At 50.1% G+C, this 110963-nt stretch carries 117 protein-coding genes (2 of these 117 cut by a window edge); 51 read left to right on the forward strand and 66 right to left on the reverse strand.

Annotation, left to right across the window (positions count from 1 at the left end; translation table 11 throughout):
* On the forward strand, positions 1 to 1117 hold the 3' portion of the coding sequence (locus tag B9Z32_RS14310; protein WP_108421763.1) for a rhodanese-related sulfurtransferase. Its footprint begins 524 nt before the window's first position; 1117 of the gene's 1641 nt are visible here — the last part of the coding sequence; its start codon lies off the left edge, out of view; it ends in the stop codon at positions 1115 to 1117.
* Here the strand turns inward: B9Z32_RS14310 and B9Z32_RS12550 are convergent.
* Genes B9Z32_RS12550 through B9Z32_RS12580 form a run of 7 tightly spaced genes read right to left on the reverse strand, consistent with a single transcriptional unit; the run spans position 1099 to position 7718 of the window.
* Positions 1099 to 2028: an alpha/beta fold hydrolase gene (locus tag B9Z32_RS12550; protein ID WP_108421764.1), complete on the reverse strand. Its 930-nt coding sequence runs from the start codon at positions 2026 to 2028 to the stop codon at positions 1099 to 1101. The two genes, B9Z32_RS14310 and B9Z32_RS12550, sit on opposite strands and share 19 nt — an antisense overlap.
* A gap of 27 nt (positions 2029 to 2055) precedes the next feature.
* The gene (locus tag B9Z32_RS12555) at positions 2056 to 3540 is read right to left on the reverse strand and encodes a flavin-containing monooxygenase (protein ID WP_369909957.1); all 1485 of its coding nucleotides are present in this window, start codon (positions 3538 to 3540) and stop codon (positions 2056 to 2058) included.
* Between the two features lie 2 nt (positions 3541 to 3542).
* Positions 3543 to 4250 (reverse strand): VOC family protein, encoded by a 708-nt coding sequence (locus B9Z32_RS12560; protein WP_108421765.1) that lies wholly within the window; start codon positions 4248 to 4250, stop codon positions 3543 to 3545.
* Positions 4250 to 5290, reverse strand: a complete 1041-nt coding sequence (locus B9Z32_RS12565) for an L-idonate 5-dehydrogenase (RefSeq protein ID WP_108421766.1) — start codon at positions 5288 to 5290, stop codon at positions 4250 to 4252. The genes B9Z32_RS12560 and B9Z32_RS12565 overlap by 1 nt, the downstream gene beginning before the upstream one ends.
* A gap of 23 nt (positions 5291 to 5313) precedes the next feature.
* Positions 5314 to 6084 carry an SDR family oxidoreductase gene (locus tag B9Z32_RS12570; RefSeq protein ID WP_108421767.1) on the reverse strand — a complete coding sequence of 257 codons (771 nt, stop codon included), beginning with the start codon at positions 6082 to 6084 and terminating at the stop codon, positions 5314 to 5316.
* A gap of 15 nt (positions 6085 to 6099) precedes the next feature.
* A complete protein-coding gene (locus tag B9Z32_RS12575; protein WP_233248312.1) occupies positions 6100 to 6702 on the reverse strand; it encodes a gluconokinase in 603 nt (200 codons plus the stop codon).
* A gap of 17 nt (positions 6703 to 6719) precedes the next feature.
* Positions 6720 to 7718: a tripartite tricarboxylate transporter substrate binding protein gene (locus B9Z32_RS12580; RefSeq protein WP_108421768.1), complete on the reverse strand. Its 999-nt coding sequence runs from the start codon at positions 7716 to 7718 to the stop codon at positions 6720 to 6722.
* Between the two features lie 178 nt (positions 7719 to 7896).
* Here B9Z32_RS12580 and B9Z32_RS12585 point away from each other — a divergent pair, with 178 nt between their 5' ends.
* Positions 7897 to 9069: an MFS transporter gene (locus B9Z32_RS12585; protein WP_108421769.1), complete on the forward strand. Its 1173-nt coding sequence runs from the start codon at positions 7897 to 7899 to the stop codon at positions 9067 to 9069.
* Positions 9070 to 9091: 22 nt separating this feature from the next.
* On the forward strand, positions 9092 to 10351 hold the full coding sequence (locus B9Z32_RS12590; protein ID WP_108421770.1) for an MFS transporter: 1260 nt from the start codon (positions 9092 to 9094) through the stop codon (positions 10349 to 10351).
* Positions 10352 to 10406: 55 nt separating this feature from the next.
* Here B9Z32_RS12590 and B9Z32_RS12595 read toward each other — a convergent pair whose 3' ends face one another.
* Positions 10407 to 11609 (reverse strand): alanine--glyoxylate aminotransferase family protein, encoded by a 1203-nt coding sequence (locus B9Z32_RS12595; RefSeq protein ID WP_108421771.1) that lies wholly within the window; start codon positions 11607 to 11609, stop codon positions 10407 to 10409.
* A gap of 209 nt (positions 11610 to 11818) precedes the next feature.
* On the opposite strand from B9Z32_RS12595, the gene B9Z32_RS12600 reads away from it, so the two are divergent.
* A complete protein-coding gene (locus tag B9Z32_RS12600) occupies positions 11819 to 12997 on the forward strand; it encodes an MCT family MFS transporter (RefSeq protein WP_108421772.1) in 1179 nt (392 codons plus the stop codon).
* Between the two features lie 114 nt (positions 12998 to 13111).
* Positions 13112 to 13495 (forward strand): hypothetical protein, encoded by a 384-nt coding sequence (locus B9Z32_RS12605; protein ID WP_108421773.1) that lies wholly within the window; start codon positions 13112 to 13114, stop codon positions 13493 to 13495.
* Positions 13496 to 13555: 60 nt separating this feature from the next.
* On the opposite strand, the gene B9Z32_RS12610 is transcribed toward B9Z32_RS12605, so the two are convergent.
* Positions 13556 to 15793, reverse strand: coding sequence for an NADP-dependent isocitrate dehydrogenase (locus B9Z32_RS12610; protein ID WP_108421774.1), 2238 nt, complete (start codon positions 15791 to 15793; stop codon positions 13556 to 13558).
* A gap of 221 nt (positions 15794 to 16014) precedes the next feature.
* Here B9Z32_RS12610 and B9Z32_RS12615 point away from each other — a divergent pair, with 221 nt between their 5' ends.
* Positions 16015 to 16335, forward strand: coding sequence for a non-heme iron oxygenase ferredoxin subunit (locus B9Z32_RS12615; protein ID WP_108421775.1), 321 nt, complete (start codon positions 16015 to 16017; stop codon positions 16333 to 16335).
* A 23-nt stretch (positions 16336 to 16358) separates the two neighbouring features.
* Here the strand turns inward: B9Z32_RS12615 and B9Z32_RS12620 are convergent, their stop codons facing one another.
* From B9Z32_RS12620 to B9Z32_RS12635, 4 genes are read right to left on the reverse strand one after another with little or no spacing between them, the layout of a single operon-like run.
* Positions 16359 to 17153 (reverse strand): enoyl-CoA hydratase, encoded by a 795-nt coding sequence (locus B9Z32_RS12620; RefSeq protein ID WP_108421776.1) that lies wholly within the window; start codon positions 17151 to 17153, stop codon positions 16359 to 16361.
* 18 nt (positions 17154 to 17171) lie between these two features.
* Entirely contained in the window at positions 17172 to 18812 is a 1641-nt protein-coding gene (locus B9Z32_RS12625) for an acyl-CoA synthetase (protein ID WP_108421777.1), read from the reverse strand.
* Entirely contained in the window at positions 18809 to 20116 is a 1308-nt protein-coding gene (locus tag B9Z32_RS12630; RefSeq protein WP_108421778.1) for an O-acetylhomoserine aminocarboxypropyltransferase/cysteine synthase family protein, read from the reverse strand. The genes B9Z32_RS12625 and B9Z32_RS12630 overlap by 4 nt, the downstream gene beginning before the upstream one ends.
* Positions 20117 to 20124: 8 nt before the next feature.
* Positions 20125 to 20613 carry a CoA-binding protein gene (locus tag B9Z32_RS12635; RefSeq protein ID WP_108421779.1) on the reverse strand — a complete coding sequence of 163 codons (489 nt, stop codon included), beginning with the start codon at positions 20611 to 20613 and terminating at the stop codon, positions 20125 to 20127.
* A 141-nt stretch (positions 20614 to 20754) separates the two neighbouring features.
* Here B9Z32_RS12635 and B9Z32_RS12640 point away from each other — a divergent pair, with 141 nt between their 5' ends.
* Entirely contained in the window at positions 20755 to 22374 is a 1620-nt protein-coding gene (locus B9Z32_RS12640; RefSeq protein WP_108421780.1) for a B12-binding domain-containing radical SAM protein, read from the forward strand.
* A 4-nt stretch (positions 22375 to 22378) separates the two neighbouring features.
* Here the strand turns inward: B9Z32_RS12640 and soxZ (B9Z32_RS12645) are convergent, their stop codons facing one another.
* The 5 genes from soxZ (B9Z32_RS12645) to B9Z32_RS12665 are packed head-to-tail and all read right to left on the reverse strand — an operon-like array spanning position 22379 to position 25102.
* Complete coding sequence (gene soxZ, locus B9Z32_RS12645) at positions 22379 to 22690, reverse strand: thiosulfate oxidation carrier complex protein SoxZ (RefSeq protein WP_108421898.1); 312 nt, start codon at positions 22688 to 22690, stop codon at positions 22379 to 22381.
* A 4-nt stretch (positions 22691 to 22694) separates the two neighbouring features.
* Positions 22695 to 23171 carry a thiosulfate oxidation carrier protein SoxY gene (gene soxY / locus B9Z32_RS12650; RefSeq protein ID WP_108421781.1) on the reverse strand — a complete coding sequence of 159 codons (477 nt, stop codon included), beginning with the start codon at positions 23169 to 23171 and terminating at the stop codon, positions 22695 to 22697.
* Positions 23168 to 23485: a c-type cytochrome gene (locus B9Z32_RS12655; protein WP_199219998.1), complete on the reverse strand. Its 318-nt coding sequence runs from the start codon at positions 23483 to 23485 to the stop codon at positions 23168 to 23170. Before B9Z32_RS12655 ends, soxY begins: the two co-directional genes overlap by 4 nt.
* Before the next feature lie 12 nt (positions 23486 to 23497).
* Positions 23498 to 24781, reverse strand: a complete 1284-nt coding sequence (locus B9Z32_RS12660) for an NAD(P)/FAD-dependent oxidoreductase (protein ID WP_108421782.1) — start codon at positions 24779 to 24781, stop codon at positions 23498 to 23500.
* Between the two features lie 9 nt (positions 24782 to 24790).
* Positions 24791 to 25102 carry a class I cytochrome c gene (locus tag B9Z32_RS12665; protein WP_108421900.1) on the reverse strand — a complete coding sequence of 104 codons (312 nt, stop codon included), beginning with the start codon at positions 25100 to 25102 and terminating at the stop codon, positions 24791 to 24793.
* 108 nt (positions 25103 to 25210) lie between these two features.
* Between B9Z32_RS12665 and modA the strand changes: the two genes are divergently transcribed.
* Complete coding sequence (gene modA, locus B9Z32_RS12670; RefSeq protein ID WP_108421783.1) at positions 25211 to 25954, forward strand: molybdate ABC transporter substrate-binding protein; 744 nt, start codon at positions 25211 to 25213, stop codon at positions 25952 to 25954.
* On the opposite strand, the gene B9Z32_RS12675 is transcribed toward modA, so the two are convergent.
* On the reverse strand, positions 25951 to 27573 hold the full coding sequence (locus B9Z32_RS12675) for an iron ABC transporter permease (RefSeq protein ID WP_108421901.1): 1623 nt from the start codon (positions 27571 to 27573) through the stop codon (positions 25951 to 25953). The two genes, modA and B9Z32_RS12675, sit on opposite strands and share 4 nt — an antisense overlap.
* A gap of 127 nt (positions 27574 to 27700) precedes the next feature.
* Between B9Z32_RS12675 and B9Z32_RS12680 the strand changes: the two genes are divergently transcribed.
* Positions 27701 to 28786, forward strand: a complete 1086-nt coding sequence (locus tag B9Z32_RS12680; RefSeq protein WP_108421902.1) for an ABC transporter ATP-binding protein — start codon at positions 27701 to 27703, stop codon at positions 28784 to 28786.
* A gap of 130 nt (positions 28787 to 28916) precedes the next feature.
* Entirely contained in the window at positions 28917 to 29942 is a 1026-nt protein-coding gene (locus tag B9Z32_RS12685) for an extracellular solute-binding protein (protein ID WP_369909963.1), read from the forward strand.
* A gap of 51 nt (positions 29943 to 29993) precedes the next feature.
* On the opposite strand, the gene B9Z32_RS12690 is transcribed toward B9Z32_RS12685, so the two are convergent.
* A complete protein-coding gene (locus B9Z32_RS12690) occupies positions 29994 to 30971 on the reverse strand; it encodes a tripartite tricarboxylate transporter substrate binding protein (protein ID WP_108421785.1) in 978 nt (325 codons plus the stop codon).
* Between the two features lie 89 nt (positions 30972 to 31060).
* Complete coding sequence (locus B9Z32_RS12695) at positions 31061 to 31690, reverse strand: SOS response-associated peptidase (protein WP_108421786.1); 630 nt, start codon at positions 31688 to 31690, stop codon at positions 31061 to 31063.
* A 125-nt stretch (positions 31691 to 31815) separates the two neighbouring features.
* Between B9Z32_RS12695 and B9Z32_RS12700 the strand changes: the two genes are divergently transcribed.
* Entirely contained in the window at positions 31816 to 32994 is a 1179-nt protein-coding gene (locus tag B9Z32_RS12700; protein WP_108421787.1) for a patatin-like phospholipase family protein, read from the forward strand.
* 124 nt (positions 32995 to 33118) lie between these two features.
* Here B9Z32_RS12700 and B9Z32_RS12705 read toward each other — a convergent pair whose 3' ends face one another.
* The 7 genes from B9Z32_RS12705 to B9Z32_RS12735 all read right to left on the reverse strand — a co-directional run bounded on the left by B9Z32_RS12705 (position 33119) and on the right by B9Z32_RS12735 (position 38535).
* Positions 33119 to 33403 carry a hypothetical protein gene (locus tag B9Z32_RS12705; protein ID WP_146179490.1) on the reverse strand — a complete coding sequence of 95 codons (285 nt, stop codon included), beginning with the start codon at positions 33401 to 33403 and terminating at the stop codon, positions 33119 to 33121.
* A gap of 104 nt (positions 33404 to 33507) precedes the next feature.
* A complete protein-coding gene (locus B9Z32_RS12710) occupies positions 33508 to 33969 on the reverse strand; it encodes a hypothetical protein (protein WP_108421789.1) in 462 nt (153 codons plus the stop codon).
* A gap of 115 nt (positions 33970 to 34084) precedes the next feature.
* Complete coding sequence (locus B9Z32_RS12715) at positions 34085 to 34825, reverse strand: dienelactone hydrolase family protein (RefSeq protein ID WP_108421790.1); 741 nt, start codon at positions 34823 to 34825, stop codon at positions 34085 to 34087.
* Position 34826: 1 nt separating this feature from the next.
* Positions 34827 to 35807 (reverse strand): tripartite tricarboxylate transporter substrate binding protein, encoded by a 981-nt coding sequence (locus tag B9Z32_RS12720; protein ID WP_108421791.1) that lies wholly within the window; start codon positions 35805 to 35807, stop codon positions 34827 to 34829.
* 36 nt (positions 35808 to 35843) lie between these two features.
* On the reverse strand, positions 35844 to 36767 hold the full coding sequence (locus tag B9Z32_RS12725) for a fumarylacetoacetate hydrolase family protein (RefSeq protein WP_108421792.1): 924 nt from the start codon (positions 36765 to 36767) through the stop codon (positions 35844 to 35846).
* 59 nt (positions 36768 to 36826) lie between these two features.
* Positions 36827 to 37606, reverse strand: a complete 780-nt coding sequence (locus B9Z32_RS12730; protein ID WP_108421793.1) for an enoyl-CoA hydratase/isomerase family protein — start codon at positions 37604 to 37606, stop codon at positions 36827 to 36829.
* A 41-nt stretch (positions 37607 to 37647) separates the two neighbouring features.
* Positions 37648 to 38535 carry a tripartite tricarboxylate transporter substrate binding protein gene (locus B9Z32_RS12735; protein ID WP_233248313.1) on the reverse strand — a complete coding sequence of 296 codons (888 nt, stop codon included), beginning with the start codon at positions 38533 to 38535 and terminating at the stop codon, positions 37648 to 37650.
* Between the two features lie 277 nt (positions 38536 to 38812).
* Here B9Z32_RS12735 and B9Z32_RS12740 point away from each other — a divergent pair, with 277 nt between their 5' ends.
* Complete coding sequence (locus B9Z32_RS12740) at positions 38813 to 39916, forward strand: TauD/TfdA family dioxygenase (protein WP_108421795.1); 1104 nt, start codon at positions 38813 to 38815, stop codon at positions 39914 to 39916.
* A 75-nt stretch (positions 39917 to 39991) separates the two neighbouring features.
* Here B9Z32_RS12740 and B9Z32_RS12745 read toward each other — a convergent pair whose 3' ends face one another.
* On the reverse strand, positions 39992 to 40417 hold the full coding sequence (locus tag B9Z32_RS12745; protein ID WP_108421796.1) for a heme-binding protein: 426 nt from the start codon (positions 40415 to 40417) through the stop codon (positions 39992 to 39994).
* 111 nt (positions 40418 to 40528) lie between these two features.
* On the opposite strand from B9Z32_RS12745, the gene B9Z32_RS12750 reads away from it, so the two are divergent.
* Genes B9Z32_RS12750 through B9Z32_RS12760 form a run of 3 tightly spaced genes read left to right on the forward strand, consistent with a single transcriptional unit; the run spans position 40529 to position 42497 of the window.
* Complete coding sequence (locus B9Z32_RS12750) at positions 40529 to 41125, forward strand: carboxymuconolactone decarboxylase family protein (RefSeq protein WP_108421797.1); 597 nt, start codon at positions 40529 to 40531, stop codon at positions 41123 to 41125.
* 5 nt (positions 41126 to 41130) lie between these two features.
* A complete protein-coding gene (locus tag B9Z32_RS12755) occupies positions 41131 to 41841 on the forward strand; it encodes a 3-oxoacid CoA-transferase subunit A (protein ID WP_108421798.1) in 711 nt (236 codons plus the stop codon).
* On the forward strand, positions 41838 to 42497 hold the full coding sequence (locus tag B9Z32_RS12760) for a 3-oxoacid CoA-transferase subunit B (RefSeq protein WP_108421799.1): 660 nt from the start codon (positions 41838 to 41840) through the stop codon (positions 42495 to 42497). Before B9Z32_RS12755 ends, B9Z32_RS12760 begins: the two co-directional genes overlap by 4 nt.
* Here the strand turns inward: B9Z32_RS12760 and B9Z32_RS12765 are convergent.
* Both B9Z32_RS12765 and B9Z32_RS12770 read right to left on the reverse strand, forming a co-directional pair.
* Positions 42454 to 43692, reverse strand: a complete 1239-nt coding sequence (locus B9Z32_RS12765; protein WP_108421800.1) for an MFS transporter — start codon at positions 43690 to 43692, stop codon at positions 42454 to 42456. The two genes, B9Z32_RS12760 and B9Z32_RS12765, sit on opposite strands and share 44 nt — an antisense overlap.
* Positions 43693 to 43973: 281 nt before the next feature.
* Entirely contained in the window at positions 43974 to 44969 is a 996-nt protein-coding gene (locus B9Z32_RS12770) for a tripartite tricarboxylate transporter substrate binding protein (RefSeq protein ID WP_158268214.1), read from the reverse strand.
* Between the two features lie 179 nt (positions 44970 to 45148).
* Between B9Z32_RS12770 and B9Z32_RS12775 the strand changes: the two genes are divergently transcribed.
* From B9Z32_RS12775 to B9Z32_RS12785, 3 genes are read left to right on the forward strand one after another with little or no spacing between them, the layout of a single operon-like run.
* Positions 45149 to 45658: a flavin reductase family protein gene (locus tag B9Z32_RS12775; RefSeq protein WP_108421802.1), complete on the forward strand. Its 510-nt coding sequence runs from the start codon at positions 45149 to 45151 to the stop codon at positions 45656 to 45658.
* Between the two features lie 27 nt (positions 45659 to 45685).
* Complete coding sequence (locus tag B9Z32_RS12780; protein WP_108421803.1) at positions 45686 to 46774, forward strand: LLM class flavin-dependent oxidoreductase; 1089 nt, start codon at positions 45686 to 45688, stop codon at positions 46772 to 46774.
* A 40-nt stretch (positions 46775 to 46814) separates the two neighbouring features.
* Positions 46815 to 47936 carry an amidohydrolase family protein gene (locus B9Z32_RS12785; protein ID WP_108421804.1) on the forward strand — a complete coding sequence of 374 codons (1122 nt, stop codon included), beginning with the start codon at positions 46815 to 46817 and terminating at the stop codon, positions 47934 to 47936.
* Here the strand turns inward: B9Z32_RS12785 and B9Z32_RS12790 are convergent.
* The 7 genes from B9Z32_RS12790 to B9Z32_RS12820 all read right to left on the reverse strand — a co-directional run bounded on the left by B9Z32_RS12790 (position 47928) and on the right by B9Z32_RS12820 (position 56060).
* Complete coding sequence (locus B9Z32_RS12790) at positions 47928 to 49154, reverse strand: acyl-CoA dehydrogenase family protein (protein WP_108421805.1); 1227 nt, start codon at positions 49152 to 49154, stop codon at positions 47928 to 47930. The genes B9Z32_RS12785 and B9Z32_RS12790 overlap by 9 nt on opposite strands.
* Before the next feature lie 9 nt (positions 49155 to 49163).
* Positions 49164 to 50084 carry an SMP-30/gluconolactonase/LRE family protein gene (locus B9Z32_RS12795; RefSeq protein ID WP_108421806.1) on the reverse strand — a complete coding sequence of 307 codons (921 nt, stop codon included), beginning with the start codon at positions 50082 to 50084 and terminating at the stop codon, positions 49164 to 49166.
* An 18-nt stretch (positions 50085 to 50102) separates the two neighbouring features.
* Positions 50103 to 52493, reverse strand: a complete 2391-nt coding sequence (locus B9Z32_RS12800) for a xanthine dehydrogenase family protein molybdopterin-binding subunit (RefSeq protein ID WP_108421807.1) — start codon at positions 52491 to 52493, stop codon at positions 50103 to 50105.
* A complete protein-coding gene (locus B9Z32_RS12805; protein WP_199219999.1) occupies positions 52490 to 52987 on the reverse strand; it encodes a (2Fe-2S)-binding protein in 498 nt (165 codons plus the stop codon). The genes B9Z32_RS12800 and B9Z32_RS12805 overlap by 4 nt, the downstream gene beginning before the upstream one ends.
* Positions 52980 to 53843, reverse strand: a complete 864-nt coding sequence (locus B9Z32_RS12810; RefSeq protein ID WP_146179491.1) for a xanthine dehydrogenase family protein subunit M — start codon at positions 53841 to 53843, stop codon at positions 52980 to 52982. Before B9Z32_RS12810 ends, B9Z32_RS12805 begins: the two co-directional genes overlap by 8 nt.
* Before the next feature lie 174 nt (positions 53844 to 54017).
* Positions 54018 to 54953 carry a DMT family transporter gene (locus B9Z32_RS12815; RefSeq protein ID WP_108421809.1) on the reverse strand — a complete coding sequence of 312 codons (936 nt, stop codon included), beginning with the start codon at positions 54951 to 54953 and terminating at the stop codon, positions 54018 to 54020.
* A 93-nt stretch (positions 54954 to 55046) separates the two neighbouring features.
* Positions 55047 to 56060 (reverse strand): bifunctional 2-polyprenyl-6-hydroxyphenol methylase/3-demethylubiquinol 3-O-methyltransferase UbiG, encoded by a 1014-nt coding sequence (locus B9Z32_RS12820; protein WP_108421810.1) that lies wholly within the window; start codon positions 56058 to 56060, stop codon positions 55047 to 55049.
* Between the two features lie 254 nt (positions 56061 to 56314).
* On the opposite strand from B9Z32_RS12820, the gene B9Z32_RS12825 reads away from it, so the two are divergent.
* The 9 genes from B9Z32_RS12825 (at position 56315) to B9Z32_RS12860 (ending at position 64102) form a co-directional block, all read left to right on the forward strand.
* Complete coding sequence (locus B9Z32_RS12825) at positions 56315 to 57013, forward strand: glutathione S-transferase N-terminal domain-containing protein (RefSeq protein WP_108421811.1); 699 nt, start codon at positions 56315 to 56317, stop codon at positions 57011 to 57013.
* Positions 57013 to 57771 (forward strand): sulfite exporter TauE/SafE family protein, encoded by a 759-nt coding sequence (locus B9Z32_RS12830; protein ID WP_108421812.1) that lies wholly within the window; start codon positions 57013 to 57015, stop codon positions 57769 to 57771. The genes B9Z32_RS12825 and B9Z32_RS12830 overlap by 1 nt, the downstream gene beginning before the upstream one ends.
* A 19-nt stretch (positions 57772 to 57790) precedes the next feature.
* Complete coding sequence (locus tag B9Z32_RS12835; protein WP_108421813.1) at positions 57791 to 58672, forward strand: polysaccharide deacetylase family protein; 882 nt, start codon at positions 57791 to 57793, stop codon at positions 58670 to 58672.
* An 18-nt stretch (positions 58673 to 58690) separates the two neighbouring features.
* On the forward strand, positions 58691 to 59245 hold the full coding sequence (locus B9Z32_RS14145; RefSeq protein ID WP_158268215.1) for a cupin domain-containing protein: 555 nt from the start codon (positions 58691 to 58693) through the stop codon (positions 59243 to 59245).
* A gap of 8 nt (positions 59246 to 59253) precedes the next feature.
* A complete protein-coding gene (locus B9Z32_RS12840) occupies positions 59254 to 60462 on the forward strand; it encodes an MFS transporter (RefSeq protein ID WP_158268216.1) in 1209 nt (402 codons plus the stop codon).
* 340 nt (positions 60463 to 60802) lie between these two features.
* Positions 60803 to 61870: a C4-dicarboxylate TRAP transporter substrate-binding protein gene (locus B9Z32_RS12845; protein ID WP_108421815.1), complete on the forward strand. Its 1068-nt coding sequence runs from the start codon at positions 60803 to 60805 to the stop codon at positions 61868 to 61870.
* Positions 61871 to 61883: 13 nt separating this feature from the next.
* A complete protein-coding gene (locus tag B9Z32_RS12850; RefSeq protein WP_108421816.1) occupies positions 61884 to 62399 on the forward strand; it encodes a TRAP transporter small permease in 516 nt (171 codons plus the stop codon).
* A gap of 11 nt (positions 62400 to 62410) precedes the next feature.
* Positions 62411 to 63775, forward strand: coding sequence for a TRAP transporter large permease (locus B9Z32_RS12855; RefSeq protein WP_108421817.1), 1365 nt, complete (start codon positions 62411 to 62413; stop codon positions 63773 to 63775).
* Positions 63776 to 63799: 24 nt separating this feature from the next.
* Positions 63800 to 64102, forward strand: coding sequence for a DUF1330 domain-containing protein (locus B9Z32_RS12860; RefSeq protein WP_108421818.1), 303 nt, complete (start codon positions 63800 to 63802; stop codon positions 64100 to 64102).
* A 67-nt stretch (positions 64103 to 64169) separates the two neighbouring features.
* Here B9Z32_RS12860 and B9Z32_RS12865 read toward each other — a convergent pair whose 3' ends face one another.
* From B9Z32_RS12865 to B9Z32_RS12895, 7 genes are all read right to left on the reverse strand, one after another.
* Positions 64170 to 65144, reverse strand: a complete 975-nt coding sequence (locus tag B9Z32_RS12865) for a quinone oxidoreductase (RefSeq protein WP_108421819.1) — start codon at positions 65142 to 65144, stop codon at positions 64170 to 64172.
* Between the two features lie 13 nt (positions 65145 to 65157).
* The gene (locus B9Z32_RS12870) at positions 65158 to 65658 is read right to left on the reverse strand and encodes a VOC family protein (RefSeq protein ID WP_108421820.1); all 501 of its coding nucleotides are present in this window, start codon (positions 65656 to 65658) and stop codon (positions 65158 to 65160) included.
* A 51-nt stretch (positions 65659 to 65709) separates the two neighbouring features.
* A complete protein-coding gene (locus B9Z32_RS12875; RefSeq protein WP_108421821.1) occupies positions 65710 to 66489 on the reverse strand; it encodes an alpha/beta fold hydrolase in 780 nt (259 codons plus the stop codon).
* A gap of 17 nt (positions 66490 to 66506) precedes the next feature.
* On the reverse strand, positions 66507 to 68651 hold the full coding sequence (locus B9Z32_RS12880) for a xanthine dehydrogenase family protein molybdopterin-binding subunit (protein WP_158268217.1): 2145 nt from the start codon (positions 68649 to 68651) through the stop codon (positions 66507 to 66509).
* Positions 68632 to 69108: a (2Fe-2S)-binding protein gene (locus tag B9Z32_RS12885; RefSeq protein WP_108421823.1), complete on the reverse strand. Its 477-nt coding sequence runs from the start codon at positions 69106 to 69108 to the stop codon at positions 68632 to 68634. Before B9Z32_RS12885 ends, B9Z32_RS12880 begins: the two co-directional genes overlap by 20 nt.
* 141 nt (positions 69109 to 69249) lie before the next feature.
* Positions 69250 to 69954: a TetR/AcrR family transcriptional regulator gene (locus tag B9Z32_RS12890; protein WP_108421824.1), complete on the reverse strand. Its 705-nt coding sequence runs from the start codon at positions 69952 to 69954 to the stop codon at positions 69250 to 69252.
* Between the two features lie 19 nt (positions 69955 to 69973).
* Positions 69974 to 71020, reverse strand: coding sequence for a Gfo/Idh/MocA family protein (locus tag B9Z32_RS12895; protein ID WP_108421825.1), 1047 nt, complete (start codon positions 71018 to 71020; stop codon positions 69974 to 69976).
* 67 nt (positions 71021 to 71087) lie between these two features.
* Here B9Z32_RS12895 and B9Z32_RS12900 point away from each other — a divergent pair, with 67 nt between their 5' ends.
* The 3 genes from B9Z32_RS12900 to B9Z32_RS12910 are packed head-to-tail and all read left to right on the forward strand — an operon-like array spanning position 71088 to position 73740.
* Positions 71088 to 72029: an NAD(P)-dependent oxidoreductase gene (locus B9Z32_RS12900; RefSeq protein WP_108421826.1), complete on the forward strand. Its 942-nt coding sequence runs from the start codon at positions 71088 to 71090 to the stop codon at positions 72027 to 72029.
* A gap of 4 nt (positions 72030 to 72033) precedes the next feature.
* Complete coding sequence (locus tag B9Z32_RS12905; RefSeq protein WP_108421904.1) at positions 72034 to 72495, forward strand: VOC family protein; 462 nt, start codon at positions 72034 to 72036, stop codon at positions 72493 to 72495.
* A 3-nt stretch (positions 72496 to 72498) separates the two neighbouring features.
* On the forward strand, positions 72499 to 73740 hold the full coding sequence (locus tag B9Z32_RS12910) for an FAD-dependent monooxygenase (RefSeq protein WP_108421827.1): 1242 nt from the start codon (positions 72499 to 72501) through the stop codon (positions 73738 to 73740).
* Here B9Z32_RS12910 and B9Z32_RS12915 read toward each other — a convergent pair.
* Entirely contained in the window at positions 73732 to 74655 is a 924-nt protein-coding gene (locus B9Z32_RS12915) for a LysR family transcriptional regulator (protein WP_108421828.1), read from the reverse strand. The two genes, B9Z32_RS12910 and B9Z32_RS12915, sit on opposite strands and share 9 nt — an antisense overlap.
* 172 nt (positions 74656 to 74827) lie before the next feature.
* On the opposite strand from B9Z32_RS12915, the gene B9Z32_RS12920 reads away from it, so the two are divergent.
* From B9Z32_RS12920 to B9Z32_RS12980, 13 genes are all read left to right on the forward strand, one after another.
* The gene (locus B9Z32_RS12920; RefSeq protein WP_108421829.1) at positions 74828 to 75901 is read left to right on the forward strand and encodes an Ldh family oxidoreductase; all 1074 of its coding nucleotides are present in this window, start codon (positions 74828 to 74830) and stop codon (positions 75899 to 75901) included.
* Positions 75902 to 75955: 54 nt separating this feature from the next.
* A complete protein-coding gene (locus tag B9Z32_RS12925) occupies positions 75956 to 76375 on the forward strand; it encodes a cupin domain-containing protein (RefSeq protein WP_108421830.1) in 420 nt (139 codons plus the stop codon).
* Positions 76376 to 76398: 23 nt separating this feature from the next.
* Entirely contained in the window at positions 76399 to 77169 is a 771-nt protein-coding gene (locus B9Z32_RS12930) for a transporter substrate-binding domain-containing protein (protein ID WP_146179492.1), read from the forward strand.
* Positions 77170 to 77243: 74 nt separating this feature from the next.
* Positions 77244 to 78029 (forward strand): SDR family NAD(P)-dependent oxidoreductase, encoded by a 786-nt coding sequence (locus tag B9Z32_RS12935; protein ID WP_108421832.1) that lies wholly within the window; start codon positions 77244 to 77246, stop codon positions 78027 to 78029.
* A 125-nt stretch (positions 78030 to 78154) separates the two neighbouring features.
* Positions 78155 to 78613, forward strand: coding sequence for a (2Fe-2S)-binding protein (locus B9Z32_RS12940; RefSeq protein WP_108421833.1), 459 nt, complete (start codon positions 78155 to 78157; stop codon positions 78611 to 78613).
* Complete coding sequence (locus B9Z32_RS12945; protein WP_108421834.1) at positions 78610 to 80796, forward strand: xanthine dehydrogenase family protein molybdopterin-binding subunit; 2187 nt, start codon at positions 78610 to 78612, stop codon at positions 80794 to 80796. The genes B9Z32_RS12940 and B9Z32_RS12945 overlap by 4 nt, the downstream gene beginning before the upstream one ends.
* A 20-nt stretch (positions 80797 to 80816) precedes the next feature.
* Entirely contained in the window at positions 80817 to 81302 is a 486-nt protein-coding gene (locus B9Z32_RS12950; RefSeq protein WP_158268218.1) for a thiosulfate oxidation carrier protein SoxY, read from the forward strand.
* The gene (gene soxZ / locus B9Z32_RS12955; protein ID WP_108421836.1) at positions 81299 to 81619 is read left to right on the forward strand and encodes a thiosulfate oxidation carrier complex protein SoxZ; all 321 of its coding nucleotides are present in this window, start codon (positions 81299 to 81301) and stop codon (positions 81617 to 81619) included. The genes B9Z32_RS12950 and soxZ (B9Z32_RS12955) overlap by 4 nt, the downstream gene beginning before the upstream one ends.
* 3 nt (positions 81620 to 81622) lie before the next feature.
* Positions 81623 to 82498 (forward strand): alpha/beta fold hydrolase, encoded by an 876-nt coding sequence (locus tag B9Z32_RS12960; protein ID WP_233248314.1) that lies wholly within the window; start codon positions 81623 to 81625, stop codon positions 82496 to 82498.
* An 18-nt stretch (positions 82499 to 82516) separates the two neighbouring features.
* A complete protein-coding gene (locus tag B9Z32_RS12965; protein WP_108421837.1) occupies positions 82517 to 83032 on the forward strand; it encodes a DUF2796 domain-containing protein in 516 nt (171 codons plus the stop codon).
* On the forward strand, positions 83029 to 83733 hold the full coding sequence (locus tag B9Z32_RS12970; RefSeq protein ID WP_108421838.1) for an ATP-binding cassette domain-containing protein: 705 nt from the start codon (positions 83029 to 83031) through the stop codon (positions 83731 to 83733). Before B9Z32_RS12965 ends, B9Z32_RS12970 begins: the two co-directional genes overlap by 4 nt.
* Positions 83720 to 85021 carry an ABC transporter permease gene (locus B9Z32_RS12975; RefSeq protein WP_158268219.1) on the forward strand — a complete coding sequence of 434 codons (1302 nt, stop codon included), beginning with the start codon at positions 83720 to 83722 and terminating at the stop codon, positions 85019 to 85021. Before B9Z32_RS12970 ends, B9Z32_RS12975 begins: the two co-directional genes overlap by 14 nt.
* A gap of 31 nt (positions 85022 to 85052) precedes the next feature.
* On the forward strand, positions 85053 to 85634 hold the full coding sequence (locus tag B9Z32_RS12980) for a DUF3299 domain-containing protein (RefSeq protein WP_158268220.1): 582 nt from the start codon (positions 85053 to 85055) through the stop codon (positions 85632 to 85634).
* A 93-nt stretch (positions 85635 to 85727) separates the two neighbouring features.
* Here the strand turns inward: B9Z32_RS12980 and B9Z32_RS12985 are convergent, their stop codons facing one another.
* Positions 85728 to 86645: a phosphotransferase enzyme family protein gene (locus B9Z32_RS12985; protein ID WP_108421841.1), complete on the reverse strand. Its 918-nt coding sequence runs from the start codon at positions 86643 to 86645 to the stop codon at positions 85728 to 85730.
* Entirely contained in the window at positions 86632 to 86865 is a 234-nt protein-coding gene (locus B9Z32_RS12990) for a helix-turn-helix domain-containing protein (protein WP_108421842.1), read from the reverse strand. Before B9Z32_RS12990 ends, B9Z32_RS12985 begins: the two co-directional genes overlap by 14 nt.
* Positions 86866 to 86966: 101 nt before the next feature.
* Between B9Z32_RS12990 and B9Z32_RS12995 the strand changes: the two genes are divergently transcribed.
* From B9Z32_RS12995 to B9Z32_RS13005, 3 genes are all read left to right on the forward strand, one after another.
* Positions 86967 to 87638 carry a hypothetical protein gene (locus B9Z32_RS12995; protein ID WP_146179493.1) on the forward strand — a complete coding sequence of 224 codons (672 nt, stop codon included), beginning with the start codon at positions 86967 to 86969 and terminating at the stop codon, positions 87636 to 87638.
* Positions 87628 to 88695 (forward strand): Ldh family oxidoreductase, encoded by a 1068-nt coding sequence (locus B9Z32_RS13000; RefSeq protein WP_108421844.1) that lies wholly within the window; start codon positions 87628 to 87630, stop codon positions 88693 to 88695. The genes B9Z32_RS12995 and B9Z32_RS13000 overlap by 11 nt, the downstream gene beginning before the upstream one ends.
* Positions 88696 to 88821: 126 nt before the next feature.
* Positions 88822 to 89691 (forward strand): tripartite tricarboxylate transporter substrate binding protein, encoded by an 870-nt coding sequence (locus B9Z32_RS13005; protein WP_233248315.1) that lies wholly within the window; start codon positions 88822 to 88824, stop codon positions 89689 to 89691.
* A gap of 87 nt (positions 89692 to 89778) precedes the next feature.
* Here the strand turns inward: B9Z32_RS13005 and B9Z32_RS13010 are convergent, their stop codons facing one another.
* Positions 89779 to 90135 carry a DUF2237 family protein gene (locus tag B9Z32_RS13010; RefSeq protein WP_108421845.1) on the reverse strand — a complete coding sequence of 119 codons (357 nt, stop codon included), beginning with the start codon at positions 90133 to 90135 and terminating at the stop codon, positions 89779 to 89781.
* Between the two features lie 196 nt (positions 90136 to 90331).
* Between B9Z32_RS13010 and B9Z32_RS13015 the strand changes: the two genes are divergently transcribed.
* Positions 90332 to 91237 (forward strand): tripartite tricarboxylate transporter substrate binding protein, encoded by a 906-nt coding sequence (locus B9Z32_RS13015; protein ID WP_233248316.1) that lies wholly within the window; start codon positions 90332 to 90334, stop codon positions 91235 to 91237.
* Positions 91238 to 91297: 60 nt separating this feature from the next.
* Here the strand turns inward: B9Z32_RS13015 and B9Z32_RS13020 are convergent, their stop codons facing one another.
* The 10 genes from B9Z32_RS13020 to B9Z32_RS13065 all read right to left on the reverse strand — a co-directional run bounded on the left by B9Z32_RS13020 (position 91298) and on the right by B9Z32_RS13065 (position 101360).
* Positions 91298 to 92188 carry a hypothetical protein gene (locus tag B9Z32_RS13020; protein ID WP_146179494.1) on the reverse strand — a complete coding sequence of 297 codons (891 nt, stop codon included), beginning with the start codon at positions 92186 to 92188 and terminating at the stop codon, positions 91298 to 91300.
* A 214-nt stretch (positions 92189 to 92402) separates the two neighbouring features.
* A complete protein-coding gene (locus B9Z32_RS13025; protein WP_108421848.1) occupies positions 92403 to 93098 on the reverse strand; it encodes a TIGR02466 family protein in 696 nt (231 codons plus the stop codon).
* Between the two features lie 16 nt (positions 93099 to 93114).
* Complete coding sequence (locus tag B9Z32_RS13030) at positions 93115 to 93795, reverse strand: NTP transferase domain-containing protein (RefSeq protein ID WP_108421849.1); 681 nt, start codon at positions 93793 to 93795, stop codon at positions 93115 to 93117.
* A gap of 2 nt (positions 93796 to 93797) precedes the next feature.
* Entirely contained in the window at positions 93798 to 94742 is a 945-nt protein-coding gene (locus B9Z32_RS13035) for an XdhC family protein (protein WP_108421850.1), read from the reverse strand.
* Positions 94743 to 94766: 24 nt separating this feature from the next.
* Complete coding sequence (locus B9Z32_RS13040; protein ID WP_108421851.1) at positions 94767 to 95951, reverse strand: VWA domain-containing protein; 1185 nt, start codon at positions 95949 to 95951, stop codon at positions 94767 to 94769.
* Complete coding sequence (locus B9Z32_RS13045) at positions 95948 to 96907, reverse strand: MoxR family ATPase (protein ID WP_108421852.1); 960 nt, start codon at positions 96905 to 96907, stop codon at positions 95948 to 95950. Before B9Z32_RS13045 ends, B9Z32_RS13040 begins: the two co-directional genes overlap by 4 nt.
* A gap of 2 nt (positions 96908 to 96909) precedes the next feature.
* Positions 96910 to 97545, reverse strand: coding sequence for a CoxG family protein (locus B9Z32_RS13050; protein WP_108421853.1), 636 nt, complete (start codon positions 97543 to 97545; stop codon positions 96910 to 96912).
* Positions 97546 to 97556: 11 nt separating this feature from the next.
* Positions 97557 to 99968, reverse strand: a complete 2412-nt coding sequence (locus B9Z32_RS13055; RefSeq protein WP_108421854.1) for an aerobic carbon-monoxide dehydrogenase large subunit — start codon at positions 99966 to 99968, stop codon at positions 97557 to 97559.
* Between the two features lie 28 nt (positions 99969 to 99996).
* Positions 99997 to 100482, reverse strand: a complete 486-nt coding sequence (locus B9Z32_RS13060) for a (2Fe-2S)-binding protein (RefSeq protein ID WP_108421907.1) — start codon at positions 100480 to 100482, stop codon at positions 99997 to 99999.
* Between the two features lie 14 nt (positions 100483 to 100496).
* Positions 100497 to 101360 (reverse strand): xanthine dehydrogenase family protein subunit M, encoded by an 864-nt coding sequence (locus tag B9Z32_RS13065; RefSeq protein WP_108421855.1) that lies wholly within the window; start codon positions 101358 to 101360, stop codon positions 100497 to 100499.
* Positions 101361 to 101631: 271 nt separating this feature from the next.
* On the opposite strand from B9Z32_RS13065, the gene B9Z32_RS13070 reads away from it, so the two are divergent.
* A complete protein-coding gene (locus B9Z32_RS13070; RefSeq protein WP_108421856.1) occupies positions 101632 to 102657 on the forward strand; it encodes an alcohol dehydrogenase catalytic domain-containing protein in 1026 nt (341 codons plus the stop codon).
* A gap of 13 nt (positions 102658 to 102670) precedes the next feature.
* Here the strand turns inward: B9Z32_RS13070 and B9Z32_RS13075 are convergent, their stop codons facing one another.
* From B9Z32_RS13075 to B9Z32_RS13085, 3 genes are all read right to left on the reverse strand, one after another.
* Positions 102671 to 103597, reverse strand: a complete 927-nt coding sequence (locus B9Z32_RS13075; protein ID WP_108421857.1) for a 3-keto-5-aminohexanoate cleavage protein — start codon at positions 103595 to 103597, stop codon at positions 102671 to 102673.
* Between the two features lie 38 nt (positions 103598 to 103635).
* Entirely contained in the window at positions 103636 to 104631 is a 996-nt protein-coding gene (locus tag B9Z32_RS13080; protein ID WP_158268221.1) for a tripartite tricarboxylate transporter substrate binding protein, read from the reverse strand.
* Between the two features lie 149 nt (positions 104632 to 104780).
* Entirely contained in the window at positions 104781 to 105524 is a 744-nt protein-coding gene (locus B9Z32_RS13085) for a 2OG-Fe dioxygenase family protein (protein WP_108421859.1), read from the reverse strand.
* A 114-nt stretch (positions 105525 to 105638) separates the two neighbouring features.
* Between B9Z32_RS13085 and B9Z32_RS13090 the strand changes: the two genes are divergently transcribed.
* The gene (locus B9Z32_RS13090; RefSeq protein WP_233248317.1) at positions 105639 to 106094 is read left to right on the forward strand and encodes a hypothetical protein; all 456 of its coding nucleotides are present in this window, start codon (positions 105639 to 105641) and stop codon (positions 106092 to 106094) included.
* 96 nt (positions 106095 to 106190) lie between these two features.
* Here B9Z32_RS13090 and B9Z32_RS13095 read toward each other — a convergent pair whose 3' ends face one another.
* Positions 106191 to 107168: a S1C family serine protease gene (locus B9Z32_RS13095; protein WP_158268222.1), complete on the reverse strand. Its 978-nt coding sequence runs from the start codon at positions 107166 to 107168 to the stop codon at positions 106191 to 106193.
* A 126-nt stretch (positions 107169 to 107294) separates the two neighbouring features.
* The gene (locus B9Z32_RS13100; protein WP_369909964.1) at positions 107295 to 107411 is read right to left on the reverse strand and encodes a fasciclin domain-containing protein; all 117 of its coding nucleotides are present in this window, start codon (positions 107409 to 107411) and stop codon (positions 107295 to 107297) included.
* Between the two features lie 216 nt (positions 107412 to 107627).
* Here B9Z32_RS13100 and B9Z32_RS13105 point away from each other — a divergent pair, with 216 nt between their 5' ends.
* Entirely contained in the window at positions 107628 to 109238 is a 1611-nt protein-coding gene (locus B9Z32_RS13105; RefSeq protein ID WP_158268223.1) for a S8 family serine peptidase, read from the forward strand.
* 49 nt (positions 109239 to 109287) lie between these two features.
* Here the strand turns inward: B9Z32_RS13105 and B9Z32_RS13110 are convergent, their stop codons facing one another.
* Positions 109288 to 109878 carry a DedA family protein gene (locus B9Z32_RS13110; protein ID WP_108421864.1) on the reverse strand — a complete coding sequence of 197 codons (591 nt, stop codon included), beginning with the start codon at positions 109876 to 109878 and terminating at the stop codon, positions 109288 to 109290.
* A gap of 29 nt (positions 109879 to 109907) precedes the next feature.
* Positions 109908 to 110654 (reverse strand): enoyl-CoA hydratase/isomerase family protein, encoded by a 747-nt coding sequence (locus B9Z32_RS13115; protein ID WP_108421865.1) that lies wholly within the window; start codon positions 110652 to 110654, stop codon positions 109908 to 109910.
* 107 nt (positions 110655 to 110761) lie between these two features.
* Between B9Z32_RS13115 and B9Z32_RS13120 the strand changes: the two genes are divergently transcribed.
* Positions 110762 to 110963, forward strand: the 5' portion of a protein-coding gene (locus B9Z32_RS13120; RefSeq protein WP_108421866.1) for a tripartite tricarboxylate transporter substrate binding protein. Its footprint extends 788 nt past the window's final position; only the first 202 of its 990 coding nucleotides appear in the window; it begins with the start codon at positions 110762 to 110764; the stop codon falls past the right edge of the window.

Here is a 110963-nt window from a genome sequence, read left to right on the forward strand (position 1 = left end):
AGCCAAATCTCTCGAAGCTCAAAATGGTCGCAAGCCACGCGTGGCCATGTTTTGTACGGGTGGTATTCGCTGTGAGAAATCCACCTCCTTGATGTTGGAGCATGGCTTTGAAGACGTCTACCATTTGCAGGGCGGTATTCTCAAATATTTAGAGCTTGTTCCACCAGAGAAAAGCTTGTGGGAGGGTGAGTGTTTTGTTTTTGACGAACGTGTCAGTGTGGGCCATGGCCTGCAACCAGGCCAGCACGAGCTGTGCCGCTGCTGTCGCGAGCCATTACCACCTGGTGCCAAAGAAACGCCTTTCTTTGAGTTGGGCGTGAGTTGTCCAAGGTGCCACGCCCACACCAGCGAAGAGCAAAAGCAAAGTGCTCGCGAAAGACAAAAACAATGGGAAATTGCCAAAGCGCGCCAAATCAATCACATTGGTACGCCTCAACGTCAAGAAAGGATGGCTGCTTTGTTGCCTGCTGATGCACCTGTGTTGTATTCATTCCGTCGCTGCCCCTATGCCATGCGTGCGCGATTGGTGCTCTTGTCGTGTGGCATCCGATGTGAAATTCGCGAAATTGCGCTGTCTCAAAAACCAGAAAGCATGTTGGCTGTATCCCCCAAAGGGACAGTTCCTGTACTGGTTCTCAAAGATCAAGTGCTTGAGCAGAGCCTAGACATTGTTCAGTGGGCATTGCAACAAAATGATCCGGCCGCATGGTCAACCTCAGGCTCTTCGCAACATGAAGAGGCCTTGGCCTTGGTGCAGCAATGCGACGGCGAATTCAAGCAGCATTTAGACCGTTACAAATACCCAAATCGCTACGATTTACCAGATGGCTTGGCTCACCGGCAAGGGGGCTCAGAGTTTCTAGAACTTCTCAATACCAGGTTAAGCCAGACGGCCGGATTGATGGGCGCCCAATGGTGCTGGGTTGATGCGGCAATTGCACCCTTTGTGCGGCAGTTTGCCAGAACAGACCGTGAGTGGTTTGATGCGCAAGCATGGTTGCCTCTGCAAAACTGGCTGACTCAATTTGAAAACTCAGAAGCCTACGCGGTGGTGATGCACAAATACAAAGTGTGGCACCAAGGTGCCAAACCGGTGTCTTATCCAGCCACGTCTTGAATGAATTGCTTGCAAACTTCGATTTGAGTCACAGGCAGCATATGTCCTCCGCTCACCACCGTAACCTTTGTCCCAGGAATGCGAGTCCTTAAGTCTTCACCATTGAGCTTGCAATCGAGGATGCGATCTTCCTTGGCAAACAGCACGTGAACAGGTGTTTTCATGCTGGCATATGAATCTTCAATTTGCGGCATGCTCCACTCTGCATTTTGCAAATCTGTCGATGCGCTGATGAAGGTTTGAGGTTTGAGTGACAAGATGCCTCCACCTCGAATTGCAAAATCAGAGGGAAATCTTTCAGGCCCAAAAATGAATTTCAAACTCTCTGACATCCTGAAAATTGTGCCAGGAATGGCCAGGGTCCAACCGAGAATGCTTCTCATGGTGGGCGATGAAATTTTGAGGGGTTTGAACGCTGGTGAGGGTTCGTCGGGCAAGCGCGTGAGGGGTGCGATGAGTGCCAGTGCCTTAATTTTGTCAGGATGGCGTTGCGCCGCGGCCAACGATATAGCGCCCCCCAAAGAGTGACCTACCAAAACGGCAGACTCAATTTGCAAATGGTCTAGCAAACTCACAATGGTGTCGGCTTGAGCTTCAAGGCTGGCATCGGCATTGGATGCACGTTTGGAATAACCGCAAGCAGGACGGTCTACGCAAATCACACGGTGGGTTTCGGCCAAAGGTTTTGCCAAGCCATAAGTGAAATTTTGCAAATTGCCTGCCAAGCCGTGAATCATCAGAATGGCTGGCCCTTGGCCTTGATCGATGTAATGCAAACGCGTATCGCCCAATTGAACAAACTTACCGGCAGGGGGCAAGAGATCTTCCGCCTTTTTGTTGGAAAAAGCTGCGAATCCGATCAAGCCAATCACACTTGTGGCGAGTAAAAATAAAATCCAGAGAGCCAACATGTCGAAACCTCGAAGTGAACGTGCAAATTAACTGAACTGCATGATGCCATCATTCAGACGGGCATATTTGATCAGGAAAATATCCTTGATGTAGTTTTGATTCACTTGCCAGGGTGCGCGCGAGCCTTGCTTGGGTAAGATGCTGCTGGCACGTTGAACGTAACCAGACGTGAACGACAAATAGTCTTGTTCTGCAACAGAAGCATCGCGAACTGGCACCACTTTTCGATAGCCATGTTGCCTCATGTAGTTCAATAGACGACAAGCATAAACAGCCGTGAGATCGGCCTTCAGGGTCCAAGATGCGTTGGTGTACCCGAAGGTCATGATGGCATTGGGCAAGCCTGACAAGCACATGCCGCGGTAGGCCATAGCCTGCGAGGGTTTGAAAGCCTGCCCATCGACCGTGACTTGAATATCTCCCAGCATGTTCAAAGACAGACCTGTGGCCGACACAATGATGTCGGCTTCAAGAAACTGACCGCTGCTCAATTGCAGGCCTTTTTCGGTCACGGTTTGAATGGTATCTGTTACCACGCTGGCATGGCCGCGTCTGATTTGTTTGAACAAGTCGCCATCGGGAATCAGGCACAACCTTTGATCCCATGGTTTGTAGTCTGGCGAGAAATGCTGAGCTTGTTCGTCAGAGCGCAATTGCTTGGCAGCGATTTTGACCAAGTAACGTTTGACAAATTCGGGTTGGCTGCGGGCCAGTTGATACGACAACATGCCCAAGATCACATTTTTGGCGCGAGTGATTTGATACGCCAACTTGGAGGGCAAGAACTTTTGCAGAGTGAGTGAGAAGCCATCTTCAGCGGGGAGTGAAATGACATAGGTTGGAGAGCGCTGCAGCATGGTGACATGCGCGGCCTTTTTGGCCATTTCTGGCACCAATGTGACCGCCGTTGCGCCACTGCCGATGACCACCACTTTTTTCTGTTCGTAGTTGAGTTTCTCGGGCCAAAATTGAGGGTGAACCCAATCGCCCTTGAAACTGGCTTGTCCTGGAAAATTGGGTTGGTAGCCATTTTTATAGCTGTAATAACCGCAACAAAGATACAGAAATCGGGCTTTCAAGACCACGGGCTGGTCATTGTTTTTTTGGTTTGCGGTAAGCGTCCAGCATGCTTCACTGCTTGACCATGAGGCGTGAGTAACAGAGTGGCCATGGCGAATGTGCGGCGTGATGCCATTTTCGTCGGCCGTCTTTTGAATGTATTGCCGAATGGTGCTGCCATCAGCAATGGCTTTGTGATCGATCCAAGGTTTGAATGAATAGCCTAGGGTGTACATGTCGGAATCTGAGCGAATGCCAGGATATCGAAACAAGTCCCATGTGCCGCCAATGGCATCCCTTGATTCCAAAATGCACCAGCTGCTTTGGGAGCTGTGCATTTGCAAATGTTTGGCAGCACCAATGCCAGACAAGCCAGCACCCACAATCAAGACATCGATGATGGGATGGTCTGAAGCGCCATTGGACATGGCGGTTTGAGGCAAAACGCTCATGGTCAAATGCCTAAACTTTCTAAAGTGACCAGACCTTTGGGTGTTTGCAATGTGGCGACGATGTTGGCTGGACCCTCCGTCACATCGATGTTGCCCAGCATGATGGCCTCATAAGCCGCTTTGATCTTGCTTGCACTGGGGTGTGAAACTGTTAAAGATTTCAAGGACACACCAGAACGGGGCAAATGATTGCGAGGATGCAGTTGCATGGGGTCTGCCGCTTCAGGCTTGCCCCATTGAATAAGGGTTGGCAGAGTGCCATTGAACAACCTGTCGCCGTCTGGCCGCACCGTAATTTGCCATTGCAACAAGCCCTTGGGGGTTTTGCGGCTTGCATGAATAATGGGTCCGCGGTCAATGCCTTGGTTTTTCCAGGCATGTCGCGCGTCTTGAATGTTGTCTGTATTGACCACAAAATGTACCAAACGAGGTGACTTGGCCAACTCAGCTTGGAGTTGTTTGCTGTCCAAATCAAACCAACGCGCAGGTGGTGGTTTTTTCTCGATCACGGCATCCGGGTTGATGGCAATGATTTCGAAATAGGCCACTGGAAACGCTGGCGTAGCGATTTTGAAAAGCCGATTGTGTGTGCCGTATTTTTCATGCTCACCCCCTGCAGCAGGTGTGATCCCCAGTGTGGCTTCACACCATTCAACGCCTTGTTGCAAGCTGTGCGCAGCCACCACCAAATGGTCAATTTGACTTTTCATCAAGCGGCTTCAAATTCGATTTGAACTTTCAGTGATTGCGATTTGTCGCAAGCCAACTCAAAAGCTTCGATGGCTTTGTCCATCGGCAGAATGCCAGTAATCACTGGCTTGCCATTGACCAAACCTTCATTCAAAAACTGTACAGCGGTGGCAAATTCTGCATGAAAGCGGAAGGTGCCTCGCATGTCGACTTCCTTGGCAACCAATTGGGTCATGGGCAAACTCATGTCGCCTCCCATGCCGACGGTAACCAACACGCCGCGCGGCATGATGACATCCAGGCCCGCTCGCAATGCAGGCTCGCTGCCGGAAGCTTCAAACACTGCTTCGAATTGACCTTTGTCTGCTTTGTATTTATCGAGCAACTCAGGCTGGGTTTTGAGGTTGATGGTTTCGTCGGCACCCATCTCTTTGGCGCACTTTAAGGGCAGGTCTGCAATGTCGGCTGCCACAATGCGGGCTGCACCTGCTCGGCGCAAAGCACCAATGAGGAGCGATCCAATGGGGCCGCAGCCTGTGACAAAGACCTGCTTGCCCAACACGCCACCAGCGCGCTGGATGGCATGCAGGCCAACAGAAAGAGGCTCGGCCAATGCCGCTTCTGAGAGGCTCAAGTGCTTGCCAATAGCATGGGCTTGATAGGCCTCAATGATGAGCTGCTCAGCAAAAGCACCTTGAATATGAGGGAAGGGCATGGCACTGCCAAAAAATCGCATGTTGAGGCAATGGTTGTGTTGTCCCAGTTGGCAGTATCGGCAGGTGCCGCAAGGCCGAGATGGCGAAATGGCAATGCGTTGGCCCACTTCAAGGTGTTTGACATTGGCACCCAAGGCGCTCACCACACCAGAAATTTCATGGCCCAGTGCCATGGGTTGCTTGATTCTGACGGTGCCAAAGCCGCCGTGTTGGTAGTAATGCAAATCAGAACCGCAAATGCCGCCAAAGGCCACATTCACCCGAACCTGATTGGGGCCCATCGGAGGGAGCTCGGTGGTTTCAATTCTCAAATCTTTTGCTGAGTGACAAATGAGCGCGCGCATGAATTTGTTTGGAGTTGCAATGCTTAGAGTGTAGCGGTGACGCCGCCATCAACATAGAGAATATGGCCATTGACGAATTTGGAGGCATCGCTGGCCAAAAAGACAGCAGCACCGCCTAAATCCGCAACATCGCCCCAGCGTCTGCTGGGGGTGCGGCCCACCAACCAAGAGGAAAACTGAGGATCATCTACCAATTTTTGATTCAATTCAGTTTTGAAATAACCTGGGCCAATGCCATTGACGTTGATGCCAAAGGGTCCCCAATCGATGGCCATGCCCTTGGTGAACATTTTGAGCGCGCCTTTACTGGCGGTGTAGGGCGCAATGCCGGGGCGACCCAACTCACTTTGCACAGAGCAGATGTTGATGATCTTGCCGCGACCACGCGGAATCATTTTTTGCGCCACAGTTTTACCAACGTAGTAAACACTGTCGAGGTTGGTGCGCATGAGGGTGTGCCAATCTTCGTCCTTGTACTCATGCAAAGGACCGCGAATTTGCATACCGGCGTTGTTGATCAAAATTTCAAGCGCGCCTACATCGGTTTCTATTCTGTTGACAGCCGACACCACATCTTGAGCATGGGTCACGTCAAAAACAGATTGGCTGACCTTCAAGCCCTCGCCCTGAAGCGTGGCTACCGCCGCTGCTACTTTGTCAGCGTTGCGTCCATTGAGAATGACATGGGCACCCGCTTCGCCCAGAGCACGGGCCAGTGCAAAGCCGATACCTGCAGAAGACCCGGTGATCAGGGCCAGTTTGCCCTTCAGTTGGAATGATTGAAGTACTGTCATATTGGATTTTTGAATTTAGCTCGTATGTCTAAGCGTATCTTCTTGGTAAGCCACTAACTTGGCCATGGCATTTTCCAAAAGATCGGATACAGCCTGATTGATACTGAGTGCAATGACATCAGTTTCATAAGCACTGGGTCTTTCCAAGGTTTGCAATTGACTGGCTAACAACCCAGCCTGCATGTAATGGCCCTTGCGATCTTGCATGCGTTGCTTGATCAACTCAGGCTGTCCGTCTAAAAATAGAAAAACAAGGGGGCCAGCTTGCTGCCGAATACGATCTCTGTAAACGCGTTTGAGCGCCGAGCATGACACGATGGCGCCGGCTGTACCTACAGGGCTTTGCGCGTCATGGGCAAGGTAGTGGGCAATGCGATCTAACCAAGGCCAACGGTCGGCATCTTCTAGTGCAATGCCGGCACTCATCTTGGCCACACTTTCGGGCAGGTGAAGTTCATCGCCATCTTTCATGCGCAAGCCAAGTGACTTTGCAAGTCCCTCGGCCAGCGTTGATTTTCCGGATCCAGAAACACCCATCACGATGATGCGAAGTGGAGAAGCTGCTTTGCGCATCAGTTCGTGTTGCAACTCATGCGAGGTGAATCGCTTGAGTTGCAAACAACATCAATCAGACATCAATCAGCTTTAGCGCCAGAGGCTTTAACAATGGGGCCCCAGCGTTGCACTTCGGCTCTGCTCATTTCGGCCATGGTTTCTGGGCTGGTGCCCATGATGATGTAACCCAGCTCTGTCATGCGTTTGACAAACTCGGGTGACTTGGTGCCTTTGATGGCCTCTGCATTGAGTCGCATCACTACATCACGAGGTGTGTTGGCGGGCACTGACAAGCCAAACCACACGCCAGATTCATAACCCGCTACACCCGCCTCAGCAAGGGTGGGCAAGTCGGGCAACAGGGGGTCGCGCTTTGCGCCAGTGGTGGCCAGCGCACGGAGCTTGCCAGACTTGATGTGAGGAATGGCAGACGGGATGTTGTCAAACATCATCATGACTTGGCCGCCCAAAAGGTCGTTTAGCGCTGGTGCGCTGCCTTTGTAAGGAATGTGGGTCATGTTGATGTTGGTGAGCGATCTGAACATTTCGCCCGACATGTGAATGCTGGTGCCGCTGCCGCTAGAAGCGTAATTGACCGGCTGAGCTTTGGCCAGAGCAATCACTTCAGCCACAGAGTTGGCTTTGACTGATGGGTGCAAGACCAACACATTGTTTAGGGAAACCAAGGCCGAAACAGGTGCCAGATCTTTGTTAGGGTCAAAGGGCATCTTGGCATACAGCGCTGGGTTGATGGCTTGGATACCGCTGGTGGTCATGAAGATGGTGTAGCCATCGGGTGCCGCACGGGCTGCATCGGCGCCGCCGATATTGCCACCTGCGCCGGGTTTGTTGTCAACCGTCACAGGTTGGCCCAAATTTTTGGACAACTCTTGGGCAATGGCGCGAGATGCAATGTCAACAGCACCGCCTGGGGGGAAGGGACAAACCAAGCGAATGGCTTTGTTTGGAAAAGCTTGCGCCAAAGCTGCAGGCGCAGTAAGCAAAGCACCCGCCATGCTCACTGAGAGTGCCAAAGAAGAGACCCATGAGAAGGATGGGCGTAACTTGAATGATGCCATGTAGAGCTCCTAAAGATCGAAATTGAACGCCAAGCCTATTTGACTTTTGGTATTTTGAGCACAGGATATTCCCTTGATTCTGTGAACTGTCCTGACAACAAATTTTTTCAAATCCGAGGTTTAATAGGGGCATTCAAAAATACGCCCTTGGACTTTTAAACAGTTTCAACCAGTTTGCATGCCAGCTATTCCATCTCTTCTTTTGAATTTGGGCCACGCGCTTGATCATTTGTTTCTATTGATTTTTGCCACGGCTGTCAGCGCTATTGCTCTCGATTTTGGGGTGGGCCGGTGGGAAGACATGATGCCTTACACCGTAGGCGCTTTCTTGATGTTTGGGCTGGGCTCAATCCCTGCGGGAAGGTTGGGAGATTTATGGGGCCGTCGGCAAATGATGCTGGTGTTCTTTTTTGGCATGGGTTTGTCTGCCATTGCTGTTGCATTCACTCAAACCCCCTTGCAAATGGGCATGGCGCTCACGGTTTTGGGTATTTTTTCAGCCATCTATCACCCCGTGGGCATTCCCATGCTGGTTCAGAGGTCAGAGCGTCCAGGTTTTACCATTGGCGTCAATGGACTCGCAGGCAATTTGGGCATTGCGCTTGCGGCGCTTTCAACGGGCTTCTTGGTGGCTTGGCAGGGTTGGCGAGTGGCTTTTGTGGTGCCTGGCTTGGTTTCTATTGTTTGTGGTGTTGCGTTTGCCATGACGGCCCCGCATGAATCCGGGGCGCCAGCCAAAAAGAAAGCCAGTTCGGTTCAATTGCCCAAGCACTTGGCTTGGCGCACTTTTGTGGTCATGGTGGCCACCGCCACCACCACCAGTTTGTTGTTCAACATCACGACCAATGGCAATGCGCAGTTGTTGGCCGAACGCCTTGATGGCTTGGTCAACGACCCCTCTCGCTTGGGCATGTTGCTTGCCGCCATTTATGCGGTAGCGTCATTGGCACAGTTGGTGGTAGGGCGTTTGCTCGACTTATGGCCTGTGAAGCCTTTGTTTTTTTCAATCTTGTTGATGCAAATTCTGGCCTTTGGCGCAGCCTCGCAAACGACGGGTTGGGTTTGGTACGCAGCCGCCATCTTCTACATGGTGATGGTCTTTGCCTCCATTCCATTCAGCGACACCATGGTGGTTCGCTATATTGACGACGCCATGCGATCTCGGGTGAGTGGCACCCGGATTGCCATCTCGTTTGGCATTAGTTCCATGGCTGTCTATATGCTAGGCCCAGTAGTGAAGGCTGCAGGCTTTACGCAGTTGATGATGGCCTTGTCTGTGGTGGCTGCCTTGGGTGCCTTGATTGTGCTTTTTCTGCCCAATGAAGCCCAAATGAACGCCAATTTAAAGTAAATTTGCAAGCCTTAATTCAGCCATGAAACTACCGAACAGTCTGCGTGCGCTTCAGCACCGGAATTTTCGGTTGTTTATCATGGGGCAGGGCACCTCTCAAATTGGCAACTGGGTACAACTGATTGCCACCAGTTGGTTGGTTTACAGCCTCTCTGGCTCAACCTTCATTCTGGGTTTGTCTGCCTTCAGTTTGCAGATTCCCATGTTGTTGATCACGCCATTTGCTGGTGTCTTGCTCGACCGCTTAGACGTGCGGCGTGTTTTGTTTGCAACCAACACCCTGGCCATGCTGCAATCGGTAGTCATGCTGGCCTTGGTGGTCAGCGGGCGAATCGAGGCTTGGCACATCGTCGTCGGAAATGCGGTGCTGGGTTTTGGCAACGCCTTTGATGCACCCGCCAGGCAGGCTCTTATTTCCAAACTCTTGCCCAACCGGCAAGAACTGACCAATGCCATTGCGCTCAATTCAACTGTGATGAATGGCGCCAGATTCATTGGGCCGATGTTGGGTGGTTTGATCACCGCTGCATTTGGTGAAGTGTGGAGTTTTGCCACCAATTGTGTGATGCGACTAGCCGTCATTTCCGCATTGCGGGCCAGTCAAATTGCCCCTCATGTCAACCGTCAAGCCTCTGCGGGACTGTTCAGGCAACTCATGGCGGGAATTGAATACGCTTACGGCTTTTTTCCAAGCCGATGTGCATTGCTCTTGTTGGCCGTAAGCAGTTTTTGCTTGCAGTCTTACGCCTCACTCATGCCTTGGTTTGCCAGTGAGCGGTTTCATGGCGACTCTAGAACCTTGGGTTTGCTGTACAGCTCGGCGGGGCTTGGCGCAGTTTGCGGCATGCTCTACTTGGCGTCGCGAACCAATATCCGAGGTTTGTTCAAAGTCATTGGATGGAATGCTGGCGCGGCGGGGCTGATGCTGGTCGCCTTTTCTTTCGCTGAGAGCTTTTGGTTGGCGCTTCCTTTGTTGTTTGTATCGGCCCTTGGCATGATGGTCACAGCTGCCTCGACCAACACCGTGCTTCAAAGCATCGTGCCCGATGAATTGCGGGGGCGCGTGGCAGCCTTGTATGTCATGTCTTTCCTTGGCATGTCGCCCGTGGGGTCACTTTGCTCTGGCTGGTTGGCTGACCACATTGGTAGTCCATCCGCCTTGGCGCTGTTTGGCACTATAGGTTTGGTGGCTGCGCTTGTTTATGCCTATTACTTTCAGCGTATTCGCGCAGACATCTTGCCTTTGTATCAGGCATTGGAAATTCCCCCTCACGATGAATGAGTGAGGGCGACTTTCTGGGTGAGCGATTTAGGTTGAGTGATTTAGGTTCAGCGTTTTAGGGCGTGTGTTCTGCCAAATAAGCAATGGCAGCCGCCATGCCATTGGGTCCGTATGGAATTTTTTGAACTGTCATGGCAGCCTCAATGCCGGCCAGTGCGCCCAAGATCATGGGTTCATTCATGTCGCCTAGGTGGCCAATGCGAAAGACACGGCCCGCCAAAGGCCCTAAGCCACCAGCCATAGCAACTTGAAATTTTTCACGGGCCACTACACGCAATGCCTCAGGGTCAATGCCCGCGACAACCTCGATGGCTGTCACTGACGAGGAAAAGCCATTGGGGTCTTGGCAGTGAAGCTTGATGCTGCCAGCCGTGGCCCAGCAATTGACTGCTGCTCTCACGGCGCCGCCCAGGCGCTGGTGCCTTGCAAAAACCGCAGGCAAGCCCTCAGCTTTGAGCAGGCCCAAAGAAACCTCCAAACCGGCAAGATGGGCCAAAGGTGGCGTGCCACAAAACTTGGCAGATTGGATGTCGGTTTTTCGCTCTAACCAGCTCCAATAGAAGCGGGGTTTGGCATGCGCCTTAGACCAAGCAAATGCTTTGGCATTGACCGCTACAAAGCCAAGGCCAGGGGGCATCATCAAACCTTTTTGGGAGCTGCCCAGACACACATCTGCACCCAGAGCATCCATGTCAAAGGGAGCGGCTCCCAAAGAGGCCACCACATCCACCACATACAGCGCTGGATGACCTGTGCTGTTGATGACTTTGCGAATGGCTTGAAGATCGCTGGTGATGCCACTGGCCGTGTCAGTGTGAACCACCATGACGGCCGCAATGTGATGCTGGGTGTCTTCGCGGAGTGCTGCTTCGATGGCCGCAATATCAATTGGCTGACCTTCGGTGTGCGGTGTTCTGATAACGGGTAGTCCTAAGGCGGTGGTCTGAATGGCCCACTGGTCAGAGAAGTGGCCAGATCCAGCAATCAACAAGCTGTGCTGGTCTGATCCCAAATTGGCTGATGCAGCCTCCCACACGCCATGGCCGTTGCTGGCGTAAAAGAACACGTCAGAGGCCGGGGAGTTCAGCAAGTCCTTCATGCCTGTTTCGCAGGCTGCAATGAGTGCGGCAACACGAGGATCGGCCAAATCCGTCATGGGCCTTTGCATGGCATGCATGACTTCATCGGGCACATGCGTGGGGCCTGGGGAGTGCACAAATCGGATGCCAGGAAGCCTTGGGGTAATGGGTGAACTCATGCGATGTGCTTTCTAAATCGGAGACATGATGATTGTAGGCAGTGCATCAATTGACTTGAAGGTCTTCGCGGCAGACTGTAGAGAAAAATTCAGACACTTTTGAAAAAATACTAAACTAGACCGCAAGCTGTTTGAACTCAGAAAGACATTGCATGCCATCCAACTCTCTATCCCGCTCTGTCGCTAACTTTTACCGAGCTTGAAGGCGCATGGAATCCCGCAAAGCTTGGGTGGTTGTCTGGGCAACCTTTGTCTGTTTGGCCGTCATCTTTGGCGTGTCTTATTCATTTGCAGCATTTTTTGAAAATTTTGCCAAGGAATTCTCTGCGCAAAGAGCCGATGTGTCTTGGATCTTCGGGCTTTGCGGTTTGGTCTACTTTGTGTTGGGCGCCCTCGGCGGTATGTTGGCCGATCGGTGGGGGCCACGACTAGTTTGCATGGCCGGCATGGGCTTCATGGCCCTTGGCTTGTTTTTAACCAGCCTGGCCCAAAATTTAACCACCGTGTATTTGAGCTATGGCCTGCTGGTTGGTCTTGGCATTGCCTTTGTGTACACGCCTTCCATTGCTTCGGTTCAGCCTTGGTTCACCAAGCGTCGTGGCTTGGCCTCTGGTATTGCCAGTTCGGGTGTGGGTGCCGGAACGCTGATATTGCCAGTGCTTGTGAGCTACTTGCTCAATGAGGTTGATTGGCGAAGTGCGTTGCAAATGATGTCTGTGGGCGTGCTTTTAATCGGTTTGACGGCGGGCTTTTTATTAGAAAGAGCGCCATCGGTGCCAGGTCAGCAAGGCGGCCAACTCTCGGGCTTGAGTTTGCCCGAGGCTTTGAAAACAGCATCTTTCCGTTGGCTTTATGTCGGCACCTTGTTGGGCGCGCCGGTCATGTTCATCCCATTTGCACACATTTCGGCAGCCGCCAGGGATGCTGGTGTGGCAGATGCACAGGCTGTGGGTTTGGTGGGCTTGATTGGCATCGGCAGTTTGGTGGGCCGATTTGCCATCGGTTGGCTAGCCGATCGATTGGGCCGGGTTAAAACACTCATGCTCATGCAATGCCTCATGGGGATGTCTTATTTAATATGGGCTGGCGCTGAAGAGTGGTCAATTTTTGCCCTTTTTGCGCTGTGGTTTGGGCTCAGTTATGGCAGCATCGTGTCGCTTCTGCCTGCCATCTGCATGGATTTGTTTGGTGGGCGAGCTGTGTCAGCCGTCATTGGCACGCTTTACACCGGCGCCGCCTTGGGCAATTTGCTTGGCCCGGTTTTGGCCGGTCAAGTGTTTGATGTCACTCAAAGCTATGCACTTGTGATCTGGATCACGCTGGGTATTTCAGCATTGGCTACCTACAGCTGCTGGCGCATCCTGAGGTATCCCAAACTGTTTGAATGAGTTCAAAAGCTTGCTGAGGTTTAGAATAGCGCTGGTTAGATAACCTATCGTTAAAAAACAGATGGTTATCAAACTTACTGTTTATTAACCTTAGGTTGCTCAACTATATTAAATATGAACAAGATCATTTTGCGAGCGATTACAGCCTTTTTTAGAACGGATCTCAAAAACAGCGAAGCTCAGTTGGCCATCCAAGGCAGGGAGATTCAATACCTTGGCAAAGACTATGTGGCACTCGAGACTGAGTCTACTCAAGAGTTGTTGGCGCTTTACCGCTGCATGAACCGAGGTGAACTCAAGCGCTTGAAGAGGTGGCCCGCAGATTTAACCAGCAAGATGCCAGATTCCTCAAGGAAAAATGTGGCGGACAATCTTCAAAAGACGCCCGCGCTCTTGGAGTTGTCGCCGGTGAAAAAAGACGGAACAGTGCAGAAGTCCAAAAAGTCATCGGGGCGGTCTTCTAAAGCGCCTGCCAATCAAACAGACCTGTTTGAATAGTGGAAAAGAAAAAGCCGCATCCCGAAGGATGCGGCTTTTTTCGACAGCTAGCTTGCCGATTTATGCCTGTGCAGCATTCAAAATGGCATTGAAGGTGGCGCTTGGACGCATGACCTTTTGCACCAAGTCTTCTGAAGGCTTGTAGTAGCCACCAATGTCAACTGGCTTACCTTGTACCGCTTTCAACTCATCCACAATTTTCTGTTCATTGTCTGTCAATGATTTGGCCAAACCTGCGAACTTAGCCTGCAGTTCTTTGTCTTCGGTTTGTGCTGCCAGTTCCTGGGCCCAGTACATCGCCAAATAGAACTGACTGCCACGGTTGTCCAGTTCGCCAGTTTTGGAAGATGGGTTTTTGTTGTTGGCCAACAAACTGCCAGTGGCGGCATCCAATGTTTTAGCCAGAACTTTGGCCTTGCTGTTGCCAGTTTTGATGCCCAAATCTTCGAGGGAAACGGCCAAGGCCAAGAATTCACCCAGTGAGTCCCAACGCAGGTGATTTTCTTCAACCAATTGTTTGACGTGCTTGGGTGCTGAGCCGCCTGCGCCTGTTTCATACATGCCGCCACCAGCCATAAGTGGCACGATGGACAACATTTTGGCGCTGGTACCCAGCTCCATGATGGGGAACAAGTCGGTTAGGTAGTCACGCAGAATATTGCCGGTGACGGAGATGGTGTCCAAACCGCGAACCACACGCTCAAGCGTATAACGCATCGCACGAACTTGCGACATGATTTGAATGTCCAAGCCCTTGGTGTCGTGCTCTTTCAAATACTTTTCGACTTTTTTGATCATCTCCGCTTCGTGAGGGCGGTAGGGGTCAAGCCAGAAAAGGGTGGTCATGCCAGAGTTGCGTGCACGGGTGACGGCCAACTTGACCCAGTCGCGAATAGGTGCATCTTTAACTTGGCACATGCGCCAGATATCGCCAGTTTCGACGTTTTGCGACAACAAGACTTCGCCAGTGGCATTGTCCACAATGTTGGCGACGCCATCTTCTGAAATTTCAAATGTTTTGTCGTGTGAGCCGTACTCTTCTGCCTGTTGCGCCATCAAACCAACGTTGGGCACAGTACCCATGGTGCGTGGATCGAAGTTGCCATTGGTCTTGCAGAAGTTGATGACTTCTTGGTAGATGCGGGCAAAGGTTGATTCAGGAATAACCGCTTTGGTGTCTTTGGGTTTGCCGTCTGCGCCCCACATTTTGCCGCCAATGCGAATCATGGCTGGCATGGAGGCATCGACAATTACGTCATTGGGTGCATGTAAGTTGGTAATGCCTTTGGCGGAGTCCACCATGGCCAAGTCGGGGCGATGCTCGTGGCAAGCATGCAAATCACGGATGATTTCGTCGTGCAAAGAGTGCGGCAAAGACTCAATCTTTTCATACAGATTGACCATGCCATTGTTGACATTGACACCCAACTCATCAAACAACTTTCCGTGCTTTTTGAATGCCTCTTTGTAGAAAATGCGAACAGCATGACCAAACACAATGGGGTGCGAGACCTTCATCATGGTGGCTTTGACGTGCAAAGAGAACATCACACCAGATTTGCGAGCATCTTCCATCTGCTCTTCGTAAAACTCACAAAGTGCTTTCTTGCTCATGAACATGCTGTCAACGATCTCGCCAGCCTGCAAGGTAACTTTGGGTTTCAAAACCACGGTTTTGCCCGATGTGGTGGTGAGCTCCATGCGGACCTCACAGGCCTTGTCCATCGTCATGGATTTTTCGCCATGATAAAAGTCGCCATGTTTCATGTGCGCCACGTGAGTGCGTGAAGCCATGCTCCATTCGCCCATGCTGTGCGGATTTTTTCTGGCGTAGTTCTTCACAGCCAAGGGTGCACGGCGATCGGAGTTGCCTTCACGCAAAACGGGATTGACAGCGCTACCTAAACATTTGGAGTAGCGAGCGCGGATGGCTTTTTCAGCATCGGTTTTGGGGTCTTCTGGGTAATCGGGAATGTGGTATCCCTTGGACTGCAGTTCTTTGATGGCACTGACCAACTGGTAGACCGGCGCGCTGATGTTGGGCAGCTTGATGATGTTGGTTTCTGGAAGTAGAGTGCGCTTGCCCAAGTCTGAGAGGTTGTCGGGTACTTTTTGCTGGGGGGTGAGGTAGTCTGGGAATTCGCCCAAAATGCGACCAGCCACAGAGATGTCACTGGTTTCAACTTCAATGTCCGCGGGCTGAGTGAAGGTCTGAATGACTGGTAAAAAGGCCGCGGTAGCCAGATATGGCGCTTCGTCGGTCAGGGTATAAATGATTTTGGATTTTTGCTTAGCCATTTGCGTCCTCTTTTTTTATAACTGCATGAGAAATTGGTTCAACCCGTATTAGATCTTAAAAGTTGCCCCTGACACCCTGATGAAAGTCCTGATTTCATAAAAAATGGGATGAAATTTTGTATTGTGAAAATGGCGCAAAGGAAAGACATTTTGGTCCAAGGACGAAAGCTAAAATTTACCGCTTGAGTTTGCAACTTCCCCTTCTTTGAAACCATCTAATCATGAGCAACTGGATTGACGTAGCGGCTGAGGCCGATTTGTTTGAGGGTGCTGGTATTGCAGTAACCCCCCTCAACTTGGATATCGCTGTGTTCAAAGTAGACGATGGCGTGTTCGCCATCAACAATGAATGTAGCCATGGCAATGCCAAGCTGTGTGATGGTTTTGTGGAAGGCAACTTTGTAGAGTGTCCCTTTCACCAGGCCATGTTTGACGTGCGTGATGGCTCCATAGCCTGCGGTCCCGCAACAGAGCCAGCCAAAGCCTGGCCCGTCAAAATTGAGAATGGGCGTGTCTTCCTAGACGTGTCAGCCAATGGCTGATGGTCAGCTTGATCAGACAAAAATCAATTATTTGATGGCCAATTGGGCTTTCGTTTTTCGATGAAAGCTTGCACACCTTCTAGGGCAGCGTTGTCCATCATGTTGCACGCCATGGTTTGGGATGCGTATTCGTAGGCTTTTTCGATGCCAGTTTCGAGTTGCATGTAAAACAACTCTTTGCCCATGGCTAAGGCAACTTGGGGCTTTGAAAGAATCTTGACAAGCAAGGCCTCTACACAAGCATCGAGCTGATCTGGCTCGGCTATTTGGTTGATCAAGCCTTGCTTCAAAGCATCTTGAGCACTTAAGAAGTCGCCGGTGACCAGCATTTCAAATGCGGCTTTGCGCGATAAGTTGCGCGACAAGGCAACACTGGGCGTTGCGCAAAACAATCCCAAATTGACACCGCTGACAGCAAACTTGGCTTCCGAAGAAGCTACCGCCAAATCACATTGAGCAACCAGTTGGCAACCCGCAGCAGTGGCAATGCCTTGCACCTTGGCAATGACGGGCACTTGCAGTTTTTGGATGCTCATCATCATTTGACCGCACTGTGAGAAGAGCTTCTGGTAGTAATCCATAGAGGGCTCGGCGCGCATTTGTCGAAGGTCATGCCCCGCACAAAAGGCTTTGCCTGCCGCAGCAATTACGAGAACTCGGAGCTTCTGGTTTTGCGATAAATGATCGAGTTCTGTTTGCAGGGCAGTGAGCAGTTCTTCACTCAATGCATTGAAAGCGGCTGGCCGATTGAGGGTGAGGGTGCACACGCCTCGATCGTCGTCGTGCCTGAGAATCAAGGGAGCGTCTGGTGTTGTCATTGGGTGGACCTTTTCAATTCAGTTGACAAGTTTGGCGCGTTCACGCAATTGGAATTTTTGTATTTTGCCTGTAGAGGTTTTTGGAATTTCCTCAAAGCGAATTTCTTTGGGCACTTTGTAGCTGGCCAACAAGTTTTTGCAATGCGCAATCAGGTCTGCCTGCGACACGGAAGCGCCCGATTTGAGTTCCACAAATGCCAAGGGTGACTCGCCCCACTTGGGGTCTGGCTTGGCAACCACTGCACACGCCAAGACAGAAGGGTGGCGATAGAGCGCGTCTTCTACTTCGAGGGAGCTGATGTTTTCACCGCCCGAGATGATGATGTCTTTGCTTCTGTCTTTGATTTTCACGTAGCGGTCGGGTTCCATGACGGCCAAGTCGCCGGTGTGAAACCAACCCTCTGCAAATGCTTCTTGTGTGGCGCGTGGGTTTTTCAAATAACCCTTCATCACAATGTTGCCCTTGAACATGATCTCACCCATGGTGGCGCCATCGGCTGGACATTCCTGCATGGTTGCCGGGTCCATGACGGTCATGCCTTCTTGCAGCACATACCGCACGCCCTGTCTGCCGTTCAAGCGGGTTTGTTCAGACAAGCTTTCGCCCGCCCAAGACTCGCGTTTGACTGCCACACTAGCGGGGCCATAGACCTCTGTGAGGCCATAAACATGCGTGATATCAAATCCAATTTTGGCCATGCCTTCAATCATGGCGGCGGGTGGTGCTGCGCCTGCCACCATGCCCCTAACTTGCTGGTCAATGCCAGCCCGCATGCTTTCGGGGGCGTTGTAGATCAGGCTGTGAACAATGGGCGCCGCGCAGTAGTGATTGACGCCGTGATCGCGCATGGCATCTAAGATAGGTTTGGCTTCAACTCGGCGCAAGCACACATGTGTGCCAGCCTGCATGGCCACTGTCCAAGGAAAGCACCAGCCGTTGCAATGAAACATGGGCAGGGTCCACAAATAGATGGGAAAGTGCGGCATGGTCCAAGTGGCCACATTGCTCACAGCGTTTAAGTAAGCGCCGCGGTGGTGCGTGACAACACCTTTGGGGTCGCCCGTGGTGCCGCTGGTGTAACTGACGGCAATGGCATCCCACTCGTTTTGAGGACCTTCTAATTTGGACAATGGTTCGTGCGATGCCAGCCATGCCTCATATTCAAATTGACCCAGCTGTTCACCAGGACCTGTGTATTCAGAGTCGCAAACGTCGACCACCACAATGGAGCGGCCAAATTGGGTTTTTAAAATGTCCAAGGCTTTGGCCATTACAGTGGCAAACTCGCGATCTGTAATGAGCACAGCGCACTCGCAGTGGTTGAGCTGCCATGCAATGAGGGCGGCATCAAGGCGGGTATTGAGAGGGTTGAGCACTGCATTGAGGGCAGGCACTGCATAGTGAATTTCTACCATCTCTGGGATGTTGGGCAACATGGCGCTGACCGTGGTGCCGCGTTTAACGCCCAGTGATTGAAGTGCAGCAGCAAGCCTTGCAGATCTGTCTCGTGTTTGAGCCCATGTGTATTTTCTGGCGCCATGGACAACGGCACAGAGATCACCAAAAATTTCAGCACTTCGCTCCACAAAACTCACTGGCGAAAGTGCAGTGAAATTGGCTGAATTTGGATCTAGGTCTTGATCAAAAATGTTGGTCATTTGGAAACTCCATGAACTGACGTTTGGCTGGCTGTATTCAAGGCTTGATCGATGTCCCACAAAATATCATCAATGTGCTCTAAGCCAACCGAAATTCGAATCATGTCGGGTCCCACGCCAGCGGCCAATTGTTGTTCTGTATTGAGTTGGCGGTGGGTGGTGCTAGCGGGATGGCTAATGAGTGTTCGAGTATCACCAATGTTTACCAGATGGCTCATGAAGCGCGCAGCTTCAATGAACTTCACGCCTTGCTCCAAGCCACCTTTAACCCCAAATGCAAGCAAACCCGATGCGCCGCGCATTTGTTTTTGGACCAAGGCATGTTGTGGGTGGTCTGATAAACCTGGGTAATTGACCCAAGCCACACGTGGATCATTTTGCAAAAATTGCGCCACAGCCAAAGCGTTACTGCAATGCCTTTCCATGCGCAAGGGGAGGGTTTCAACCCCCTGCAAAATTTGCCAAGCATTCATGGGGCTGAGGGATGCACCATAGACCCTGAGGCACTCCATGCGGCAGCGCATGGTGAAACCAAAGTCGCCAAAGGTTTCGTAAAACTTCACACCATGGTAGCCCGGTGAGGGCTCGGTCATGCCTGGAAACTTGCCATTGTCCCAAGGGAACTTGCCGCTTTCTACAACGACGCCGCCCAAGGTGGTGCCATGGCCTGCCAAATACTTGGTAGCCGAGTGCACCACCACATCAGCGCCAAATGCAATCGGATTGCACAAAAACGGACTCGGCACCGTGTTGTCAATGATGAGTGGCAAGCCATGTGCATGGGCCACATCGGCAATGGCTGCAATGTCTAGAACCAACATGCTCGGATTGCCCAAGCTTTCTGCATAAATAGCGCGTGTGTTGGGCTGAATGGCAGCGGCAAAGGCTTCGGGCTTGCTGGCGTCTACAAAGGTGGTTTGAATGCCAAACTTGGCCAAGCTAACAGCCAGTAAAGTAACAGAGCCCCCATACAAAGCACTGGCTGCCACCACATGATCGCCCGATTGCAAAATGGTCATGAGGGCCATCGATTCGGCAGCCATGCCTGATGCAGAAGCTACGCCCGCTCTGCCGCCTTCAAGCGCAGCAACACGCTCTTCCAGCACGGCCACCGTGGGGTTGCTCAGTCTGGAGTAGACATTGCCAAAGGTTTGCAGATTGAACAAAGAGGCGGCATGGTCGGCACTGTCAAAAACAAAGCTGCTGGTTTGGTAAATGGGCAAAGCGCGTGCGCCTGTGGCAGCATCTGGAATTTGTCCAGCGTGAATGGCCATTGTTTCGGGGCGAAATTTGTGGTCGCTCATGCTTAGGCTCAATTGATGGGACGTTTTGCAGAGATGATGCCGGTATTGACCCCAACCCAGTTGAGTCCGCCAAAAATTCGGGCATGTTCAATTTTGACGCAGCGGTTTGTCACTGATCGCCTGCCTTGACTTAGAAACAAATTGCTGGCTTCTTGATTTTCTACGCCAAGCTGTTGCCATAAGCAGGAAGCGCCAATTTGCAGAGCTTCTTGGGCAATTGGCAAAACATCTTCGGTTTTGCGAAAAACATCGACCATGTCGACAGACTCAGGAATGTCGAGCAGGCTGGCATAGCACTTTTGTCCCAAAATATCTTCTGCAGGAAATTGCCCCAGACCTGCATACCGAGGGTTGACCGGGATAATTTTGTAACCATGCTCTTGCATGTACTTGGCTGCAAAATAGCTAGGCCGATTCCACTGAGCGGACAGGCCTACCACAGCGATGGTTTTGGCAGATTTCAAAATGGCTCGAAGCGCTTGGATGTCGTTGTGCATGGTGTGTAAGTAAGTCTTGCCCTGACGCGGATCAGTTCACTGCCTGAAAATCATACTCTTTTATCTGCTATTGCACTTCAAGCCTTGAGGGGCAAGAAACCAAGGTGAAATTGAAGTTTATAGCCATAAGATAATGGCGGCATGCCCCAAATTGTGACGTCTGCACCCGCCATCATTCTGTGTACTTTGAATGCGAAGTACATTCACGCTTCATTGGGATTGCGCTACCTCATGGCCAACATGGCGCGACACGGGAGCCCCCAATTGGCCCAGCGCACCGTCGTCACTGAATTTACATTGGCTCGAAAAACGCCAGACATGGTGCACGAACTGCTCGAGCAACTCGGCCCAAAGCAGCCAGGCCAAGTGCAAATCATTGGCTTTGGTGTGTACATTTGGAATGTGACTCAAACTACTGAATTGGTGCGAGCACTCAAGAGCCAAAGACCTGAGCTGAAAATTGTTTTGGGAGGGCCTGAAGTCAGTCATGAAACCGAGTCGCAAGAAATTGTGCAATTGTCAGACTTCGTCATTTCTGGTTGGGGCGACGTCAGTTTTCCAAAGCTGTGTCTTGCTTTGATCGAAGGCCCCATGCCTTTGATGAAAATGATTCAGGGCGAGCAACCCCCTTTGAGCGACATTGAGCTGCCTTACCGCGAATTTTCAGACGCAGATTTGGCCCACAGAGTGCTGTATGTAGAAGCCTCAAGAGGATGTCCCTTTAAATGCGAGTTTTGTTTGAGCGCCTTGGACAAAACCGCTTGGGCTTTTGACTTGCATCCCTTTTTGAAAGAACTGGATATCTTGTACCAACGCGGTGCTCGAAATTTCAAGTTTGTCGATCGCACCTTCAATTTGAAAATTGAAGCATCTGCACAAATTCTGCAATTTTTTCTGGATCGTCTTCAGCAGGCTTCCTCGCAAGGATTATTGGTTCACTTTGAAGTGGTGCCCGACCATTTACCCGATCGTCTCAAGGCCTTGATCTTGCAATTTCCCCCAGGGGTTTTGCAGTTTGAAGTGGGTATTCAGTCTTTCAACGAAGAAGTTCAGCAGCGTATTTCACGCCGTCAAGACAATGCCAAAACAGAGGCCAATTTACGCTGGCTTCTGACGGAGTCAAACGCTCATTTGCACACGGATTTGATTTTTGGATTGCCTGGCGAAACACTGCAAAGCTTTGCCGAAGGCTTTGATCGCCTGTTGAGTATTGGGCCGCAAGAAATTCAATTGGGTATCTTGAAGCGCCTCAGAGGAACGCCCATTGCAAGACACACACAAGCCTTTGGCATGGTCTATGACAAACTGCCGCCCTATGTCATTCAAGAAAACAATGACATTGACACGGAGACGCTAAAACGATTTACCAGATTGGCCAAGTATTGGGATTTGGTGGCCAATTCAGGTCGATTCAAACTCACACTGCCTTTTTTGTTGCAGCCGTATGCGCCCCATCATTCGCCATTTTGGGCCTTCATGGCATTCGCCGATGATTTGTGGCAACAAACTCAAAAAACCTATGGCCTCACACCCGAAGCTTTGGTCGATGTCGTGTTCACATATCTAACGACCAAGCGATTGTTTGACGTAAGCTTGATTCGTGAATCTTTGTTGAAAGATTACTTGGCCAGCGGCGCAAGAGGACGCCCAAGGTGCCTGGCCCATGAAAATTTGCCACTGGGTGGTGACAGGTCAGTCGACAAGCAGAATTTGCGAGAGCGCCAAGACAGACACATGGTTGCCGATGCAGGCAGCCACTGAATTTCTATGTCACGCTGGCTTCGTCGGTGCGAGTCTGGCCTTTGTTGTCTTTCCAAGAAAGGGACAGCTTATCGCCCGCTTTGCCGCCTTTGATGACAAATTGCAAATAAGGATTTTTGGACACAGAAGGGCCAAAATCGATGTCCAAGATGACTTTGCCATTGAGTGAAATAGTCACTTCTTGAATGAACCAACTGGGAACGGTTTTTCCCGAGCCATCTTTGCGGTGGCCAGATTCCATTTCGTGACTCATCAGAACTCGAACAGTGGTTTTGCCTGCCTGAGCTTGTGCGCGAATGCGTGTAGGTTCTGCCATGTGTTTAGCTTCCACAACTGCCAACGGTTACTTTGACTTCTTTTTTGGAGAACAAAGCACGACCGTCTGCCATGACCGCAACTGCATAGACGTCAGACGTTTGGCTCATTTTGATGCGAGTTGAAAAGTTGGCTTCAATCGATTCGCTGACTTCAAATGAAGCAGCCAAGCTTGCAGGATTTTTTTCTACCAATATCAGTATTTTGCGCACACCCGCTAAAGCCGTGCTGACGCTCAATGCAACCGCGGCGCCATTTTCAGAATAGTCTGGTGCATTGAGCAGAACATCTTTGCTTTCTGAGATGTTGCCGGCGCCTTGAAACTTAATGGCTTCATTGACAGATTTGGAATCAAACGCAGCCTTGTTGTAGGCGGCTTCAGCAAGCGACGAATAGCCAACGCCAGCAAGCAATCCTGCAACGCAGGCGATCTGCTTTAAAGAATCTCTGCGGTGGGTGTTGTGGTTTAAGCTTGTTTTCATTTGGCACCTTCAAGAATCCAAACGGCCAGCTTGTTGGCATCAGCGTCACTCAAAGAAGTTGGTGGGGGCATGGGAACGGGGCCCCATTTGCCAGCCCCACCTGCTTTGATGCTCAATGCTAATTTTTTGGGTGCATCAGGAACACCTGCATATCTTTTTGCAACATCTTTGAAGGCAGGGCCTACCAACTTTCTTTCATTGTTGTGACAAGACATGCAAGCATTCTTTTTGGCAATTTCAGTGCTGGCCCATGCAGAGCCCATGCTGAATTGAATTGCGAGCAGGGCCAAGGCCATCAAAATGGGAAGTTTCATACAACAGACGCTTTAGGCCAGGCTGTCGGCCCAAATGTTGCGAGCCCAAGCCATGGCATAGACGCCTTCGAGCGCACTTGCCTCACTCGATACGCCACCTGATCCTGGCACGGTCAACATGGTTTTCTTTTCAGCGTCGTAGGTATGAACGCTGGCAACGTGAACCACATCCGTGGCACTCACGAAACTGTAGCAAGTGTTGTTGTAGATGGGCAATGAATTGGGCTCTTTGCCAGACAACAAGGCCACCACTGCCGCAGCACATGTTTTGCCATGCTGGTTGGCCATGTGGCCTGATTTGGGCATGGCTGGGGCAATTTGAATGGCATCGCCTAAAACGTGAATGTTTTTGGCAGCTTTGCTTTCAAATGTGAGAAAGTCAACTTCGCACCAGCGTTTGTTGGAGGTGGCCAAGCCAGTTTTGACAGCAATGTCACCCGCGCGCATTGGTGGAATGACGTTCAAAACAGCGGCTTTGACATCGTTTTGAAATTCAAACTTCAGCGTGTTGGTTGCCGCATCGACATCGATGGCATTGTGCTTGCCTTGGTACTCAATGATGCCTTTGTATCGATCAGACCATGCTTTTTTGAACAATGCGCCTTTCGATAAGACGTCGTCGTTGGCATCAAAAATGAGAACCTTGCTTTTGGGTTTGGCCTTGCTGAAATAGCTGGCCACTTGGCAAGCACGCTCGTAGGGGCCAGGGGGGCAGCGGTAGGGGGCCAATGGAATTGAAATGGCATAAACGCCACCATCTGGCATGGCTTCAAGTTGCTTGCGCAATGCCACCGTTTGAGCACCAGCTTTCCAAGCATGCAACACTTTGTCTTGCGCGCCTGTCTTGCTCATGCCTGGCAAGGTTTCCATCATGAAGTCTACGCCAGGCGACAGAATGAGACGGTCGTAGGAAATTTCAGAACCGCCCGCTAATTTCACCAGGCGCTTTTCTGGGTCAATTTGAGTGACAAAGTCTTTGACCAATTTAACGCCATGGCGTTTGACCAAATTGTCATAGCTCATGGTGACGTCGGCCATGGTTTTGCTGCCGCCAATGACAAGATTTGAAATGGGGCAAGAAATGAAGCTAGGGTTGGGCTCAATGAGCGTCACGTCAATGCCATAGTTGGACCACATGCGCACGTATTTGGCGGCTGTTGCACCGCCATAGCCACCACCGACCACCACCACTTTGGCTTTATTGCCATAGCCGATAGAGGCGCAACCAGACATCAAGCCTAGGGCGCCCAGTGCTGAGCCTGTGCCAGCACCTTGAATAAATTGACGACGTTTCATGACTGCTCCTTATTTTTTTTGTGCTGCAAAGTAGCCAGCGATGGCCACAATTTGGGCATCGCTATAGCCTTTTGCGAGTTGGTGCATCACGGTGGCGCTTACTCGGCCCGTTTTATAGTCCAGCATTTTCTTCACAAGATCGTCTTTGTTGGTGCCTGCCAAGGAAATCATGCCGGGCTCAGCGCGGCCATCGGTGCCATGGCAACCAGAGCAGCCAGCGGCCCAACTGCGAACTTGCAAGGGGTCTGGTGATTGAGTTTGTGCATTGGCTGAAGCGACAGCACACAAAAGGCTTAAAGCCAAGGCAATAGCATTTTTCATGGTAATTGGCATGTGAACAAATGAAAGATTTGCTCAGTGAATGAAGTTGAGGGGGGTATTATTTCAGACATGACGAGTTTATTACAACGATCGTTTCTTCATATCCTTATGCTCCACACGTTATGTGCGGGCATTTTCCTATGCGGGCATGTGTCTGTGCTGGCGGCAGAGACCACAGTGGCCGTGGCCTCTAATTTCACATTGCCCATGCGCAAAATTGTGCAAAGCTTTGAAGCGGAGACAGGGCACAAAGTCAAGATTTCATTGGGTTCTACGGGTGGGTTTTATGCCCAAATTAAAAATGGCGGGCCCTTTCACATCCTTTTGTCAGCCGACCGAGAAACGCCATCCAAACTGGAAAAAGAGGCGCTCGGTGTGCCCGGAACTCGCTTTACCTATGCCACTGGCCAATTGGTGCTTTGGAGCAGACAGCCCGATTTGGTCGATCAGCAAGGCGATATTTTGAAACTTGGAAAATTCCAAAAATTGGCCATTGCCAATCCCAAACTGGCACCCTACGGAGCCGCGGCCGTAGAGACCCTGAACAAACTGGGTCTTTTCAATGAGCTGCGACCCAAGTTTGTACAAGGGGAAAACATCAACCAAGTGTTTCAATTTGTCCAAACTGAAAACGCTCAAGTTGGCTTTGTGGCCATGTCGCAGGTTTTTGAACAAGGTCAACTGACTCGCGGCTCGGCTTGGGTGGTGCCTGCCAATTTGTACTCGCCCATTCAACAAGATGCCATTTTGCTTTTACCAGGGCAAGGCAATGCAGCGGCCTTGGCTTTGATGAAATTTTTTAAAAGTCCTAAAGCCAAGTCAATCATGCGGGAATATGGATACACGCATTAGGCGTGAGATGTTTTTTGCCGCATCGCTCGGCTCAACAGAAGCACGGGTATCAAACCCACCGCCACCAAAGCCAGACTGGGCAGGGCTGCTTCGCCCAGTCTTTCGTCTCGGGCCAATTGAAAAGCCACCACAGCCAAGGTATCGGTATCGAAGGGCCGAAGCACCAAAGTGGCTGGCAGCTCTTTCATCACATCCACAAAAACCAGCAGGGCAGCAGCAAAAACAGAGCGCTTTAGAAGGGGTGCATGAACACTGCTCAACAAAGCCATGCCCGTGACCCCTAGGGTGCGCGCTGAGTCATCGAGGCTGGTGGGAATACGGGCATAACCACTTTGAATCGATTGCAAGGCAACCGCGCAAAAACGCACCAAGTAAGCCCAAATGAGACCCAACACAGATGCTGTGATCCAGAAACCCACTGGCGAATCGGGCCACTGCTTTTGAAGCCAAGTGACCGGCAGCAGCAAGCCAACCACGACCACTGCGCCGGGAATGGCGTAGCCCAATCCCACCAGTTGAGAAATGAAACGCGCAAAGAAGTCGGCCTGGCTGCGCAAGCTAAAGGCGATGAGCAAGGAGAAGCCAACCGCCAAGAAAGCAGTGATGGCACCCAAACGAAGGCTGTTGAAAGACCATTCAAAAAACCGCCCCCATGGAATGAGCATGTCAGACACCAGCAAGGGCTTGAGCATGAGCAAGATGGGCAAGGCAAATCCCAAAAAGACCAACATGCCGCACCAAGCGGTGAGTGCCAGTCCCTTGGCTTGGCTGAGATTGGCGGGTTGAGCTTCGCGAGAACTTGCAGCATTGGTGTTGCTGGCTGTAAACCGCATTCGTGCTTGGGCTTGCTTTTCCAGATGAAGCAGCAGCAGCACCATGGCCAGCAGAAGGGTGGCCAGTTGCGCAGCTGCAATGCGGTTGTCCATGATGAGCCAAGCTTTGTAAACACCAGCTGTGAAGGTTTGAATACCAAAATAGCTCGACACGCCAAAATCTGCCAATGTTTCCATGAGCGCAAGCGCTACTCCCGCGGCAACAGCAGGTCTTGCCAATGGCAAAGCCACTTCAGCAATGCGTCTATGGAGTGGGGCGCCCAGCATGCGCGCAGCTTCCATAAGATTGGCCGCGCGTTCACTCAGTGCGGTTCTGGCCAACAAATAAACATACGGATAAAGCGTGAGCGAGAACACAAAAACAGCGCCGCCCAAACTTCTGATTTCGGGAAACACACGGCCTTCTAGAGACCATGTAGATCGAATGAACGTTTGAAGCAATCCACTGAATTGAAAGAAATCGGTGTAGGCATATGCCACCACATAAGCAGGCATGGCCATGGGCAACAACAAAGCCCATTCGAAAAACTTCTGGCCTGGAAACTTGAACAAAGTGACAGCGGCCGCAGCGCTCAAGCCTAAGACGGTTACGCCCACCGCAACGCCAACGCACAACAGCAGGCTGGTGAGCATGTAATCGGGCAAAACGGTTTGAGCAAGCTCGCTCAATACCTGGCCAGACGCGGCATTCCACTCAAGCCATGAACTCAGCAGGGCCAAAATTGGCAAGCTGATTAGGAGGGCTGTGAAAATAAAAACAACCGAACGAATTCGGAAAGCGTGCATTTGTCTGAACAATTGAATAAAGGTTTTAAGGCGGTAAGGGTTTTGCAAACGCCGCAACCCCTGCATTGTAAGGAGCCACAACTGACTTCAAATCAAAGGGTTTTGATCTGTCCTTACAATGCAAATGATGTATCTCACTGTTTCCAATGTTGATGTTTGCTATTCGGGCAGTTCCAAGCCTGCAGTGAATGGCGTGTCGCTGCAGTTGCAAGCGGGGCAAATTGGTGTGCTCATTGGGCCATCGGGTTGCGGCAAAACCAGTTTGCTCAGAGCCATTGCGGGTTTGGAGCCTGTTTCTGCGGGTCGCGTTCAGTTGTCCGATCGGGTTGTGAGCCAGCCAGGTACTACGGCCCCCCCTGAAAAACGTCGAATGGGCATGGTCTTTCAAGACTACGCCTTGTTTCCCCATCTTTCAGTGGCAGGCAACATTGCATTTGGCCTGCACGGACAGGCAGCTTCAGACAAAGCGAAGCGCATTGCCGAAGTACTACACTTGGTGGGCTTGGATGATGTTCAAGACCGATTTCCCCACGAACTCTCGGGTGGTCAGCAGCAGCGCGTTGCTTTGGCCAGAGCCTTGGCACCCAAACCCGAGCTCTTACTGTTAGACGAGCCCTTTTCCAATCTTGATGTCGATTTGCGCGAGCGTTTGGCCATCGAAATTCGTCAAATTTTGAAGGCAGCCAACGCCACCGCACTGTTTGTGACCCACGACCAAATGGAGGCCTTTGCCATTGGCGATGTCATTGGCGTGATCGAGCAGGGGCATCTGCACCAATGGGACGATGCCTATCACCTGTATCACCGTCCTGCTTCACGGTTTGTGGCTGAGTTCATTGGTCACGGCGTATTCATTGAAGGCACTCGCTCTTTAAACCAAGGGCACATTCATGTGCAAACTGTTTTAGGCGACCTGGTTGACGCCGATCTTGTTTCAAGTCAAACGGGCGAGGAGGCTCAAGCTTGTGATGTGTTGCTTAGAGCGGATGACATCGTTCATGACGATGCAGCACCTGTGAAAGCCGAAATTTTGAGAAAAGCCTTTAGAGGGTCAGAGTTTTTGTACACCCTGCGTTTGCGATCGGGTGAAACCGTCATGGCCCACGTCCCCAGCCATCACGACCACACGGTGGGTGAGTGGATTGGCATTCGGGCTGAAGTTGATCACGTGGTGACTTTTGAGCGGCAATCCGTACCAACTGTCCACTCATAAAGAACTTTTAGGCCATCATGACTCTTTTGCAAATGCGAATCATTCTTATTTGATGTAGAATCGGCTCATTCGGAAGTTAAATCTTTTCAAAATGAGTCAAAAAATATTCAAACTTGTCAGGTTTTGCTTGATGGCCATTGGTGCCTTAGGCAGCCAGATTGCACAAGCGCAAACAGCTGCAGCTTCCATCAATGTCTATTCAGCTCGGCATTACCCCACCGATGAGGCCTTGTATGCCGACTTCACCAAAAGCACCGGCATCAAAGTAAACCGGGTTGATTCCGATGATGCGGGTATCTTGTCCCGATTGAGCGCTGAGGGTTCAGCGTCGCCGGCCGATGTCATATTGTTGGTCGATGCGGCACGTTTGTGGCGTGCTGAAGTGCAGGGCTTGTTTTTGCCTGTCAAATCTAAATTGCTGGAAGAGGCCATACCCGAAAACCTGCGAGCCAAGCGATCAGACAATGGCGGCATAGCTTGGTTTGGATTGTCCACACGAGCCCGAGTCATTGTGTATGACAAGCTCAAAGTTCAAAAATCGGATGTAGATGCTTACGAAAAATTGGCTGACCCAAAGTTCAAAGGCAAGCTCTGCATTCGCTCGGGCTCTCACCCTTACAACCTCAGCCTGTTTGGTGCTATGACGGAGCACATTGGCCCTCAACAAACGGAGGTTTGGTTGAAGGGGTTGGTCAACAACATGGCCAGAAATCCAGCTGGTGGCGACACGGATCAAATTAAAGGCGTGGCCTCGGGAGAGTGCGCTGTGGCCGTCACCAACACCTACTATTTGGCGCGTCTGATGCGTTCAACAAATGCTGCCGACAAAGCCTTGATTGAAAAAGTAGGTGTGGTGTTCCCTAACCAATCAAGCTGGGGGACGCATCTGAACATTGCTGGCGGGGCCATTGCCAAAAATTCAAAAAATCAGGGCAATGCTTTGAAGTTTTTGGAATATTTGGCCAGTGCATCGGCACAAAATCATTTTGCCAATGGCAACAATGAATGGCCTGCAGCCAAAGGCATGAGCTTTGACAATCCTGCTTTGAAAGCCATGTCGGGCGGCAACTTCAAAAGTGAAGTGTTGCCAGTGAGTGCTGTGGGCATGAACCAAATCAAGGTCCAACAGATGTTGGACCGTGTTGGGTTCCGCTAATTAGGAACTCAGCAGTTTGCTGACTGGGATGCCAGCTTACTGCTGCTTGCTTTAGTCGGCTGAAATTTTTCTTTCACGCACCAGCTTGCCCCATTTTTCCGATTCTTTCTGCATGAACGTTGTGAGCTCAGCACGGGTGGAGGGAGCGCCGGACAGCCCCAACTTGGTCAGTGCATCTTTGGTGCTTTGATCGTTGAGGACTTTCACAATTTCTGCGTTCCACTTGTCCAAAATGGCTGATGGCACTTTGGCTGAGGCAAGGAAGGCATACCAATTGAGCGCTTCAAAGCCGGGATAGCCAGACTCAGCCACAGTGGGCACATTCGACAGGTAGCTTGGCCTGGTTAGGCCCGTTGTGGCAATGGCCACCAATTTGCCCGACTCTACGTGCGGAATGGAAGTGGGCGGTGCAGAGAAATAACCCGTGAAGCGATTGGCCAGCAGGTCTTGCATGGCAGGAGCGCCGCCCTTGTAAGGCACGTGCAGCATGTCTGTGTTGGTGCGAATGGCAAACAGCTCACCCGTGAGGTGCGAGGCTGAACCAGCACCGGTTGAAGCAAAAGAAACCGCATCGGGCGCTTTTTTGGCCATTGCAACGAAGTCGGCCAGATTTTTGATGCCCGACTCTTTGTTGACGACCAGCATGTTGGGAAAGTTCACGCCGCCTGAGATGGGGGCCAAGTCTTTGAAGGGCTCGTAGCCCACTTTCATCATGTGCGGGGCAATGGTCATGGGGCCAATAGAACCCAGCAAAATAACGGTGCCATCGGCCACACCATTGGCCACTTGCTGGTGCACGATGTTGCCGCCAGCACCTGCCCTGTTTTCCACTATGACGTTTTGACCCATATTTTCAGTGAGTTTTTTGGCGATCAAGCGGGCCGCTGCATCGGCTGCACCGCCTGGAGCAAAGCCAACGAACAGGGTGACGGGCCGCTTGGGAGGGAAATCTTGAGCGCTGGCAACACCATTCATGAGCAAGGTCGTGGCGGCTATGGCAATGGCGCTGAGCAAGTGGCGTTTGTTCATGTTTGAGCTCGGTAATTGGTGACTCAGATGGTCAACAGTATTTGTTAAAGGCGGGATAAACATCGGGATGAATATCGGAAGAGGGTAGTTTAACTTCTTTGACTAATGAGCTCGGGCATAGAGTCTCCACGCATCATGGCCATGGCTTGTTTTTCGTCAGCACCAAGCCACTGATGAAATTGACTCTCACTCAAAATCACGGGTGTTCGCTTTTCGTCACCCGGTCTGTGAAATTGCTTCATGACGGGGTGATGGTCTGCATTGACAGTGAGCATGGTGAAGCTGGTCACAAGTTCGCCACTGCTTGGGTCGGTCCAGGTATCCCACAAACTCGCAATGCCAAAAGGCTCATGGCTTGCCAGCTCTATTTTCCAACGCTCAGCTTTGCCAGATGCATAGCTTGGCTCGTAAAAATTGTCGAGCAGCGCGATGGCATATCTTCGCTGTTTCCAAGATTTTTTGTAGCTTGGCTTGCCGCTCACGGTTTCACTTCTGGCGTTGTAGGTGTATCGGCTGATCTTGTCTTCTTTGGCCCAAGAAGGAATGAGGCCAAATCTTGCCAACCCACAGGCTGTTCGGCCAGATTGGTGGCTCTTCACTACGATGGGCGCCACATAGCCTGGATAGGCCTCCAACGGGTACTCCGTTGATGGCAACTCAATGCCAAAGTTCATCTTGACCCAGGCAGCTTTTCGAGTAGGGGTGAAATTGATACACATGGTTTGGCCATTATCTCTTGAGCAAATGCATCACGGCTAGGTAAGTGCTGAACAACATAAGATGTATCTAGAAACGCGGGTGTTCCCTGATTTGCAAGGGTTCAATCTCACATAGCATCGTGCCCATGCTTCAAACTACGGGACTTATTCTTTCGGGCGGCGGCGCCCGTGCTGCTTATCAAGTTGGCGTATTGGCTGCCATCAGTCGCATGCGACGCGAAGCTGGGGCCCCTGATGTCAACCCTTTCCCCGTTATTTCAGGCACATCTGCAGGCGCTATCAATGCCGCCTTCTTGGCCAGTAACGCAGACCGCTTTGACGCAGCGCTCGATGACTTGGTCCATATTTGGAAAAACTTTAAAGTTGAACAGGTCTATCGGTCTGACGTTTTAGGCATGATTCGTTCGGGAGCAAGATGGCTCTCGTTGCTGTCTTTAGGTTGGCTCATCGCGCAGAAAAAACTTCGGCCCAAATCGCTTCTAAACAACGATCCTTTGAGTGAACTGTTAGCGCAGCACATTCACTTTGAACGCTTGCCTGCTCACTTGGAACAAGGTCATTTGCGTGCGTTGGCCATTACGGCGTCGAGTTACAGCACGGGCGAACACGTGACCTTTTACGACAGTCGCCATCCCGTCACGCCTTGGATTCGCAATCAGCGTTTGGCACAGCACTGCAATTTATCCAATGAACATCTTTTGGCCAGCTCGGCCATCCCCTTTATTTTTCCAGCCATGCGCTTGAATGGTCCACAAGGGACTGCTTATTTTGGAGATGGCGCCATGCGGCAAACCGCCCCAATCTCTCCCGCCATTCATTTGGGTGCCAGCAAAATTTTGGTAATAGGAGCTGGCCGAATGCTTGAGCCGCCAAAGAAAAGTACTGATCAGCCTACTTACCCCTCTTTGGCGCACATTGCAGGCCATGCTTTGTCCAGCATCTTTTTGGACTCACTGGCTGTGGATGTGGAGCGCATGCAGCGCATCAATCAAACGCTAGAACTCATCCCAGAAGAAAAAAGACAAGCAACTCACTTAAGGCCGATTCAATTGCTTCTCATTGCCCCCTCTCAGCGTTTGGATGCCATCGCTGAGAAGCATGCAGATGCGCTGCCCAAAACGGTCAAAAGTTTGTTGCGCACCTTGGGTGCTAATCCTAGCATGGGCCTGGGGCAAGGCAATGCGTTGGTGAGTTATTTGCTGTTTGAATCGGCTTATACCCAAGAGCTGATAGCGCTGGGCGAGGCCGACGCACAGGCGCAAGAGCAAGAGATCTACAAATTCTTTGGTTGGACAGCTAACTAATTGGGGTCAAAAATAATTGGGGTCAGATCAACATTAATTTTTTTGGCTCAAAGTTCTCTGTGAATTACAGAAAATTAATGTTGATCTGACCCCAATTATTTGCCCCCAATTATTTAGCCAAACGCTAGTTGACTGGGATATGAAGGGTCAGGCCAATGTAGTTTTTTTGAACCAGTGGCACCAACACATACTTATCGGTGTACCACGCTCCCAATGCTGATCCCAAAGCGTGTGCAACCATATCAAGTTGTTGGCTGGAACGATTGCCTGATTTTGAAATCTCATAATTTTGCGCAACAACACCGATGGCTGTGCTCAATCCAAAGCCAATCCAAGAGCAGTGCTCAGAATCTGAATATTTGTAGGTGATGTAGGACGCCATGGCAGCGCCGCCGATAGCGTGACTCATTTCGCTATAGAAGCCATCGCTTGCATGGCAAAGTGGGCTGGCAAGTAGAGTCAAAAAAACAAAGAACACACCATAAAGATTTTTAACCCAAGATAAAAAATAGCTCATGGTTGTTTCTTTGATTCGGTCATCTCATCTCTGATTTCTCGAAGTTGTGCATTGAAATCAAAATTTTCATTTTGATCAAACGCAAGTTTGCGCCATTGATGCTGCAGATCTTTTTGTTTTTTCCCTCGATGCTTGATAGGGCAGAAATAGGCTTCAGTGGCCGCAATGACGGCATGGGCAAAGCCAATCACCCCAACGCCGTAAGCGCAATACGTGCAATGAAATTTTGAAATCCAATCGAGATACTTGAGTTCTTGGCGATCAAAGATGATGAACTGGCTTCTTGAAATTTTTGGAATGCCATAAATTGGAAAACAGCTAAATTGGTAAAAAGACACGCAGGCATCTAGCAGCGCAATGGGTAACACCATGCTGTAAATGATGGGGCCAGTGAGCAAATTTAGGGGCCTTGAACGCTTGATCAACGCCAATAAGCCAATTTGATGGTTGGTTTTCACAGGTGCCTTGTGAAGTCAAAATGTCAGGCCAATGAATGGGAAGAGGTCCCATTAAACAGGCTTGTATTCAAATTGACTTGATGTGAATCAACCAATATCTGATTGATTGATCTCGTCAGGCACTAAGCTTCAGTGTTCGTTCAAATAAATTAAAAAGACGTTCCCAATGTCTTTCTGCGGCCTTGGCGTTGTACATGCCAGCCCTTTGGGGGAAAACAAAGCCATGCTCAACTTTTGGGTACCACTCAATGCGGTAGTTGGTATTGGCCTGCTTCAAAGCAAGTTCTAGTTTTTGAATGTCGGCAGGGGGTGCCCATTTGTCAATTTCTGCGCACGCGAAATAACTTTCGCATTTAATTTGGGGTGCCATCAGGTGGGGTGAATCGGGCTCGTTTGTGACCATGTTGGCGCCATGAATAGACGCAATGCTCTTGAATCGATTGGGAAATTGCGCTGCAATCCACATCACAATGGGACCACTCATGCAGTAGCCCACTGCACCAACGCGAGATTGATCCGCCATGGCGTGGTTGTCGACAAATTTCAGCATGGCTTGCGTGTCAATTTGGCTAGTTTGCGCATTGAGCGAGGCCATGTGCGCAAACATCACATCCATGGCTTCTGGGGTTCGCTCTTTGAGATAGAAATCTCGACTGCGGCGGTAATACAAATTGGGCAGCACTACAAAGTAGCCAACGCTGGCCAAGCGACGAGCCATGTCATGAAGCTCTTCTCGCTTGCCAGGAGCATCCATGTAGAAAAAGACCACTGGATGGGGGCCATTCTCTTCAGGAAACACCACAAAGGTGTTCATGGCACCATTTGGCGTTTGAATATCAATGTTTTCTTCGATCATGTTACTCAATGGTGATGTTGGCGTCCTTGATCAACTTGGTCCATTTGGTTTGTTCCTGTTGAATGAATTTGTTGAATTCAACTGGTGTCAAATTGCCTGGCTCTGCACCTTTTTCATTCATAGCCTTGCGAACCTCCGGCATGCTCATGACTTTCTGAATGTCGTCGTGTAATTTTTTGACAATGTCAGGCGGGGTATTGGCATGCGCCAATAAACCAAACCACCCAATAGCGTCATAGCCACTCAATCCCGAGGTGTTGACTGGTGGAACGTTTGGCAAAGCTTCGATAGGTTTGAGGCCTGTCACCCCAATGGCTTTGACTCTTCCATTTTGAATTTGTGACATCGCAGTTTGAGTTGGCGCAAACATCAATTGAATGTGATTGGCCAATAGGTCGTTCAATGCGGGGCCCGTTCCTTTGTAAGGCACGTGAAGCATGTCAATGCCGGCTCGTGCTTTAAAGAGTTCGCCAGACAGATGCGAGGCCGCTCCAATGCCCGACGATCCGAAGGTTAGTTTTTTGGGATTTGCTTTGGCATAGGCAATGAGGTCAGCTGCATTTTTAACTGGCAGACTTGGATGGACCACCAATACATAGGCGTCGGCCGATACCAAAGAAATGCCCACAAATTTCGAAACATTTTTGTCATTGATGACAGCCGTGGTTGCCATCATCAGTGTGTAACCATCTGGATTGGCTTTCGATACATAGTCTGCGCCAATTTGACCGCTTGCACCAGCCCTGTATTCCACAATGACACTTTGGCCCCAAAGTGAGTTAAGTCTTGGTACTAAGATGCGCGCCAAATTGTCAGCACCACCCCCTGGTGTGAATGGCACAACGATGGTGACTGGCTTACTTGGAAATGTTTGCGCGTTGGCCAATTGGCAAAGCGACATAGTGCCGCCGAGAACAAAGATACCGATTGTTTTAAGCAAATTGCGAGTGCTTGATGAGCCAATGTGATTTGACAATTTCATAGGAGGTCTCTTTTGGGTAATGGGTGAATAAATACTTTAGACAATGGTTGTGCTCAAAGTGGCAATGCCTTCGATGGCACATTCAACAACATCGCCAGGCTTTAAAAAGAGCGCAGCTGCATTGGGTTTGCCAACGGCAACACCGCCGGGAGCCCCTGTAGAAAACATATCGCCTGCCTCAATGGGAATGTATTGTGAGAAGTGTTCCACAATGTCGGGCAGTTTCCAAATTTGGTCACTGGTGTTCACTCGCATGCGCTCTTCACCATTCACAGAGCATGTCATCCACAAATTGTAGGGATCGGGTATTTCGTCCATTGTGATAATTTCTGGACCAAGAGGGCCAAAGCCTGGGATATTTTTGGCAGTCCAAAATCTTGAGCCTGAGGCAACTTCGCGCTGCTGAAGATCTCTGCAAGTGAGGTCATTCAAAATGGTGACGCCGGCAATGTAGTTGAATGCATCCGCTTTTTTGACTCCCAAAGCACGTTTGCCCATCACAAACACAAGCTCTGGCTCGTAGTCGAGGCGCACAATGCCATCAGGCTTTTTAACATGCGCCTCATGGCCCACCAAGCAAGAATTCAATTTGATGAATCCTGTGGGTTCTTGGGGAATTTCTTTGATCAAATTGGTTTGTTGCAGCTCTTCTAAGTGCTTCCGATAGTTTTTTCCAACACACAAAAATTTGTCTGCATCAACAATAGGTGGCAAATAGGTAATAGACGCTTTGTCAAGCCATGCAGATTGAAATGTCGTCGCATCGCTCAATGCTTTTGAATTTAAATGTCGAACGCGTGCCATGCCTTCAGTGCCAGCGGCAAGCAAGGACTTCATGTTGGAGGGCATGCCGATTTCGCCAGCAATTTTGGCTGCTTCTTTCAAGTTGAGAATTTTTTCGTTGGTACGGATACCAATCAAGGGCTCTGAATGATTCAGAGTGAATGTGAGAAGACGCATGAAAGAAAGCCTTTGGTTATAAAAAAAGGGAAAGCAAATGAATAAGCAAATGACGTAGCTTATTTGTGACTGCTTGAGTTCGAATTGTGCGTGGCAGCCAATCCTTCAAGCGCAAGACCGTAGCCATGCATGTCAAGAATTTTCTTTTTCAATTCTTGAGTAGCCAAAACGCGTGAATAGCGCCGTAGGAGAGGGCTACGCAGTTTGATATAACGCGCCAGCTCCCATGCCCTGGGCAACAATTGATCCAAAGGCAACACTTCATTGACCAAGCCTACATCTTTGGCTTCTTGCGCATTGATAGTTTGACCCGTCAAAAGAAAATATCGGCCTCGGTTGGTGCCCATCAAGTGGGGAAACACAACATGCACGCCGTCACCGGGTACCAGGCCACCCCAAAAATGGGCTGAGTCTTGAAAGGTGGCTGTGTCTGCCGCCAAAACGATGTCAGACAGCAATGGAATTTCGGCATGGCGAAGCGTGGGGCCATTGATAGCAGCAATGATGGGAACTTCAATGTTCAAAAGATTCAGCAGCAGGTGCTTGCCTTCGAAATAAATTTTGTCCCACTCCATGGCGGTCACTGGATGGCTCACGTGATTGTGGCCATTGGGGCCCAAAGCTGGCCCACTGAATGCCGCGCCTGTGCCGGTCAGGATGATGACTTCATTGTCATAATCTTGTCCGATCTCATGGAAGGCGCGAGTGAGTTCGCCGTGCGGCAATAAACTCCAGTGAAGGGGCCCGCCATTGGTATGCAACTTGACTTCAAGGATACCGTCGGTTCGGCTCATTTGAATAGTCTGATATTTGTTGGCGTAGTTTTCTAATTTCAGCATGGATTCCTTGTTGCAAATTGATATTTATTCTTGCCAAACAATCAGTCCATCTTTGCGCCAGATTTCACGATCACCTGTTCCCATTTGTCAATTTCAGACTTAACAAATGATCTGAACTCTTCAGGGCTGTTGCCAACAGGCTCTGCACCCTGTGCTTCCATTTTTTCTTTGATGTCTGCAGATTGAAGCGCTTTGATTGAGGCGTTGTAAAGCGCTGCCACGATGTGTGGGGGTGTTTTGGCGGGGGCAAATAAGCCGTTCCAGCTTGACACTTCAAAATCGGACAAGCCTGCCTCAGCCATGGTAGGTACATTGGGCATTGTGGCCATGCGTTTTTTGCTGGCGACAGCCAACACGTTCAGTTTGCCGCTTTTCAAATGCGGAATGGCAGACAAAGCCGTTTGAAAACTCATTTGAACTTGCCCCCCCAACAGGTCGGAAATGGCCGGTGCGGCACCCTTGTAGGGCACATGGATCAAATCAATGTTGGCGCGCATTTTTAAAAGCTCGCCCGCCAGATGGGGTGATCCACCATTGCCGCTTGAAGAAAAAGCAAACTTGCCAGGATTCTGTTTGGCGACCGCAATGAATTCTCTGAGATTCTTGGCGGGCACGGAGGGGTGCAATGTGAGCACCGAAGGTGCCGTCATAAATTGTGTGATGTGCACAAAGTCACGCATGGTGTCGTAGCCCAGATTTTTGAAGGCCGTCATGTTGGTGGCGTTGGCGATGGTGCCCAAAAGCAGGGTGTAACCATCGGGTGCGCTTTTCGCTACAAATTCTGATGCAATGTTGCTGCTGGCTCCCGCACGATTTTCAACCACCACCGGTTGGCCCAAAGTCTCTTGCAGCTTGATGGCAATGCTTCGCGCCACGATGTCAGTAGCGCCACCTGGTGCATAACCCACCAACAAGCGGATGGGTTTCACAGGATAGGCCTGATCTTGCGCATAACTTGTGAGGGATATTAGGGAAAGAAAGACAGCCAAAATTCGTTTCATAAGAAGCCTGTGTTTGTCGATACAAAAGAAGCCTGAAGTGTAGGGACAGATGGTGCTCTCAAGCAAGGTCAAATCATTGGTGTTGTCCCTATGTGAGAAATTGGCACGTCTTTATTCAGTAAGATGGCTTTTGAAGCGTCGAAACTCAGCAGGTATTTGGCTTCTGTGGTTTCTGCCTCAGGCTATTGGAGTAAAGCAAAGTGTTATGAGTTCCTTCATTCAAACCAATCTAGAGAAACCGCGTGCATGGTTTCCAAAAGAGCTTCGTCAAGATTTCTCATGGATTCACCATCTTAGCCGTGAGGCCGTGATTGAAATTGAGCAAGCGCTGCAGCACGCCAAGGCCACTCAAAAGTCGTGGCTTCAAATGACAGCTAACGATTTCCCACTTCAACGCCATGCCAAGCAAGCCATTGATCAAGCATTTGCCGTCACACAAACGGCTTATGGCATGTGTCTTTTAAAAGGCTTTCCCGTAGAGCGTTGGTCAGTCGAGGATGCGCGCTTGGCGCACTGGGGCATTGGATTGAATGTAGGCGTAGCCAGAACTCAAAATCGGGCCAGTCAGGTGATGAACGATGTGCGTGACGAAGGCGGAAGCTACAAAGTAAAAAACGGGCGAGGGTACAACACCAATGCTGGTTTGGATTTTCATGTTGACTCCTGCGACGTTGTGGCCTTGCTTTGTTTGCAAACCGCCAAAACAGGTGGTACCAGCAAAGTAACCAGCTCCATCGCAATTGTGGACGAAATCAAACGCCTGCGGCCTGACTTGATTCCTGTGATGCAGCAGCCTTTTTATTACAGCTATCAGGGCACCAACGATGCTACACAGCCCCCTTTTTACAAATGCCCCATTTTGGGCAACGAGCCTGATTTCTTTGCATTGCGTGCAAACCGAAAAAATGTCACGGCGGCCCAAGTCGATTTCCCTGAAGTGCCACGCTTAACTCCAAAGCAAATTGAGTTGTTAGATCTTTTGGACGAACTGCTGCCCGATGACAAATTTTGCTATTCGATGCAACTCGATCGCGGCGATATGCAGTTGCTCAACAACTACGTGGTCATTCATTCAAGGACCAACTTTGAAGACCACGAAGCGCCAGAGCTAAAGCGCCATTTGTTGCGGCTTTGGTTGAGCATTCCACAAGGGCAGCGCTTGCCGTCCTTGTGGAAAGAGTATTTTGGCGAGATTGAAGCTGGCTCAGTGCGAGGCGGCGTGAGGGGTAACCAAATTACCGAAGAGTTTTTGGCTTATGAGCGTCGCCAAGCTGCCAATTTGGGAATGAAGCTTTTGCAGAAGGTTTGAAGCATTGACGCTTCAAACCTTGATTGGCGTGAGATGTGGCTAGAAATAGGCCTAGAAATAGGCCCAGAGGCCTGCTTAGTCGGTTATCAAGCCGCAGGCCTTGACGCCAGCTTTGCAAATGATTTCGTCTTCATCGCCCGTGCCGCCACTGGCACCCACGGCTCCCAGCACATTGCCATTGGCATCTTTGATCAAGACGGCACCAGGTTGAGGTAAAAATTTTCCTTCTGCTGTAGCCGAAAGGGTAATGAAAAAGTTAGGGTTGTCTTTGGCTCGTTCGGCCAACGCACGGCTGGAAATGCCCATGCCAACAGCACCCCATGCTTTGCCGCGAGCAATGTCAAAGCGAAACATGCTTGCACCGTCTTCGCGGCCAAAAGCCACCAACTGGCCGGAAGCATCCAATACGGCTATGCCCATGGGCTTGTAATTGGCTGCGCGAGCCGCAGCACGAGCGCCCTGAATAATGTGATTGGCTTGATCGAGAGTAAGTTGGTTCAAAGTAGTCTCCAGTTGAGTGTGTATTGGGGGATCAGTGTGTCTTAGAATAACTTTTAAGAGCCGGTTTATGCGGTGCTTACTTTAACAGCTTGATTTTATTGAATGACAAAGATGAATGATTTGAAATTAGGAACCCCTGCGCTTGACCGCATGCCTCCCATACCCGATGACCAAATGTCGGGTGAGCAAAAAAGAATTATGGATGAAATTGCAGCAGGACCGCGAGGCCGAATTGGAGGTCCCTTCATTCCGCTGATGCGAAGCCCTGAGTTGATGGACCGATTGCAAAAAGTGGGTGAGTACCTGCGTTTTCAAAATACAGTGGGCTATCGCAATTCTGAATTTGCAGTTCTGATTGTGGCCAGACATTTTTCTCAGCCCGTCGAATGGGCCATCCACCGGCCTATTGCCGAAAAGGAAGGGATCTTGCCTGCCACATGCGATGCCATCGCTGAAGGCCGTCGCCCCGATGGCATGACGGATGACGAAACGCTTATTTACAACGTGCTCGAAGAGCTTCACACAAACCGCAGCTTGAGCGATGTCACCTATCAGCAACTTCTCAAACGTTTTGGTGAGCAAGGGGTAATCGATTTGGTAGCGCATTATGGTTATTACAGTTTGCTGGCCATGACCATGAATGTGGCTCGTACGGCGGTACCTGCAAATGCCATTTCTGTTTCCGAGTTGAAATCTATTCCCGGTTAAGCAGCATGATCAATAAGTTTGTGGACAGCGTGGCAGATGCCTTGGCCGATACACCCGATGGTGCAACGGTTTTGATTGGAGGCTTCGGCACTGCTGGCATTCCCGATGAATTGATTGAAGGGCTTTTGCTTCAAGGCGCCAAAAATTTAACGCTGGTGAACAACAACGCAGGCAATGGTGAGCATGGCTTGGCCGCATTGCTTAAGGCGGGGCGTGTTCGCAAAATCATTTGCAGTTTTCCAAGACAAGTCGACTCGTATGTCTTTGACAGCTTGTACCGTTCCGGTCAGGTTGAATTGGAGCTCGTTCCACAAGGCAACTTGGCCGAGCGCATTCGTGCTGCAGGGGCCGGCATTGGCGGCTTTTTTGCAGCCACAGGCTATGGCACAGATCTGGCCAAAAATCCCGATGGCACATTGAAGGAAACCCGTGAAATCAATGGCCGAATGTATGTTTATGAAACCCCTATTCATGGCGACTTGGCGCTCATTCGGGCCGAACGTGGCGACCGCTGGGGAAATCTCACATTTCGCAAAGCTGCCCGAAATTTTGGTCCCATCATGGCCATGGCCGCACGCAAAACGGTTGCCACTGTTTTTGAAAAAGCGGAGTTGGGCGAAATGGATCCAGAAACTGTCATCACGCCTGGCATCTTCGTGCAAGCTGTCGTTCACGTTGAACGTGTGGCCACTCAAGCTGGAGGCATCAAAGCATGACTTATGCACGCCGAACCAAAGATGAACTGGCTGCCCGTGTTGCACAAGATATTCCGGAAGGAGCCACCGTCAATTTAGGCATTGGTCAACCTACTTTGGTTGCCAACCATATTCCTTCTCACCTTGAAATTTTGTTGCACAGCGAGAATGGTATTTTGGGAATGGGTCCTGCGCCTGCAGCCGGCCAAGAAGACTACGACCTGATCAACGCCGGCAAGCAGCCCGTTTCGCTGCTGCCAGGGGGTTCTTATTTTCATCATGCCGACAGCTTTGCCATGATGCGAGGTGGTCATCTGGACATTTGTGTGCTGGGCGCTTTTCAAGTCAGTGCCACTGGCGATTTGGCCAATTGGCATACGGGAGAAGTCGACGCTATTCCTGCCGTAGGTGGTGCCATGGATTTGGCCATCGGTGCCAAGCAGACATGGGTCATGATGGACCTGCTGACCAAGCAAGGTCAGAGTAAACTGGTTGACAAATGCAGCTACCCCTTGACGGGTATTGGCTGCGTGAAAAGGGTCTATACCGATTTGGCCACGCTGGCTTGTTCGCCTTCGGGCTTAAGGGTGATTGATATGGTGCCAGGCTTGAGTTTGGAAGATTTGTCGCAACTTATTGGTTTGCCACTGGCTTTACAGGCTTCGTCGCCAAAATAAAACACAGCGAGCCTAAGGCCGAAAGCAAAGCAAGTAGGCTGAATCCCAATTGGTAATTGCCAGTGAGGTCGGCCAACACACCTGCCACCATCGGTCCGGCAATTTGCCCCAAAGCAATGATGGCCGCAGACAAGCCCAATATAAGGCCAATGGCGTTGCGACCAAAATAATCTGCCCGAATGGCTTGCATGAACGGGCCGCGCAAGCCCCAAGCAACACCGTGAAAAAGACCAAATGCCATGAGCATGGTCATGTCGTTGGCAAAGGTGAGGCAAACCATGCCAAGGGCATGCGCTAGCATGCACAGGGCGGCAACTTTTCTTTTGTCAAACATATCGCCCAAAGTGGCCCCCATGAGGATGCCCACCAGTTGCGCAAAGGTCATGATCAAGATCACCCAACTGGCGGTGGCCACCGAATAACCCAAGCCTTCTTTCATGTGGGTAATGGCATGGACATTGACAGCCGACACAACAAGAAGTGCAAGACCATGGCCAATGGCAAGCATCCAAAATGCCCTTGTTTTGACGGCTTCTGCCGCAGTGAATTCAACTTGAGGAACTGCTGGCACATCGCCTGATTCAACCGTTTTGAGTGCGGGATCAATGCCATCAACATGCTCGCCATGGTCTTCGGGCCGCCTCAAAATCATGCCCGCCATGGGGAGGCCAAATAGCAAGACCAGCAAGCCCGTGCCACCTGCGGTGTAGCGCCACCCCCAGGTTTGAATAGACCAAGCCATGAGGGGGACAACCAAGCCGCCCAAGGCCAAGCCCAAACTCATGATGGAAAGAGCCCGTGCTCTGAATTTTTCAAACCATTGAACCAAGGCAACCGACAGCGGGAAGTAACCGCTGAGGCTAGCCCCGATGGCCATCAAAATTGCACTGGTATAAAAAGTAGCAACGGCATTCACCTGACTTAGCATGAGCAAGCCAGCACTGAATAGGACCATCCCTAAGCGGATCATTTTTTGAGGACCCACACGGTCCATGATCCAGCCCAAGACGGGGCCAATGATGGCGGCTTCGACGGACTGTAGTGCAGCGGCACCCGACAAAGTGGTTTTACTCCAACCCATTTCATCTGAGAGCACGGCAATGTAAAGGCCAAGTGCTTGTGTCAGAAAGGCAGCTAGCAAAAACTGAATACCACAGGCTGCGCCCACCATGCGCCAACCGTAAAAAATTTTCATGAATCAGAACAGCCAGGTTTGCGTTGAGTGTGAGGATTTGCCGAATGAGTTTAGCATTCAGCAAGAGGCGATTTAAGCCATTGACGGGCCTGTGACTAAATGTCTCAAGGGGTCGAACTTCTGGGTGCTACTTTTCACGCAACTGATGGCGCACAAAGTGAGATGCCCCGAGTAAAGCAAGCCGTAGGGCTTGTTTCACTCGGGGCATCAATTCAATCGCTGCTTGGTTTTAACTAGGCAGCGTTTGCAAACTTAGCAAACTATGTCAACCTACCAAGCTGTTATTCAGCTTTGATGTTGTTGTCTGCCACCAGTTTGGCATATTTGCTTTTCTCGTCGGCCAAGAAGGCTCTGAATTCATCTTGGGTGCTTGCCATGGCTTCAACGCCCAATCCTGCAAAGCGTTCTTTCAGGTCTTGATTGGCCATGATTTTGACCAAGGCGCTTTGATAGGCATCCACAATGGGCTTGGGCGTTCCGGCGGGCAAGAAAACACCCCACCAGTTAACGGCAACCAAACCATTCAAGCCACCCTCAGCAAATGTGGGAATTTCTGGTGACAAAGGTGAGCGCTTTCCGCTGGTAATGGCCAATGCACGCAGACGACCCGATTTGATGTGTTGGTTGACGGGCAAGGCGTCAGAAACCATGAGGTCAATTTGACCGGCCAACAAATCATTGACGGCCAAGCCACCACCTTTGTAGGGCACACCGACCATTTTGATGCCAGCCTGTCGCATGATGAGTTCACCAGCCAAGTGTGACATGCTGCCAGGACCACTGGTGCCGAAGTTAAGCGAATTGGGTTTGCTTTTACCTGCGGCCAAGAGCTCATTTAAATTCTTGTAGGGAGAGGCGCTAGGCACGACCAAGATATTTGGACCTGTTGCCGTAAGAGAGACAGGAATGAAGTCCTTGTCCATGTTGTAAGGCACTTTGGAAATGAGTGGGTTCACAGATGCAGGGCCTAAATTGCCCACCACAAAGGTGTATCCATCGGCCGGTTGACGAGCGGCAAACTCCATGCCGATAGAGCCAGCAGCACCGGGTTTACTTTCGATGATGACGGGTTGGCCCCACACTTCGCTGAGTTTTTGGCCCATGATGCGCGCCATGAGATCTGAGCTTCCACCTGGCGGATAGGTCACTATCAGTTTGACTGGTTTGTTGGGGAAGGCTTGGGCTTGCGCTTGGGTATGAAACAAGCCACAAGCGCTTAGCACAACAAGTGAAGCTTGAAAAAAATTCTTCCACCGAGGGGCCTTGAGAAAATTCACAGTGTGTCTCCTTGTGAGGTTTATAGAAAATCTTGACTTCATTTGATTTCCTTGACGCTATGTTACAGATTCACCCAAATTTTTGATGAGTATTTACCCACGAAAAAGTGTCGATAAATGCCTGTTACTTAGGGAAAATACCAACCTGTTGAGTCCGTTCAGCACTTTAAAGTAATCAAATGAACACCAAGATCAACACAGTATGGGATAAACGCGATTTGCGCAAGGCTTTAGGTAGCTTTGGCACTGGCGTCACAGTGGTTACTTCAGGCAACTCGCAGTCGCGATGGGTGGGGGTCACAGCCAACTCTTTCAGCTCGGTGTCCTTAGAGCCACCCATTGTGCTGTGGAGCTTGGTTTCAACGTCACCCAATTTGGAAGTGTTTGATCAAACCGAACGCTTCGTTATCAATGTGCTTGCGCTAGAGCAAGTCGAACTTTCCAAGCAATTTTCAAAACCCCTCACTGACAAGTTTGCAGGGGTTGAATGCGTCGAGGGACTGGGCGGTGTGCCCGTGATCCAAAACTGTGTGGCCACCTTTGAATGCAAAACCGTCCAGAGAATCTTGGTGGGCGATCATGTTTTGTTTTTGGGCCAAGTTGAAAATTATGTATATGAAGGCAAAACACCATTGCTGTTTTGTCAGGGGCAGTATGTGCAGGTTGCAGAGGCCTTGCAGAGCAATTAACCACCATTCAATTTATTCGGAGTACTTATGAAATACAGCACCTTTATGATGCCTTTGCATCCCCCAGGACGCAATGTGGGAGAAACCATTGCAGAGGACAGAGAAGCGATTATTTTGGCCGATCGTTTGGGGTTTAGCGAAGCCTATGTTGGTGAGCATGTGACAGACGCCGCAGAGACGGTAACGTCTTCCATGATGTTTTTGGCAAGTCTGGTTTCAGAAACGAAAAACATCATGTTGGGCACAGGTACCATCAATGTGCCCAACTCACATCCAGCAGCCATCGCTGCCCAAGCGGCCATGTTGGATCACATGCTTCAAGGCCGATTCATCATGGGTGTTAGCCCAGGTGGCTTGATGTCGGATGCAGAGGTCTTTGGCAACTTCGGTAAAGATCGCAATGCCATGTTTGTTGAAGGCATCAACATGGTGTTGAAGATTTGGGAATCTGAGCCGCCCTACGACTTAGAAGGAGAGTTTTTCAAGGTCTCAGTGGGCAGAACTATGATTCCAGAAATTGGACAAGGCTACATCATGAAGCCTTTCCAAAAGCCTCATCCCCTCATTGTGGGAACCGCAGTCGCTCCTTTTTCCAAGGGCGTGACAGAAATGGCCAAGCGTGGCTGGCAACCCATTTCCGCCAACTTCCTCATGCCCGAGTGGGTGAACTCACATTGGCCAAAATATGTTGAGGGTCGTGCTGAGATTGGAGCCGTGGCGCACCCCAATGAATGGCGAGTTGCCAAGAGTATTTTTGTGGCTGATGATGAAGCCACAGCCAAAAGATATGCATTGGAAGAGGGTGGTCCCTATCACTTCTATTTCAAGCAATTGGTGCGAAAACTGTTGAACGGTGGACGCAGCAATTTGTTCAAAACCGATCCCAATATGGACGATGCATTGATCACGCCTCAATATGTCACCAACAGATTGGTCTTGGCTGGAACGGTCAACTCAGTCGTCGACCAAATATTGGCCTTCCGCGATGAAGTGGGCGATTTTGGCAACTTGCTGTATGCCTGCCACGACTGGATGGACCCAGCGCTGGCCAAGCGCTCTATGGAACTTTTTGCCACTGAAGTGATGCCTAGGGTGAACGCCGCCATTGGCCGATAATCCCGTTGCATGACCCCCCATTTTTTTTGAAGGAACATTCATGATTTTCACTTGTGCCCCAACTTGCAAGCACCCTTATCACAACCATGGCAAAGAAGCCAAGGGTGCGAAAGGCATGTTTACCTCCTTGGCCACCAAAAAATTGGCGAAACGCAAAGACGGGCATCTGAATGTGGATGTGCATTGCCATTATTTCAACCCGACTGTCGGACAAAAAGCGGCAGTCATGAAGCCTATCGAACAGGAAGTTGGGCACATTTATGCCAACCAATTGACGCGCGATACCAACGCCAAACAAATGCGTGACCGGGCTCCCATGTTGTCAGATGTGTCGGTGCGAATTCAAGACATGGATCGCATGGGCATTGACATTCAAGCAGTGTCACCCGCACCCTTTCAGTACTATTATTTTGCGGAGCCAGCGTTTGGCGCAGAACTGGCACGAGATGTCAATGAAGGCATGGCCAAGTTGGTTGCTCAGCATCCCGACCGACTCATTGGCTTGGGCACAGTGCCTTTGCAAAACGCTGATCTGGCTGTTAAAGAACTCAAACACGCCATCAAGAACTTGGGTTTGCGTGGCATTGAAATCAACACGCATGTCAATGGCAAAAATTTAACCGATCCTTCTTTGAAGCTTGAAAAGTTTTTTGCAACCGTCAGTGAACTGGGCGTTCCCTTGTTCATTCACCCCAATGGTTTTACCGAAGCCAGCCGACTTGAAAATCACTACTTCAACAACGTCATTGGCAACCCTCTAGACACCACCATCGCTGTCAGTCATTTGATTTTTGATGGCGTCATGGAGCGCAACCCTAAGTTGAAAGTGTTGCTGGCACACGCTGGAGGCTACTTGGCGCACTACTGGGCTCGCATGGACCATGTGTACGGCGCACGCCCTGATGGCAGAACGGTGATCAAGCGCAAACCTTCCACCTATCTGGAGCGGTTTTACTTTGACACTATCACCTTTGACCCAGGCATGTTGCGCAACATGATTGATCGTTTTGGACCAGACCACGTCATGTTGGGTACAGACTACCCATATGACATGGCCGAGGTTGATCCGCTGGGCTTGGTTTCTGCAGTGAAGCGCTTGCCCAAAAGTGATCGCGATTTGATCACTGGTGGCAACGCCAAGAAACTGTTTAAATTAAAGTAACAGTCCACCTTGTGGCTGCAGACCTAAGGCGCTTTGTCCATAGGCTGCAGCATGAATGTCCCATGTGAGCGCAATGTGAGTGGAAGATGCGTGGATGTCTCTGAATTGCCTCTGTAGGGGGGAGTTAAGTGACAATCCGCCTCCACCAGCAGCAGGCATAAGTGCATCAATGCTGCGAACTGCCAAATTGGTGGCAAATGCCGCATTGCGTTTCCACCGCAATTTGGTTTCCATGCTTGGAAACTCGTTTTTCTCTACGGCGTTTTCAAGATCGGTCCAATCGCGCCGAATAACTGATTCTGCAAATTCAACGCAGGCCGCTGCTTCAGCAATGCGCGCTTGAACAGGTGCCAATTCAGCAATGCGAGCTCCTGTGTAGGTGCCGGCTCGGTTGCGCATGTTGGCAGTAAATTGTTCGACAGCTGCTTTCGCAGTACCCAAAGGCACAATTGACAAAACATAGGCATAGGCTGCAAAGGTGGGCATTTGAAACAGCTTGTTGCTGTAAAGCTTGGCACCTGGCAAGTTTTGGCCAGCAGCAAAGATTTCTGCAGACACACTGAGGTGATCGGGCACAAATGCATCAGAAATCACCACTTCGTGGCTGCCTGTGCCGCTCAAGCCGTAGGTTTCCCAATTGTCTAGGCTTTTGTAATTGGCCTGTGGTACTAAAAAGAATCGTCTTTGAGGCGCACCACCATTTTGCTCTGTCATGGCACCCACCAAGATCCAGGTGCAGGCATCAATGCCGCTGCAGAATGGCCATTTGCCTGTGAGTTTGTAGCCACCTTCAACAGGCACCGCTTTGCCGCATGGGAAGGCCAGGGCGGTAGCCGCCAATGCAAATGGATCGTCTCCCCACACATCTTCTTGGGCGCGCATTTCAAATTGGCCAACGTTCCATGAGTGTGAAGCCAAGTTGGAATAGACCCAGGCCGTTGATGCGCAGCCCTTGCAGATTTCTAAAGTTACGTCCATCAAAACCCCAAGACCTAATTCGGATCCACCAAATTGTTTGGGTTGCATTAACCTCATCAAACCGCTCGCATTGAGTTCCTCAATGGATTCGTCGGGAACGCGTCGAATTTTTTCGGCATGGGCTGCACGTTCGGCAAACAAAGGGGCTAGTTTTCTGGCAATGCCAATGGCTTCTTCGGCAGTAAGCACGGGAGTAGTCTGAATGGCCTGAGCGTGTGAAGAGATAACGCGTAGATTCATGATTGTCCTTTAGCCGTTGACTTTGAGATAAACCGAATAAAGCGATGTGGTTCCGCAAATGAAAAGTCGATTGCGTTGCACGCCGCCAAAGGTGAGGTTAGCCACCATCTCTGGTATTTTTATTTTACCAATCAGTTGTCCATCTTGTCTGTAGCAAATAACCCCTTCCGCAGAACTGGCCCACAGTCGATCTTGTTGATCGATTCGGAAGCCATCAAAGAAACCAGAGGGGCATTCTGCGAAGACGATGGAGGAGCCTAGCGTTTTGCCTGAGGCATCTACATCAAAGCGGCGAATGTGTTTGGGCCGATTGTGACCCTCAGTGCCACCGCTGTCGGCAATGAACAAATGTTTTTCATCGTTGGAAAAGGCCAAGCCATTGGGGTGGTCAAAGTCATTGGCGACTTGCGCCACTTCCAAGGTGTGAGGATCGATGCGGTAGACATGGCAACCATCTTGTTCCATGCGGTCAATTTTGCCTTCGTAATCGGCGATGATGCCGTAGTCGGGGTCGGTGAACCAAATGGAATGGTCTGACTTGATCACCACATCGTTGGGGGAGTTCAAGCGCTTGCCATTGAATTTGTCAGCCAGCACCGTGATGCTGCCGTTGTGCTCAGTCCGGGTAACGCGTCGGTTGTAATGCTCGCATGTGACCAATCGACCTTGCTGGTCTACTGTGTTGCCGTTGGCATAACCTGAAGGGTGGCGGAACACAGAAACAGAACCATCGGTGTCGTCGTATCGCATGATTCGGTTGTTGGGTAAATCAGACCACAACAAATAGCGCCCACCACCAAACCATGCGGGACCTTCTGACCAACGGCCACCCGTCCATAGCCTTTCAACTCGCGCATGGCCTACGAAACAGCTTGCAAATTCTGCTTCGATGACCTGGAACCCACTGCCTTCAATTTCGCCGTAAAACATGGATTTCCTAAGGTGTACTTAAATTTTGCCGAGTGCTGCCAATACACGCTGCGGTGTGAAAGGCTGCACACTCACGTTGGCATTGAGGGGCGCCAGAGCATCATTGATTGCATTCATCACTGCGCCGGGCGCTCCCGCAGTGCCTGCTTCGCCCACACCTTTAGCGCCTAGCTCTGATGTTTTGGTTGGCGTTTGCACATGGGCAATGATCATGTCAGGCATCTCGCCCGCCATTGGCACCAAATAGTCTGCCATGGAGCCATTCAGCAATTGGCCATCGTCGCTGTAAATGCATTCTTCAAACATGGCGCCGCCAATGCCTTGCACAATGCCACCGCGAATTTGCTCATCTACCAGCATGGGGTTGATGACGGTACCGCAGTCTTCCACGCACCAGTGCTTGAGCAGTTTGACAAAACCTGTTTCAGGGTCGACTTCGACGTAGGAAGCTTGGATGCCGTTGGTGAATGTAAAACCATATTCACGCGGCGTGTAGTGCCTTGTCACAGTAAGCTCTGATTGAAAATTCATGGGCAAAGTATCAGGCCTGAAGTAGGCAACTCGGCCCACCTCGCTCAATGGCATCTGCACTTGTCCGCTGAGCTTGTCTAACACCATGCCGTTGACCAAATCCAAGGTGGCAGATTCCACTTTCAAAATGACCGCGGCCACATCCAAAATGTGTTTGCGAAGTTCTTTGCCCGCCTGCAAAACCGCTTCACCGCCAATGCCTGCACCCCTTGATGCCCAAGTACCACCGCCATAAGGTGTGACGGCGGTGTCTCCTGTAATGACACGAACGTTTTCCACCTTCACGCCCACTGCGGAGGCTGCAATTTGAGTGAACACGGCCTCTGTGCCTTGACCTTGCTCAGTGACACTGACCAAAACATAGATCATGCCAGCAGGGTCGAGTCGAAGGGTGGCGCCATCCTGTGCTGAGATTCGCGCTCCCCCCACACCATAAAAAGCGGGCGAGGGATTGGTCACTTCAATCATGGCAGCCAGTCCAATGCCGCGGTAGATGCCTTGAGCACGCAATGACTCTTGTTCTGCGCGCAATCCTTTGTAGTCCATCAAGGTCATTAATTTCTCTAGACATTGGTGGTGTGAAAGCTTTTCAAATTTGACACCAGAAGGCGCCGTGTAAGGATAGGCGTCGTCGGCAATCAAATTTCTCCGCCTAAATTCTGCGGGGTCCATGCCAATTTTTCTGGCCGCTTCATCGACAATGCCTTCCGTAACAGCCATGGCAATGGGGTGACCCACTGCTCGGTACTGACATGTGACATTTTTGTTGGTGAAAACCACGTCCAACTTGGCTTTGTATTGCTTGTGTTTGTAGGGGCCGCCAGTGAGGTTGACCACTTGGTTGCCTTCAATGCCGCTGGTGCGCGGGTAGACAGAGTAGGGGCCAATGCCTGTTAAGTCAGACATGTCAAATGCAATGATCTCGCCTTGCTGTGTGCAGGCCAGCTTGATTTTTACTTTGTGCTCGCGCGCGTGAATGTCAGTTAAAAAAGACTCAATTCGGTCGGCAGAAAATTTGACGGGTCTCTTGAGCATGACCGCAATGGCAGCTGTAGCCATTTCGTCGGCATAGACATGGACCTTGATGCCAAACGAGCCACCCACATCTTTGCAAATGACGCGCACGTTGGATTCAGGGATGTTCAGATGACGCGAGAAAATATCTTGCATCATGTTGGGCGCTTGCGTGCCTTGATAGACGGTGAGCAAATTCTCTGCGGGGTTGTAGTCTGCCAAGATGCCGCGCGGTTCATTGGTGACTCCAGTGTGCCGGCTGAATTCATAGACTTTTTCAACCACCACATCGGCCTTGGAAAAGGCGTCATCAAAGCCCTCGGTCACAAGCTCTCGGTTGAAGCATTTGTTGTCACCCAAATCGGGATGAATGACCACATCGCCAGCAAGCGAGGCTTCCATGTCAGTGACGGCGGGTAGCAGCTCCCAATCAACCAGCACATGGTCGAGAGCATCTTCTGCTTGCCGTCTGGTTTGGGCCACAATGGCCGCAACGGCCTCACCTTGCCAGCACGCTCTTTCAGGCGCAATGGCATATTGAGGGGCAGATCGTATGCCTTTGAGATGGCCCAAAACACCGACCCAAGGCGTGCAATATTCAGCGACCTCGCGGCCATCAAAGACAGCCACAACGCCTTTTTGTTTGCGTGCCTGCGAAAGATCCAAATGCTTGATGCGAGCGTGTGCATGAGGGCTTCTCAAATACACCACATGCACCAATCGGGGCAGTCGCAAATCGTCTAAGTAGGTACCGCGTCCTTCGAGTAATTTTTTGGCACCTGCGCGCGGCACACTTTGTCCAACGTAGTTTTCTTGGGTGTCAACACCCTCAGCTTGAAGAGGCAGTTCGTGAGGGGCATTCATACCTTGACTCCTGATTCAGAAGAAGATTTGACCAAGACAGATTCGATGGCATTGACGATGGCCTGATAGCCTGTGCATCTGCAGTAGTTGCCAGAAATTAATTCGCGAATTTCATCGCGTGTAGCCTGCTTGTGATGCTTGGTAATTTCCAGCGCAGTGAGCAGCATGCCTGATGAGCAGAAACCGCACTGAAATGCATTGTGTTCTAAAAATGCAGCTTGTAACTGTTGCAATTCCCGGCTTTCAGTTAAGCCTTCAATGGTTTGTACATTTTTACCATCTGCTTGAATGGCCAAAGTGAGGCAACCGCGAACAACTTGTCCGTCAACCATGACTTGGCAAGCGCCGCAAACGCCATGCTCACAACCTAAGTGTGAGCCTGTGAGGCCCATTTCCTCACGCAAGTAATCAACCAGGTGCATTCGCACTGGCACGTGGGCATCAACATTTTCTCCGTTGACCGTGAATTGTGCATGCATGCAATTTTCAGACATGTGTTGCTCCCGCTTGTATCAAAGCTCTTGACAATAGAACCCGCGATAAATGTTTTTTGGTGGCCGCGTTGGCCGATAAATCGCCAGCCGGCTGAAGGTCTTCATCTAGCGCAGCTTGGGCTTGTGAAATGGTTTGCGAGTTGATGGATTGCCCAGTCAGGGCCTTCATGGCACGTGGCGCCAAAATGGGTTTGTCGTCCATGGCCATGAAGGCCAAGGCGACATCCTGAATGGTTTGTCCCTCTAAGCTCAAAGCCAAGGCCATGCCAGCCATGGCGTAATCGCCTTTGCGGCGGGCCAGTTCTGAAAACACAAAACGTTGGTTTGGCTTGGCAATGGGAAACTCCACCCCGATCAGTATTTCATCTGCTTGTACGGCTGTTCGGTAAAGGCTGATGAAAAATTCGCTGGCTTTGACACGCCGCTCGCCTTTAGCACTTTGAATGATGAGCGTGGCATTCAAGGCCAGTGCCACTGCGGGGTACTCAGCTGCCGGATCGCCCAAAGCCAAACTTCCACCAATGGTGCCTTTGTTGCGAATGGCCAAATGAGCCACATATGGCACTGCTTGCGCAAGCAGAGGAATGTGCTCTTTTACGATGTGAGAAGAGTCAATTTCATGGTGGGTGGTTAGTGCGCCAATGCGAATCACATTGCCATTTTGTTGTATGCCCTTGAGTGAATCAAGACCACTGATGTCGATCAATATGCTTGGGTTGGCCATGCGCAAGTTGAGCATGGCCAAAAGGCTTTGTCCGCCTGCCAACAATTGCGCGGCGTCACCATGTGTTTTAAGCGCTGAAAAAACATCAGCCATGGTTTGGGCTTTGAGGTACGAAAACTCTGGCGACTTCATTGAAAAATCCTCTTCAACATAATTGATTGAAGCATTGCTATAAAACAATGACTTTTCAATACTATGAGAGAGGCATTGAAATCACATCCGCTAATACCCTAATTGATACAAAGATTCACAAACCAAAAGGGGTGATGGCTGAATAGGAACCTTGCATTCGCAACGACCTGTCAGTTATTGGGTGTCTGACTTGCGTTGAAACAATTGCTTGAGATTGAAATTGGGCGTGAGTACCACCGCCATGGCAATCAAGATCAAAATCAGTGCTGAAATATCCGCTAGGGCAACAGACTCCCCAAGCACCAAAGCCCCCCCTGTGACCCCAAAGACGGGTACCAACATGATGGAGAGTCCGCTTGAGACAGCCGACAGTTTTCTAGCAACATGGAACCAGGCAACATAACTGATGGCAAATGTGATGACGCCGCCATACAAAATGGCCAGCCATTGCAAAAAGTTGGGCCATGCCCACTGATCTCTTTCAAATGCAATGGTGAGGAAAACGAAGAAGACAAAAGCGATGAACAAAGCCCAGAAGGTGAGGGCCACGCCATGAAGCGCCAGTACCGTATTTTTGACCATGGCATTGCCAATACCCCATGTGACCGCGGCAACCAGCATGACCCCAACACCCAGCGGGTGATTGCCCCATTGCTCATGGCTTCCCCAGGCCAGTATCAGAGCCGCCGTCATGGCCAAAACAATGCTCACAATTGACCGACCATTTATTTTTTCTCGATAAAGCAAAGCGCTGGCCAACAAGGCCCAAACTGGCATGGTGTACCCAATGATGGCGGCGCGCCCTGAGTTGAGCATGCTGACACCATAGATCATGGGCAGGTGCCAACCCACCATGTTGAACATGCTTAACTTGAAGACTGGCCATTTTTCTTTGCTGATGACAGACAAAGAAATACCTTTGAAATGCGCGTAAATTCCGATGGAGACAAAACCGACAATGAAGGTAAAAGCCCTGAACGCAGAAGGCGGGTAACTGTTGACCACAAACTTCATGACGGGGTAGTTCATGCCCCACGAAACCGTCACAATGAGAACCATGAGCAAATCTTTGGCGCTGACTTTGGCCGGTTCTGAAGCTTGACTGGTCATCTTTGAGGCAATTGAACTCGTTTGAGAATTCAACTACTTTAATCGGAATTCCACGTATTGGGAAATGATGGCTTTTTAAGCCAACCCGTGAAACTAGTGTTTTTCGTACAAAGCGTCTAGAAGCGCTTGACCGTTTTCATATTGAGCTGCAGTGCGTTTTTCCTCTTGTCGCATCCGCCATTTGCGCATGGGTTGACCATCTTTCAATTGCTGCAACAGGTAGGGCGCCCATTGACGCGCATTTTGCGCCGATACCAGTGGGTGAGTGGCATCGCTGCCGTGATTCATGTTGTGCGAATGAACATACTGAGCCACCACATTCAAATTGTCTGAGCCGTCGTGGTTGTGGGACACAATTTTGAAACCAGATTTTTCCAGCAAGTTGCGCAAGGTTTGGCCGGTGAAGTAAAGGGTGTGGGCTCTGAAAAACATGTAATGGGGTGAACACAAGCGCAAAGCGTTGGGTACCTCGATGTAGAGCAAACCCTCTGGCTTGAGTTTTTCGCCAATGTTGCGCAAGGCTGCAATGGGCTCGGGCAAATGCTCAAGCACATGGAACATGGAAACCAAGTCCAAAGAACGCGGCAATTCGCTGGCCAAACAATGTTGCAGTGTTCCGTTGTTGACATCGATGCCCAGCCTGTTGCGCGCATAGGTGGCATAGCCTTCATGCGGCTCAATGCCTTTGGCTTTGAATCCCAGGGTGTGCAACAAATAAACAAACTCGCCACTGCTTGAGCCAATGTCTAAACTTTGTTTTGAATGGGCAAGTTTGTCGTTTAATAAACCATCGCTGTTTTGTAGCAGCCATTGCCAGCGCTGTTGGGCATTGCGACCGGCCCTCAAAACATGTCGCAGGGCTGGCTGCACCGCAGATTTGTAAGCTTGGCGATACTGTTTTGCATACCATTCAGCCAATTCTTGATCTGTGGGCAAAGGGTCAATGCGGCCCAAGCCACAATCGCTGCAGGAAACAGTGATCAAAGTTTCATTGGTTTTGCCATCTCGATTGGCAATGATTTGAGCAGAGATACCGCCACAACTGGGGCAGGGGGTGTCGGCATTCAACTGCGTGCCAGAATCTTTTTTGAGTGAGATAGAGGTCATGGGTGGCAATTTTAGGAAAGAAACGGTACTTTATTTGTCACACGCTTTTTTAAATCCACAATTAAATTGCCCTATTTATTGTCCAATCGGGTCTTGATTTTATTGACTCATTCACTTAAATTAGCCTCCCTCACTGCCTAAAAGTGATCGCATGATCAAGTTTTTTTGCATTCTTTGCCTAATTCTTTGATGATTGTGTCGGGATTTTCTTGCGCATCATTCCGGGCGCCACGACTCGGATGAAGGGACATTGAATGATTGAGCTTTATTACTGGACAACTCCCAATGGTCACAAGATCACCATGTTCATGGAGGAGTCCGGGATCGATTACGAGATGAAGTTGGTCGACATCCGTAAGGGCGAGCAGTTCAATCCGGAATTTTTGTCGATTGCCCCGAACAACAGAATTCCAGCACTGGTTGATAATAATCCTGCCGGTCAGGGTGAAAAAATCAATCTATTTGAATCTGGTGCCATCTTGCTTTATCTGGCGGAGAAAACAGGACAATTCATTCCGCAAGACTTGAAAGGGCGAGTTGAGTGTTTGAAGTGGCTTTTTTGGCAAATGGGTGGCTTGGGGCCCATGGCGGGACAAAACCATCACTTTGTTCAATATGCGCCAGAGCCTGTGCCCTATGCCATTGACCGCTATGTGAGGGAAACCTCACGCCTGTATGGCGTATTGAATAAACATCTTTCTCAGGCGGGCCCCTACATTTGTGGCGAATACTCTATTGCCGATATGTCTATCTACCCGTGGATCGTGCCGCATGAAAAACAACGTCAAAATTTGGCTGAATTCCCAGCTTTGAAATTGTGGTTTGAGCGAGTTCAGGACCGCCCAGCCACACAACGTGCCTATGCCCTGGCAAGATCGATCAATACTGAACCCAATGTGAACGAAGCTTCAAGGCATCTGTTGTTCAGTCAAGATGCGAAAACAGTCAAGTAATGCAAATTGACACCACCTATTTTTTCTACGCAGCATTGGGCTCTGTATTGATTGGCCTTTCAAAAGGCGGCTTACCGTCTACAGGCATGCTGGCGGTGCCAGTCCTTTCTTTGGCAATTTCGCCCATTCATGCAACCACCTTGTTGTTGCCCATTTACATTATTTCAGACGTGGTGGGTGTATGGCTTTATCGCAAGAATTTCAGCTCTTTCAATGTCAAAGTTCTCATACAAGGCGGACTTTTTGGGGTCTTTGTGGGCTGGCTCACTGCTTCGGTGATCTCTGAAGAGCTGGTTACTTTTTTGATTGGCTTGATAGGCGTTTTGTTTTGTTTGAATGCTTGGTTTAGAAAAGTCAACGATGACCCACCCAAACCACCCCAAACTTTGCCCGGAATTTTCTGGGGTTCTTTGGCGGGCTTTACAAGCTTCATCTCCCATGCGGGAGCGCCGCCTTTTCAGGTCTATGTGCTGCCTCAAAAACTTTCAAAGGCCGATTTTGCTGGAACGGCAACTTTGGTTTTTGCAGCGATCAACCTCGCCAAAATATGGCCCTATCAAGACTTGAGACCCTACCAGTGGGGCGATCTGATGGAAGCTGCTTACTTGGTGCCTTTTGCCATTGCAGGCACCTTTGCAGGCGCAATTTTGACCAAGAAAATTCCTGACAAACTTTTTTTCCTGTGGGTGCAAATTGGCTTGTTTGCAATTTCACTCAAGTTGATTTGGTCCTCATTGGGGAGTCGAATCATTTTTTAACTCTGACGAAGGAGCCTTTATGACCGATTTACTCAGCGCACGATCTCCTTATTCGGCGATCGTCGACCGACCAGTGTTGAAGTTGCCAAACCAAGGCCGATTGTTGGTTTGGATCATTGTCAATGTTGAGCACTGGAGCATTGAGCGCGCCATGCCGCGCATGGTTTTAAGCCCGCCTATGGGTCAACCCATGCTGCCTGATTTGCCCAATTGGGCATGGCACGAATACGGCATGAGGGTTGGTTTTTGGCGCCTTTATGATGCGCTCAACCAGCGCGGTATTGTTCCCACCATGGCCACCAATGGCATTGTTTGCGACAGTTACCCGCGCATTGTGGAGGCAGCGCTGAAGGAAAACTGGGAAATCATGGGGCATGGTTTTGTGCAAGGCCCGATGCACAAATTACCCAACCAAGCTGAATCCATCATGGCCACGGTTGAGACCATCCAGCGCATGGCTGGCAAGCCACCTGTGGGTTGGGAGAGTCCCGGCCTCACTGAGGACGACAACACGCTCGATTGCCTGTCGCAAGCGGGCATTGAGTATGTGGCAGATTGGGTCTTGGACGATCAACCCGTCTGGTTGAATGCCAAACCCCAACCTGTTTTGTCTGTTCCTTACACCGTTGAAATCAATGACATTCCCATGATGTTGTTGCAGCAGCATCGCTCCGAAGAATTGCTCTTGCGAGGCATCGATCAATTTGAGCGCCTGTGGCAAGAAAGTGAAACAATTCCTCGCGTGATGTCTATCAGTGTGCATCCCTACATCACCGGTGTGCCCCACCGAATTGGATATTTTGAAAAATTGCTAGATCACATTCAGTCTAAGGCCGGCGTTGTGATCCAAACAGGCGAACAAATTTCAAACTGGTACCGCGAACAAGTACCTTTTAAATAATTTTTCAAGGAGACAGACATGACCATGACCGTGATCAAACCAGAGAAAAGCAGCGTGCTCAGTTGCGTGGCCCGTTACAGTGAGTTAGAGCCTGTTACCACAGGTTTGCCAGACATGCATTTGGAACAGTGCAAGCGCACATTCCTCAGTGTGCTGGGATTTGAGCAGCCCAAAGGTGAAACACAGCACTCTCCTTTTGGCAACCAAGTGGCATCGAGTATGTCGAGTCAAACGACGGGTTATGGCGCAGCTTTTGTGAGGGCTCGCGCGGGCTGCGGCGTACTCATGCACAACCACGACACGTCCGAATGCTTTATGCCCATCGAAGGACGCTGGATGATTGAGTGGGAGGGCGACAAGGGCAATGACCATGTGATCTTGAATCCGATGGATTTCATTGCTGTGCCCATCGGCGTTCAACGACGTTTCGAATGCATCGATGTGCCAGAAGGCAAAGAAGAAGGCATTTTGTTTGCCATCATCAGTGGTCACTCTCCCGCTGTGGAGTGGTCTCCAGAGGCCATCAAGCTCATGAGCGAAAGCGGTCAGTCTGTGACCCGCGTGACGGGTTGAAACTCAGGATGCCATTGAACTCAGACTCGAAGTCTGCTTCAGTTGGAGTCAATGGCTGGATGTACGGTGCAGCATTTTTTGCACTGCTTGCGGCACTGGCACCATTTGGGGTCAATGTTGCGGTTGGTTTGTCGCCGGTTTTTGCCAACAACGTGAACATGGACGCAGACGCCCGCGCGGCGACTGTGGCCTTGTTTGTGTTGGGCTTGGGTTTGGGGCAACCCTTCATGGGAGGTGCCGCAGACCATTGGGGTCGTCGCCCAGCCATGATGGGCGGCTTGCTCCTAGGACTACTGGGGGCCATTGCCGCGGCATTTGCCAACAACGATACCCAATTGCTTTGGGCACGGTTCATTTCAGGCTTGGGTTTTTCGGCCTGCATGGTGGTGCCGCGCGTTTGCCTTCGCGACTTGCACCAAGGGCCAGTGCTTCAACGCAACATGGCCACCTTGTCAAACATTTTTGCAGTCACGCCTGTGATTACCCAGCCCTTGGCTTGGGCCCTTGGTCATTGGTTCACGTGGCGTGTGCCTTTGTTGGCCCTCGTAGCATTTGTGTTGGTGGTCATTTTTGTGTCTTGGCGTTGGCAACCCGAGACACGTTCTGCCGGCACATTGGCGCCTAAGTGGGGCGTGTGGTTAGAAGTGGCAAGTGATGCCCTCATCTTGCGAACCTGTCTTACTTTCGCTTTTGCCAATGCGCCATTTTTTGTAGTGGCTGCCATCGGGCCTGTCGCAATCAAACAGTCCACAGGTGTTTCTGGTGGCGTGATTGCTGCTATTTTGGGGGGCACCTACCTTGGCTTTGCGGTGGGCAACTTTTGGGTCAGAAGAAACGCATCTTGGTCTAGCACCTTGTTGATCAACCAAGGCTTGTGCCTCATTGGTGCCAGCATGCTGACGTTCATTTGCACCCTTTGGTGGCCTTCCCTGTGGTTGTGGTCTTTGGCTTTGACACTTTACGCAGTGGGGCAGGGCATTGTGTTTCCGGCAGGGTTTTCTCAGGTGCTTGAAGGCAGAGCCTTGCAAGCGGGCGTAGCTTCCGCAGTCATCGGAACCATTCACATGACTACTGGGGGCCTGGTTGCTTGGATTGCGGGTTCATTGTCATTGGCGCAAGATGTTTCTTTGGTTCTTGTCTGCTCGTTGGTGAGTGGGGCTGCCGTACTTGTCTGGCTATGGATGAAGCCTGCTGTTGTGCACATAGGCATGAAATGAACCCCGAAAAAGTCTTTTAGAAATAGGGTTTTTAGGGATGCGCAGACCTAGTGCTTTCCCTAGATAGAAATGAGGAGGGCGAAAAAAAAGTCGGTCTCATTGAGCGTCGAACTTGGTTTTTCATGATCGGTTAAAAAAGGGTTTTTCTCTCTGAAAAAGCCTCATTCATGGGTAAATTGGAATTGCATATTCATCTTATTGCTAGCACATTGAATGGTGCATTGGATGAGGTCAATCCCTGATGCATTTTCCTTTTTTGTTTTTTGGCACCAAAGAAGTGTTTGACGGTGATCGCTTGATGAATTAAATTGTCGTTGCTTTTAACAACCAGGAGACTTTGATGATGAAGAAATTCAAACCAGCACTGCTGGTAGCTTTGCTAGGACTGTTTGGTGCATCAGCTGCCAACGCAGAAAACATCAGACTGCGCATTGCCTCTGGCCACGCCGCTGTCAACACGTATGTCAACTTGATGCAAAACTTTTTTGTGCCTGAGGTCACCAAGCGAGTGGCTGCGCGAACTCAGCACAAAGTTGAGTTTGTGGAGGGTTATGGTGGCTCTATGGTCAAGTTGGCCGACACCCTTGAAGGTGTGCAGTCGGGCTTGATTGACATTGGCGGTCTCTGCTTCTGCTTTGAGGCTTCAAACCTTCCCTTGAATGCTTTCCAAGTGATGTTGCCGTTTGGCACCATGAACTCGGAAACCAGCGTCAAATTGGCCCGCGCCGTTTACGACAAAGTTCCAGCCTTGTCGAAAGTTTTTGAAGACAAATTCAACCAACAGTTGATCGCCTTGATTTCTGACAATGGCTACAACATTGGTACCACTTTTGAGTGGAACAACATCAGTGAACTGAAGGGCAAGAAAATTGCCGGCGCAGGCTTGAACCTGAAGTGGTTGGAGTATGCAGGCGTCACGCCAGTGCAATCAACCCTCCAAGACGGTTACACGTCCCTTCAAACTGGCGTTTACAGCGGTTGGGTGATGTTCCCTTCAGCTTGGGTGAACTTCAAGTTTCATGAAGTGGCCAAGAATTACACCGAAGTTGGTTTTGGTGCCATTACATGGCACGGTTTGACCATCAACAAGAACCGCATGGCCAGATTGCCTAAAGATGTTCAGGCCATCATCATCGAAGTTGCCAAAGAGTATGAAGCCAAAACTGGCACGGTTAACCAAGAGAACTACGCCAAGCAAATTGCTCAGCTCAAAACTTTGGGTGTGAACGTCAAGTCGGTGCCTGAGTCTGTCAAGCTTGAGTGGGCCAACTCACTCAAAGATTGGCCGCAAGCCATGGCCTCTGATTTGGATGCCCGAGGCATGCCAGGTTCCTTGGTCTTGAAAACCACACTTGAAGAAGCCGAAAAAATGGGCCACAAGTGGCCTGTGCGTTATGTGATCAAGTAAAGAGAACGCCCCTATGACAACACTTATCGACTGGGTCAGCAAGGCCCTCATGGTTATAGCAGCCATCTTGGCTTTCTTGTTGTGCTTTCTTGTCGTTGGCGATGTCAGTGGGCGCGTGTTCTTCGGTAGTCCCATCAAGGGGACTACCGAGGTGATCTCCTTGGCCATTGTGACCATCTGCTTTCTCCAGGCTGGGTATGCCATTCGTTCGGGTGGCATGCTCAATGTCGATACGGTGGTCATCAAGTTTTCGCCTAGGTGGCAAAGCATCTTTGGCGTTTTGGGTGCTTTTGCAGGGATGTTCTTTTTTGCATTTCTTTGCTATGGAACATTTGAGGGCGCTGTGCATGCTTGGGCGTCCAACGAGTTTGAAGGGGAAGGGGCCATGCGTGTTCCCGTTTGGCCAGCCAGGTTCGTCATTGTGCTAGGCACAGGTTTGGCGGCACTTTGCTACTTGATTTTGATGGTTCAAAATTTTGAACGTGCGATCAAGGGCGAGCTTCCTGTTGTATCTTCTTCTCAACACTGATCAGGGTATATATGTTCGATTCATTTCAAATGATTACCTTGGTCAGCGTGTTGCTGATCTTGGTTTTTAGTGGTGTGCACATTGCTGTGTCGCTGGGTATAACCAGCATGCTGGGCATTTACCTCATGACCGGACAGGTCGATACCGTGTTGAGTTTTGCCTCTAACACTGCTTATGAGGCTTTGCGTGACTACATTTTTGCTGTCATTCCATTGTTCATGCTCATGGGTGAATTTTTAGCCAAATCAGGCGCAGCAACAGACTTGTTTGCACTGATCAACAGAGGTCTTAAACGCATTCCGGGCCGGTTGGGTGTTGCCACTGTGCTGGCAAACGCCGTTTTTGCCTTCATTACTGGTGTGTCGATTGCTGCTGCCGCGGCGTTCTCAAAAATTGCCTACCCAGAAATGCGTCGCCATGGTTACGAAAGAAAGTTTTCTTTGGGTTGTATTGCCGGTAGTGCTTGCCTGGGTATGCTCATCCCTCCCTCGGTGCTGATGATCGTTTGGGGCGTGATTACGGAGATGTCCATTGGCAGTTTGTTCATTGCCGGCATCATTCCTGGGTTTGTGGTTGTTGCTCTTTTCATTGGCTATATCTTGTGGGTGGCCATTCGCCATCCTGAGCGTGTGGGCGAGGGCAAGGTGCTGCCAACTGCTCAACAAGAAGCCAGAGATGCCAACGATTTGGTTGCCGAAAAAGACATGGCAGCCATTTTTAGAAGCACTTTGGGTTTGCTGGTTTTGATTGTGTTGGTGTTGGGTGGTATTTGGTTGGGCTTTTTCACACCCACTGAAGGTGCTGGTGTTGGCGCAACCCTGGCTTTGATTTTGGCCATCATGCGTGGCATGACCTTGGCTGAAATGAAGGATGCTATTTTGTCGGTTGGCCGAACCTCTGCGCCATTGCTGCTGTTGCTGGTGGCCGCGCAGTTGTATTCAAGGGTTTTGGCCATGACGGGCGTCACCGGTGCAACCAAGGAATTTTTCCTTGATTCGGGTTTGTCGCCCTACATGATTTTGGGTTTTATGGTGTTGGTCTGGTTTATTTTGGGCTGCATCATCGACTCCATCTCGATCATTTTGCTAACGGTTCCCGTCTTCGCGCCATTGGCCATTGCACTCGGATTTGATCCGCTGGCATTTGCCATCATTGGTATTTTGGCAATTGAAACGGGGTTGCTCACACCGCCCTTTGGAATATTGGTGTTCACGGTGAAAGCCGCGGTGACGGATGAAAAAGATTTAACAACGGGTGAAATTTTCAGAGGTTCAATCCCCTTCTGGATTGTTCTGCTCGTCACCATCGTATTGATTGTGATCTTCCCTGAAATCGCCAATTGGCTGCCCAATGTGGGCAATGAGTTAGCCCGTTAATTTGGATGATTTTGAAAGGTTGACATGGCTGCTTATTGGTTAGCACGCTCCCGCATCACCGATCCGGTTGAGTATAAAAAGTACACCGACTTGGTGCCTGGTATTTTGGCCAGACATGGCGGCAAGGTATTGGCCCGTGGCGGCAAATACCAAATCATGGAAGGCCCTGAGGACTTTCATCGGTTTGTAGTCATCGAGTTTCCCACGCATGCTCAAGCAGTGGCTTGCTTTGAGTCTGAGGAATACAAAGCGGCTGCAGCCTACCGCAGGGCTGGAGCAGGCGTGGTTGAAAACGTCATCGTCGAGGGCGGCGAGTTTACAGTCTAAAAAAAAGCGCACTGAGTAAGTGCGCTTTTGTCTTTATCACTCATTTAGTGAGTGACATGCAGAGTGTTTAGGGAATAAAAACACTCGAGCCGCTGGTTTTGCCAGACTCCAATTCGGCATGCGCCTTGGCAACATCTTCCAATGCATAGCGCTGGTTGATGGTGATCTTGAGGGCTCCTTTGGCAAACATATTGAAAACAGTAGAAGCTGAATGGCGCAAATCTTCTGTAGACGCTGTGTAGGTGACCAAAGTGGGGCGCGTGAAGTACAGCGATCCCATTTTCTGCAGGGTACTGGCAGCCACAGGTGCAGGGGCTCCCGTGGTGGTTCCGAAGGAAACAAAGTAACCCCTGGGCGCCAAGCTGTTGAGCGATTGGTCAAACGAGTTTTTACCCACTGAGTCGTAAACCACAGGCACGCCTACGCCACCAGTGATTTCTTTCACCCGCGCAGGAATGTCGTCTTTCAGTCGGTCAAGACAGAATTCATAGCCGTTGGCCAAGGCGAGCTTCACTTTCTCTTCGCCGGCAGCCACACCAATCATGCGGGCGCCTAAATGACGTCCCCATTGGCCAGCCAGTAAGCCAACGCCGCCAGCCGCTGCATGCATCAACACAAATTGGCCTTTTTGAACTGGATAGCAACGCTCCATGAGGTACTCAACGGTCATGCCTTTGAGCAAGGATGCTGCAATTTCTTCATCTTTCATGTGCGCGGGCGCATGCAGCAAACGCGCTACGGGATAATTGCGATGGGTGGCACAAGCTGCCAGCACGGGGCCGCTGGCGTAGCACACACGGTCGCCCACTTTGAAGTCTGTGACATCAGGGCCAAGGGCTTCAACAATGCCAACAGCCTCAGTGCCCAAACCCGTGGGCAGGGGGGCCGCATATTGGCCAGAGCGTGTGTAAATGTCTTGAAAATTAAAGCCAATGGCTGTGTGGCGAATTCGAACTTCACCTTTTTGGGGGTCGGGCAGCTGGAGTTCTTCAATTTTGAGAACTTCAGGGCTGCCTGTTTCGTAAATACGGATGGCTTTCATGTTTTCCTTGCGATTATGTGACTGAATTGGTAACTGGACCGTTGTCGTGATATTGAGCGACGCGTCCCATGCGAACAGCTTCTTCCCACGAAAAGTTCAATTCAACTTTGATGCCATTGATGGGTTCACGCATGAACAGTTGGTACAAGTTGGAGTTGTGGGCTTTGCGTTCACTGAACTCCACCCCGCGTTGATTCAATCGGTCGATAAATTCTTCCATGCCTTCGCAATTGAGACAAATATGGTCAATGCGGCCAGAACCCAAAGCACCCGCTGCTGAATAGTCTGCACCTTCAACATCCGACGGCGTTTTGAGGTAAGTGTCTTGGTGCACAGAGTGCCTTGCCTTGCCAATGTGCAAGACATCTTGATCGCCGATGTAGAGCCAGTAAACAGGAAAACCAAACTCAGGGTGATATCCGTTTGTGAAACCCAAGTTGTCGCAGAACCAATCGCGAGTGGCTTCTGGATCGTGCGTCAGAATGAGTACGTGTTCAAGAAATCGAAGTCCCATGGTGTATTCCTTTTGCTTTATTGACTCGGTTTGGAGTATAGATATTTGTTATCAGTGCGGCAAGAATTTCATCACGGCATCCGTGAAGGCTTGGGCCTGTTCAATGTTAGAAATGTGAGCAGCATTTTGAAGCACCACATAGCTTGAAGCTGGCCAGTGTTGGTGAATGAGCTCCGACATGGCGGGAGGTGTGCCCATGTCTTGCTCTCCTACCATCACAAGGCAAGGGGAGCGCAAATCTCGCAATTGATCAAGGGTATTGAGGCCAGAAATTGCACCGCAACATCCCGCATAACCTTCTGGGGGGGTGCTGGCAATCATCTGACCAATTTGAGCCATGACAGCTGGATTCTTTTCGCGGTAGTCTTGCGTGAACCAGCGCTGCAAAGTGGGCTCCACAAGCGGCGACATGCCTTGGCTGAGGGCCAATTTGGCACGGTCACCCCACATGCTGGCTGCATTGGGAGCACCTCTGCCTGAGCTGTCAGCAATGACGGCATGCCCCAACATTTCTGGATGCCGAATGGCAAAAGTTTGCCCAATCATGCCGCCAAGAGACAAGCCAATCCAGTGGGTTGACTGAACGCCCAGGTGCACCAGCAAAGCATGCACGTCATCGCTCAATTGATTCAGTGTGTAGGGCCCCGGCGTTGCCTGAGTTTGGCCATGCCCTCGAATGTCATAGCGTAAAACTGTGAAGTGCTGATTGAGTGCTTGCATTTGGGCATCCCACATGGCTGTGTTAGCAGCCAAAGAATGAGACAGTGTCAGCCAGGGGCCGCTGCCAGAAACTTCATAATGCATCTCAATGCCGTTGATGTGTGCTTTCATCGGAAACTTTCTATCAATTAAGAGGTCACAGGTTCATGGCTCTGGTCCATGGCCAAAATTAAGTTTTCAGGTGTCAAAGGCAAGTGCCGTGCACGCACGCCCAGTGCATGTGCCACTGCATTGCCCAGTGCGCCGGCGCATGGCCCTGTTACCACTTCGCCGCTTCCCAAGCTGGGGTTGTTGGGCTCGTCAACAATGTGAATATCAAGCTCTGGAACATCTAGGAATGACAAGATGGGGTAGTTTTCCCACTCATTGCTGCTGATGCCTTGTTCAGTCCAGAGTACCGACTCATGCAAGCTCCAACTGATGGCCTGCAAAATGCCGCCTTCTATTTGATTGCGCAAACCATCAAGATGCACCACCTTGCCTGCGTCTACACAGGACCATACCTGGAGCACTTTCACGCGCTCACTGACTTCCACTTTAGCAACTAATGCGCAATAGCCGGCTTTGTTTTTGTAACGTCCATAAGCCATGCCATAACCGATGCCAGATCCAGCATGGCCGCGTGCATGCCAATTCGACATTTCAGCCACCTTTTGAACCACATGCCGAGCACGCGGGTCTGTGAGGTGTTTGAGTCGAAAGGCCACGGGGTCTTGACCGCTGACTTCGCTCAACTCATCCATCAGGCACTCAATTGCGAATGTATTGGCATGCGCTCCGAGTGAGCGCAATGCAGAAACCCGCACTGGAGATTTTTCTAAAAAGTGGTGCTCTACGGTCAATTCACCAACTTCATAAGCCGGTACTGCGTTTCGCAAACCACCGCCGGCAGGCAGAGGCATGTCTTTGGGCTCAGGTATTTGTTCATCAGGAAATGCTTGCCAGGCTCCCAGCAGTTGGAGGCCGTTGCCCCAGCCAGGCCGATTTACATGGGCGTGCGACCAAACCTGAACATGCCAATTTTGAATGAAACCTTCTGCACTCAAGCCAGCTTGTATTTCCACTGAACTTGCTGAACCCATGGGTGAGACTGTTAGCTCATCCTCACGGCTCCATTGCACACGTACATTCAGACCCCATGTGTGTGCAATGAATGCCGCATCAAACGCCACATCATCTGCGCCATTGTGGCCATAACAGCCCGCACCAGGTTCATGGACCACTTGCACTTGTTGTTTAGACAACTTGAGTGCTCGCGCCACTTGATCGCGAAGAGTGAACACGCCTTGTGAATGTGACCATACCTGAACGCCGCCGTTTTCTGTGGGGCACGCTAAGCCACAGGACGGGCCAATAGAGGCATGCGCTATGTAGGGGCGTGAGTATTGGCGGCGTAAGCGATGCTTGTCATTGCCTGGTGATTTGCTTGGGGTTGACTGGCCTGTTTCATGCAATGCAATACTCGATTTTGAATCCATGCTTGGCAACAAAACGTGTGCAGCTTGTTGCGCAGGAATGTTGGGAACAATCCAACTCACCAATTGTCTCGCTTGTGCGTGAGCTTTGATCAATGCGCCTTCATCTCGTCCGACGAGTGCCACAAAAGAGTTTTGAATCAATACCTTTTCTACGCCCTTCAACTTTTTGAGTTGCTCGACTGGCCACTCTGTGGCGCTGCTGAAGGGGTGGGGCCCACGCAAAATTCGCGCGTGCCACATGTCGGGTAAACGGCGGTCATGGATAAAACCGTCGCTCGTGAACTTTCGCCACAAATCACTTCGAGTGACGGTCTCTAACTGTGTGGTAATTGTTAAAAGCGTTGGGTCTTCAACATCGACACGGATATCCTCCCAAGCCAGCGTATTTTCTTGAGCCAGTTGGTGGTAGGTGGTTTGTTGACCGGATGGACCCTGAAATGCGCCATCGCGCAGGGTCAAATCGGAAACTTCACAGGACAATTGTTCAGCCGCTGCGAGCGCAAAGTGACTCCTGACAATGTCGCCCACTCTTTGCCAAGCTTGGCCACCCACTTCAATCGATTGACTGCCTGCTGTAAAGCCTTCGTCGGGTGAATACCGCGTATCTCCAGCCAACCAAATAATTTGCGTGGCTTTGATGCCTAAAGCATTGCAGGCAATTTGCGTCAATGCTGCAGAAATACCTTGACCCAGTTCGACCTTGCCTGAACGCAATTCGAAAAGGCCCTCAGGGCTAAAGCGCAACCAATCTTTGGCAAGCGGCGCTGTGCTCAAACTAGGGGAGGGTAGTGACATGCTGAATGTTCTTTTGTGCCAAAAGCACGGCGCGCATGATGCGTGCGTGGGCGCCACAACGGCAAAGGTGCCTGGATAAACTGTCCTTAATTTCGGCCACAGAGGCATTAGGCTGATTTTTCAGTAGCCCCGTGATGCGGACCAAAATGCCGCTGATGCAATAAGCGCATTGAGCCGCTTGCTCTTCGACAAAAGCAGCCAAAACAATCCGTCCCACCTCGTCTTCGGGCAAGCCTTTGGCTGTTTGAATGTGCTTGCCTTCGCCAGCCCAAACGGGCGTTGTACAAGCATTTTGAGCTTGACCATCGATGAGGACGGTGCAGGCGCCGCAATGCCCACTCCCACAACCAAACCTGACGGAGGCATCTGAGCACTGTTCGCGCAAAAAATGCAACAAATCACTCTGAGGGTCTTGAGTCGAGCTGACTTGGTCCCGATTGTGCTGAAGCTTGATCATGGTGAATTCGTTTGTTCAAACCAACTTATTGAACAATTGAAGAAGGGGTACTCATGTGATCACTTTATCGTGATCCCTGAAGCGCAATGACTGGTGTTTACCCTATGCTGGGTGATTGGGGAGGTGCCGAGCCAGGCGACATCACTCTGAGCGCTTCTTGGTTTTTTTGGGTGCAGCGGGTGTGTTCAAAATTTGCGGCAGTACCACGCGAGCACCGGCAATGAAGTGCTGTATGGTGATGCTGATCAAGTCAGTCAGATCGTCTTCGATGGGCACATTGAAAATCCATTTTCGTTGCCCAAAGTAAAACAAGCGGGCATTGATGCTCCACACCAGTTCAATTTCACTGGTTTTCAAAGGCATCTGTTCAATGCCAGGGAGTCCGAACTCATGGCGAAGTTCAATGGCAATGGGTTCTAAAATTCGCTCACGCAAAATTTGCAGGTATTTGTGATTGATGTCTTCACCGCGCAGGCCTGAAAACATGAAAATTCGCACCCAATCTCGTGTGAGCGCTGCTTTGGCGTACTCAATGTAATGTCTGGTGAGGCGGTCTTGCAAGGGAATGCTGCGGTCTTTCACCACAGACTCCCAAAACGGATTCCAACGACCAAGATAAACCTCTTCATACACTCGGTTGATGAGGGCTTCTTTGCTTGGGAAATATTTGTACAGCAGCGATTGTGTGACCCCAAGACGTTGGGCCAATTCTCGAGTATCCCCAACAAAACCAACCTCGGCGAAATAACGCACGGCCTCTTGGGCAATGTGTTTTTCTCGCTCAGGCCCAGTGAGGCGAGTGGTGCTGGCCTTGACGGTTGAACGAACGGTGCGCTTGGTGACCATGACGTTGAATGGTGTTTGGTTAGGCTGCGATCACTGCTTGCAATCCTTTTGATTGTACCGACTTCATGATGGCTTCCAGTGCTGCAACATTGGCCAACATTTCTTGGGTGCTAACAGGGTACGGTGCAACTTGTCGCACTGCTTTTGCAAAGGCTTCGAGGTTGGCCAGCACAGTTGGATGCGGTGCTGCAAATCGCTTTTGTGGTTCTTTGCCGCGCAGCACGGTGGTGATGTCCCAACCCGTAGGGTTTTCAGGGTGCGTGCGATCGCGAACTTCAATCCAGCCGTGCGAGCCGTAAACTGCAAAGCGTCCCTCAAATGGCGTGGCCAATACGGCACTGATCATGGCGTTGGCACCATTTGGAAATCCCATCATGATGGCCAGGGTGTCACCATTTTCAAAATCGGAACCCAAGGTGGCAAGACGTGCCCAAACGGATTCACAAGGACCCAACAAAGCGATGCTCAGGTCAACCAAATGAATGCCTGTTGCAGTGAGGGGTCCTACGGGTGCAAAAGTGTTGGACAAACGCCAGTTGTCTTTGGGCAAGGCAAAAAATTTATCCTGGCTAAAGTTGGCTTCAATTTGCAAAATTTTGCCGAGGCCGCCATCGGCAATCAATTGACGCATGGCCATGATTTCGGGTTCAAACCTGCGCTCATGCCCAATGCCTAGTACAAGGTTGCGAGCTTTGAATTGCGCAATGGATTTTTGAGCATCGTCCAAGGTCAGGCACAAGGGTTTCTCGCAAAACACATGCAAACCGGCTTGTGCTGCCAACAGCATTTGTTGCGCGTGTTGTTGGTGGGGGGTGCACAAAATAACGGCATCCAGAGTGCCGTGTGCCATCAGTTTTTCGGGCGATTCATACACCGCTATGTTGGCCAATGCGGGATCGCTCTGCATGGCTGTTCTGGCTTGGTTATCTATTTCTGCTACCGCACAAAGTTGCAGCCACTGTGAGTTGGCAATTTGTCTAGCGATTGTTTTTCCCCACCAACCATAGCCAACCAAGCCCACTTTGACGGGTGTGTGATTCGCTGAAGAATTTGCTGCGTTTGTCACGGTTAAGTCTCCTGTTGTTGACGGTTCTTGACAAATAGTTTAGCGTATCGTGAATTTAGGAGATCAAATGAACACTCAAAAAATCAAAAAAGTTTCAACACCCAAAGTGGCTTTGGAGCGAATCGGCTTTTTGGGCCTAGGCATCATGGGCTCTGCCATGGCAGAGAACTTGATTCGGGCTGGATTTCAAGTCTCAGGATTTGACCCAAGTGCGAAGGCGCGCCAACAACTCAAAGCGGCCGGGGGAAAACCCTGCCGTGATGCCGCCGAACTGGTGGGTTCTGTTCAGGTGGTCATCAGCTCTTTGCCCAATGCAGCAGCCTTGAAAGACAGCGCAGAAGTTCTGGCCACTGCGGGTCAGAAAGGCTTGTTGGTCATTGAAACCAGCACCCTTGACCCCCGCGACAAGGAAGCAGCTCGCGCGAAAGTAGCCAAGAGCGGTGTTGTGTTGCTCGATTGCCCCTTGTCCGGTACGGGCGCACAAGCCAAGCGCAAGGACCTCACGGTTTATGCCAGCGGCTCCAAGGCAGACATTCGTCGGCTGGTGCCCGTGTTTGAAGGTTTTTCCAAAGCGCATTTCGACTTAGGCGCATTTGGCAATGGCATGAAAATGAAATTGATGGCCAATTTGCTCGTGGCCATTCACAACGTCTCTACGGCTGAAGCACTTTTGTTGGGCCAACGCTGGGGCATCTCGCCTCGCAAAGCTGTGGAGGTGCTCAGTGATGGTGCGGGTGGGTCCAGAATGCTGCAGGTACGCGGCCCCTTCATGGAAGATGAAGGCTGGAAAGAGGTCACCATGAAAATCTCTGTCTGGCAAAAGGACATGTATCTCATTTCACAGGCATTGGCCGAAACTCAGGTAGCAGCGCCCTTGTTTGCTGCCACGGTGCCCATTTACAACGCGGCCATGGGTATGGGACACGCAAGTCATGACACCGCGGCAGTATTTGATGTGTTGTCGCGCATGTGTTCGGAGCCTACCAAGAGTGCTTCCAAAAAAAGGTGATCTCATGAAACTGTCGCTGAATCATTTTTCAATTCGCACCCTTGATCTGGCTGCAACCAAAAATTTTTATGTTTCTTTGCTAGGTCTGGTTGATGGGCCGAGACCAGAGTTTCCTTTTCCAGGTCATTGGCTTTATCAAGGACCTACGGATGTTTACACCAATGCTGCGGTGCACATCATTGGCATTGATCGAAACGACGCATCTGGTTTGAAGCAGTACTTAGGCGATCGGGAAGAGAGCCAACTGACAGGCAGTGGCGCATTGGACCACGTTGCTTTTTTTGCCACCGATCTGGCAGGCATGCTCGATCGTTTGACAAAGATGGGCATAGAAGCTAGGCGTCGGGACGTTCCTGGGCTTGGTTTGCACCAATTGTTTTTGGACGATCCCAACGGCATTGTGGTGGAACTTAACTACTCATTTGCAGAAAAGCAAGCCTTAGGCACAATGTCAGCCGGCGCTTAAGTCATGGCACGTATTCTGGTTGCCGGTGGTTCGCTCGGTGGTTTGTTCGTGGCCAATATGTTGCTGCGTGACGGTCATGATGTTCGAGTGCTTGAGAAAGTCAAAGGCTCCATGAATGGTCGCGGGGCCGGCATTGTGTCGCACGATGCGCTTGTCAACGCCCTAGAGCTTTTGGACCTCGATGTGCAATCGACCCTTGGCGTCTTGGTCCCGGGCCGAGTATTGCTTGATGGTTCTGGCAATGCTTCACAAAAACTGGAAATGCCCCAAGTGCTTACATCTTGGAGTCGTCTGTATCAAATTTTGCTCGATTCTTTCCCGACTGACCGATACCTTCAAGGTGTGGCTGTCCAACGGGTTGAGCAAGATGAAAGCGAGGTACGTGTTTTTGCCTTAAAAGAAAATGTTGAGTTGACATTTGAGGCTGATCTGTTGATCGCAAGCGACGGAATTCGCTCGAGCATTCGCCAACAGGTGTTTCCAAATACTCAACCCAATTACGCTGGCTATATTGCTTGGCGTGGGGTTTGCGAAGAGTCCTTGCTGTCCGACTTCACCTTGAACTCTTTGTTTGACTACTTTGGTTTTTGTGTGCCTGCTGATGAGCAAATCATTGGTTATCCGGTTGCTGGCCCCAATAACGATACCCGAAGGGGTCAACGTGCTTACAACTTTGTTTGGTATCGCCCAATGCCTTATGGCGATCAACTTGGCAATATTCTGACAGACGCCGATGGCAATCATTACCCTCAGGGTATTCCACCTAACAAAGTATCTTGGCGGCAGATAGCCAAGGCGCGCGAGGATGCGCGCCATTTGTTATCACCTCAGTTTGCTGAAATTCTAGAGAAAACAGCTCAACCATTTTTGCAGCCCATCTACGATCTGGCCTCAGACCAAGTTGTTTCGGGCCGCATCGCCATCATGGGAGATGCAGCATTTGTAGCGCGCCCTCACATTGGCATGGGCGTTACCAAAGCAGCAGAGGATGCAGCGGCCATCTCGGATTCAATTCGCTTGCATGGTGCCTCTTCGCAGGCACTGCTTGCTTATTCGGATCAACGCTTGCGTGCTGGCCAGTTAGCCATTCAGCGGGCTCGTTGGCTTGGTGATTACATCAAGTCGGCCGACTCTTCGAGTCAGGCCATTTCACATCGGCAGCATTTGATGGTGAGCGAAACGGCCATTGACTTGGGCCGTTATGGACATCTGTCTACCTTCAAAGAAATTCAGCTATCACTTTGATGGTGAATGCAGACCAGACAAACTGAAAACATCTTCCGCAATGAGTCGACGGAATTGTTGCTCGACCATTTCCCTTACCAAAACAGCTGACTGATTGTGGTTTTTATCTTTTCGCGAGGCTAGAACAAGCAAGCGGTTGAGCTGAACGCCAGTGATTTCAGACATGACAACATCCGTGCTGAGGCCAATTTCCTTAAATGCAGAGACTGGCATGATGGTTGCCCATTTTCCCCTCAAGACCAACTCACGGATAGAGTCTACCGAATCAATCAGGGCTGTGACCGACAACTTTTTGCCGATGGGAAAAAGTTGCTTCTCTACAAGTTCATAGTGCAATGTGGTCATCAGCAAGGGGATTCGTTCAAGTTGCTGTATCGAAACTGTTGCTCGCATCTTCATGCGTGAATGAGATACCAAAGCAAAAGGCTCACCCAGTAGGGGGGTGAAGTTTAAGCTTCTGTTTGTTTCAGGATTGGTGACCACGGCCATTTCAATCATCCCGCGCTCCAACCAATCAAGCAATGTTGGCGTGAAGGCTTCACGAGTTTTGAGTTCAAGATTAGGAAGAGTCTCCAGGCATTGCTCAAAGAGACGGGGTAACATGATCCGCGACAGGGTTGGTGGCATTCCCAAGAAAACCGTTGAGCGTTTGTCTGTTAACTTAAAAGCTAATTTTTCTCGTACTCTTTCCACTTCTTTAATGATCAGATTGGCTGATTCATAGAGGGTGACACCTGCCTGAGTGAGCCTTACTCCCCGAGGTAGTCGCAACAACAACGAGACCCCCAAATCGGCCTCTAAGTCACGAATTTGGCGTGTCAGCGCTGGTTGGGCAATTGGTATAGCTAACGCGGCAGCCGTAAAACTACCAGCGTCGGCGATAGCCACGAAATAGCGGAGTGCTTTGAGGTTCATAGAGCTTTGAGTTTCAATTATCCATACCGTAATGATATGGCATAGGGGGAATTTGGTATTGGATCGAAGGGTTTTCCGTTTCTATAATAAATTTGAAATGCCTTATCGACACTCGGTTTGACAAGGCAAAAGACACCCTTCATTCCAATGAATTTTTAAGTTTTTTGACCTTATGGCTACCAACACATCCAATATTTCAGTTTCGTATTCGAACTTGCGAGACTTCATTCACTCAGCCATGCTCAGCCAAGGCTTGCCTGATGGCGATGCCTTGAAGGTCGCTAGCCTCATGGCGGAGGCCGATATGCAAGGTTCTGACGGTCATGGTGTGATCAGACTGCCGCAATACATCAAACGAATTCGTGCTGGCGGTATTAACAAGAATCCAAATATTCGAGTTGTCAATGAAATGCCTGGCTCAGCGGTTGTTGACGGCGACAATGCCATGGGTCATCTGGTTGTCTCGCATGCCGTCGATTTGGCCATCGAAAAGGCACGTCACTGTGGCGTGGCTTGGGTGAGTACGCGCATGAGCAATCATGCTGGCCCTGCATCGCTTTATTCGCGCAAAACACTCCAACACGATATGTTGGGTTTGTATTTTGCGGTCGGCAACGCCAACCACTTACCTCCGTGGGGTGGCTCTGACATGCTGTTGTCGACCAATCCAATTTCTGCAGCCATTCCTGGCGCGGAAGAACCGCCGGTTGTTCTTGACATGGCCACAACTGTGGCTGCATATGGAAAAGTCAAGGCCAAAGCCAAGCGCGGTGAACAGATGCCCGTGGGATGGATGATTGATCGACAAGGCCAACCCTTGACAGATCCCAATCGAGCAAACGAGGGCTTCTTGTTGCCGATTGGTGATTACAAAGGCTATGGATTGGCCCTCATTGTGGGCATGCTGGCTGGCACCTTAGGCGGCGCAGCCATGGGTCGAGATGTGGTTGACTTCAATGCCGACCATGTCACGACCACCAACACGGGACAGGCCATTCTCGTGATCAACCTCGCCGCATTTGGTGACCCTGCTGTGTTCAAACACGCCGTAGACAAACTGGTGCGTGAAATTCGCGAAAGTGAAAGACTGCCCGGGGTTGAGCGCATTTGGTTGCCTGGAGAGCAAAGCCATGAAAAACGCCAAGCCTACGAGACTCAGGGTATTCCTGTTGCCCCATTTTTAATTGATGAGTTGAATCTTTTGGCTGCAGAGATGAAAATTAAGCCTATCGTCACGATGGCGTAGACAAATTCTATTCGCACCTAAAATGAACCTATTACATTTTGAAAGGAAATCACAATGACAACTTCCACAGAATACCGTCCTATTGTTTTGAAACCCGACCAACTCAAAAGCCATGACCGTGGTGGTGGTGCCAAAACAATACCGCTCGTTTCTCCAGCCATTGGCGCCTCAACTTTCATCAATGGCATTACCGAATTCGGACCCAGCGCAGCCATCGCTTTTCACAGCCACAACTGTGAAGAGAGTGTCATGCTGCTGGAAGGCAATGCAGTGCTAGAGATGGAAGGTCATGAATCAGTCGTTCTTAAAAAACACGACACAACGTGGCTTCCTGCCAACCTCTCACATCGTTTTCGCAATCTCTCAGACACTGAATCGATGAAGATCCTTTGGATTTATGCCAATGCGCAGGCCACCCGCAAGCTCACAGAGACTGGTGAGACGCGTTTTGTATACGCTGAGCACAAAAGCTAAGGAGTGTCTCCAGTTTAGGCTGGGTGTCAGCTTTACTTAAACTCAATCACCCAGTACAAGGAATTGCGATGAATGCTCAACAGGCTTTAGCGCCAACTGGAAAGTTGCGCGCTGGTATGAATATCGGCAACACCCTTTTTACCCGCCAAAATGAAGCGGGTGAATTGTTTGGCGTGAGTGTCGACCTGATGCAAGAACTGGCCAAGAGTCTGGATGTTCCACTTGAGTTGCTTGTTTACCAGCAACCGGGTCAGGTGGCTGATGATGCTCTCAATGACAAATGGGACGTTGCTATTTTGGCCATTGAAAAAACCAGAGCCAAAACTATTATTTTTTCGCCTGGCATGACCGAAATCGAAGCTGGTTATGTTGTCCAACAAAACTCAAGTTTTGAGTTGGCGGATCAAGTTGATTCAATTGGAATCAAAATTGCAGCACCTGAAAAAGCAGGCTATGAACGTTATTTGATGACCACATTGAAAAATGCGTCAATTGTTCACACTCAAAACTTTGCAGGTTCTCTTGAGTTATTTAACCAAAATCAAGTTGATGCAGTGGCAGGGCTGAAGCCGAATCTGATTGAATCAATGCATCTATTGCCCACGGGCAAGTTGTTGCAGGGCAACTTCATGACTGTCAATCATGGATTTTCAGTTCCACTTGGAAGAGTTGAAGCAGCTGCTTATTTAGAAAAGTTTGTCAAGCAGTTGATAGAAAAAAGCTTTGTTGACAGCTCTATCAAAAAGCATCAGATCATCGGTTTGACAGCCATCAAACCATTGCACAATCCTTGAGCATCATTGGCTCTGCTGCTTAAGCGTTAACTCCACACTCAAGCATAACAATATTCCAAAAAGGTATTTCGCGCATGAGTCAAATTTCATACGGTCTGGGGGGTAAGGTTTGCCTCATCACGGGAGGAGCGCAAGGCATTGGTGAAGCGTGTGTGCGTCTCTTTGTAGAAGATGGTGCGCGTGTTGTCTTTGTGGATATTCACAAGGCAAAGGGTGAAGCCCTTCAAGCACAGTTGCAGCAACAAGGACACGACGTTTTGTTTATGGCCTGTGACATTGGCAGCAAAGCTGAAGTCGAATCTCTGTTGAGCAAAGTGATAGAAAGGCTGGGCCAAATCGACGTCTTGATCAGCAATGCAGGCATCTTCAAAGCAGCTCCTTTTTTGGAAGTGACAGAAGCCGATTTTGATGAGGTTTTGAGGGTTAATTTAAAGGGTGCATTTTTAATTGGCCAAGCAGTTGCGCGCGTCATGAAGACGCAAGGCGGAGGCGCCATTGTTCACATGAGCTCAGTCAACGGCGTATTGGCCATCCCTGAAATTGCTTCTTACAACGTTAGCAAGGGTGGCCTCAACCAGCTCACCAGGGCAATGGCCTTGGCATTGGTCGACGACGGTATTCGGGTTAACGCGGTAGCACCCGGTACCATTGCCACTGAATTGGCCAACAAGGCGGTTTTGACAAGTGAAGAAGCTCGCCAAAAAATTCTTGGCCGAACACCCATGAAGCGATTGGGCAATCCTGCTGAAGTGGCCCATGTGGTGGCATTTTTAGCCTCTGACGCAGCCAGTTACATCACCGGCGAGGTGATTACTGTCGATGGCGGAAGGATGGCCCTGAACTACACCGTCAAGGTCTGATCGGCACCGTGTCCTTAATAGCTTAGACAACCCCGCAATTCTCAGGGACATCCGTGTTTATTTCTTGAGCTTTTTTTAAAAAGAGCTTCAAATGCTTTCTACATTAAATTTTGGAGCCCCGCCCTATGAAGCTGTCTGTCAACGGAAAGAGTCATACGCTCGATGTAGAACCCGAAATGCCCTTGTTGTGGGCTTTGCGTGACGAACTCAACATCAAAGGGCCAAAGTTTGGTTGTGGCGTTGCACTGTGTGGGTCTTGCACGGTGCTTTTGAACGGGGAGCCTGTTCGGTCTTGCTCTTACCCAGTCTCAGTTGCTGCTGGCCAAAAGGTGGTCACCATTGAAGGCTTGGCAGACAAAGGTAAAATGCATGCCGTACAACAAGCTTGGATTGAGCACCAAGTACCTCAGTGTGGCTATTGCCAAGGGGGTCAAATTTTGGCTGCTGTGGCCTTGCTCAAGAAAAAGCCCAAACCCACCGATCAAGACATCGATGCTGCCATGACCAACATCTGCCGTTGTGGCACTTATGCCCGCGTTCGAGCCGCCATTCATTCCGTGGCCAAGAAGGGAGGCCGCGCATGACTACGCATTCCAACTCTGGTCATTCAGTGGCAGACCATTCGGGCATGGACCGGCGACACTTTCTAAAGGTTTCTGGCACTGCCAGTGCTGGCATGTCTTTGGGCTTTTTCTTGCCTGAGCGTGCTCACGCAGCAGATACACCACAACTCAATGTGTGGATAGAAATTGAACCCAACAACACCATCGTGATTCGCTATGCGCGAGCAGAAATGGGGCAGGGCAGCATGACTTCTGCACCCATGATGATTGCGGAAGAACTGGAAGCCGATTGGAAAAAAGTTCGCGTTGAATATGCAACAGCGCATGAAAACTTGCGCACCAAACGCGCCTATGGCGACATGGCATCGGTGGGCAGTCGCACCATTCGCCACTCACAAGAGTACTTGCGCAAAGCAGGTGCTACAGCCAGAGAGATGCTGATTGCTTCAGCTGCCCAAAAATGGAACGTACCGGCAAGCGAGTGCAAGTCCTCTTTAAGTAGGGTTACTCATGCCCCTAGCAAACGCTCTTTGACTTATGGTCAATTGGCAGCTGATGCAGCCAAGTTGGATGCGCCTAAAAATGTTCAGTTGAAAGATCCCAAAAATTGGACTCTTATTGGTAAGTCAATTCCGCGCGTCGACATCCCAGAGATTGTGCTTGGTCAGCGCAGTTATGGCATTGATACGCAGCTGCCTGGCATGTTGCATGCGGCAGTGGCTGCTTGCCCCGTGTTCAATGGCAAAGTTAAATCTTTCGATGCCTCTAAGGTGGAAAATCGCCGCGGCATTGTCAAGGTTTTAAACATGGGCGAATTTGTGGCGGTGGTTGCTGACAACTGGTGGCGCGCCAAAGAGGCCTTGCGTGAAGTTGCTGTCGATTGGGATGTGGGCGAGCACGGTACCCTCACTAGCGCGGCCATCATGGCTCACTTCAAGGCTGGCATGGAGCAAAGTGAATTGGCTGTGGCGCGCAATGATGGCAATACACCAGACGCACTTTCTAAATCGGCCAAAGTGGTAGAGGCTGAATACTTCACGCCTTACTTGGCGCATGCCACCATGGAGCCTATGGTGTGCACAGCATGGTTGCAGGGTGACAAACTTGAAGTTTGGTCTTCCACTCAAAATCCAGAGGCCACATTGGCCGTCAGCGCAGCCACTGCGGGTGTACCGCAAGCCAATGTGAAAGTTCACCCTGTGCAATTGGGCGGTGGTTTGGGTCGAAAAAGTCCCCAAGACTTTACACGCCAAGCTGTCATGATTGCCAAGGCCATGGCTGGAAAGCCTGTCAAAATGTTGTGGTCGCGTGAAGAAGAAATTCAACATGGACTGTATCGGCCAGCCAGTTTGATGCGTTTCAAAGGTGGCCTGAATGCCAATGGCAAAGTGGAGGCCTTGCACATTCGTGTTAGCGCACCCTCTATTTTGGCCACCCTTTTGAAGTTGCCTTTGCCTCGCGGTGTTGATGGTCAGGCAGTGGCAAGTTTCAGCGATCATCCCTACGATATACCCAACACCTTGGTCGATTATGCCCAGCGCAATACCAATGTGCCCGTCGGTTTTTGGCGTACGGTTGGGCATTCACAAAATCCATTTGGCCGTGAATGCTTCATTGACGAATTGGCAATAGCGGCAGGCAAAGATCCTGTGGCTTTCCGTTTGGACATGTTGCCTAACACCGAAAAATCGAAGCGCGACAGAAGTATTTTGGAAGCCGTAACCAAAGCTGCAGCTTGGGGCAGCCAATTGCCCAATGGCGTGTTTCGCGGTGTGGCTGAAACAGAGGGCTATGGCAGTTGGACAGCGTGTGTGTGCGAAGTTTCTGTGAACGCCAAAAACGAAGTCAAGATTCACCGTGTGGTGATTGGCATTGACCCTGGCTATGCGGTCAACCCAGACAACATCGTGGCTCAATTTCAGGGCAGTGTGGTGCATGGTTTGACGGCTATTTTTTGGGGCGAAAACACCATCAAAGAAGGCCGTGTTGAGCAATCCAATTTCCACGACTACCGCATGATGCGTTTGAACGAGATGCCCAAAGTAGAAGTGGTCATTGCACCTACCGGTGGATTCTGGGGTGGCGTTGGCGAGCCTGCGCAAGCGCCCTTGGCACCCGCACTCGTCAACGCCATTTCTGCAGCCATGGGCAAGCGCATTCGTTCATTGCCCCTCAAGAACCACGGATTGACCCTGAAGGTTTAATGAACTGCAAGCATGAAGCCATGAAGCTTGAAAGTCGGGTTAGACGCAAGGGACTTCGTAGCCTCTTGCTGGCAGGGTTTTCTATGCCTTGGTTATTCAGTGGAGTTGCACTCGCGCAACGGATGAACTCAGGCCGTTTGCTTTCATTGAATGAAATGGTGCAGCCCATTGTCAAAGGTGCCATTCTTCTCAACAAAGATTTGCAGATTGAAGCGCCACTGTTGGCCGACAATGGTTCTTTGGTGCCCATTCAAATTCAAGTTCAAAGCCCCATGTCTGAGCAAGATCATGTGACACAGATTTATTTGTTGTCACAGCGAAATCCGGTTACTCAAATGGCTGTTTTTCAATTGGGTCCATGGAATGGTCGTGCGGAGGTCAGTACGCGTGTGCGATTGGCTGGTACGCAAGAAGTGATTGCCTTGGCCCGCTTGTCGAATGGTGAATTCAGATACAAGCAGATGGAAATCATTGTGACTGAATCAGCTTGCGTGGATGCATCATGAGCATTGCCCGCGTTCACTGGCCAGAGAAGGTTCGATCAGGCGAAGTATTTAAAGTGCGCTTGCTCATTCAGCACCCCATGGAGACGGGCTATTTGCAAGACTTGACAGGCAAGGTGGTTCCTAGAAATATCATCCAATTGTTAACTTGCCATTTGGGCAATCAGGAGGTCTTTCGAATTGAGCCTTCATCGGGTATTTCCGCCAATCCATTTTTTGAGTTTTTCCTGCGCGCCACAATGACTGCTGAATTCAAGGTTCAGTGGGTAGACGACAAGGGCGTCAAAGGCCAGCATCTTCAAATTTTGAATGTGGTGTAGTCTGTGTTGCAGCATTTGCCGTTGTTAAGCGTTGAGCGAGAAGGTGTGCGTCTTCATACGCGCTCTGTGGGGTCTGGTTCGCCTTTGCTGTTGATGCATGGCCATCCTCAAAGCATGGTCATGTGGCACAAGGTGCTTCCCATTCTGGCCAAACAGCACACCTTGGTTTTGATGGATTTGCGCGGTTACGGTGATTCATCCAGACCCAAAGCTGATTCTCAGCATCTCAACCACAGCAAGCGCGAAATGGCCTCAGACGCAATGGCTGTGATGGAGGCTTATGGCTTTGAGCAATTTGACGTATTGGCGCACGATCGTGGTGCCCGCGTTGCTCATCGCTTGGCAATAGATCATGCACACGCAGTTGGCCGATTGATGTTGTTGGACATTGCTCCCACATTGGCAATGTACGAAAATACCACGGAGGCCTTTGCGCGTGCCTATTGGCACTGGTTCGCACTCATTCAAGCTGCTCCCTTGCCAGAGGCACTGATAGACGCCAACCCTGCTCGCTATGTTCGGTCTGTAATGGGCGGAAGATTTGCAGGACTGGCACCTTTTTCGCCCATGGCTTTGGCTGAGTATGAGCGATGTGCGCTCATTCCTGGAACCAGTACCTCTATTTGTGAAGATTACCGAGCCAGTGCAGCTGTAGATTTGGAGCATGACCGCAAAGACGTGGCCTCTGACAATCGAGTTGTTCAGCCGCTTCGGGTTATTTGGGGAGAGCATGGTTCTGTGGGGCGCTGTTTTGATATGCTATCTTTGTGGCGCGAGCGAGCCAAGAATGTGAGTGGCATGGCCTTACCGTGCGGCCACTACCTGGCAGAGGAGTTGCCTGAAGCGGTAGCTGCTGAAGCTTTGAAATTTTTCAATTGAATCAAGGATATTGATGTTATGAAATTCTTCCTGACCCCCATAAGGGCAGTTCTGATAAGCGTTTTGAGTGCTTCATGGGCAATGCCTGCATTGGCGCAGCACTCACATGGCAAGGGCTCTCTTCAACTCAGTTTGAACGGCGATGTTCTTCAAGGCCAGTGGACCATGCCGATGGAGGCCTTGCTTGGCTTTGAACATTTGCCCAAAAACGCCGCGCAAACCGATGCTATGAACCAATTGCAGAAATCTCTGCAAAACGCCAGCTATTTCATTGAGCTGCCCACAGAGTCAAAATGTCAGCAATTGGAGGCCAAAGCTCAATCTGATATGTTTCAGGGCATCAAGGGAAAAGGGCACAGTGATTTGAACTATGAGTTCAAATTCAAGTGTGCCAATCCTCAAATGCTGACTAAATTTGAATTTCCTTTTTTCAAGTCACACATCCGTTCTAAGCAACTCAAGTTGGAATGGGTGTCTCAGGGTTCGCAGAAATCTGCCACGGTTCGATCCAGTAAGCCAACATTTTCACCATGACAATGAATGCGCTTGAACTGCGCCAAATTGAATTTGCTTGGCCAAATCAAACCAAGCCACTGTTTGTCATTCCCGAGCTCAGTTTGCAGCAAGGTCAAACCTTGTTCATTGGTGGCCCAAGTGGTTCAGGCAAATCAAGCTTGCTCAGTCTGATTGCCGGCATTCAATTGCCTCGAAAGGGCAGTTGCCAAGTGTTGGGTACCTCATTGAAACAACTGCCGTCCTCTGAGCGAGACCGATTCAGAGGCGAACATTTGGGCCTCATTTTTCAGCAATTCAATTTATTGCCTTTTTTAACTGTTGAAGAAAACATTGAATTACCCAGCAAGCTTTTTGCCAGTCGTTTACAAAAATCTACACAACTTTTTGGCAGTGTAAAAAGGCACATTGACACGCTTTGCACCGCGCTTCATTTGCAACCCTCATTGCGTCGTCGGCAGGCCCGCCTGTTGTCGGTAGGCGAGCAACAGCGGGTGGCTGCGGCCAGAGCGCTTCTGGGTTGCCCTGCACTGATTGTGGCCGATGAGCCTACCTCCGCACTGGATGAAGACAACAAATTAGATTTCTTGAACCTGTTGCTATCGACTGCCAGTGCCCAAAACACCAGCGTGGTGACGGTGAGCCACGACATGCGAATTGCTTCCAATTTCGACCATGTTTTCCAGATGCCAAAGATGGAGTCCAGCCATGTTTTGGCTTAATTTAGCTTGGAAGAGTGCCTGGTCGCGAAAATACTCTCTGAGCCTAGTGGCTGTTTCGGTATGTCTGTCAGTCATTGTTTTATTGGCTGTTCAGCAAATAAGGACAGATGCCAAACGCAGCTTTTCGAATGCCTTAAGCGGTGTCGATTTGGTGGTAGGCCCTAGAGGGAGTTCCACCGATTTACTTTTGTACAGCGTGTTTCAACTGGGCACGCCCACTCAAAACATGCTTTACGCAGATTTGAAGCGTATCAAGGAAATGCCTGCAGTGGCTTGGGCCATTCCCATTCAACTTGGGGACTCGCTGGATGGTTTCCCTGTAATGGGTACCTCCGTCGATTTCTTCAAGCACTATCGATCTGCGGGTCAGGCTTTGTCTTTTCAATCGGGCCAGGTCTTTCAAGATCCCCAAATGCATCCCACTGCGTTGATGCAAGTGGTGATAGGTTCAGAGGTGGCCAAGTCTAAAAATGCAAAACTCAAAGACAACTTTGCGCTGACACATGGCTACCAAGCCATAGAAGAAACCGTTCATTCTGATCATCCTTTTGAATTGGTAGGTATTTTGAAGCCAACCGGTACGCCGCTAGACAGATTGGTACTGATCAGCCTTGAGGCTTTTGAATCACTGCATGTGGGGTGGGGAATGGGCTTGAGGCCCTCTGCATTTGATACCCAAGCCAATGCTCAAAAAGATCTGCCCAATGTGGCTGAGCTCACCCCGTCTGAACTCACGGCAGTATGGGTCGGTCTGCATTCACGTGCCACAGTTTTTTCAGTGCGCAAAGCCATTGAGAGCTTGAAGCCCAATGCTGCCGCCTTGCCCCTTATGGCCGTCTTGCCTGGGGTTGCACTCGATGAATTGTGGCAAATTGTTCGGGTGGTAGAAAACGCACTCATTGTGATGGGCGCTTTGGTGGCTGTATGTTCATTGCTGGGTGTTGTATCGGTTCTTTTGGTTGGCTTGTCGGCGCGACGCAAAGAATTGGCCATTTACCGCTCTTTGGGTGCGGGGCCATACTCAATTTTCATGGCTGTGGCATGGGAGTCTTTCTTGGTGTGCGGGGCAGCTATTGCTGCAGGTGTGATGGGTACTCAGCTTTTGATTTTGATTTGCCAAGAGTTTCTGCTGCAAAATTTTGGCATTCAAACGCACAATGGCTGGCCCGAGCTGGATGCTTGGTATAGCATTGGTATGTTGCTGGTAGGGGCTTTGATGGCCAGCATGTTGCCTGCTTGGCGTGCCTACCGCATCTCATTGTCTGATGGTCTTCATCCACCTAGCTGAACCACTTGAACCACTTGAACCAAAAATCAAAATGACATCGAACCTCTTGAGAATCAACTTGATCAAACTGTGCTTTGCAGTTTGTCATTTGTTGTTGATGGGTTCTGTGTTGGCGCAAACACCAGGTTATCAAAAAATCACGTGGGACGATTTGTTGAACTTAGAGTGGTATCAACAAATGAAAAAAGACATGGCCAGTTATGGGCGCATGGCTTTTTTGAAGGATGGCTCAGAAGAAGCCGAAAAACTGATGGCCAGCATGCGCTCAAAATTGGACGAAGCACCTATTTCAACCAAGTACATCAATCAAAAAATTCGCATGCCAGGCTTTGTGGTGCCATTGGATGCGGTAAGAAATGGGCAGCGCGAATTTTTATTGGTGCCCTATTTTGGCGCCTGCATCCACACGCCACCACCACCCGCCAATCAAATTGTCTTGGTCACGCCGCATCCCAAACTCAATTTGTCAAAACCATTGGAAACGATGGAAGTGATTTGGGTAGAGGGAGAGCTAAAGGAGTCTAGAACCAAAACAGCTTCAGGTGTTTCGGGATATTCTTTAGAGGCTATACAGGTGTATCCCTATAAAGCTTTGCACAATACAAAAAAGTAATCTTCAACTGTATTCTTGCAAAAGACCAAACCTTTGTCTGAGTGTTAACGAACCCAGAAACATCTAACTGGTAAAACGATGATGGTGGCTGTTTTATTGTTTTTCTAAATAAGAAATGCAAATCTCAATGTTTGTTCTTGCCTCATCAGCATTTTCTAATCTATATTCCTCAGTCCAACTGCTTACCGGCCAAGTCATAACCTCTAAAGCTCGCATTTTCGTAAAAAAATCTATGTCGTTTCTGATTTTCTGTTCTGCGTTTGGAATGACTGATAAATATCCATTTAGTAAATTCTTGCGGCAATGTTTTGCAAATTTTGGATAATCCATTTCTGTATCTGCAATGGCTATACCTAAATCCCAAAATAAAATTCCTTTTCCGCACTCTCCAAAGTCAATTAAATATCCGTCATTGTCATTAACAATAACATTGTGCTTGTGTGTGTCCGAATGAATGATGCCCATCCATTCGTTTTGTTGCCAATATTCTTTAAATTTCTGCGAAATTTTGTCAATGTTGTGAAATGCAACTGATTTTTGTTTTTCCGTAAAAAAGTCTAGCAAAATTGGATTTGAAAATGGATTTATTACTCTTTCAATGTCCCAAGCTGGCGAGTCGTCATAATGCTGCCCTTTTGAAAACTGATGAAATTTGGCAAGGGTACTTCCATATGTAAAAAAGTCCTCTTTGCGATTAACTCTGGGATGATGCCCTTCAACATAACTCAATTGAACACCTTTTATGGTTTCACTGATATCAAAGAAGTTAATAGGTTTTTGGCTTGGAAAACCTTTGGTGTCCTTGTGCTTTTTTAAAAAATTCCACTCAAATTGAAGTTGTGTCTTTGAATAATTGGCTAAATCCACAAGTCGCAAGATGCTTTTTTGTGAGTCTTTGATTACTAAAAAAGTGGCAGCCTCAGGTCTGTTCGCAAGTGTTTTATATGAAAAGGAGTTATCCAAAAACTCTTTCAAAATTGATGTCCACTTTTCTACTTTATCTTTTTTCATATTGCTTCATTACGCCATAGCATTCAAAAGATCTGTGCTCAAGTCCTAATCTGTCAAAGACTTCAATTTTGCCACTTGCGTATCTAATCAGTCCCACTTTTTGTAATCGACCAGCAAATTCCGTCAAGCCTTCACGCCTCACACCCAACATGTTGGCAACCAGTTCTTGTGAGTTTTTGACTCGGCTAAGTGCAAACCCTCGGCAATCGACTTGACACATTAGGTGGGTGACTTAATATGAAATTTCTTTCATGTATGGGTAGCCGCCGTAGCTCCAATGTGTTGATTGAGCAGACTCGAAATTTAAGAATGAATAAAGAAATGCAACCCAAAATAGCATTGATACACGCCACTCGATTGGCCATTTCGCCAATTGAAAAAACTTTCCAAGATTACTGGCCTGAAGCCAACACATTCAACCTCTTGGATGAGGGCTTGCTGAAAGATATCGCTTGTTTAAGTTCGCAGGAAATGAACAAGCGCTTCCAGTCGCTGGCAAGTTATGCCACTGGCACAGGATGCGATGCCATTTTGTTTTCTTGTTCAGTTTTTGGTAGTGCCATTGACTCTGTGAAAAATGCATTTAATTTGCCCGTTTACAAACCCAACGAGGCCATGCTCGATTCAATTTACAAGCTGGCTCAAGAAAAACAAAATTTGAAAATGCTGGTGATGGGGACCTCGAAGTTGTCTGTTGATTCACTCAGTTCCGAAATTGGTGAATGGTCAAAAAATAATCATGCCTCGATCCAAATAGAAAAATTATTCATCGACAAGGCCTTTGAGTTGTTGGGCAAAGGTCAAATGGATTTGCACGATGCATTGATCATGGATGCAGTTAAAAAAAATCAGAACGCAGATCTGATTGTGTTTACCCAATTTTCGATGGCCAGTGCCTATCAACGATGCCAAGAAGTTTCTTCAGCGCCAATTTATAGCGCACCAATTATTGCGGTTCAAACTCTTCAAACAAGGATCACCCATGAACGCTAACCGTGTTTCATTCAATCAGTTAAAACAGTTCATTGCCAATTCAATGATCAAACTTGGCTTGCCCCCTGACGATGCACTCAAAGTGGGCCACATCATGGCCGAGGCAGACCTCCAAGGCTCTGACGGTCATGGTGTGATTCGTCTGCCCAGTTATGCCAAAAGAATCAAGGCGGGTGGCATCAATCTAAATCCATCCATGAAGCTTGTGAAAGAAAAAGCGGGCATGGCCGTTTTGGATGGCGACAACGCCATGGGCCATTTGGTCATGAAGCGCGCTGCTGAAATTGCCATTGAAAAGGCTAGAAATTGTGGCATTGCTTGGGTCGGTTCCCGATTCAGCAACCACGCCGGACCTGCATCGATCTATGCACGGATGCCCATGGAAAAAAACATGATTGGCATTTATTTCGCGGTAGGTGGGGCTAACCATACATCGCCTTGGGGTGGCCTTGACATGTTGTTGTCCACCAACCCCATTGCCATTGCAGTGCCAGCTAAAAATGAACCGCCGATGGTGCTGGACATGGCCACCACGGTCACCTCGTATGGCAAGATCAAAGTGAAGGCTCAAAAGGGTGAGTCAATGCCCGAAGGTTGGATGATTGATGAAAACGGTGCGCCCATCACCGACCCACACAAAACCGATGGCGGAATTATGTTGCCCATTGGAGGCTACAAAGGTTATGGCCTTCAATTGATGGTGGGGGTGTTGGCGGGCACCTTGAACGCTGCCGCCATGGGCTCGAGTGTGATTGATGGCAATGCCGATTTCGCTACCAAGTCCAATACGGGTCAGGCTATCTTGGCAATTGATTTAGATGCATTTGGTGACGTCGACGAGTTCAAGTTGCGCGTTGACCAGCTGTCGCGAGAAATGCGTGAAGGTAAAAAAATGCCCAACGTCAAGCGAATTTGGCTTCCCGGTGAGCAGAGTTATGAAAAGCGCAAATTGTATGAGCGGGATGGCATTGACCTGCACCCCAATTTGATTGCGCAGCTAGATGAGTTTGCTCATGCTCATCAGGTTCCAACTTTGATGCAAACCCCATCGTCTTAAGTATTTCTCAAGGAGTTCTAAATGACCAAAGCTAAGATCATATTTTTCTGCCTCTTTCTTTTTCATTCGCTGAGTTGGGGGCAAAGGGCCAATGAAACTTATCCCAACAAGCCAATCAGACTCATCGTGCCATTGGCTGCAGGCAGCTCTGTTGACACAGCTGCCCGGATCGTGATGCAAAAGGTGTCACAAAATATTGGCCAATCTATCATCATTGAAAACAAACTAGGCGCTGCAGGCATTATTGGTGCTGACCAAGTAGCCAAATCTGCGCCTGATGGCTATACCTTGGGTGGTTTTAACGACAGCATCATCACAATGATTCCCAATCTCAATCCCAAATTGCCTTGGGACATTGTCAAGGATTTTGAATCTATCTCACAGGTTGCCATCATTGAGTGGGGTTTGATGGTCAGCTCAAGTTCGCCTTATCGCAATGTCAACGATTTGATTGAGGCTGCAAAAAAATCACCAGGAAAGCTCAATTACAGCTCCGGAGGAAATGGTGGTCCACAGCATATTGGAATGGCCATGTTGGCTTACCAAGCAGGCGTCAACATGATGCATGTGCCATACAAGGGTGCAACACAAGCCGCTGTGGGTGCAGCAGCAGGAGAGGTGGATGCTACGCTACAAGGTATCTCTACCATCGTGCCTTTAGTTCAGTCTACTAAGGCCAGACTCATTGCTGTTTGCACACCTCAGCGCATGGCCCAATTTCCAGACGTTCCAACTGTTGCTGAATCAGGCATACCCGGCTTCAAAATGAACTCTTGGTTTGGACTCATGGCTCCTGCGGGCACCCCTAAAGAAATCATTGCTTTTCTGAACAGGGAAGTTTCAAAAGCATTGGCCGATCCCAATGTGAAAGATCGATTGATTTCATTGGGCTTGTTTCCGGTGGGATCCAGTGCAGATGAAATGAGCTCTCTGGTTCGTTCTCAGTTAGAGCATTACAGAAAAGTGATTACGCAAGCAGGTATCAAAGCCGACTGACAGCATGACGGTATGCATCAAGCCACAAGCTTGATGTTTTCTTTCTTGATTTTTTGCGAGCAACGTTTTATTCAGACACTCGTTGAATCATGCTTGTAACTGCTCGAGTGTTACAAATTGAAGTGCTTTTTGGTGAGTGCTTTCTAGAATCACTTTGGGTGCTACACCCGCTTCAAATGCTTCTTTCCAGCGAAGAGCACATAGGCACCAACGATCGCCATTTTTGAGTCCTGAGAATCTGTACTCGGGTCTTGGTGTGATCAAGTCGTTGCCTTGTCGAAGTGAGAAGTCTAAAAAAGCTTGAGTGACCTTTGCACAAATCACATGACTTCCACGGTCATCGCTGTTTGTTTTGCAGCAGCCGTCTCTGAAAAATCCAGTTAGCGGATCATAAGAGCATGGAATTAATTCAGTGCCTAGGACGTTGAGGGTTTTTTCAGTCATAGCAATCGTTTTTTAGGTCAAAGAATTAGTCATAATTTATTGGGTGATTATCGCGACCTGATGGGCTGAAACAAAATATTCGATATATATTCCAAAAATAGCTTAACTAACTTTAAAAACGAACATGTTTACAACAATACTCCGACAAATTCTTGCTGTATTTTTGCTCAGCTCATTGCTTGCTCCCTTAGGCGCTATGGCTCAAGATTGGCCCAACAAGCCTATAAGGCTGGTGATCAACTTTGCACCCGGTAGTTCTCCTGATGTTTTAGGCAGAGCTGTGGCCACCCCCTTGTCTCAGGCTTTGGGCGTGCCAGTGGTGGTGGAAAACCGCAGTGGGGCAGGCGGCCTGATAGGTGCCGATTTGGTTGCCAAGGCGCCGGGCGATGGGTATACGATTCTCATGGCGTCTGGCAGCACGATGGTTGTGGTACCCACCCTCACTCCCAAAATGCCTTATGACCACAACAAGGCACTCGTGCCTGTAGCTGCTACAGCGCGCCTTGAATTGTTCTTAGTGGTCCGGTCAAACTCTGGCTTCAATAGTTTTGCAGATTTACAGAAATTTGCTAGAGCCAATCCTGGCAAATTGAGCTATGGCAGCCCTGGAAATGGTTCTACCCCACACATTGGCGCAGAAATGCTCAAGAACATGGCTGGCATTTTTGCCTTGCACATTCCCTATCGCGGTTCTGCCCCTGCATTGCAAGACCTGTTGGCCGGCAATATTGATTTCTTCATGGATCCAGGCATTGCCACACCTCATATTCGTTCGGGAGCATTGCGACTCCTTGCCGTTGGCAGCACCAAGCGATCTTTCCTTTATCCCGACACCCCCACGCTGGCTGAGCTGGGCTTGAAAGGATACGACGGTGGCTCTACGCACAGCTTTTATGCGCCAGCTGGCACCCCACAGGCTGTGATTGACCGCTTGAACAGCGAGATCAACCGCATCTTGGTCACTCCCGCTGTGACGCAAACCATTCGCGGTTTGGGTGCTGAGCCCACACCCATGTCACCAGCTCAACTGACTGCTCTTAACGCCGCCGATACAGCGCGCTTTGCAAACATCATTAAGCAGCAGGGTATTCGGGCTGAATAAAGCTGATGGGGTTTTAAATTAGGCACCTCCCACCCTGGCTCAAACCATGGTGGGAAGTGCTTAACCCGATAGGTGCGTTTTGAGAAACTGTTCGCGCCACCATAAATGCAACAGTTTCAAAAATGCCAGCGTTCCAAGCAACGCGAAGGCAAATTTTGTGGCCATAGGTCCTTGTACTGGACTCAGAATTCCTACCCACAACAGCAACGCAGGGCCAAGTAAAAGTGCCAAGCATTTTGCCAGCCAAGGTAAAGCTATTTCAACAGTCTCATTTCTAAATCGTGGCCTGCTGCAATGCAATGCCCAGGCCAATGAAGGCAATAGCATTGCCAAAACTTCAAAAGCAAATCCATCACCTAAAAGTGCAACAGCCCCGAACGAGAGCAACGCTAGGCACACAGGAAAGATGAGTGCGTAGGAAGAGTAGGTAAATTTTGTAGAAAGAATCAGGTAGGACGCCAGTGTGGGCAACCCAGCCATCAAACTCAAATGGATCATCACCATTTGATCGGTTTGCAAATCCATTGCGACACACCAAGCATTGTTCAACCACAAACTACCCATCATCAAACCCATGGCAGATGGAACCAAAAGGCTTTGAAAGCTTGTTCTAATGCCGTGACAGTTTTGTTTTCGTTCTGAGTTGAACCGATCGTTTAAGTACAACAAAAAAGAGCACATCGCCAATAAAACGATGGCCACTAAATGAGCTATTGAAAAGGTATCAGATGTTTGCCATGCAAAAATCGCCAAAGCTGCAGCAACAACAGGATGCCAAGCTATTTTGCCAAGTTGAAAGGTGCTTCTTCGCGTTCGAGTCTCTATCAAAGCGATCCAAGCGCCCCAAACAACGGCCAGTACAAGGAGCCACTCTTGTGACAAAGAGCGTGACGCCATCAAGCCCCAAATCCAGACGCCCATTGCGGTGACTAAGCCAAGCAGGCCAAGCATCAATGAATGACATTGAAAGGCCCATGAACTTCCACGGCAAATGAGCCTAACTGCCCACCATACAACGACTGGCAATAGCCCACTGACAACGGGCGATCCAGACAACATTCCTTGTTCACCCATCCAGATCCAGCCAAATAAGACCACGGCCCAATGCGCAACTTCGCCTGCATGGACCAAAGTCATTGGCGCTTTGCGAGCGACAGGGTTGTGATCAAACATTGTCATAAGCGTGTAGCTGGTCTGAGCCAGTTGCGGCATGCACACTCACATTGAATGACACAATCACTCGATCGAGTTTTCCGTGATAAGGCATTGCTTGGTGCGCTAGCCATGATGGAAAAATGACCAACTGGCCCGGTACAGGATCGATGTCGAGGTGGGCGTTTTGCAAATAGGCATTGCCAAAGTCCATGGATGCACCGCCCAAACGGTTGAAGTACGGACCGTAAAAACGTGTGACGCCATTGGCTGCACCCAAGTTGGTGTCGGCTATACGTTTTTCAGGCGCGTCAACTTGCAAGCAGTAAACGCCCGACCAAGAGCAGTTGCCATGGGTATGTACATCGTGGTGGCTACCCTGACTTGAAATTTGAAACCAGATTCCTCGCATGGCAATCTTAAAACCGGGTTTTGCTTCAGTCCAAGCACCTTGGTTTGCCAGCACCACTGTTTTGCGCACACTGTCCACAATGAAGCGTACCAACTGTTCCCACTCTGAGAGGCGAATTCGATTGAGCAAATCGTCTCGACTTGCATAAAAGGCTTTTGAAGTATCTGCTTGCGGGTCGGTGGCGCGCATTGTTTGAAAGACGCGCACCAGCACTTCATTCACTGTTTCTGCTTGTGCGAATTGGTGCACACCGAGCGGAGTGCACCAAAGAGGGTGAAGAGGATCAGCTTGCAACATGCCGCATTGATTGAGATCAGGCTGTGATCATCAAATCGGCTGGCCACTTAAGCTGATGACCCGTGCGCGCAGCCAACGCAGCAATGTCTTCCAGTGTGTCTACATCGGTGCGATAACGGCTGTTGGTGCTAACCCAAGGGTGTACTTGACTGGCGTTAGCAGATTGCCATTGACGACAACCCACATTGGCCTCTCCTAACAGAATTTGCTCGCGCACTTCATTGCTGAAGATGACCGGATTGCCAGGCTGCCCATCGACGCTGGGCTGCACAACGTGCGTATCTTGAGGGCGTTTTTTGTAAGCACCAATGAGGTCGTTGATGTCCTGAGAGTTGATGAGGGGTTGGTCTGCCAAAGCAACCAACACGGCATCGAGTTTGGATGAAAGTGCTTGGAGCCCCAGTCGCAAAGATGAAACTTGACCCGCATCAGGGTTTGGGTTGCGTACCAAGGTAACTGGAAATTCTTTAACCGCTTCTTCAATTCGATCGGCGTAATGACCCAACACCACAACCACTTCGTCGACGCCTGCGCCCGAAAGTGCAATGAGCTGGCGACGAATTAAGGGCACACCACCCAATTCGAGCAAACTTTTAGGACGGTGCCCCATTCGTGAGCCAGAACCCGCTGCGAGTAACACTGCACCGATTGTGACCCGGCTGTACAAACCCCCACCACCTTTAAGAATGCAACCCATGTTCAGCCTCCGCAGCAAGAAGATTTGACTGTTGTGGCCAATGCCACAGCAGTCGTTTCGATATTTTTTTGTTCACCGTCACAGCATGAGCTTGTTTGATTTGCAGATGTGTCAATGGCCGGGGGATCTAATTTTAAAGAAGTGGCAGGCACTGGCAGACGCCCCCGACTTGCAGCCACGACAGAAGTTAAAACCGACAAGGCAATTTCTTCTGGCGTCTGGGCACCAATGGATTCGCCAGCCGGCGCCACGATGCGCGCGACAGCTTCAGGATCTTCGCCACTGCTCAAAAGGGTGTTAAGCAGCACGCTGGCTTTTTTGGCGCTAGAGACAAACCACAAGCCTTGCGGTTGCAATGCCAGGGCAGCTTTCAGGCCCTGTAAATCACGGCGGCCTTGGGTGGCCACCACCACAAAAGGCGTTTCTGAAAGCTCTGCACCCACGATGCTGACATCGTCATTCGACAGCACCCGCTGAGCATCTGGAAAGTCAGTGGCCAATGCACCCTGCGCAATGACCGCTACACGCAAGCCTACCCGAGGTGCTAAGCCCACCAAAGCCCGCGCAACGGGCGAATCGCCCACCACAGTCAGGGTGGCGGAGGGGGTTATTGGATCGATGAACAACTCTAAGGTACCACCAGAATGGCAGGTCATGCCAAATTCAAGCACATCACCCAGATCGCGCTCAGCGCTTTCGTCTGAGGGCGAAATGCGAATCTTGCGTGGTTGTCCATCCAGCAATGCACGTCGAACAGTTTTCACAACCGCTGGTTGTGCACAACCACCGCCAATCCAGCCATGTATTTGACCATCGCGCGTGACAACTGCTTTGTCACCAGCTTTGCCAGACGTGGGAGCTTGTGCGCTCAAAACTGTGACCAGCGCAAAAGGCTGATCAGTACTCTGCAAGCGTGCTGCGTGGGCGATCCATTCGTTGCGGTTCATTGTCTGATTCCTCAATTTCTAATGTCAGTGTAGAACATGACGAGCGGCAGCTAAATCGGCCAAACTGGCCATGGGTACAAAGCGTTCAATATGGCCACGCGAAAGCTGCAAGGCATTCGCAGATGGCACTTGTTTGGTTGGGTGGAACCAAGTGATGCGAGCGCCACGGGCGCGAATTTCTTGTAACGCAATTGTGAGCAATTCTGGGGCATCGGTGTCAAAGCCATCCGAAAACACCCACACGCGTGCGCCTCGATTAAGTTGAGCACGTGCATGCTGGCGGGTAAATTCTTGCAAGCTGGCAGCAATGCGAGTGCCACCCCCAAAACCTGCCGTGACTGCATTGACTTTTTCTTGTATGGCCGGTGTGTCTCGGTGCATATAGGGTGTGACTTCGGCCAGCCGTGTGTGAAATACAAACACGCGGGCATCGGCTTCTAATGCAAATGCGCGCGCCACACGCAAAAACAGTGCAGCATGCGATTCCATGGATCGACTCACATCGGCCAAAATGAAAAGTTTGGGCGGCTCGACCCGTTTTACCTTCCAAGCCGGCTGCATCAACTCACCACCCCAAGCCACACTGCGGCGCAGGGTTTGACGCAAATCAAGCCGACTTCCGCGAGGTGCCACCCGCCAGCGCCGGGTTGGGCGAGCTTGCAGCTTGGCCGTAATTTGACGAGCCAGATTTTGCAGAGCGGAAAGATCTTGCGGCATCCACATTTGGCCATCGCGTTGGTGCAGGGCTTCGGTTCGACTGGCTCCACCTTGCGCTCGAGGACTGCCTGAATCATTTTCATCCAGTCCCACGGCTGGCATGTCGCCTGCTGTTTGGGGTGCTGATGATTGACTTCCTGGTTGTGACGCTGTGTCCATTTGCTCGTGCATGGCTTGCACACTTTGTCGAAGGTTGCGGCTGGGTCTGGTTTGGCCGCTCACCTTGACACCCCCTTTTAACTTTTCGGGATGCCAAAAGCGCTCATACAAGTCGGGCCAGAGCTTCCATTCGCGGTGTGTATGGCATGCGATGGCACGCCAAGCCGCTTGAATGGGTTTTTCCTGCAAAGCGCCAAAGAACAAAACTGCTTGCAACATCGATTGTTGCTCAGTGACACCCACCACCAAGCCATGGTCTCGCAGCAGCGCCGCAAAACTGGCCAATCTTTCGGAGGGCAAGCTGGCTTGCTGTTCTTTCGCAGATGTGTTCACACAGCAACCTTGGCCTGCTCATTGCTATTCTCGGCCACGCCCACGGTGCGACGGCCTTCGACCAATTGACGCAAGCGGTCTGAACTCATTGAAAAGCGATCTTCGCGAGTTTTGAGCAAACACCCCAAAGTTCCCAACACGCTGGCCATGTCTTCGGGCAGATGGCTGTGCTGCATTTGAAACAGCGCACGCACCCAGTCGAGTGTTTCGGCAATGCCAGGGATTTTGGACAGGTCTTCGCGGCGCAAGCGCTGCACGAACTGCACTGCGTCTTCTACCAAACGGGAGTTGGCATGAGGCAGGGCGGCTTTGACAATGGCAATTTCGCGCGCCAAGCTAGGGTAGTCAAGGTAGTGATACAAGCAGCGGCGACGCAGCGCATCAGACAATTCACGCGTGCCATTGCTTGTCAAAATGACTTGCGGAATATGGCTTGCACGAATGGTGCCTATTTCTGGCACCGTGATTTGATACTCCGCCAACACTTCAAGCAGGAAGGCTTCAAAGGCTTCATCGGCGCGGTCAATTTCGTCAATCAACAACACGCAGGGGCCAGCTTGACTGATGGCGCGAAGCAGCGGGCGTTCGAGCAAATATTCTCGGCTAAACACGTCTGCCTCTTGGACGCGGCCGGTACCATTTGGCGCCGACTCATTCAAGCGTATGGCCATTAACTGCCGACCATAGTTCCATTCATACGCGGCTTGCGCGAGATCCAAGCCTTCAAAGCACTGCAGCCTGACCAATGGCGCGTTTTGCGACTGTGCCAAAGCGGTGGCCAGAGCGGTTTTACCCACCCCTGCATCGCCTTCAATCAACAAAGGACGCTGCAATGCAGAGGCTAGCCACACGGTGGTGGACAGGTCTTCGTCGGCCAAATATCCAGAAACTTGCAGTCGTTCGCGCAACAAGCGCTCTTGCGATGCAGGCAGCTCGGCCGGGCCGGGCGTTTTCATGCTCAGGCCTTTTTGCCGAACAAGCCGCTGAACCATCCCTTGACCAAGGCCCAGAAAATGGCGAGTCCATTGATTTCACGGGCCACAACAGGCGCAGCGGCAGGGGTAGAACCAGATGCAGAAAGAGGTGCCGCATCGGCTTGAATGGCAGAGCCTTCAACGGTGCCACCTGCTGTGGGCAGTGTCAAGGCGGTCTGTCGGAAGTTCTCAACAAACTGGGCCAAGAGCATGTCCGACACTTGCACCATCATGCGTCCACCAAACTGAGCGAACTTGCCGTTGACAATGACCGCAGCTTGGCCATTGAGCACGCAATGCGCAGGGTTGGCAGGGTCGACAGTGATTACCGCGGTGAGGTCCATTGATGCAGAGGAGCCGCCCTTGTCGGCGCCCTTGCCACGCAAAACCATCTTTCGCTCGCTGGCCACGGCCTCTATCACATCCACCGTGCCACCGAACTGGGCCACAGCTGGGCCCACTTTGACCTTGACGGCGCCTTTGTAGGAGGTCTCAGAGAGTTGCTCAGTGATTTCAGCACCAGGCATGCAACTGGCCACCGCCTTTAGGTCGGTGAGCAAAGCCCACGCTCGTGCACTGTCGACATCGAGCGGGTATTGTTTGTCGAGTTTGACTTCCATGGATATCCCAATTACAAAGATGCACCGTGCTCGCGCAATGCTTTCCACGTGCGGAAAGCATTGTGTGGCATGTCTAAGTGAGTGACGCCCAAGTGTGAGAAGGCATCAACCACCGCAGAAGTGAAAGTGGGAATAGAGCCAACGTGAGGTGACTCGGCCACGCCTTTGGCACCCAAGGGGTGATGAGGTGAGGGCGTGACGGTGTGGTCGGTTTCCCAGTGGGGTGTTTCTACGAAAGTTGGCAAGAAGTAGTCCATTAGCGTGTTGCCCAACAGGTTGCCCTGTGCATCGTAAGGCATTTGTTGGCCCATGGCCACGGCAAAACCTTCAGTCAAACCACCATGGATTTGACCTTCAATGATCATCGGATTGATTCGAGTGCCGCAGTCATCGAGTGCGTAGAAGCGGCGAATTTTTGTTTCGCCCGTTGCGCGATCAATGTCTACCACGCAAAGGTAAATGCCGAAGGGGAAAGTGAAGTTGGGTGGGTCGTAATAGTGCACCGCTTCCAAGCCGGGCTCTAAGCCAGCAGGTGGCTGGTGATAAGCCTGCCACGCCACTTCGGTCATGGTTTTAAATTTGCTGTCATCGCCCTTGACCTTGAAACGATCGACTTCCCAGTCAAGGTCGTTCTCATTGACTTCAAGCATGTGTGCCGCAATTTTGCGGGCCTTCGCGTGAATCTTGCGTGCCGCCAAAGCAATTGCAGCGCCAGCCACAGGCGTTGAACGTGAGCCGTAAGTGCCCAAGCCGTATGGCGCAGTGGAAGTGTCGCCTTCTTCAACTTGAATCACTTCAGAGGGAATTCCCAATTCAGTTGCAATGATTTGAGCGTAGGTTGTTTGGTGACCTTGACCTTGCGTGATGGTGCCCATGCGAGCAATAGCACTGCCTGTGGGGTGAATGCGAATTTCGCAGGAGTCAAACATGCCAACGCCCAAAATGTCGCACATCTTGGAAGGGCCGGCACCCACCACTTCTGTGAAGGTGACCAAACCAATGCCCATCAGTGTGGGGCTGTTGGGGTCTGCCCGTTTGGCGGCTTGCTCGGCACGCAGACCTTTGTAGTCCACCGCCTCTAGCACCTTGTCGAGGGCTGTGTGGTAATCGCCCGAGTCGAATTCGAAACCAAAGGCGCTGGTGTAGGGGAACTGTTCTTTTTTGACGAAGTTTTTAGCGCGAATTTCTGCCTTGTCCATGCCCAGTTTTTGTGCCAGCACGTCGACCATGCGCTCAATGAGGTACACCGCTTCTGTGACACGGAATGAGCAGCGGTATGCCACACCACCGGGCGACTTGTTGGTGTAAACGCCTTTGACACTGGCGTGTGCAGCAGGAATGTCGTAGCTGCCAGAAACGATGTGGAACATGCCAGCAGGAAACTTGGTGGGGTCGGCACAAGCGTCAAATGCGCCATGATCGGCCACCACATTGACGCGCAATCCAGTGATTTTTCCGTCGGCAGTGGCTGCCAATTCTCCATCCATGTGATAGTCGCGGGCAAAGGCAGTGGAGGAAATGTTTTCGATGCGGTCTTCAACCCACTTCACGGGGCGACCCAACACGATGGAAGAAACGATGGCGCACACATAGCCAGGATAGATGCCAACTTTGTTGCCAAATCCGCCGCCAATGTCGGGGCTAACGATGCGCACTTTGGATTCTGGAATGCCGGATAGCATTGACACCACGGTGCGCACCACATGAGGTGCTTGTGATGTGATGAATGTGGTGAGGTCGCCTTTGATGGGGTCGAACGACGCCACACAGCCACAAGTTTCCAAAGGGCAGGGGTGCACGCGTGGGTAGTACATGTGTTGAGACACAGTGACTTCAGCATTGGCAAAGGCGGCATCTGCAGCCGATTTATCACCTGCATCCCAAGTGAAGATGTGATTGTGATGATCGCGCTTACCATGCGCACCTTCGGTCTTGCCAGCCAGATCGTCACGGATCACTGGAGCATCTGGAAGCAGCGCTGCGTAGGGGTCCATCACGACGGGCAGTTCTTCGTACTCAACTTCTACCGCTTCCACTGCATCGGCTGCAATGTAGCGATCGTCGGCAATGACGATGGCCACTTCTTGCATTTGGAAGTGAACTTTTTCGTCTGCCAGCACGGCAGCCACGTCGCCCGCAAGGGTGGGCATCCAATGGAGTTTGAGAGGTTTGAGGTCGTCGGCAGTTAAGACTGCGTGGACACCAGGAATGGCCAGTGCGGCTTCTTTGTTAATTTTGACAATGCGTCCGTGTGCAATGGGCGAGCGCACGATGTCCATGTGCAACATGCCAGGCATCTTGATGTCATCGACATAGTTGCCCTTGCCTTGAATGAAGCGAGCATCCTCTTTGCGAAGGCGCGATGCGCCCATACCAGCCAACGCGATTTCGCGGGCTTCTGCAGTTTGTACCGGTGCGTTCATGTGTATCTCCGATCAATTGTTTTTTGTATCAAGCCGCAACGGGCTCTTGCAGTTTTTTGGCTGCGTACTGCACGGCTTTGATGATGTTTTGGTAGCCCGTGCAACGGCACAGGTTGCCACTCATGCCGTGGCGAATTTCGTCTTCAGTCGGGTTGGGGTTCTCATGCAGGAAGCGGTAAGCGCGCATGAGCATGCCGGGGGTGCAAAAACCGCATTGCAGGCCATGCTCTTTGTAGAAACCTTCTTGAACGGCATGGAGCACGCCCTTGTTGGCCAAGCCTTCTACTGTGAGTACTTCAGAGCCGTCGCACTGTACAGCCAAGTGGGTGCATGATTTGACCGATTGGCCATCGACGTCCACGGTGCATACACCGCAGTGGCTGGTTTCGCAACCAATGTGGGCGCCTGTGAGGTTGAGCTCTTCACGCAAAAAGTGAATCAGCAAGGTGCGTGGTTCAACGGCTTTTTCTTCCTTCTTGCCATTGACGGAAACGGTGATGAGTTTTTTAGACATTTTATTTCCTTTGATTAAGCGCACTGCGCCCATGCTTTGTTGAGAGCGCGTTTGACCATTTCACCGGCCATTGCAGTTTTGTATTCGATATCACCGCGCAGATCTTCTGCAGGGTCGCAAATGGCAATGGCTGCTGCTACTGCAGCTTGCACGTTGGCGGCGTTAAATGGCTTGTTTAGCAAGGCTGCTTCAGCAGCCTCAGCACGCAAGGCTGTGGGTGCGACATTGGTTAAGGCAATGCGAACATGGCTGACTTGATCGCCATTTTTGCGAATGACAACAGCACAACCTGCCGTGGCCCAATCTCCGGTTTTGCGTTTGAGTTTTTCGTAAGCTGAACCCGTGCCGTTGGCAAATGCTGGCACACGGATTTCGCACATGACTTCATTTTCTTGAAGCTGAGTCATGTAAGTGCCAAGGAAAAAACCATCGGCTGCAACAGTGCGGCGACCTTGAGGGCCTTCCAGCACAAAAGAAGCATCAATGGCAATCGACAGCGCTGGATGATCGTTGCCTGGGTCGCCGTGAGCAATGTCGCCACCAATGGTGCCGCGGTTGCGAACTTGAGGGTCTGCAATCAGCTTGGCCGCTTCGCACAGCAAAGGCACTTTGGCCTGCAAAATGGGGGATTTGATCAGGTCGTTTTCGACCGTCATGGCGCCAATGACCACGGTGTTGCCTTCTTCGCGAATTCCACGCAGTTCAGGAATGCGGTTGATGTCAATCAGGTGCTCAGGCTGCGCAAAACGCAGCTTCATCATGGGCAACAAACTGTGTCCGCCCGCGAGTAACTTGGCTTCAGAGCCCAACTGCCCGAGTAAGGCTACAGCCTCACCCACGGTTTTGGGGACGTGGTATTCGAAACGCGGTGGAATCATTGAAGTCTCCGAAAGATGTCGTGGAAGTCGTTGATTGTTGATAAAAATGAATTACCTGCGTGTTACAAAGGCTATAGTTTGTTCCTTTTATATATGTAGTTAAATTGATTAATTTTAAAAAAATCATGAATATAAAAAAATGTTTTGTAAAAAATCTTAGTTCTGATATCAGGGTAAATCATTAGATTGGCAAGCCCACTTTGGCCAATTACCATTTGATGTTGAGTCGGCTGTGTGTCATGAACTATCTATTTATATCTAGGAGACGTGAATGAAGGCCATGGTTGTTCCCAAATGGGGTGAGAAATCGGTTTTGATGTCCCGACCCGATCCAAAGCCAAGCTCACGTGAGGCTGTGATGAAAGTAAGGGCTGCAGGTGTAGGGCTAACTTTGCTCAACATGCGCACTGGCAGTTTTGGTGGTGAAGTCCCCCGAATCATGGGACATGAGTTGGCCGGAGACATTGTGGAGGTCGGCTCTGATGTCACAGAACTCAAAGTTGGCGACCGTTGTGCCGTTTATTTTTACTTGACATGCGGGCGTTGCAGGTATTGCCGAGGTGGCCGTGAAACATTGTGCGAAGCTTTCAAAGGCCATGTTGGTGTGCATCGCGATGGTGGTTTTGCAGAGTATGTCAGCTTGCCTGTCGAGAATTTTTTGCACATTCCATCGGGCCTGAGTTACGAAGCAGCCGCTATGGCCACCGATGCAGTCAATACAAACTGGCATTGCATGAAAGAGCGTGCGCGTGTCAATCCCCATGACCATGTGTTACTGATCGGCGCTGGCGGAGGTGTGGGCATTCACGGCGTACAGGTTGCCAAAGCCTTTGGAGCTCGTGTGATCGCCATGGATGTGTCTGATGAAAAATTGGCTTTGGCCAGTGAGTGGGGCGCGGATGAAGTGATCAATGTGAAGAAAGAAGCCGATCTGGTTGCGGCTGTCAAAAGACTCACAGATGGCCGTGGTGTAGATGCCGCCATCGATTATGTTGGACACGCCGAAACTTTTCAGGTTGCCTACGATAGCCTCTCCACATCGGGGCGAGCAGTTGTCATTGGAGTTGGCAAGGGCAGTATTCAGGTGCCAACTCGACATCTCATATTGTCTGAGAAAACGATCACAGGATCTAGGCACTCAACCCGAACGGAGTTGATTGAAACGCTCGAGGTGATGGCCAGGGGTGTGGTCAAACCAGTCATTGGTATGCGAACACACTTTACCGAAATAGAAAGTATTTTTGAATCTATTTTGGATGAAAAATTGTTGGGGCGCGGGGCACTGACCTACGATTGATTCAGTGCTTTCATCAGAAGTTAACGTTCTGGTGACCCTTGAGCTGCAAAATTTGACGAGCTTCATCTGGCGTTGCCACTTCCAGTGAAAGGCCTTCGATGATGTTGCGTATGCGTGTTACTTGGTCTGCATTGGACTCGGCCAATTTGCCGGGGCCATCCCACAAGGAGTCTTCCAGGCCAACCCGCACATTGCCGCCCATGGCGGCAGACTGAGTAGCGATAGGTATTTGGTTGCGTCCAGCCCCCAGAACTGACCATACATAAGCATTGCCAAACAAGCGATCAGCTGTGCGTTTCATGTGCAGCACATCCTCAGGGTGCGGGCCAATGCCACCCAAAATACCAAAGACCGATTGAATCAAGAACGGGGCTTTGATCAAGCCCCTGTCAATAAAGTGCGCAGCCGTATAAAGATAACCAATGTCGTAGCACTCAATTTCAAAGCGCGTTTGGTTATCGCTGCACGATTGCAAGATGTGAGCGATGTCTTTGAAGGTATTTTTAAACACACGATCGTCACTGTTGGCAAGGTAAGGTACTTCCCATTCGTGATTGAATGTTTTGAAGCGCTTGAGCATGTCGTACAGGCCAAAGTTCATAGAGCCCATGTTCAAGGAGGCAACTTCTGGCTTGAAGTGGTGAGCAGGGCGCAAGCGGTCAGCAATGGTCATGGTTGGTGCGCCGCCTGTGGTGAGGTTGATCACCACATTGCTTTTTTCTTTGATTTCTTTCAAGAATGGCACAAACAACTCTGGGTCTTGCGAAGGACTGCCGTCTACTGGGTTGCGCGCATGCAAATGAACAATTGCTGCGCCAGCTTTGGCGGCTCCCAATGCGGCGTCAGCAATTTCTTTTGCAGTCACGGGCAAATGTGGCGACATGCTTGGCGTATGAATGGCGCCGGTGACGGCGCAGGTAATGATGACTTTGCGCGACATAAAAAATTCTTGAGTATGAAAAAAGACAGAACTGTAGTTTACTCAGCCTCAACCCCAGCTGCTTTTAAGATCTTTGCCATCACTGGCGACTCAGCGCGAATATTCTCAAGCACTTTGCCAGGTGTGCTGTGTTGTGGTGTGATTCCAAGCTTAGCGTAAGCATCGCGCACATCGGCTGACTGCATCATCTTTCCTATTTCAGAGTTGATACGATTGACAATTTCAACCGGTGTTCCCTTAGGTCCAAGAACAGACCACCATACGCCAGAACTAAATCCAGGCAAACCAGATTCACTGATTGTGGGTACATCAGGAAGAACTGCTGAGCGCTGCGAACTGGTGACTGCAATAGCACGGAGCTTTCCAGATTTGATATGTGGCAATGCAGGCGCCATGTCGGAAAATACCATTTGTATCTGTCCGGCCAGCAGGTCTGAGACGGCTTGGACAGTGCCTTTGTAGGGTATGTGAACGATGTCTACGCCAACAGCGCTTTTGTACATCTCGCCACTGATGTGTGATTGAATGCCCTTACCACCAGAACCAAAATTGAGCTTGTTTGGATTGGCCTTGGCTAAAGCTGTTAGCTCAGCAACTGTTGTAGCCGGTACCGATGGATGAACCACAAGCACTTGACCTGCTGACGCAACCATAGAGATTGGCGCAAAGTCGTTCAGAGGATCAAATGGTAGTTTTTTAAATAAATGCGGGTTTGTTACAACAGAACTGCTGTTGGAGAGCAACAGCGTGTAACCATCGGGTTGCGACTTTGCTGCCGCTTCATGACCAATATTGCCACTGGCTCCGGCGCGATTGTCTACCGTCACTGTTTGACCCAAGCCTTCACCTAACTTGCTTGCAACCAATCGAGCCAGAGTGTCACTTGCGCCTCCGGGAGGAAACGGGGAAATCATTTTGATAGGACGATTTGGATAGGCAGCTTGTGAGTACGCCGATATTGATGTTGTAGCGCTAGCCAAAATGAACAGAGCTAGTAAAAATTTGCGTACAGGTTGAATGCGATAAAAGATCATTGACTGCCCCTTGAGTTTTATACCAATCGACATAACTTTTTTTGATTTATCAAAGCTATAGGATTTAATAATAAGCGGCTAAGTCTTTTTTGAACCAAGGGTTTTTATGTACAGCTTTCAATTCTTTGTCGCCTATGTTTAATAAAACTTTAGTCCATTGGAGTTTGGAAATAATTTTCACGCAAGGTCACAACAAGAGTGTCCCTGTACCCTGATTCGGCCAAGGGTTGAATAGGTGTACTTTCGTGAATCATGCGTGCATCGTTAAGCAGCAACAAGGACCAAGGTTCAGACAGTGTGAATCTTTCGCCAAGGGGACCGTCGGCTTCAAAGACCCGTGTTTCTCCGCCCTTGATGCCTTGTCGATTGACCATGAACACAGCAACCCAATCGACACCATCACGATGTGCTCCCTCTGGTGTGGGCCTACCAATGCCATCTGTTGTATCAATGCGAAATTGATGTGCTTCAATACACCATTTCTTGACATTGTTCTCGTACAACTCATCGGCGGTCGTTGCCAGTTTCCTTATGATTTTTGACCAAGCTGATTGCATGATTGTGGTGTCGAGAATGGGCTCGAACCATCGCTCCATGCCGCCATGCAGAGCGTTGTAGTCGAGAGGCTGCCAATGTGCTCGATGAGGCACTTGCTCGCAATGACCATTTTGAACAACAAAACTGCTGTGACGGCGTCGGCGATAGTGCCCGCCATCTTTCAAGTAATTGTCATGGGGTAAGTTATTCCAAGAAGGCGATAAAGACGCCAAGTCTGCAGTTGAGCAATTGAGCCATTGCGTAACACCTGAAGCATTTAAAACACAAAAGCCGCGGCTCTTAAGCAATGAATTTACATTGGTAGGCGTTGTGTAGTTTGGATGAAGAGGGGACATGGATTTGATTAAAACAGCAAAGCGGCAAAGCTCATTTGTTTTCTTAGTGCAAGATTTGAATGATCAACTTAGAATTTAATCTTTTCTGGCTTGCTCGGCATCTAAGGGGTTATTTTGAAAAATAAACTTATCGCATCTCTACTTTTTCTATCTTTTCAGGCTTGGTCGGCAGACACAGCGCCATCGATGCCTGCAACTAAATCGGCTACAGAAATACTGCAACCAGCCAGAAATGCCATCAAGGCTGGCAATTATGAAAAGGCCATTGAGTTACTGAACGAAGCAGATCAAAAAAAATCAGCCGACTGGAACAATTTAATGGGCTATAGCCTCAGAAAAAAAGCAGCGCCTAATTTGAGTGAAGCTGAAAAATTCTACGTGACTGCTTTGAATCTGGATGCGAATCACAGGGGTGCATTGGAATATTACGGTGAATTGCTGCTGCTCAAAAATGATCTGGCCGGTGCTGAGAAAATGCTTGCCCGCTTGGAAAAAGCATGTAGATTTGGATGCGAAGAGCTTCAAGATTTAAAAGACAGCATCAAGCAGTACAAATCTAAAAAACCATGATGGTATGGAAGTGAATTGGTCGAGTTGCAGGTGCAGGTCAATGCAGATCAAATTGTCATGATCACTCCATAGATATACTGGTTCAATTAATCATTGTTATATACCTGCCGGCTTTTTTATGTTTGCTGAGCGATCTACGACGGGTACAGGAATTTGATAAATTTCTTTTCCATCAAAAATAGTAAGCTTCGCAGGTTCTGAATTAATGGGAATTGCCCACAGTTGTTTGTAAAAAGCAGACAAACTCTCTAAAGGTTTTCCATTGAGCCCGAGCAACCACTGACCAGGTACAACACCTGCCAGTTGAGCTGGGCTTTCGGGGGTAACACGGACAATTTGAATTCTTCCCTGTCTTTCCACGGCATTGATACCTAGCCAAGCTCTTTGGCTATTTGGCCCCATGCCGTTTTGCAACATGTTGTTCAAAATAGGCTCTAACAATTCAACCGGTACAAACATGTTTCCAGCCAAACCGAACGGATTGCCTGCTGGCATAACATCTTGCATAAAAAGACTTCCGATTCCTATCAATTCACCTTTCGCATTGAAGAGACCAGCACCAGAGTGATTGACTACGGGTGGACTTGTGTAGATAGCGCTGTCAAGGTGATATTCCCAATAACCAGTAAAGGAACGGACATCGATTAGTTTTGTAGGACTCGTAAAGGCTAAATTTCCTGAGGAAACGACCAAGAGCGAACTGTCGATTTTTTGATCATTGAGTTTCCCCAATTTGACTGGCTCAACTCCTTGTAAAGGTACCAGTGATTTAATTAGACCAAATCCTGTCGCTTGGTCATAGGCCACAACTTGAGCAGGATAAGTTTTTTGTTGATGCGTGCGAATTTCTATTTGTTCGGTTTCTAAAACGAGATAACCAATTGTCAAAATTAGACCGTCTGATCCAATCACAACGCCAGAGCCTTGGCGGACTTTTCCAAGAGTTCGAGCAGACGATGCGTTTTCAACAGCGCGGCTTGTAATTTGTACTGATGACGCTATTGAGCTCAGCAAAATTTGACTGTTCACAGCATTAGACAGCTGAGTATTATTCTCATCTGTTTGAGCGGTCATGGTATGTCCATTAAGCGTGATTAGCAGTAGACATAGAAAAGTGAAAATTTTCATTGAGCTTGGGCGAGACTGAAGCCAAAATTTTTGACTTTGAAGGTTCAACATTTGGCTCCAGTATCCGGGCAATTACTTGGGGATGATCACGGTGTCAATGCCATGGATCATACCGTTGTCGGCCACGTTGTCAGTGGCTGTTACTTTGGCTTTATCGACCATGACGCCACCCATGGTGGTGATGGTGATTTCAGAACCTTATAAACTAAATGGTATTTTTGCAGACTTTTCGGTTGCAGGTTCGTAGTTTTCAGTTTTAAGCACATTGCTTTTTCACCAGGTTGAAAATGTCCGAGAGCGTCAGCAAGCGACCAGTGTCATGAAAAACGCACGCATTTTTTTTAAACTCTCTACCAAATGAACGACATGTGTAACGTGTGAAAGCTTGAGCTTATGAGAACTGCAATGAGTTGTTTGTTGTTGACTTGGCTGCTGGCGGGATGCGGCGGTGGCGAGGGTTCAAAAGCTTTGCTGAATGCACCCGCAGTGCCTATTTTGACGCCAGGCCCCGACCCCTTACTTGATCGCCAATGGCACTTATTCAATACCGGGCAAAGTGGCGGCCTGGCTGGCATGGATTTGGGCTTGCAAGGCGTTAAGGAAACGGGTCGTGGGGTGTTAATTGCTTTTATCGATGGTGCGGTGCAATTGAGTCACCCCGACTTGGTCGCAAATTTGTACACCCTCAATGGCACCTTGCCTACCCCAGATCCTTCTCCACCTTTTGCGCCAGCAGGTGCAATTTACAATGACAAAGCGGGCCAATGGGACGATGCTCATGGAACGGCTGTGGTCGGTATAGCGGTTGCCAGCGCCAACAACAGCATAGGCGGACGTGGCGTAGCACCAGAATCAAAGTTTCTAGCCTACGATGGAGTTTCTACTGGCTTGGTAGCGGGCCCCATGCGTTCGGCTGTAGACCTTGGTGCTGATATCGTTAGCAATAGTTGGGGCGCTCTTGACTCGAAAAGCGGCCAGGCATGGAGCTATCAAAGCAGTGACCCTGCTTGGCGCGAAGCCATGACGGTAGCGCTTGAACAAGGGCGGCGTGGCAGAGGCACGGTAATCGTATTTGGTGCAGGCAATGGCGGTCTCAACGAAGACACGAACCGCGATGGGTATGTCAACCACCCAGGTGTTTTAGCCGTGGGGGCGGTAGACCACCGCGGTCGTCCATCGTCATATGCCGAACCCGGTGCCAACGTCTTAGTCAGTGCGCCTTCTATGAGTTTTTGGCGGCGCTCCGATCCAGGCACAAACATATGGACCACCGACATTGCTGGACCGCGTGGTTTGGCTACCGGCAATCTGCCCGAAAGTGCCGACTATGCCGAATTTACAGGCGGCTCTTCGGCCGCAGCTCCAATGGTGTCTGGTGTGGTAGCGCTGATGCTGCAGGCCAACCCGAAACTGAGTTGGCGCGATGTTCGATGGTTGCTTGCGCGTACAGCACGTCCAGCCGATCTTGGAACAGAACTGGCAGAGCCATCCGCCATGAATGCGCATGGTTTTTATCCAAGGGTGGGTTTTGGGCGAGTACATGCTGCAGACGCAGTTTCAGCAGCTAGAAACTTTATTGGTTTACCTACAGAACGGCGCTGCGACAGCGGAACGCTAAAGCTTGATTTGCCTATTGCCGATCGTCCTGCGCCTGCGGTAACCGTTTCTAATCGCTTAGAGGGTTGCGACATCAAAATTGTGGAGTCTGTACAAGTAACACTCATGGTTGACCATGATTATGGTGCCGATCTTGAGGTAGTTCTGGTGTCACCTTCTGGCAAACGCAGCCTCCTAGCCAAACCACACTCATGTCCTACCAATTCGCCACCGCCTTGTGGCGACTTGTCCAAAGGATGGACCTTTCACAGTGTTCGACATATGGGAGAGAACCTGAATGCCTCACTTCAAAATGTGGTGACTGGTGAGCTGCAGGGATGGCAACTTCAAGTCAAAGATGGCCAAACCGGAGACACGGGACTATGGCGATCTTGGCGATTGGTTATAACTGGGCATTGAACTGTTAAAGCAACTTTTCTGATGTTGTGATAGCCACCCATGCAGAAGTTCAACTTTGCTCTGCAACACGCTCGAGTTTCTTACTTAACACCCAAGACAGCGCGAGGAAAACAATTAGCATGACAACACCAATGCCAGAGAAAGCATCATTTAACAGCTTCTCCGAAATTTGACCAAACGCATGACCAGCTGAAAGAATGGCACCAGCCCAAAGTCCAGATGCAACGAAATTGAACGCGAGAAATGTAGGCCAAGGCAGACGTGACATTCCGTAAGCAAATCCAGCAACACCGCGAATTCCGTGCGGATAGCGATGCAACAGAATTAGCCATACGTAGAATCGATCTACCAATCGCACAACAATATCGATACTGCGTTGAAGCCTTGGAAAAGGTGAAAGCCATCGCGTACCGAAATAGCGTCCTATTCCGAAGCGGATCGTATCTCCCAAAAAACTGCCGGCCCATACCACTAGAACAAGAGTGCCAAGGTTGAGGGCTCCTGTACTGGAGGCATAACCGGCAAAGAGAGTTAGCAGCAGGCTGTGCGACGCAGCGAAAGCGAAGATGAGCCCGTAGGCCTCGTCACCGTGCAGGCGCAGCAATTCAAGGAAAGAAGCTAAATCGGTTGGAATGATCAATTTTGAACCAAATTAAAAAATGATTGTAATCAAGCCTGATTATTGAGTTGATGACGCTGACGTGCAATCTCAACCGATTGTTGTCGTCTCTTCAAAATCCATTGCTTGATATCCCGAAATGTAGGGCGAGGTTTTTCAATCAGCGTACGAGCTCTCGCTACCGCTTCAGTGTGCAATGTTAGTGCAGGAGCAATGGTATGAATCAAGCCTTTGGACAATGCTTCGTTGGCATCTACTTTTCGCCCAGTAATTGACATGTCGTTGGCCAGTGCATTGCCTGCTATTTCGGCAACCAAACAGTGGCCCAACCATGACGATATGCCAATATTAATTTCTGGCAATGAAAAGACTGCATTGGGAACAGATAAAACCTGATCTGCATGCAAGCACAACATAAAACCTGCACCAATGGCGCTTGCGTTGGCCGCAACAACCAAGGGCTTGTCGAATGTGAGTAAGGCGTCTGTGTAAGTCCAGAGTTCTTTGCGACGTTGCATATCCAGTTGGACGGGGTCTTCCCCTGCAGGTACTTTGGTATCGCGACCTGCACAAAAAGCACGGCTTCCTGTTCCTGTTAACAATACTGCATGAATTGATGATTCTTGTTGCGCCTTTTGAATCAAGTATGCCAAGCCTTGTGCAACGCTTGAATCTATGGCATTGGCAGCATGTGGCCGATCAATGGTGATGGTTAACAAACCGTCGTCGATAGCTTGAAGAAGGCCGGTGGTGGTGTTCATAGAGCTCATGGGTGCGACTGTAACTGAAGAGGCCATGTTTTGTTCTCAATTCGATAAAGGCTATGGGTTCTTCATATCGTCAAAGGCTTTACTTTTTATTGCAATGGTGTCTATACTAATTAAAAATAAACTAGGAGACATCTGTGAAGCAAACATTCAATTCCAATGCACTTTCAAAGCGACAGTTTATTGGCGCAGTTGGCGCTTTTGCGTTAAGTCCCACTTTGTTGATGGCGCAAACGCCAGGTGTCATTAAGTTGATCATTCCCTATGGTCCTGGTGGTCCCACTGACGTGGTTGCACGATTGGTTTCAACACAATTGCAAACGATACTCAAACAAACAG

The sequence above is a fragment of the Limnohabitans sp. MMS-10A-178 genome, assembly GCF_003063375.1.
Lineage (GTDB): Bacteria > Pseudomonadota > Gammaproteobacteria > Burkholderiales > Burkholderiaceae_C > Limnohabitans_A.

Excerpts from the sequence above, each read along its gene's own strand:
- B9Z32_RS12550 (WP_108421764.1), bottom strand. The coding sequence starts at position 2,028 with ATGTTGGCTCTCTGGATTTTATTTTTACTCGCCACAAGTGTGATTGGC.
- B9Z32_RS12555 (WP_369909957.1), bottom strand. The coding sequence starts at position 3,540 with ATGAGCGTTTTGCCTCAAACCGCCATGTCCAATGGCGCTTCAGACCAT.
- B9Z32_RS12560 (WP_108421765.1), bottom strand. The coding sequence starts at position 4,250 with ATGAAAAGTCAAATTGACCATTTGGTGGTGGCTGCGCACAGCTTGCAA.
- B9Z32_RS12565 (WP_108421766.1), bottom strand. The coding sequence starts at position 5,290 with ATGCGCGCGCTCATTTGTCACTCAGCAAAAGATTTGAGAATTGAAACC.
- B9Z32_RS12570 (WP_108421767.1), bottom strand. The coding sequence starts at position 6,084 with ATGACAGTACTTCAATCATTCCAACTGAAGGGCAAACTGGCCCTGATC.
- B9Z32_RS12580 (WP_108421768.1), bottom strand. The coding sequence starts at position 7,718 with ATGGCATCATTCAAGTTACGCCCATCCTTCTCATGGGTCTCTTCTTTG.
- B9Z32_RS12585 (WP_108421769.1), top strand. The coding sequence starts at position 7,897 with ATGCCAGCTATTCCATCTCTTCTTTTGAATTTGGGCCACGCGCTTGAT.
- B9Z32_RS12590 (WP_108421770.1), top strand. The coding sequence starts at position 9,092 with ATGAAACTACCGAACAGTCTGCGTGCGCTTCAGCACCGGAATTTTCGG.
- B9Z32_RS12595 (WP_108421771.1), bottom strand. The coding sequence starts at position 11,609 with ATGAGTTCACCCATTACCCCAAGGCTTCCTGGCATCCGATTTGTGCAC.
- B9Z32_RS12600 (WP_108421772.1), top strand. The coding sequence starts at position 11,819 with ATGGAATCCCGCAAAGCTTGGGTGGTTGTCTGGGCAACCTTTGTCTGT.
- B9Z32_RS12605 (WP_108421773.1), top strand. The coding sequence starts at position 13,112 with ATGAACAAGATCATTTTGCGAGCGATTACAGCCTTTTTTAGAACGGAT.
- B9Z32_RS12610 (WP_108421774.1), bottom strand. The coding sequence starts at position 15,793 with ATGGCTAAGCAAAAATCCAAAATCATTTATACCCTGACCGACGAAGCG.
- B9Z32_RS12615 (WP_108421775.1), top strand. The coding sequence starts at position 16,015 with ATGAGCAACTGGATTGACGTAGCGGCTGAGGCCGATTTGTTTGAGGGT.
- B9Z32_RS12620 (WP_108421776.1), bottom strand. The coding sequence starts at position 17,153 with ATGACAACACCAGACGCTCCCTTGATTCTCAGGCACGACGACGATCGA.
- B9Z32_RS12625 (WP_108421777.1), bottom strand. The coding sequence starts at position 18,812 with ATGACCAACATTTTTGATCAAGACCTAGATCCAAATTCAGCCAATTTC.
- B9Z32_RS12630 (WP_108421778.1), bottom strand. The coding sequence starts at position 20,116 with ATGAGCGACCACAAATTTCGCCCCGAAACAATGGCCATTCACGCTGGA.
- B9Z32_RS12635 (WP_108421779.1), bottom strand. The coding sequence starts at position 20,613 with ATGCACAACGACATCCAAGCGCTTCGAGCCATTTTGAAATCTGCCAAA.
- B9Z32_RS12640 (WP_108421780.1), top strand. The coding sequence starts at position 20,755 with ATGCCCCAAATTGTGACGTCTGCACCCGCCATCATTCTGTGTACTTTG.
- soxZ (WP_108421898.1), bottom strand. The coding sequence starts at position 22,690 with ATGGCAGAACCTACACGCATTCGCGCACAAGCTCAGGCAGGCAAAACC.
- soxY (WP_108421781.1), bottom strand. The coding sequence starts at position 23,171 with ATGAAAACAAGCTTAAACCACAACACCCACCGCAGAGATTCTTTAAAG.
- B9Z32_RS12655 (WP_199219998.1), bottom strand. The coding sequence starts at position 23,485 with ATGAAACTTCCCATTTTGATGGCCTTGGCCCTGCTCGCAATTCAATTC.
- B9Z32_RS12660 (WP_108421782.1), bottom strand. The coding sequence starts at position 24,781 with ATGAAACGTCGTCAATTTATTCAAGGTGCTGGCACAGGCTCAGCACTG.
- B9Z32_RS12665 (WP_108421900.1), bottom strand. The coding sequence starts at position 25,102 with ATGAAAAATGCTATTGCCTTGGCTTTAAGCCTTTTGTGTGCTGTCGCT.
- modA (WP_108421783.1), top strand. The coding sequence starts at position 25,211 with ATGCTCCACACGTTATGTGCGGGCATTTTCCTATGCGGGCATGTGTCT.
- B9Z32_RS12675 (WP_108421901.1), bottom strand. The coding sequence starts at position 27,573 with ATGCACGCTTTCCGAATTCGTTCGGTTGTTTTTATTTTCACAGCCCTC.
- B9Z32_RS12680 (WP_108421902.1), top strand. The coding sequence starts at position 27,701 with ATGTATCTCACTGTTTCCAATGTTGATGTTTGCTATTCGGGCAGTTCC.
- B9Z32_RS12685 (WP_369909963.1), top strand. The coding sequence starts at position 28,917 with ATGGCCATTGGTGCCTTAGGCAGCCAGATTGCACAAGCGCAAACAGCT.
- B9Z32_RS12690 (WP_108421785.1), bottom strand. The coding sequence starts at position 30,971 with ATGAACAAACGCCACTTGCTCAGCGCCATTGCCATAGCCGCCACGACC.
- B9Z32_RS12695 (WP_108421786.1), bottom strand. The coding sequence starts at position 31,690 with ATGTGTATCAATTTCACCCCTACTCGAAAAGCTGCCTGGGTCAAGATG.
- B9Z32_RS12700 (WP_108421787.1), top strand. The coding sequence starts at position 31,816 with ATGCTTCAAACTACGGGACTTATTCTTTCGGGCGGCGGCGCCCGTGCT.
- B9Z32_RS12705 (WP_146179490.1), bottom strand. The coding sequence starts at position 33,403 with ATGAGTCACGCTATCGGCGGCGCTGCCATGGCGTCCTACATCACCTAC.
- B9Z32_RS12715 (WP_108421790.1), bottom strand. The coding sequence starts at position 34,825 with ATGATCGAAGAAAACATTGATATTCAAACGCCAAATGGTGCCATGAAC.
- B9Z32_RS12720 (WP_108421791.1), bottom strand. The coding sequence starts at position 35,807 with ATGAAATTGTCAAATCACATTGGCTCATCAAGCACTCGCAATTTGCTT.
- B9Z32_RS12725 (WP_108421792.1), bottom strand. The coding sequence starts at position 36,767 with ATGCGTCTTCTCACATTCACTCTGAATCATTCAGAGCCCTTGATTGGT.
- B9Z32_RS12730 (WP_108421793.1), bottom strand. The coding sequence starts at position 37,606 with ATGCTGAAATTAGAAAACTACGCCAACAAATATCAGACTATTCAAATG.
- B9Z32_RS12740 (WP_108421795.1), top strand. The coding sequence starts at position 38,813 with ATGAGTTCCTTCATTCAAACCAATCTAGAGAAACCGCGTGCATGGTTT.
- B9Z32_RS12750 (WP_108421797.1), top strand. The coding sequence starts at position 40,529 with ATGAATGATTTGAAATTAGGAACCCCTGCGCTTGACCGCATGCCTCCC.
- B9Z32_RS12755 (WP_108421798.1), top strand. The coding sequence starts at position 41,131 with ATGATCAATAAGTTTGTGGACAGCGTGGCAGATGCCTTGGCCGATACA.
- B9Z32_RS12760 (WP_108421799.1), top strand. The coding sequence starts at position 41,838 with ATGACTTATGCACGCCGAACCAAAGATGAACTGGCTGCCCGTGTTGCA.
- B9Z32_RS12765 (WP_108421800.1), bottom strand. The coding sequence starts at position 43,692 with ATGAAAATTTTTTACGGTTGGCGCATGGTGGGCGCAGCCTGTGGTATT.
- B9Z32_RS12775 (WP_108421802.1), top strand. The coding sequence starts at position 45,149 with ATGAACACCAAGATCAACACAGTATGGGATAAACGCGATTTGCGCAAG.
- B9Z32_RS12780 (WP_108421803.1), top strand. The coding sequence starts at position 45,686 with ATGAAATACAGCACCTTTATGATGCCTTTGCATCCCCCAGGACGCAAT.
- B9Z32_RS12785 (WP_108421804.1), top strand. The coding sequence starts at position 46,815 with ATGATTTTCACTTGTGCCCCAACTTGCAAGCACCCTTATCACAACCAT.
- B9Z32_RS12790 (WP_108421805.1), bottom strand. The coding sequence starts at position 49,154 with ATGAATCTACGCGTTATCTCTTCACACGCTCAGGCCATTCAGACTACT.
- B9Z32_RS12795 (WP_108421806.1), bottom strand. The coding sequence starts at position 50,084 with ATGTTTTACGGCGAAATTGAAGGCAGTGGGTTCCAGGTCATCGAAGCA.
- B9Z32_RS12800 (WP_108421807.1), bottom strand. The coding sequence starts at position 52,493 with ATGAATGCCCCTCACGAACTGCCTCTTCAAGCTGAGGGTGTTGACACC.
- B9Z32_RS12805 (WP_199219999.1), bottom strand. The coding sequence starts at position 52,987 with ATGTCTGAAAATTGCATGCATGCACAATTCACGGTCAACGGAGAAAAT.
- B9Z32_RS12810 (WP_146179491.1), bottom strand. The coding sequence starts at position 53,843 with ATGAAGTCGCCAGAGTTTTCGTACCTCAAAGCCCAAACCATGGCTGAT.
- B9Z32_RS12815 (WP_108421809.1), bottom strand. The coding sequence starts at position 54,953 with ATGACCAGTCAAGCTTCAGAACCGGCCAAAGTCAGCGCCAAAGATTTG.
- B9Z32_RS12820 (WP_108421810.1), bottom strand. The coding sequence starts at position 56,060 with ATGACCTCTATCTCACTCAAAAAAGATTCTGGCACGCAGTTGAATGCC.
- B9Z32_RS12825 (WP_108421811.1), top strand. The coding sequence starts at position 56,315 with ATGATTGAGCTTTATTACTGGACAACTCCCAATGGTCACAAGATCACC.
- B9Z32_RS12830 (WP_108421812.1), top strand. The coding sequence starts at position 57,013 with ATGCAAATTGACACCACCTATTTTTTCTACGCAGCATTGGGCTCTGTA.
- B9Z32_RS12835 (WP_108421813.1), top strand. The coding sequence starts at position 57,791 with ATGACCGATTTACTCAGCGCACGATCTCCTTATTCGGCGATCGTCGAC.
- B9Z32_RS14145 (WP_158268215.1), top strand. The coding sequence starts at position 58,691 with ATGACCATGACCGTGATCAAACCAGAGAAAAGCAGCGTGCTCAGTTGC.
- B9Z32_RS12840 (WP_158268216.1), top strand. The coding sequence starts at position 59,254 with ATGCCATTGAACTCAGACTCGAAGTCTGCTTCAGTTGGAGTCAATGGC.
- B9Z32_RS12845 (WP_108421815.1), top strand. The coding sequence starts at position 60,803 with ATGATGAAGAAATTCAAACCAGCACTGCTGGTAGCTTTGCTAGGACTG.
- B9Z32_RS12850 (WP_108421816.1), top strand. The coding sequence starts at position 61,884 with ATGACAACACTTATCGACTGGGTCAGCAAGGCCCTCATGGTTATAGCA.
- B9Z32_RS12855 (WP_108421817.1), top strand. The coding sequence starts at position 62,411 with ATGTTCGATTCATTTCAAATGATTACCTTGGTCAGCGTGTTGCTGATC.
- B9Z32_RS12860 (WP_108421818.1), top strand. The coding sequence starts at position 63,800 with ATGGCTGCTTATTGGTTAGCACGCTCCCGCATCACCGATCCGGTTGAG.
- B9Z32_RS12865 (WP_108421819.1), bottom strand. The coding sequence starts at position 65,144 with ATGAAAGCCATCCGTATTTACGAAACAGGCAGCCCTGAAGTTCTCAAA.
- B9Z32_RS12870 (WP_108421820.1), bottom strand. The coding sequence starts at position 65,658 with ATGGGACTTCGATTTCTTGAACACGTACTCATTCTGACGCACGATCCA.
- B9Z32_RS12875 (WP_108421821.1), bottom strand. The coding sequence starts at position 66,489 with ATGAAAGCACACATCAACGGCATTGAGATGCATTATGAAGTTTCTGGC.
- B9Z32_RS12880 (WP_158268217.1), bottom strand. The coding sequence starts at position 68,651 with ATGTCACTACCCTCCCCTAGTTTGAGCACAGCGCCGCTTGCCAAAGAT.
- B9Z32_RS12885 (WP_108421823.1), bottom strand. The coding sequence starts at position 69,108 with ATGATCAAGCTTCAGCACAATCGGGACCAAGTCAGCTCGACTCAAGAC.
- B9Z32_RS12890 (WP_108421824.1), bottom strand. The coding sequence starts at position 69,954 with ATGGTCACCAAGCGCACCGTTCGTTCAACCGTCAAGGCCAGCACCACT.
- B9Z32_RS12900 (WP_108421826.1), top strand. The coding sequence starts at position 71,088 with ATGAACACTCAAAAAATCAAAAAAGTTTCAACACCCAAAGTGGCTTTG.
- B9Z32_RS12905 (WP_108421904.1), top strand. The coding sequence starts at position 72,034 with ATGAAACTGTCGCTGAATCATTTTTCAATTCGCACCCTTGATCTGGCT.
- B9Z32_RS12910 (WP_108421827.1), top strand. The coding sequence starts at position 72,499 with ATGGCACGTATTCTGGTTGCCGGTGGTTCGCTCGGTGGTTTGTTCGTG.
- B9Z32_RS12915 (WP_108421828.1), bottom strand. The coding sequence starts at position 74,655 with ATGAACCTCAAAGCACTCCGCTATTTCGTGGCTATCGCCGACGCTGGT.
- B9Z32_RS12920 (WP_108421829.1), top strand. The coding sequence starts at position 74,828 with ATGGCTACCAACACATCCAATATTTCAGTTTCGTATTCGAACTTGCGA.
- B9Z32_RS12925 (WP_108421830.1), top strand. The coding sequence starts at position 75,956 with ATGACAACTTCCACAGAATACCGTCCTATTGTTTTGAAACCCGACCAA.
- B9Z32_RS12935 (WP_108421832.1), top strand. The coding sequence starts at position 77,244 with ATGAGTCAAATTTCATACGGTCTGGGGGGTAAGGTTTGCCTCATCACG.
- B9Z32_RS12940 (WP_108421833.1), top strand. The coding sequence starts at position 78,155 with ATGAAGCTGTCTGTCAACGGAAAGAGTCATACGCTCGATGTAGAACCC.
- B9Z32_RS12945 (WP_108421834.1), top strand. The coding sequence starts at position 78,610 with ATGACTACGCATTCCAACTCTGGTCATTCAGTGGCAGACCATTCGGGC.
- B9Z32_RS12950 (WP_158268218.1), top strand. The coding sequence starts at position 80,817 with ATGAAGCTTGAAAGTCGGGTTAGACGCAAGGGACTTCGTAGCCTCTTG.
- soxZ (WP_108421836.1), top strand. The coding sequence starts at position 81,299 with ATGAGCATTGCCCGCGTTCACTGGCCAGAGAAGGTTCGATCAGGCGAA.
- B9Z32_RS12965 (WP_108421837.1), top strand. The coding sequence starts at position 82,517 with ATGAAATTCTTCCTGACCCCCATAAGGGCAGTTCTGATAAGCGTTTTG.
- B9Z32_RS12970 (WP_108421838.1), top strand. The coding sequence starts at position 83,029 with ATGACAATGAATGCGCTTGAACTGCGCCAAATTGAATTTGCTTGGCCA.
- B9Z32_RS12975 (WP_158268219.1), top strand. The coding sequence starts at position 83,720 with ATGTTTTGGCTTAATTTAGCTTGGAAGAGTGCCTGGTCGCGAAAATAC.
- B9Z32_RS12980 (WP_158268220.1), top strand. The coding sequence starts at position 85,053 with ATGACATCGAACCTCTTGAGAATCAACTTGATCAAACTGTGCTTTGCA.
- B9Z32_RS12985 (WP_108421841.1), bottom strand. The coding sequence starts at position 86,645 with ATGAAAAAAGATAAAGTAGAAAAGTGGACATCAATTTTGAAAGAGTTT.
- B9Z32_RS12990 (WP_108421842.1), bottom strand. The coding sequence starts at position 86,865 with ATGTGTCAAGTCGATTGCCGAGGGTTTGCACTTAGCCGAGTCAAAAAC.
- B9Z32_RS12995 (WP_146179493.1), top strand. The coding sequence starts at position 86,967 with ATGCAACCCAAAATAGCATTGATACACGCCACTCGATTGGCCATTTCG.
- B9Z32_RS13000 (WP_108421844.1), top strand. The coding sequence starts at position 87,628 with ATGAACGCTAACCGTGTTTCATTCAATCAGTTAAAACAGTTCATTGCC.
- B9Z32_RS13010 (WP_108421845.1), bottom strand. The coding sequence starts at position 90,135 with ATGACTGAAAAAACCCTCAACGTCCTAGGCACTGAATTAATTCCATGC.
- B9Z32_RS13015 (WP_233248316.1), top strand. The coding sequence starts at position 90,332 with ATGGCTCAAGATTGGCCCAACAAGCCTATAAGGCTGGTGATCAACTTT.
- B9Z32_RS13020 (WP_146179494.1), bottom strand. The coding sequence starts at position 92,188 with ATGCTTGGCCTGCTTGGCTTAGTCACCGCAATGGGCGTCTGGATTTGG.
- B9Z32_RS13025 (WP_108421848.1), bottom strand. The coding sequence starts at position 93,098 with ATGTTGCAAGCTGATCCTCTTCACCCTCTTTGGTGCACTCCGCTCGGT.
- B9Z32_RS13030 (WP_108421849.1), bottom strand. The coding sequence starts at position 93,795 with ATGGGTTGCATTCTTAAAGGTGGTGGGGGTTTGTACAGCCGGGTCACA.
- B9Z32_RS13035 (WP_108421850.1), bottom strand. The coding sequence starts at position 94,742 with ATGAACCGCAACGAATGGATCGCCCACGCAGCACGCTTGCAGAGTACT.
- B9Z32_RS13045 (WP_108421852.1), bottom strand. The coding sequence starts at position 96,907 with ATGAAAACGCCCGGCCCGGCCGAGCTGCCTGCATCGCAAGAGCGCTTG.
- B9Z32_RS13050 (WP_108421853.1), bottom strand. The coding sequence starts at position 97,545 with ATGGAAGTCAAACTCGACAAACAATACCCGCTCGATGTCGACAGTGCA.
- B9Z32_RS13055 (WP_108421854.1), bottom strand. The coding sequence starts at position 99,968 with ATGAACGCACCGGTACAAACTGCAGAAGCCCGCGAAATCGCGTTGGCT.
- B9Z32_RS13060 (WP_108421907.1), bottom strand. The coding sequence starts at position 100,482 with ATGTCTAAAAAACTCATCACCGTTTCCGTCAATGGCAAGAAGGAAGAA.
- B9Z32_RS13065 (WP_108421855.1), bottom strand. The coding sequence starts at position 101,360 with ATGATTCCACCGCGTTTCGAATACCACGTCCCCAAAACCGTGGGTGAG.
- B9Z32_RS13070 (WP_108421856.1), top strand. The coding sequence starts at position 101,632 with ATGAAGGCCATGGTTGTTCCCAAATGGGGTGAGAAATCGGTTTTGATG.
- B9Z32_RS13075 (WP_108421857.1), bottom strand. The coding sequence starts at position 103,597 with ATGTCGCGCAAAGTCATCATTACCTGCGCCGTCACCGGCGCCATTCAT.
- B9Z32_RS13080 (WP_158268221.1), bottom strand. The coding sequence starts at position 104,631 with ATGATCTTTTATCGCATTCAACCTGTACGCAAATTTTTACTAGCTCTG.
- B9Z32_RS13085 (WP_108421859.1), bottom strand. The coding sequence starts at position 105,524 with ATGTCCCCTCTTCATCCAAACTACACAACGCCTACCAATGTAAATTCA.
- B9Z32_RS13095 (WP_158268222.1), bottom strand. The coding sequence starts at position 107,168 with ATGACCGCTCAAACAGATGAGAATAATACTCAGCTGTCTAATGCTGTG.
- B9Z32_RS13105 (WP_158268223.1), top strand. The coding sequence starts at position 107,628 with ATGAGTTGTTTGTTGTTGACTTGGCTGCTGGCGGGATGCGGCGGTGGC.
- B9Z32_RS13115 (WP_108421865.1), bottom strand. The coding sequence starts at position 110,654 with ATGGCCTCTTCAGTTACAGTCGCACCCATGAGCTCTATGAACACCACC.